Genomic DNA, 115343 nt, shown 5'->3' on the forward strand with positions numbered 1-115343 from the left:
GCGAGGACCTGGGCCGCCCCGGCGAGCTCACGGTGACCCTGCGCGCGGGTGAGCCACGAGTCCGGGTCAGCGGCACGGGAGCACGCATCAGCTGACGCGCCGGCTTCTCCTGACACCTCTTCTACGCGGGGTCACGTGGCCGTTCGTGGAGGACGAGTCTCCCACCTCCGCCTTGTACCCGATCCGGTCGGTCAAAGCCGTCGCGTCGGGAAGCGGCCCGGGCGCATTCCCTGAACGGCGACGGCTGAGCGACCGCCCTCTACGGCGCCCCCATTCGGACAGGCCGCCCGCGAGAAGGTGCGTTCCTCGGCCACGGCGACGAAGTGGCCGGAACACCGGACGCCGGTCAGGGATTCGTCCAGGCCTCGGGGTCCTCCGTGAGGCTCAGGACATCGTCGGGCAACTTGGCCGCGGCCACGTGGGCCAGGGTGACCGCGCCGAGGATCTTGCGGACGTTGGCGCGTACGGCGATCCACAGCGGCAGCAGCGACTCCGCGGGACCGCAGTACGAGAGCTCGGGTGGGCGCACTCCCCGCACCGAGACCAGGGGGCCGTCCGCCACGCGGATCACGTCCGCGATGGCAATGGAGTCCGCCGGCCGGGCGAGCCGGTAGCCGCCCCTGCCGCCCCGCTGGCTGACCACGAGACCGCCCCGGCGCAGGTCGCCGAGGATGCCTTCCAGGAACTTGTGCGGGATGCCCTGCGCCGAGGCGATCGCCTCCGCCTTGAGCGAGGTGTCGTCCCCTGCGGCGGCGAGCTCCAGCGCCGCCCGCACCGCGTAGTCCGCCCGCGCCGAGATCCGCATGCCCCGATTATCCATCACTGCCGTGTCCGCCCGTCACCTGTCGCGCCGTCAGGCGGGAAGGGTGAACGGCGGGTGCGCACCGTTCAGGAAGTAGTCCCCGACCTCGCGCAGCCGGTGGGCGACCGGCTCGCGCAGGGTGTGCGTCCGGGCGTTGCGCCAGAAGCGGTCGAAGCCGTGCCGCGCCGAGGCGGCGTCGGCGCCGACGACGTCCAGGGCACGGGTGGTGATCTCCTGTACGGCCCGGGAAGCGGCGGTCTCGGCCACGCTCGCGACGACGGTGATCTCCGCGCACTCCTCGTCGTCGAGATCCCTGCCCTGTACGAGGCCGTGCAACAGGGCGTCCACCGCCTGGTCGGCGAGGGCGGACGCGGCACGTGCGACGACGGCGAGCTCGCCGTACACGGTGAGGGCGTACGGATCTTGCGGCGGGCTGCCTGGCCAGGGCTGGGGCGAGAAGGGCTGCCAGGGGGACCTGATGACCCTCGCGTACTCGCGAACCTCGGCCAGCAGGCCCTCGGCCACGCCGAGACAGAACTGGACGGAGACCAGACGCGCGGTCGGTGCGGCCAGCGAGGCGAAGGGTGACAGGACGCCCTCGTCCGGCGAGAGGGAGCTGAGGACATCGTCGGTCCCGACCGACACGGAGTCGAACTCCACGCCGCCGCCAGCCGCCAGCCGTTGGCCGAAGGTGTCCCTGCCGCTGCCGCTCACGACGCCCGAGCGGGCGGGGTCGACCAGGAGGGCCAACGGCTCACCGGTGCCGTACTCGGCGGCTCGGACCACCAGCCGGTCGGCGATCCCGGCCCCGGTGGCGTACCTCTGGTAGCCGTTCAGCAGATAGCCGCCCGACGTGGGGGTCAGGATGAGCGGTGGTTCATGTGAGCCGATTCCACCTCCCCAGCACCACCGCCCCGCCGCCGAATCCCGCTCGACGTCGACGGCACGGGCGGGATCGGCGAAGAACCGGGGGCTGAAAGAGAGGAAGTAGTGGTTGCCCAGCAGCTGGCCGACGGCGCCGTCGGCCGCGGCGACGGTCCGGACGACCGCGCAGGCCGTGCGCCAGTCGGCGCCCCCTCCCCCGTGTTCGGCCGGCACCAGCAGCGTCAACAGCCCCGACTCGCGCAGCTGTGCGACCTCGTCGAGCGGTGCCTTACCGGCCTGTTCACGCTCGACCGCGTCCGTGGCCAGGTCGTCCGCCACCTCACGGGCGATGTGCAGCCAGTCGACCTGCCCGGCCCCCGCATCGGTCACCTCGTCCGCCGTCACCGTCATGTCCGCACCCGCTTCATGCGACTGCGGCTGTCGCTGCAGCTCAGTGCTGTGGTCATCGCGTCTTCCTTCAGGGGACCGAGGACGACGCGGCGCCCGGCGAGGCGCCGTGGGAGTGCGGCGGTGCGCGGTGACGCGTCGGCTTCGTCATCCTCACTCCCCGCTTCCACCTCCGTCAACGTTTCCCTAGTAATCCGATAGGAAAACTAGGAATACTGACGGACTCTGGCTGATTCACGCTCTCGTACGGCGAGTTCGCGATGGCAGGCGGACTCCCGCCGCTTCGGAAAGTGGATGCGGCGGGAGTCCCGAGCGGGTCGGCCATGGGAAGCGGTCAGGCCCGGACAGCGGGTCGGACATGGAACTGGTTCGCGGGGACCGGAAGCCCGTAGTGCTCGCGCAGGGTCGTGCCCTCGTACTCCTCGCGGAACAGCCCCTTGCCACGCAGGATCGGCAGCACATGCTCGACGAAGGCCGCCAGACCCGACGGCAGGGCGGGCGCCATGATGTTGAACCCATCCGCGGCACCGCCCTCGAACCAGGCGATGATCGTGTCCGCGACCTGCTCGGGCGTGCCGATGAACTCGAAGTGGCCGCGCCCTCCGCCGAGTCGGGAGATGATCTGCCGCACCGTCAGCCGCTCGCGCACCGCGAGCTCGATGATGAGGTCGGAACGGCTCTGTGAGCCCTCCAGCTTGGGCCTGGCGAGGATGAACTCCGGGAGCGGCTGGTCGAGTTCGAAGACCGACGGCTCTGTCTCGAACACCGCCGCCAGCTGGCGCAGCCCGTACTCCGGGACGCGCAGCTCGTCGAACTGCCGTGCAAGCGCCCGTGCCTCCGCCTCGGTCGACCCGATGTACGGGACGATGCCCGGAAGGACGATCACGCCGTCCGGATCGCGCCCCGCAGCTATGGTCCGCGCCTTGATGTCCGCGTAGAAGGCGGCCGCGCGCTCGTACGTCGTGTGCGCCGTGAAGATCGCCTCGGCGTGGCGGGCCGCGAAGGCCTTGCCGTCCTCGGAGGAGCCGGCCTGGACGAGCAGCGGGTATCCCTGCGGCGGGCGCTCGACGTTGAGCGGGCCGGCCACCTTGAAGTACCGGCCCTCGTGGCCGAGCCGGTGCAGCCGCGCGGGGTCGGCGTAGCGTCCGGCGGCCCGGTCGGCGAGGACGGCCTCGGACTCCCAGCTGTCCCACAGCGCCTTGGCGACCTCCAGGAACTCGTCGGCGCGTGCGTAGCGTTCGGCGTGACCGGGGCGGTCGTCGAGGCCGAAGTTGGCCGCCTCGTCGGCCCCTGCCGAGGTCACGATGTTCCAGCCGGCGCGGCCACCGCTGACGTGGTCCACGGAGGCGAGCCGGCGGGCGAGGTTGTAGGGCTCGTTGTAGGTCGACGACACGGTGGCGATGAGGCCGATCCGGCTGGTCGCCTGGGACAGCGCGGTCAGCAGGGTCAGCGGTTCGAGCTGGCCCGGCGGGCGGAACTCACCGGTGCCGATGAGTGCCGGGCCGTCCGCGAGGAACAGGGAGTCGAACTTGGCGCTCTCGGCGAGCTGTGCCAACTCGATCCAGTGCCGCAGGTCGAAGTCGGCCCGGGGGTTGCTGTGCGGGAGCCGCCACGCCGCCTCGTGGTGCCCCGCCTCCATGAGGAAGGCGTTGAGGTGGAGCCGCCGCCGTCCCACGCTCATGAGGTGACCTTCAGCTTGGAGCTGTCGTAGCCGGCCGGGAGGAGGTTGTCGGTGATCGGCTTGACGTCGACCTTCTTGGTGATCTGCCCCGCGTCCAGGAAGGCGTCGGCGAGCTTCTGCTCCAGGTCGATGTCCGACTGCTCCACCGGGGTCACCCGGTTCGAGTAGGCGGCCAGGGAGGCCTGGGCATCGGACAGCGGGATGCCCTGCTCCTTCGAGAGCGCCTGCGCGTACTGGTCGGGGTTCTTGACCGCCCAGGCGAACTCGCGCGAGAGCCTCTCCAGGACGTCCGTGAGAGCCGCGCGCTTGGTCTTGTCCTTCAGCGACCTGTCACTGGCGACGTAGTAGCTGCTCGTCTGGTCGATCGGCGGGAGCCCCTTCACCAGGATCCTCGCGCCGTTCTTGACCGCGATCGCGGACTGGGGGTTCCAGATCGACCAGGCGTCCACCTTGCCGGTGTTGAACGCCGTCGCGCCGGCCGCCGGATCGAGGAAGGTCAGCTTCACGTCCTTCGGGGTGAGACCGACGCTCTTCAGCGCGTTCAGGGCCAGGCCGTGGGCCGAACTGCCCTGCGGAACAGCGATCTTCTTGCCTTTGAGGTCGGCGGCCGTCTTCAGCTTCGAGCCCTTCGGCACGATGATGTTCTCCGCCGCCTGGTCAGGCCTGAGCGAGCGGTTGACGGCGACGACCTTGAACCCGTACTCCTTCGCGGCGCCGGTGATCGGTGGCACGTCGCCGACGCTGCCGAGGTCGATGTCACCCGAGGCCGCGGCCTGCACGAGCGGCGGGCCGTAGGTGAACCGGGCGAACTTCACCTTGTACGGTGCGTTGTCGAACACACCGGTCAGCTTCGCAAGGGCTTGGCTGCCGTCCCCGCCGTTGTCGCCGATGGTGAAGGTGTACGTGCTCCACTCGGGGTGCTTGGCATCGCTCGCGTCGACGGCGTTGCTCAGCGGCGCGGCGCTGTTCGAAGACGACGATCCGCAGGCGACGAGGGTGCCCGCGAGGGCGAGCGAGCCGAGGGCGCCGATGAGTCTGGTGGTTCTCTTTCGCATGGTTGTCGTGCTTTCTGTGCTGGGTGAGGGTGTGTCGGGGAGGTCAGTGCTGTTCGGAGAGCTCAGTGCTGGCCGGCGAGGCCGAGGTCTTCCAGGAGTCGTGCGCGGAGTTCCTCGCGTGCGACGCTCGACTCGCGGTCCGCGGCGGAGAGGCTCACCTCGTGCGAGCTGCCGATGCGGCCGTTGCCCATGACGACGACGCGGTCCGCCAGGGCGATCGCCTCGTCGACGTCATGGGTGACGAGCAGCATGGCCGCGTGGTGCTTGCTGCGCAGCGCGCGTACGAGGTCGTGCATGCGCAGCCGGGTGATGGCGTCGAGGGCCGCGAACGGCTCGTCGAGCAGCACGAGTTCGGGCTCCGAGACCAGCGCCCGCGCGAGCGACACCCGCTGGGCCTCGCCGCCGGAGAGCTCCTTGGGCCAGGCCTTCTCGCGGCCCGAGAGACCCACCTCGGCGAGCACGTCGCGGGCCCGCTGGTCAGCGTCGGGTCCGTGCAGGCCGAGCGTGACGTTACGCAGGACCCGCTGCCAGGGCAGCAGCCGGTCGGCCTGGAAGACGATCGCACGCCGTGCCGGGACCTCCACGCGCCCTCCGTCGGGCCGGTCAAGGCCGGCGAGCAGCCGCAGCAGGGTGCTCTTGCCGCAGCCCGAGGGGCCGAGCAGGATCACCAGCTCCTCGTCGGCGATGCTGAGGTCGAGGTCGTCGAGCACCACCCGGTCACCGAACCGGCGGACCACCTGCTCGACGACGACCCCGGTCTGCCTGCGCAGCTCGGTCGTCACGACGCTGCTCATGACGCCTCATAACTGGGTCGCCACCGCAGCAGCACCCGCTCAAGAGCCCGGACGAACTGGTCGGCGAGCAGACCGAGGAGCGAGTAGATCACCAGCCCCACGAAGACCTGGTTGGTCTGGAGATACGTCTGCCCTTGAGTGATGAGGAAGCCAAGTCCCTGGTCGGCGTTGACCGTTTCGGCCGCGACGAGGCCCAGGACGCTGTACGCGAGGGAGAACCGGAGGCCGACCAGGAACCCCGGCAGGGCTGCGGGCACCAGCACGCGCGTCACCAGACGCCAGGTGCCCGCGCCCGTCGTGCGGGCCATCTCGATCAGCCGCTGGTCGACGCCCCGGATCGCGGCGAACAGGTTCAGATACATCGGCACGCCGGCTCCGAAGGAGATCAGCAGCACCTTCGTGAGTTCGTCGATGCCGAACCACACGATCATCAGCGGCAGCACCGCAAGCAGGGGGATGGTGTTGAGCACCTGCACGACGCCGTTGAACAGGTACTCACCGCTGCGCAGCAGCCCGCCGAGCACGCCGGCGACGATGCCCACCGTCAGGCCGATCGCCAGACCGAGGCCGGCCCGCTGCAGCGAGATCGCCAAGTCGGGCCCGAGGACGCCCTGTTGCCACAGATCGACGGCGGACTTCACGATCGACGTCGGCGCCGGAGCGTAGGTCTTCGACACCACCCCGGCCCGGGCGAGCACCTCCCACGCGACGAGGATCACGACCGGAGTCGTGTAGATGCCCAGGGGCCAGCGCAGACGCTCGCGGAGGATGCTGAGCGGCGTCCGCCGGCGGGCGTAGCGCGGCAGGAACACCTGGCGTTCCCGCTCCTCTCCTGCGACCGTCACCCGGTCGAGGGGGCGCGGGTGGTCGTCACAGCCGTGTTCGCGCGTGACCGTCGAGGGGTCGGGTGGCGCCGTGAGGTCGACGCCCTCGACGACCGCGCCGATGCGGCCGGTGAGTTGACGGATGGAGACGGGCATGAGGGGCCCTCCCGGGCAGACGGGCGCACCAGGGGTGCTGGGGATCGGGGGATCTGGGGATCGGGGATCCGGGTTAGGGAATCGGGGATCTGCGTGAAGGGGCTGGCTCTGCGCAGGACCGGGCGACCACACGCGGAAGGCCGGGCCGGCCGGGCCGGAGAGAAGAACGCGTGGCCGCAGGACCGCTACAGACGCGTTCTCGGCGACCGCGTCGGCGTGTGCGAACAGGCTCCCGGCTCACAAGGGCAGAGAGAAGACAACGCCCTCAGGAGGTGGATACGACGATCCCGCGGTGAGGCATCGCAGAGCGGGCGGCTTCACACCGCCTCAGCCCGGCGCGCGCCGACCGCGCACACCGGCTGCCGCCGGGGACCACTTACCGGGTCAGCGACAACAAAACGCGCTGGAGACGTGCGCCAGGTCGATGTGGCGCCGCCGGGTCAGGTCCACGCGCGGGTTCATGGGACGGGAGTTCAGCAGACGCCCACCACGTCGGTCAATGCTTTCCCGGGCCGGTCTTGCATCGCGGACACGGAGAACCCGCCCGTCGGGACGCGTCCCTTTGGCGGAGACGGCGGTGGTCGGGCTATACGTTCCGTCGGCCCCGGGCGCCGAGTTGTTCCGGCAGGGATCGCTCGTGATGCCTCGTCCGAGACCTTCCAAGGCCATTTACGCAGGACATGCCAAGGGGCCAGGGGCCTCGCACCGACTTCGCGATACGCGGCTCCCGGGCCCTCACCCCGTCAGGCCCCCGCCTCCGCCGTCGCCCACCTCACACCCGACACGCCGCACGAGACAGCGTCGGCCACGGCGCGGACCTGGGGGGCTACGCGGGCCGGCTGGACCGGTTCGGGAGGGCCCACGACACCGACGGCCGCGACCACGGCGCCACGGCCGTCGCGCACGGGGACGGCGAATCCGCCCCGCCCTGGCGTGCAGGGGGAGGCGGGTGCCGGAGGATGAACGCGGCGGAGCGACGAGAGGCCGTGCTGCGGGCGGCGGTGGCCGAGTTCGCGCGGCAGGGCTACCACGGCACCTCCACTGAGGCGATCGCCCGGCGCGTGGGCGTCTCGCAGCCGTACCCGTTCCGGCTGTACCACGCGTTCGGCGAGGCGATCCGGGCCGGCTGGACCCGGCTGTGGGAGACCGTGCACGCGCCCCTGAGGGCTGACGTCGACGAGACGTCGGCCTTCCTGGCCCGGGGAATGCTCCTCAACGCCCTGACCGTCATGGGGTTCCCGCCCGAGCACCGGGTGTGGCAGTGGATCGCGTCGACCGACGCCATGGCACAGTGCGCGTGGCCGACCCGGCCGAGGGCAGAGCCCACTCGCACATGCGCCCCGCCGAAACCGTCTCCTGGGGCGGAGCCAAGCGCAAGCGTCTCTTCATCACCGCGCAAACCAGCCTCTACCGGGTGGTCCGCTGTCGACTTCGAGACGCCGAACACCCGAGCGACCAGGGGCGCCCCGTCGCCGCCGTCAGAATGGGCGGATCTCGCCTTCGCCGCTGTGTACGACGACAGGGCGGCCGGCATAGCGCTCGGCGATCGTCTGCGCCGTCGGCCGGTCCCGGTCCAGGGAGACGACCACCACGCCATGGCCGTCCTCCTCACCGACACCGACGGCGACCACCCCGCCGCGACCGAGCCACTCGCGGCTGATCTCCGTCTTGAGGGCGTCCAGATCCTCCGGCACGTCCTTCCCTCCCCTTCATTCAGGACGGCGGACAGGTGCTGTCAGGCGTTGGCGGGGTCGCTCGGTGTCTACGAGCCACCGCCGTGCCCACCGTGTCCCGGGCCACCGTGACCGGGCCCGCCCCCGCCCGGATGCGGGCCGGGACCTGTCACCGGACCCGACGTGAGGATCGACACGTCGAGCGCGGTGATCACGTCGTCGATCGGGTTGGCGAAGGTCGTCGTGGTACCGCCCGCGAAGAGCAGTCCCACTGCTTTCCCCGTCACACGGTCCATGATGAGAGAGCCCGAGTCGCCAGCAGCGCTGAAGGGATGCCCGCCATCGCCCGTGATGGCGATCTGGCCGGTGAAGGTGAACGTCCCGGTCTCGTAGGCAACGGCGGTGTCCGTGTTGACGCTTGTAACGGTACCGGTGGTGAAACCGGTGGTGCGCCCGGACTTCTCGACCGCCTCGTGCAGCACGGCCGTGGCAGTTCCGGTGGGCGGACCCGCCACCAGGTCGGCGACTGCCGCGACGATCTTCGGATCGAGTTGAGCGATGGCACAGTCGACCGTGTTGCTGTCCGGCTTGAGCGGGATGAAGCGAGTCAGCTTCGCCACTTCGTCGTTCGCCGGGTCGCCGCCGTCCAACAGTCCGGGCTGGTAGATCGGAGCGCCCACGGGCAGGCGGCTCTCGTCCGCGAGGACATGGTTGTTGCTCAGGATGAAATAGCCGGCGTGGTTGCTCACGATGGCGCCGAGCGTGCCCGCCATCACCACCTGACCCTCTGGATCCTCGTAGCCGACACTGCTTCCCGGGTGCAGCGGCCGGTAGCGAAGCTTGGGGTCCGGCCCGAGCGCGACGATCGTTCCGACCTGTTCTACGTCGACGTCCAGCCCGTCGAGGCTCGTGGGCAGTTGGTGCTCCTCCGGCACGTGGTCGAGCGGGAACTTGTGCCGTACGAACACCTTGACGGCGAGCAGTCCCGTGCGTCGTCCGGCCACGATCTTCTCGCCGATGCCTACACCGACCACGTTCTGGACCGGCTGCGTGGTGGCGGGCTGCCGGAGGACCTGCGCACGCGTCTCGGAGGACGGCCTCAGGAAACTCTCCGAAAGTTGAGACTTGGCCAGATCGGCGTCCCTGGCCACAGCGGATTGCGTGTACGAACTCAAACGGACCGGCATGGCGCGCTCCAGAGTAACGGTATCCGGGAAGGGGTGGACATGGACAATTTAGCCGTATTGCCACTGTCTTATGCCAATTTCATGTCATATGGGTGAATTCGCGCCCTTCGCGGCAGGCCCTGCCGGAAACCCGCCGAAGCGGTTCCGCGTCTCGGTCGGCTGTCCAGGAAATGACCACGCGGACCGGCCCCAACAGGGCCTGACCGGACTCCAGGCATGGACGCCGGTCCGACCGGTCCGAGGGCGACCGGATACAGTGCGCGAGACGGCAGCCCGGCCAGGGAGGGGAAGCGTGACCGACACCAGCAGCACCCGGCCCGCCGAGGGAGAGGCGCAAGCACCGCGGCGGAGCCGGCTGCACCGCCTGATGCGCTACATCCCCCTGATCGCCCCCGTCCTGCTGTGGGCCGTGCCCTGCTGGGTTCTCCTGCACACCGGCCAGCACTGGCCGCTGCCCGTCACGCTGGCCGGCACCACCCTGTTCGCCCTCGGCCTCATCGGTATGCCCCTCGCGATGGTGCGCGGCCACGGCCGGCGCCAGCAGGACCGGGCGGCGATCATCGGTGACACCCTGCTGGGCACCAGCTGGGTCCTGTTCACCTGGTCCGTTCTGCTCGGCGTCTTCCTGCGGCTCGCCCTGACCGTGGCCGGCGTCGGCGAGAGTCAGGACCGGGCCCGAACCGTCACCTGGGCCGTCCTCGGCATAACCGCCGTCCTGCTCGCCTGGGGGTACACCGAGGCCCGCCGCGTGCCACGCGTGCGCCGCCTCGACGTACGACTCCCGCGACTGGGCGCGGGGCTGGACGGCACCCGCGTCGTCCTCATCACCGACACCCACTACGGCCCACTCGACCGCGCTCGCTGGTCGGCACGGGTGTGCGAGACGGTGAACACCCTGGAAGCCGACCTGGTCTGCCACACCGGCGACATCGCGGACGGTACGGCCGCACGCCGCCGCGCCCAGGCCGCCCCGCTCGGAACCGTGCGGGCCACCCGGGCCCGTGTGTACGTCACCGGCAACCACGAGTACTACAGCGAGGCCCAGGGCTGGGTCGACCTCATGGACGAGCTGGGCTGGCAGCCGCTACGCAACCGCCATCTGCTGCTCGAACGCGGAGGCGACACCCTCGTGGTCGCCGGCGTGGACGACGTCACCGCCGAGTCCTCGGGCCTGGAAGGGCACCGCGCCCACCTCGCCGGAGCCCTGGACGGCGCCGACCCCGACCTCCCCGTCCTGCTCCTGGCGCACCAGCCCAAGTTCGTCGACCGGGCGGCAGCCGCCGGCATCGACCTCCAGCTCTCCGGTCATACCCACGGCGGCCAGATCTGGCCCTTCCACCACCTGGTCCGCATCGACCAGCCCGTCGTCGCCGGCCTCAGTCACCACGGAGCCCGCACCCTCCTCTACACCAGCCGTGGCACCGGCTTCTGGGGGCCGCCGTTCCGCGTCTTCGCCCCCAGCGAGATCACCCTGCTCGTGCTCCGCTCCCCGCACCTGCCGACCTCGCCGTAGCAGCGGGCGGGCCGACACACCCGCTTGAAGTTTCCATGAGCCGAGGGGTCACGAGCCGGCACCGCGGGGCCAGGACATGGGTTGTTGCGCCATGTGCGGCCTTGAGGCCCGTACGGAACCAGCACGGGCAGTGCGCCGTGTCGCGTCACGACCGCCCGCGCCGACCCAGCACAGCTCTCCACGGAAAACGGCGGCTCAGGCGGGTTCCGGGGCGCGGCGGGCTTCGCCGAAGTCCCAGAGGCAGACCACCGACCGGTCCCCGCCCGAACACCTCACCCGGACGTTGACGTCGGAGAAGAACTCCGTCAGATGTGGACGGCCGTGCGCCCACCGCCGCGCGAACCACCCGCCGAGATCGTCACAGAGCAGCAGCTCCGCCACCGGAGCGGTGCACACGGCCACGAGATCGATCGGGCGTGTCTCGAACCGTGCCCAGCGCAACTCGTCCGCGTCGGTGGGAAGCCGTGCCTCGGGCACTCCGGTGAAGACCGTCTCCCACACGCCGTTCCGGAGCCGCAGGACGCACGTGTCGCCGAGACCGAACGCCACGTGCCGGCGTCGCTGCCGATCACCGAGCTCGGACAGCAGTGCCGTGAACGCGACCTCGGCCTCGGCGTCGGTCTCCGGCACGGCGGCGTCGGCACCGATGCTCGTGGCACCCCCCTCGCTGCGTGCCACGAAACCGACGGAGCGCCCGACACCCCGCACGGCGGCGCGCAGCAGACCGGCCAGCTCACCGTCTTCGGCCTCGTCCCGGGCCGCGGCGTACCCGGCCGGAAGCGTGGCGGTGCGCGGATCCGGATCGCCGCCGCGATCGAGCACGCTGCCGAGACGCTCGCCGTAGCGACCCACTTGCGCGGCCAGGCTGCGGCAGGCCCGCTGCGCGGCCGACTGCGACCACAGGCCACGCGGCGCTCCGGCCGCCACCACGCTCAGCAGAGTCGGGGTGGGAATCTCCGTCACCAGCCCCAACAGGACGGCGTCCCGCCGGTGTTCGCCGTCCTCGCGCTGCCGTGGCCCCCGCACGGAGGCGGCCCGCACGATCAGGGGACCCAGGTCGGCACCGTCGACAGTGCTGTCGGCCGCACAGTCACGGCCGAGGGGCAGTTGGTGCGGCACGGCCGGCGACTGCGGTGGCGCGCCCGGCGGTTCCTGCACCTGGTCACTGCCGCGGGGCGCGAACCGAGCCGGAGCCTGCGCCGACGCCTCGGCGAGCCGGGCCGCCACACCGGCCTCCACCCGCGCCTCCAGCACGGCGGCCACCCGCGCTTCCACAGCGGCTTCCACCCTCGCCTCAAGGGCAGCCGCCAGCCGTCCGTCCACCTCGGCCGCTATCCGTGCCTCGATGCTGCCCCGCAGCTCGGTGAGCTGGAAGTGCAGGTGCTGGTTGGCCGCGAGGGCCTGGTCCCGTTCCGCACGCATGCCGGTGAGCTGCGTTTCGTGCTGCCTCCGGGTCCGGTCCGCCTCGGGCGCGAGCAGTCCCTGATACGGGTCTACCGGTGTCGCGACACTGCGGCGGCGCGACGCGCGGCGCAGCGCGAGGCCCAGCACCCCGCAGAGAACGACGGACGCCAGCAACAGCAGGTACAGCACGTCCAGGGCGAGCGGGTCAGTCTCCACGCGGCCCAGCTCCTTCCGCGGCCGACCGCCGCACGGTTCGCTCCGCGAGTGCGGAGACGGCGAAGGCTTCGAGGCAGTCCCACAGTTCGCGTGCGTCGCGCTCCTGGTCAGTGCCGGCCGCCGCGGCTTCCGTGTCCACCGGTTCTCCCCGGCGGGCCGTCAGATCGAGGCAGCCGAGCCGGATGTCGCGGCACGCGGCCCGCACCCGCCGCACGGTGAGCTCCGGGACATGGCTCGGTGCCTCCTCGATCAGCGGCCGCAGTACGTCGTCGCACAGCGCCGTCAGCCCCGAGGCCGCGCAGTCCGCCTCCGCCTGCCGCACGGCGTACCCGGGCCGCCGCGCCGGCCCGTCCAGCAGCCACACCGCCCGTCCGGCCTCGGACAGGGCCAGCGCCCGTACGGGCAGCCCTGCGGCCGCGGGCCCGAGGGTCCGTCCGCCACGGTGCCGCAGCCAGCTTTCCAGATCAGCCATGCCGTCGGGTCCGCGCAGCCCCGCCACCGTCGCGACGAGCACCACGGCCGGCGGGTGGGGTGCACGCCGAACACGGTCCAGCAGCCGGCCGAGCACGGTGACGGCCGGCGAGGGCGCCATGTCCCCGCCCAGCTCGGCCGCCGGAAGGACGGCCAGGACCAGGTGTGCGGCGTGCAGCAGCTCCAAGGCCGCCCGGCGCAGTGCCCACCCGCTCTCGGGGCCGGTCCGGTCCGCGGAGGCGACGGGAAGGTCGACGACCTCCAGGTGCGGGATGTCGCGCCCGGGCTCGGAGGCTGCCGGCCTCCCGGGACCGCTCCCGGGAGCCGGCCAGGGCAGGCAGGCGGCGCGCATCCGCGCGCGGATCCCGGCCTGTTCGCGGAGCAGTGCCGCCACCGCCGCGTCCAGCGCCGACGACGAAGGAGCGGCGGCGGTGAGGTCATGGCAGCGGCGCAGGGCACGCGCGACCTCGTCGGTGCCCGCCCAACCGGTACCGAAGAAGGGACCGGCAGGCGTCTGGGACCCACGGACACGGAGCCATGCCGCCGTGCGCGGGGCGGCGTGCAGCACCGCCTCCGGCGGCTGTGCCCGGTGGGCCGTCAGCAGGCGGGCGAGCCGGTCGAGCGCCGCCGCCTGACCGGGCGGCAACCACAGCTCGGGCCGGTCGACGGCGCAGTGGACGACGGAGACCGGAAGGAGGTCCGTGGCGAACGGCGGATCGGCGATGCGTACCCCGGTCAGCACCGGGACCAGGCCGGGCACGGTACGAGCCACCACGATCCGCACGGGAATCCGTCGCGCGCCGCCCGGTTCGCCGCCGAGCATCGCCGCGTCGGCGGCACACTGTGGCGACAGCCCCGCGGCACGACCCACCTCGGACGCGCCCAGCACCCCGCACGCCCACACCCACCAGGGGCCGTTGCCCGCGCGGCCCCGGCCCCGGTCCACCGCTCCCACGGCGCGGCCCGTCACGTGTCGGCCGGGTCGGGCCGCCGTACCACCCTGCCGCGGAAGTCGGTCCGCGGCTCGGCCACACCGGTTCGGCACAGAGGTGTGAAGAACACCCACTGCACCAGCCGCTCGTCCGGTTCCCCCGCGCCGCCGAGGTTCAGGCCGGTCTCGGTGCAGTTGTCGAGATCGGTCTTCTGCCACTCCGAGGTCTGGTCGTAGACGACTTCGTGGTCCACCGCACGGGCCAGTGGTTCGAGGATGAGCGACACCTCCTTGCGCCACCGCCACCACCAGCTGCCCGGGGCGGCAGTGGGCCAGTGCAGCAGCCCGCCCAGCACGCCGTCCAGTTGGCGGGCGGCGCCCAGCTGGGTCTTCCCGTCGCGCTTGCTGTGGTGAGCTTGGGCGGCGGAGGCCAGCTGGGTCAGCAGCCTGGTCCGGAAGTTCTTCTGGTTCTTCCCCTCCACGAGCGGGAGGCGACTCGTGCAGGGATAGTTGAGCGGATAGCTGATGGCGTGCAGTTCGGGGTCGAGCCCGGCGAGCCGCAGAATCTGCCCCGCCCGCGCGGCCCACGACAGGCGGAGGTCGTCGGGGCCGAGGGAATCGACGCCGGCCACATCGACCGCCTCGAGAACCTCGGGGGGCGCGGCTGCCGCGGCTTGCCTGAGGGACTCGGCGTCGCTGAGGTCCAGGGGCACGGTGACCGCCTGGGGGATGCCGCCGCACCCGTCGGGCGCGGCGGGGCCCTGGGGGGCGGGCAGGGCGGGCACGATGACGTCCGGGTCCTCCCAGCCGGGCGGCGGTCCGCCGACGTACTCCTGCGCGGCCTGGGCCGCCTTCTCCTGCCAGATCCGGCGGTCGGCGTCCGGCAGCCGGAGCAGGGCCATGTGCAGCGCCGTCCAGACCGCCGCGGCCTGCTGATGATCCGCCGCCTGCGGACGGCCCTTGGGCCGGGCGTGCCGCCATCCGCTGAGATGCCTGGTGTGTTCATCGCCGAGCTCCGCACACAACTCGCTCAGACGCTCCGCAAACCGGGCTACGGGGTCGGCTCCGGACCCCGTGTCGTGTCCGGGTTCGGCCAGGGCACCTGCTGAGGCCTCGGTCGTCACCGGCTCACCCGTCACCGTCCCGGCCGCCGCCTGTCCCGCCCTGATGGCGAAGCCCAGGGCGAGGGTCGCCTCCATGACGCGCGTGATCGTCTCTGCCGCGTCCTCCTCGTAGGGGTGGAGAGGATCCACGGTCTTCAGTTCCCTGTGGCACGCGTGAAGGGCGTGCAGCACCGTCGTCCGGCTCGCCGACGGCTCCGACTCCAGGACGTCGGCCACGGCCTTCGCGAAGGCGTTCCAGTGCGCCACGGCGGCGGACGGCCCTGCGGGCGGATCGGCTGACGCGGCGGTGATCTCCCCCATCAGTGCCTCCCGGTCGAGGGGTCCCAGTACTCGTTGAACTCCGTCAGACCGCTGCTCATGGGCCGGCGCAGTACCCGGCCGGGGCGCTGCTCCACCTCCCGCAGGGTCTCGGCGGGCAGATGCGGGACGGCGCCGCGATGGACCCGCAGCCGTCCGTGGGCGTCCAGGCTGGCCCAGTGGTCGGCCAGGCCCGGGGCGGGGAGCCGACCGAGATCCTCCGGTTCGCCCGTCCCCTCGCGTACCAGATAGAAGTGGTACGCCCCGTGCACGGGTGGTGCGTCGAGGACCGCCGCCCGGCCGGGCACCGGCTGCTGTTCCGAGTCGGTGGAGTCGTGGAAGAACTCGTTCAGATACGTCTCCTCGGAGCCGGGCGCCGGGAACACCTCCACCAGGTCCGGCTTGCCCGTGTGCGGTTCCCCCAGCGACACGCAGATGCTGCCCGGCAGGGAGAACGTGTGCAGCCCGGCGTCGAAGGACAAGCCCTGCCGGGCGCCGTCCAGCTCCAGGGGCTGGCCGTTCACCAGCAGATGGGGCAGGCCCCGGCACAGCAGGATGTAAGGGAACAGCTCCTGATCCATCTCCAGCTGGTAGTTGACCCCGGTGCCGTCCTTCCTGCGCCACACCTCGTGCAGTGGCTCGGGCAGCGACTCCGCACCGGCGGACAGCACCAGGTTGAAGCTGCCCCACTGGATGTGGTCCTTCGAGGACGTGGCCCGGTGCAGCATCACCACCTCCGTCAGCGGCTTCCAACCGGTACGGACCCCGCGGCGGCCACGCGCGTCGAGCTCGGCGAACGGCGTCCCCGCCCGCAGCACGGTGAGCACCCTGGCCTCGCCCGCCGCGACGGTACCGAAATCGCCGGGCAGGCTGGAGAAGAGCCCCCGCGTCTGGATGTCCAGCTCGCTCAGGCGGATCACCGGGTCGGTGGCGGACAACCGGTTCCTCATCGCCAGCTGGCCCGCGAGCGCCTGCGTGGAATGCGCCCAGGCGGCGCCGATCGACGTCGCCTGTTTGGCGACGGAACCCTTCTCGACGGACAGCGCGGTGGGGTTCCAGCCGAGTCGCACCTGGGAACCGGCGTCGGCGTGGGTGAGAACGCCGACCACGGTCTGCCCCACCTGCTCCAGGGCGCTGCTCCGCCCGGAGAGCACCACTTGGTCGAGGACGGGTACGGGCTGCGGTTGCAGGCCCTTGGCGATCCGCTTGGCGTTGTCCTCATGGATCCGGGTGAAGACCGTGCGGACGAGATCCGCGCCCATCTCCGCGGCCCGCCGGAGCACCGGTTCGATCAGCGTACGGAACTCGGCCGGGTCGAGAGCGACCTCCTTCGCGGTGCCGAGCCGGTGGGAGCCGGAGTTGAGGATTTCTATGACGTGCACCTCCTCGATGGTGGCGTCCGGTGACACGCCGTCGTCCTCCCCCGCACCCAGACTGCGCTTCCTCGACTCGGCAAGCCGCCACAGCAGATCGAACCGGCCCCTTCGGCGGGTGCGCTCCTCCTCGTCCTGGACGCCGTCCCAGCGGGTCGGCAGGAAGTGGTCGAGGTCCCGCCGCACGTCCGGGGCGACGATCGTCCTGAGCATCTCGGAGGCCTGCTCGGCGACCCGGGTGGAGAGCCTGCGCTCCTCGCGGTCGCCGGATGCCCCCGAGCCCGTGGCGGAGGGTGCCGGGTCGGACCTCAGCTGGTCCACCAGGCATGCCTTGATCCAGTAGAAGACCTGGAGCGTCAGCAGATCCCCGCCCAGCTGCCCGTGCCCGGTGGAGCCGAGGAGCTGCGGTTCGAGCCGGTAGTCGCGGCCGGAGACGAACTCCTGTTCCTGCGTCAGGGACGGCGTGGTGTCCACCAGGGCGAGCCGCAGCAGGGCGATGTCGGTCGTACAGCCGCCGATGTCGATGGCCAGCAGGATGCGGTGCCAGGTCGGCGGGTCGTCACTGACATGACGCGACTGCGCGCGCAGGGCCTCCAGCCCGAGGTTCTGGTTGTCGGAGAGCTCCCGCATGACGAAGAACAGACAGGCGGCCAGCCCCTCGTCGTAGTCCATGACCACCTGGGGGATGCCGAGGCCGGAGCGTACGAGCTTCTCCAGGCGCTGTTTGATCTCCGGGAGGATGGTCGTGGGGTAGGTGATCACGGCGGTGCGTACGGTGGGGCGTTCATGGCCCGGCTGGCGGTGCATGAGATCCTCGGCCCGTTCCACCAGTCGCAGATACAGGTGCTGGGCGAGGTGGACGGCGCTCATGTCGGAGCCGTTGACGGCCGGCGGCTGCTGCTGGAGCACGGCCCGCTTGATCCCGGTGATCATGGCGGCGGGGGGCTCGCCCAGGGAGCCGGGCAGTTCGAAGCGCCGGTCCCCGGGCAGTGTGGCGTCGAGACCCGGCAGCGACCCGGGTGGAAGTCCGCCGTCGCTCTGCGACGCCCGCTCGATCAGCGCGCTCGCCGGTGCCCTGGTCCGCTGGCCGTTGATGTCGGGGTAGTCCACGGGCCGCAGCTTGTGCCGGTCGAGCGCCGGGGTGTTCATGACGCGGGCGTAGCCCTCGAAGAGGCGGGGCACCAGCCAGTCCCGCAGCGCCGGCCGGCCGTCCTGGTGCAGGCTCTGCTCCACCTTCACCATCAGCGCGTCGACGACGTCTGCGTCGTCGAGCCGGGACAGGGCCTGCCGCCCCGTGATCCGCAGCCCGCCCCGGCGGCCCAGCACCAGCTCTCCCGCGGTGATCGACTCCACGGCCTTGCGCCACTCGGGAGGGGCGTCCGCGGGCGGGCTCAGGAGTTCACCCAGCAGCTGGGCCAAGGCCGTCGTCTGGCCGGGGTCCACCTGCCGTTGGGTGATGGCGCCGAGGTCCCACAGCGTCGCGGTCGACGCGGTGGAACCGAGGTCGACCGCGACGAACTGCTGGAGGTTGTCCCCGGTGGGCTGCGGCGGACGCAGCCTGAGGAACTCGTCCTCGTCGTCGGACACGAGTCCGGGTCCCTCACCGAAGCCATCTCGGGACGCAGGAGGCGGCTGCTCACCGAGCGGGGCGAACTCCAGGGCGACGCTGGCGGACGCGGTGTCGGCGCCGACCGATCCCGTGTACTCGAGAGACCAGTGGACGTCGACGCGCACGTCGGTGGGGTGGCCGGAGCCGAAGACGTCGGCCGTGCGCGGATCGCCGTACACCAGACTCACCGGCAGCCGGGAGTCCAGGGAGAGGATGCGGGGCCCGTCGACGCTCGCGGCGGTGTAGTCCTGGGGCACCCAGATGGTTTCCAGGGCGTGGGCCAGCTGTGCCGGTATGAGCACGCCGGGCTCGGCACGCACGTCGACACGCGGCGGCAGATGGACGGTGACATAGCCGGGGCTGCCGGGCTCGCGCTCCACCAGCACCTCCGGCAGCGGGAAGCCCCACTGGCCGGCGTAGACGCGGAAGTGCCGGCGGCCGAGCGCGACGACCCCGCCAGGGGCCGAAGCTTCGGCAGGGATCCCGGCCGGATCGGGGACGCGGAAGGTGATCTCGAGTGCGCTCATGGTCAGTCGACGCTCCAGGTGCTGATGAGGCGGTCGATGGGCTGCTCGTCGTGAGGGGGCTGGGTGCCGTCATCACGGTCGTCCGGCGAGACGCCGCTCGGCCCGTGGAACAGGGACGGGCTGCCGTGGCCGTCGTCCGGCGGCTCCTGCCGGGGCGGCACGATGTCGCTTTCGTCGAGCAGCGCCGCCGACGCCAGGTCGTACAGCGGAACGAGCTTGTCGGTGACCGCGCCGAGCAGTTCGTCCAGGAGGTCGGTGACGGTCCGGGCCGCGGCGACAGCCGTGTGCTGGCGCAGTTCGACGATCCGCAGGGGGTGCCGTTCCCGCTCCTCGATGTGCTCCTCCAGGTCCCGCATCAGGTGGTGCCAGGCCAAGGCGTGGTGCGGCCGGGCCGGGAAGTGACCCTCCAGCTCCGCCTTGTCCCACTTCCGGTGGTCCAGCGCGGGCATGATCCTCTCGATGGCCTTCTCGGGGTTGAGGCAGGTCCACAGATCACCCAGCTGGCGTCGGGCCTTCGCCGTGCCGCCGCGGCGCCGGGAGTACAGCTCGATCAGCAGCGGGCTCGTCCCCGGGTCCGCGAACCACTCGCGCAGCGGTGCGAACTCCTGTTGCCAGTGCGCGGCCCAGTCCTGGCACCACTCCCGCAGCGCCTCCCGGCCGTTGCTCCCCCACTCTTCGACGGTGTGCTGGAAATGCTCGATGAAGGCATCGGAGGAGTCCTCCGCCGGATCCTCGTCCCCCGCGGCCCCGTCGGCACCCGTCGCGTCACCGAAGCCCGGATAGTCGATACGCATGCCGGACTCGGACGTGGCCGGCCCGCTCTTGGTGACCAGGTGCTGTGGGTCCCGGTCGGCCCGTTCCAGCAGGTGGTGCCACTCTTTCCACTGGAAAACGGCCCGGTGCACGGCAGCCGCCGTCTCCGCGAGACCTGGTGGCGCGGCCGGCCTCGTGGCGCCCTCGCCGTCGCCGTGCGTCGGCACCTCGAAGCCGCCCCCGTCGAGCCGGTCGGGGCGCCGAAGCGCGTGCAGCGCCGGGCGTACCCGTATGTCCAGCAGAAAGCGCAGCTCGGCGAAGGTCTCCGCGATCTCGCGGTATGCGGCGTTCCCGCCCGCCGCGGCGCGGTACACCTGGCGGCGCAGCGTGAGCAGCGCGGCGTCCAGCTTCCGCCGTGAACGTTCTGCGCGCTCCAGCTTCTGGCCGACGCCGTTCCTGCGTACGTGGTCCTCGATCGCGTGGCGGAGGTGGTCGATCCCGCCGTCGTTGTCGTATGCCCGCAGGCGCGGCGTCCACGGGTTGCCGGGGTCGGTGCTCTCCAGACGGGCCGCGATCGGTTCCCACGGGCGTTCTCCGGGCGGGGGCAGCTTTGCCATGGCGGCGCGTACCCGCTCGCGGGTCTCCTCGGAGAGAAGGGTGTACGACAGCTCGTAGGCACGGATCGCGGGTACCGCCGAGGTCACCACGATGCCGTCCTGACGTCCCCGGACGAACTTGCTGCCGTAGACGTGGATTCCGTTGAGTTCGTCGGCGTGCCGCAGCAGATCGGGGACGGTCAGAGCGGTGCCGGGGAGGGCCGCGAGAGACGGAAGATGCGTCCGGTCGAAGACGTTGGCGGCGACCAGCGCCGCCTGCCCCAGGGCATCGGCACTGCGGCCGTCCTCCAGCAGCATGTCCCAGAACTCCGAGGCGCCCTTGGACTCGGGGCGGGAGGACAGCACGACCAGCAGGATCGTGTGCACGTCGACCAGGGCGCGCCGGCTCAGGGACTTGTCCCTGCCGTACGAGCCGGCGGCGCCGATGCCGGGGAAGTCGAGCAGTTGGACAGGGTGTTCGGCCAGCAGACCGCCGAGGGCCCAGTGGTCCGGCGAGACGGTGACCTTCTGCACCACGCGCTCGATCAGCGGGAAGCTGCGGCTGAGCGCGTCCTTGTCGCTCTCGATGTTCTCGCTGTTGAACGGCTGCAGGTTGAATTTGGGCGGCGTCTTGGGCGTGACCTTGGCAGGGGGCAGTTTCAGTGCCTCGTTCACGATCTTCCGGGCGACGAGGGCCCGGTGACCCAGCACGCTGTACTGGCCACGCTGGCTGAGCAGGGCGTCCCGGATGCGGCACAGCTCGACCACGGTGTCCCGGTGGGCGTCGTCGATGAGCTCGGGCGGTACCGGGGGCGGGGAGGCGCCGGCGGGCGTCGGCCACAGGCAGGGGTACCAGCTGTCGAACGGCGCCCAGCCGCGCGGGTCGGTCACCGGGTCGTATCCCGCGAGCGCGGCACCGGCGCCCAGGGCCGGGTGTCTGCGGTCGAGTGTGGTGATGAGCGTGGAGAGGATGTCCTCGACGCAGCGGCTCAGCTGGGCTTCGCTCAGATAGCGGATCTCGGTGGTGTCGGCTGCCCGCGTGGGGCTGCCGGGCTCGCCCGCGGTCAGAGACAGTACGGTGATGTTGCCGGTGGTGGGGCGTTCCTCGACCGGCAGCAGGTCGGGACAGCCGAGGAGGGTGCCGAGGAGGAGGGACTTGCCGACGCTGTACTCCCCGACGACGCCGATGGTGACGGGTGAGTCGACCCGGTCCAGCATCTCCTGGGCGGTCTCCGCGACGCGCGCGCGGGCCGCGTGGCACTCCGGGGTGTCGGGTATCTCCTGGTCCTGGAGCATGGTCTGGGCGTCTTCGGCGTAACGGCGCAGATCGGCCAGAGCGGTGGGCGAAGCCGCTGGACTGGTGGCGGCTGAGACGGATGTGTGGGACACGGCGACTCCGCGGTGAGTGCGGTGAGTGCGGTGAGCGGGGATCTGAGGACGGGTCGGTTTGTCGGTGAGTTGGTTGCCGGTGAGTCGATCGGCCGGCCGACGAGGGTTCAGTGCAGGAGGAAGAACAACTCGATCTCCGCAGTGCCGGACGGGATGCCCGGGTCGGTGTTGTGGTAGCCGCGAATGATCTCTTTGTGGTACTGCGGGAAGAACTCCGGCGCCGCTGAGGGCAGGAGCCGGGCGACGGCTTCGGCGAAGGCCGTACTGGTCCCGGTGTCGACCGCGCCGCCCGGGAGTCGGCCGGCGTTGCCGAAGACCATCACGAAGGCCGCCCGCTTGCCCCGGAACTTGCGTGTCTGGCGGGCCACTTGCCTGCGGACGCTCGCGGCGGCCCGGGCGGAGCCGCCCATGAACGCCTCGGGGTTCGTGCGTACCGTGATCGACCGGGTGTGGGGGTCGAGCCCGCCACTCGGCGGCGGACTGGCCGGTGCGGAGGTGGAGGGGCCGGGGTGGGTCGGTTCGGAGGGCGACGGTATGCAGCTGGGGCTCGCCGCGGCGCAGGGCGGGCGTGGCTCGGCCCCGTCCGTCGTCTCACCGCCCAGGAGGACGACGACCATGACCAGCAGCAGATCGGCGAAGAGCCACCCTGCCATGTGCACCCCCGTCATCCTCGGCGGCCTCATCCGTCGACCTCCGTGACCGGCTGGGGGGCACGCGGTTCCCGCGGTGGGGAGGGCGCCCGCGCCGCCGGCCCGGTGGAGGAGGTCGCGGGCAGTGCGTCCACGAGAGTCCGCAGGGCGCCGTGCACCTGCTCGACGGTCTCCGACAGCCTGTCACGCGCCTCGTTCTGGGTCTCCCGGTGGGCGAGGGCCGCTTCCCGCATCTCCTCGATGCGGGCGGCCAGTTCGCCCGTGACCGTGCGGACCTCGTCGCGCAGGGAGACGGCCAGGGCCGCCACCGCCAGGTCGTAGGCGTCGCCGATCCGTTCGGCGCCCTCGGTGGCCGCCCTTTCGAGGGCCTCCGGAAGGCCCGTCAGCGTGCCGTGGAGACCGTCCCGCGTGGCGGCGAGGACCTGGGTGGACTCGGCCGTCGAGGCCCGCACGTCGGCGAGGGCCGCTGTCACTTCCCGTACGGCCTGGCGCATCCACTCGGAGGCGCGTTCGCCGGCCGCCCGGTCCCGTTCCTGAGCCTCGGACGCGGCGCGGTCGATCCGTTCGGCGGTCAGCTCCCCGGCGGAACCGATCCGTACGGCGGCCAACTCGCCGGCAGCGCCTATTCGCTCCGCGGTGCGCCGGCCCGCCTTGTCCACGCCCTCCGCCATCGCGGCGCCCGACCTGGCCAGTTCCTCGGTCAGCCGGTGGGTACCGGCCGCGACCTCGTCGGCTGCCCGGGTGGCCGAGCCCGCGGACGTCCGGACGTCCGTGGCGCCGGCCCGCAGCTCGGCGACGGCCGACTCCAGGGCCTTGACGGCCGCCAGGTGGTGCTCCGTGGCCGTGCCGGCCCCGCTCAGCAGGTCATGTGCGCGTTCCTGGACCCGGGCCGCCTCGGACAGCAGAACCCGCAAACCCGAGGCGGCGCCCTGGAGCTCCTCGGCGAAACGCGCGGGGGAGGCCTGCGCGGTGCGCACGGCCAGCGCCTCGACCTGGACGAGTGCCGCGGAGAGGCGGCAGACGAGCCCCTGTCGCTCGGCCTCCTCCGCCGCTTCCCTGAGGCGGCCCAGGACGGTCGTGCCCATCAGCGCCAGCAGGGCGACGACGGTGTAGACGACCATCGTGTCGAAGCGCAGGAAGGGCCAGAGGTGGCCGTCGAAGCCCTGCTGCCACAGGGTCAGGAAGGAGCCGGACGGACCTGTCCCGCCCTGCCCGGTGGCTGCCGGGTCCCGCATCCGCCGGTACGCGTAGGCCGCTGCTCCGAGCCCCGCCCAGGTGACCAGCAGGGGGGCGAAGACGAGCACGGAAGGCAGCGCGGACAGCAGCCGTCGGCCGCGGCCGGCCCCGGCCGAGGGCGGAACGGAGAGGGCGTGGGGCCCGCAGTACGCGGTGACCAGTCCGCCGCCCGCCCACGGGCGCAGTTCGTCCTCGTCGCCCGACTGCACCGCGTCCGCCAGCCGGGTCAGGGCCGTCGCGTGCGCCGCGCAGCGCGGATGGCCGGCCAGGAGACGCAGCTCGGCGGCGAGGCGTTGGGGTTCGTGATGCGTGGGGCCGGGTGTGGCGCTCCCCTCGTGGGCGAGGGCGTCGTGCCTGCGCCGGCGCGCCCGTGATCTCCCCCATGTCTCCAGCCACCCCATGCTGCTCCCCCCGGCCGGGCCTGGAATAGGTCTGAAATATGCCACTGGACAGCGGCGGACAACCAGTCGTATTGCGGAATTGGTTCCGGGGGCTTGCGGTATCCAGTGTGGTGCGCCGGTGTCCGAAGGCCGGGACTCCGTGAGGCAGAAGATTCCGCAGGTGACAGGCATGACAACTACTGCAAGAAATAGACGCGTTCGGTTTCTGAATTGTTTTTGAAAGTGTCGCTGTTTGACTGTTCTTCCGATCGAGATGGGTCAGGGGCGGTCAGCCGAACTCACAGGCATGGTCCGGTCCGGGAAATGGCGGCTACGGTCGTCAACCGGCGTTCCGTGGGGACGGCGCGCAGGGGAGGGAGAGCCATGACCACACCCACGAAGGACGATGGTGGCGGGGCCGGAGCGGACCTGGCACGGCTGACGGGACTCCTGCTCTTCGAGCAGCGCGGAACCGATCCCGGCGCCGGCCCGCGTGGCGAGCCGTCGGGGGCGGCGGTCGCCGCACGGCAGGATCCCTGGCTGGCCCCGGCGGCCGCACTGGCCGCGGGTGAGCCCAAGACGGCGCTGGCCCTCCTCGACGAGCCGCCACCGGACGCCGTCGGCCTCGCATCATCCTGTCCTTCCCCGCTCTCGCGGGCCCTGTGGACCGCGGCGATCGCCATGGACGGCGCCTGGCAACCGGGCGGCTCTCCGGTTCACCTCCCGCCCGCCGCGCGGCAGGCCCAGTTCGCCGCCGGACCGGGGTTCGAGGCAGCCGTCGCGTCGGTCACCGATCCGGGGCACAGGCTCTGCGCACACCTCGCGGGACGCGTCGTCCCGGTGCTCCTCTCCTCCCGTACGACTTTGGGACTCGCCATGAGCGCGTGGGCGGCCCAGGAGCGAGCCGCCGCGTACGGGGCGCGTGCCGACTGGGACCGTCGAGACCTCTCGGCCGGGCTCAGGGAGCCGCTCGCCTGGTTCGACGGCCTGTACGAAGAGATCGCCGCCTCGCGTCACCAGGAGGCCGCGGCCTGTCATCTGCTGCTCGCCGCGGACCTCCGCGTCCGCGCCGGCGACCCGGGGGCGGCCCAGGCGCTGCTGCGGCGGCACGAACGGCGGTTCGCCACCGGGAGCCACGCGACCGCCGGCCTGGCCGCGCTGCTCGCCGGTGACTGGGAGCTGGGCATCCCGGGAGCCGCCGAGCGGTGCGCCCTCCCGGCCGCCGCGCCGGACCCACAGGCACTGACCCGGGCACACAAGCACTACCAGCGGGCCGACGCGGCGTACCGGGCCGCGCTCTCGCGGCGTGGCCGCGCCGCGGCGCTCCTGCGCCTCGCCCATGTCGAGCGGCTGCGCGGCGGCCTGGAGACGTGCGGGGAGACCGTCGAGCGGGCGAGGGAACTGGCGGTGGTGGCCGGCGACGGCGCCTGTGCCGCGCTGCTGCGTGTCCATCAGGCGCTCGACCTGATCCAGGCCGGCGTCCCGTCTCGGGGGCGCGCCGGCCGGGCGGCCGAGCCGGAGACCGAGGCCGCCGAGGAGGTGGTCGCCTGGGCCGCGACGGCCGGCAGCACGTCATGGCTGCGGGGTCTGCGGCAACTCGTCCTGGACCGGTCCGAGTTCTGGGGCGGGCAGGGGGACGTCGTCCGCGCCAAGAGGGCCACCTTTCTCGCTGAGCGGCTCTGGCCGGGGTCCGGGAGGAGCGACGGTGGGGCGAACGCGCGGCCGGCGGTCACGGGAGGCCTCCCCGCCCCGAGGGTCTACCTGCAGGCCCGGCACCGCCTGGCGGGCATCGTGCTGACCGACCTGGAACAGCAGGACCTTCTCCAGAGCGTTGTGCGCAGCGGCGAACGGGGCGAGCCGCCCGCCCTCGCGGACTGTCTCGGCCTCATCCGGGCCGCCAAGAACCTCCACGATCAGGCGTCCGCGCTGCGGGACCCGGATGTGATGGCCGCCGCCCGCGCCCGCATCGAGCTCGCGCTGCGTACCGGCACCGATCTCCTGGCGGACGTCGAGCCCGTGAACGAGGTCCTCGGCGTGCTTGCCTCCGACCTCGCGTCCTGCGCCGCGCAGGAGGCGCTGTTCCGCTCCCGGCGGTCCCGCGCGGCCGGCCTGGAGACGGAGGCCGACCGCTTCGCGCGGCGAGCCCTGGACGAGGCCGAGCGGATCCCGGACGAGACGTTCCGGTCCGTACTGCGCTGCGCGGCCCATGTCGACCTGCGCGAATGGTCCCGTGCCCGAGCCGAGATGGAGGCGGTCGAATCACGCCTCTCCGCCGTCCAGGCAGCCGCTCTCTGGCTGCGGCTGCACCGCCCCGAACGCGCCGCTGCCCACGTGCCGTTCATCGACGCCGGCCCCACCGCCGGCCCCGGAGACCAGGATCCCCCCTGGGAACGGGCGGCGATCCGGGCGGACCTGGCGCTGGCCAGGGGGTCGTACGGCCCGGCCGCCGACCACGCCCGGCAGGGGCTCGACGCCTACGAGGCCCACCAGGTCCGGCTGGCCCGCGACGCACTGCGTGCTTCCTTCGCCGACGATCCGGTGGTCGCCGGCCTGTACCACGTGGCGGTGCTCTCGGCCCTCGGCGCCGGCGGACCCGACGCGGCGGCCGCCGCCTTCGCCCAGGCGGAGCGCGGCCGGGCCGGATTCCTGCACGCGCTCCACGCGCTCGACGCCGCCGGCACGGACCGGGCCGCCCGCGCCGCCGTGAAGGACTGGCTGGGTGCGGAGGTCCACTGGTCCGCGGAGTTCGAGGACCACGCGGCCCGCCTGGGCGGCCGGGAGTTCCCGCCCGGGCCCCGGCCGGCACCGGCGGGCACAGCCCGGGCACGGGCCGGCACGGGCCGGGCGCCCCGCGAAGACCGACGCGCACGCATCCAGGACGCCGAGCGCGCCCTGAACGCCGCCGAGGCGCAGGTGCGCAGGCTCGTCCCGGCCGCGCTCACCGCGTCGGGCAGGGCCGCGCTGCCGGACGCCGCGGCCGTGGCGGGGTCCCTGCCTTCCGGCACCGTCCTCCTCGCGTACCACCTCTTCGACGACACCCTGGTCGGTTGGGCGATGACCCGCCGGACACTGGTGAGCGACCGCCGGACCCGGTGGGCGCAGTCCATGGTGGCAGCCGTGCGCCGGTTCCACAGCTGGTGTTCCTCGGCGGATGGCGGGCGCGACGGCGAGGCCGACGGACGGGAACTGGCCGACCTGCTGCTGCGCCCCTTCGCCGCGCTCCTGCGCGACCACAGGCGCGTGCTGGTGGTTCCCCCGGCCATGCTCTCGTTGCTGCCCTTCCACGCCCTTCCCTGGGACGGGGACGTCCTCGGCGCCGGCCACGAGGTGTCCTACCTTCCTTCGGCCTCCCTGCTCCCCCGCCTGCGCCGCACGCCGGACAGGCCATGGCCGGAACTGAACGCGCTGCTGATCGGCGGACCCGCCACCGACCCCCGCCACGGGCTGCGGACACTGCCGGGCACCGTCGCCGAGACCGCGGAACTCGCCCGGCTGCTGCCCCGCCACCGGCTGCTGACCGCGACGCAGGCAACCCGGGACCGGGTGCTGGAGGCCGCCCCCGACTGCCAGGTGCTGCACCTCGCCACCCATGGCCTCGTCGACGAACTCGCCCCCAACCGCGGTCGGCTGTCCCTCGCCGGTGACGACGTCCTCGGCATCGCCGACCTCCTGCGCGCCGCCCACGAGCCGCAACTGCTGGTTCTCTCCGCCTGCGACACCGGACGCGGCACCGCCACGGCGGGCGGCGACGTTCTGGGACTGACCCGCGCCGCCCTGATCACGGGGGCCCGGCATGCCGTGGTCTCACTGTGGCCGGTCCACGACCGTACGGGCTGCCTGGTCATGACCAGGACCTACCGGTACCTCCTGGAGGACCCCGCCGGCTCCCTCGGCTCCGCGCTGGCACGCGCCCAGCGCGCCGTGCGCGACCTCCCCCGCGCCGAACGGGACGAGGAGTTCGGCACACTGGCCCGCCGGGCCGGCAGGAGCCGCCCCGGAGCGCCGGCCGGGGCCCGCTCCTGGGAAGCGGCCAGGGACAGCGGCGCGCTGCGCCCGGACACGGACGACCGGCATCCGTATCACTGGGCGCCCTTCATCCACGTGGGGATCTGAGATGACGTTGCGAGCGCTGCTGATCGGCGCCCAGACCTATGGCCTGACCGGTGTGCACACCGACGTGGAGGTGATGGCGGAGACACTCGGTGCCCGCGGCTGCACCGCCCTGCGGACGTGCACGGAAGGCGACGCCACGTACGAGGGCGTCACCGAGGCGATGAACCGGCTCCGGGCGGACACCCGGCCGGGTGACGGCGTGGTGGTGTACTACTCGGGGCACGGGGCGCTCCTGGGCGAGTTGCAGTACCTCGTCCCCGTCGACATGGGCGACAGCACCCCCACCGACTTCCGCGGCTACCTGGCCGAGGAACTCACCGCCGCGGTCCGGGCGCTCAGGGAGCGGACGCCGAACCTCACCGTGATCCTCGACTCCTGCCACTCCGGCGGCGCCGTGCGGGAGGCCGCGTACGAGTCGGGGCGGTGGGCCCTGAAGTCGGTCGAGCTGCCCGCCGTCGCCCGGGACGCGGGACTCGCCCGCGCGGCCCGACTCGCGCGGCCCGGGGACCCGCTCGTCCCCGGCGTGGTCCGGTTGACGGCATGTCAGCAGTACGGTTCCGCGTACGAGGCGGAGCTCGTCCCCGGCAAGGGACGGCAGGGCGTCTTCACCGCGGCCCTGGCCGAGTTCCTCCGCCCCCACCGGCACCCCCATGTGCCGTGGTCGGTGCTGATCGCCCGGGTCCGCGACCGCGTCAAGCAGCAGCAGGTACGCCAGTGGCCCGATGCGGGCGGGCCGTCCGGGCGGCTGCCGTTCTCCCTCGACGAGCCCGCCGAGCCCGAACGGCTCCCGCTGGTGCGACGCGACGGCCGGTTCGCCGTACCGGGCGGCGCCGTCTTCGGCCTCGGCGTAGCGGACCAGGTCAGCATGGTGTTCCCCGGCAGCCGTACGCGGCACGGCGCCACCGGGACCTCGGTACCCGCGACCGTGGACGAGATGAGGGCCGGCGACGCCCTGCTGCGCCCGGCGACGTCTGCCCTTGCGAGCCCTGCCGCCGGGGACCTGCGCACCGCGCTGATGCCCCCCGGCGCCCACGCGCTCGCGGTGCGCGTCCACGACCGCCGCCATGTCCTCATCGACGCCGAAGGAACCCTCGCCGACGCGCTCCGCGAGGAACTGGGCCGCTGCCCACGGCTGGCCGAGACCCACGACGCCCAGGACGCCTTCGCCACCGTCCGCGCACACGACGGAACCTGCGCGATCCTGAACCCGGAGGGGCTGCCCTTCCGGTACCCGTCCGAAGCGGCGCATGCCAGTCCGTCCGGGCTGATCGCGCTGCTGGAGGAGCTCGCCCGCGGCGAACGTGTACGGCGTCTTGGCGACCCGCCGCGACCGGGCCGCCTGGAGGCGGACCCGGACATCCTGATCGAGGCGCGGCAGCCCGCCACGAGCGGACACTGGCGCGAACTGCACGCGGCCGGCGAGCGGCTCCACCACGGCGACCACTACCGGGTCACGGTCACCAACCGTTCGGACGTTCCGCTGTACTTCTGGGTGATCGGTGTCGGGCTGAGCGGCCGCACCACGCTGGTGACCAACGACCAGCCCAGCGGCTACCGCCTGGAACCCCACGGTGCCGAGCACCGCGGCACGCGCACGACCCCGCCCGTCACCATCTACTGGCCCTCCGACCTGCCCGAGGTGGGTCCACGGCCGGAGACCATCCACGTCCTGGTCGGCGACCGCCCGATGGACTTCAGCGGTCTCGCCTCGCGCGAGCGGTCCGCGCACACCGCCGGTCCCACCCTGAACGCGCTGCTGCAAGAGGTCTGGGAGGGCACCCGCGACCAGATGCTCCAGGTGGGCGAGGAGTTCCGCTACCGCGTGAAGACGGTGCACGCGGACGCGCTGCCGGAGCCGGAAGGCGAGCGCCCATGATTCGCCTGCCCCCGACGGTGCGCCGGATCCGGGCCGACCGCAGCGCCAAGCGGCAGCGGTGGGCCGAGGCGTACGACATGTACCGCGAAGCCGCCCGTGCCTACCCCGAACGGGTGCTCGCCGCAGCCTGCTGGCAGGACGCCGCGGGCATGGCCGGCCGGCTCGGCCGCTACTCCGAGCAGGGGGACTGCAGCAGGCGCAGCCTCGCCCTCCTGAACGGCACCGTGCTCAACACCCCTTTGGTACGCAGGACGCGGATCAGAGCCCTGCTGGCCCTGGCCGAATCCCTCTACCGCACCGGTGACCTCACCGGCGGGGAGGAAGTCGCCCGCCGGGTCTACGGCATGGCCGCCGGGAAGGACGCCGACTTCGCCGCCGAGGCCTTCCACCGGCTCGGCCAGGCGCAGCTCCTCCAGGGTCAGGTCGGCGGCGCCCTGACTGCCTTCGTCCGCGCCGTCGAGACCGCACGGGCCGGCGGACAAGGGCTGGAGGTGGCCCAGGAACTGGTGAGCCTCGGCGTCGCCGCCGCGACCGTGGGCGACGACGCCACCGCCCGCGACTGCGCTGCCGAGGCCGAGCGGCTCGCGCGGGCATCGACCCGACGCGAACGCACCACGGTGCTGGTCTCCGCCCTCGGTTTCCGGGCCCTCGTGCTGCGGCGCGAACGGCGTGGGGAGGAAGCGGTCGCATACGCACGCGAGGCCCTGACGCTGCTGTCCGACCCGGTCGGCCGGCAGGACGTCGCGGTTCTGGCGCAGTCCCGTGAACGGCTCGCGACCTGCCTGCTCTCGTGCGACGAGCCGCAGAAGGCGGCCGAGGCGATCGATCTGCTGCGCCGCAACCACGCGGAGGCGGTCGAGCGCGGCGACGTCCTCTTCGTCGTCTCCTCCGCCGCCAACCTCGCCGGTGCCCATGCGCTGGTGGACGCCATGGAGGAGGCGCTCGCCTGGGCGGAGCGAGCCGTGGACGCCGCGCGCAACGCCGGCCAGGGGCCGCACATGGCCGCCTCCACCCTGCTGACCCTGGGGACCATGCTGCAGGTGCGCGGGAAGCACGCCGAGGCCGACCGCCGTTTGCTGGAGGCGGTCACGCTGTGGGAACAGGTACGCGCCACCAGCCGTAACGAGATCGAGCACATCGACCTGCTCGGTGAACAGGCCCAGGTGTACCGGGCCCTCCAGCGCTGCCGGGTCGCCGGCGGGGACCCGGACGGCGCGCTGGAGGCGGCGGAGCGGGTCCGCGGCCTGCTGCTGGAACAGCGGCTCCTCGTCGGGCGCTCCTCCGGTCCCGTCCCGGGCCCTGGGCCGAGGACGGCGGCCTGGACCGCGCGAGAACTGTCCGAGCAAGCCGCCCGGAACAACACGGTCACCCTCGTGTACAGCCTGCTCGGGCCCGCCCGCCCCAGCGTTCGCAGTGGCGCCACCACCGCCTATGTCTGGGTGATAGCACCCGGTGGCACGCGCCGGCATCACGAGATCGACCTCGCCACCGTACGCGCCGCGATGCCGAGCGCCGTCGCGGCCGACCCGGCCCCCTCCGGCGGCGGCACCGGCGGCGGTGCGGACGGGGCCACCGCCGCCGAACCCCCCGAGGAGCGGCTCCTGCGCGCCCTGTCCCAGGGCACCGTGGTCCCGGACGCGAGCACCCGCGACAGCAGTCCGCTCGCCGAACGCGAGTCCCACCTGGTCACCGACGCCCAACTGCGCCTGCTCGCCGACGCGTTCCTGCGGCCGGTCGAGGACGACCTGACGGCGGCAGGGACGCGGCGGCTGGTGGTCGTACCCGACGGGTTCCTGCACCACCTGCCGTTCAACGCGCTGCCCCTGAGGGACTCCACCCCGCTGGTGGACCGGTACACCGTGGCCGTGGCGCCGTCCACCCGGCAAAGCCCTCGGGCCGCCGGAGGCAGCCGGCCCGTCGAAGTCTCCTCGTCCCAGGCCCTGGTGGTGGGAAACCCCGACCCGCCGACGCAACCTCTCATGCCTGGGCTGCCCGCGCCCGTCCTCCGGGCCCTGCCCGCGGCCGAACGGGAGGCCCGGGACGTCGCCGACCTCTACGGAGCCCGCGCGCTCCTCGGTGCGGAGGCCACCTGCGAGGCCGTTCTCGCCCGGCTGCCGCGGGCCCGGTTCGCGCACTTCGCGACCCACGCCCTGGCCGGTGAGGAAGTCCTGCGGATCCCGGGGGCGCTCTGCCTCGCCCCGAGCGGCACGCCCGATCCGGGCGGCGGGACGCACGGGGACGGCGCGGGCGACTCGTATCTGCGGGCCGGCCACATCGAGCCGCTCGACCTCTCGGACTGCCCGCTCGTCGTGCTCAGTGCCTGTCAGACCGGCTGGGGCAAGCCCTCACCGGAGGGCAACCTCGGCCTGGCCCGTACCTTCCTGGCCACCGGGGTGGAATCCGTGGTGGTCTCCCTGTGGCCCGTGGACGACAGGGCGACGGCCGATCTGATGACCGCGTTCCACCGGTACCTCGTCACGGGGACGACCACGGGAGAGGCTCTGCGCCGAGCGGTACGCGACACCAGGCGGCGTCACCCACGGCCGGAGGACTGGGCGGGGTTCAGCCTGCTGGGCAACGCCGATCTCCGGCTCTCTCCGGTGGCGCGGGGGTGAGCTCCTGCGAGACGGAGCCCCGGGAGGAGCGGGCGACGGGGACCCGACAGCCGCCGACGGCCGCCAGATCCCCGTGCTGTCCCCCGTACAGCCACCGTGCGGCACCCACGGGGACCACGTCCCCGCAGCAGTGCGGAATCCCGTGGGACGGTGTCAACAGGCTTGCGAAAAGCGGCTGTCCACCCTTGCGCAGCGACTACGATGCCGTACGTCACAAGTGCCGGAGAAGCCCGAGAAGCCGGAGAGGTGCTGTGATGCCGGACAGGTGCGCACAAGGCACGGACTCCGCCGAGCGCTGGCCGCACGGTACTTTCCTGGCAGAGCTGGCCGGTTCCTCGGAGGCCGCCAAAACCCTGCTCTCCCTGGGGACCCTGCGGTCGTACGAGCCCGGCGAGACGCTTCTGACCGAAGGGCTGTACGAGACGTTCGTCCTGTTGCTGCTGAGCGGTGTCACCAAGGTGACGGCTCTCATGGAGGACGGGGACACGGCGCTGTTGGCCGTACGGATCGGCGGGGACCTCGTCGGAGAGTTCGCGGCCTTCGACAACAGGCCCCGCTCGGCCACGGTCACGGCCGCCGGCCGGGTCACGGCCCGGCGCATCGGACAGCGGGACTTCCTCGGCTGCCTCGACCGTTATCCCGTGGCCGCGCTGGCGGTCAGCCGGATGCTCGTGCGCAAGAACCGGTGGTCGGTGCGGCGACGCGGCGACTTCAGCGGTTGTCCGGTGGCGACGCGGGTCGCCAGGGTGCTCGTCGATCTGGTCGAGGACTACGGGCAGCCGTCGCGCGGCCGGGTCCTGATCGGGCCGCGGCTCACCCAGGCGGAGATCGCCGGACTGGTCGGGGCGAGGGAACGACGGGTTCACCACGTGCTGGGCGCGCTGGCCGAGCAGGAAATCATCCAGGTCGGCTACAGCCGCATCACCGTCGTCTCCCCGGCCGGACTGCGTCAGGCGGCACGGTTGACGGAACCGGACGACTGAGGCACGACGGCCGGGACGTGCGGCAGGACGGAACGGCTGGCCATGGCACAGGACATCGAGGGGGTACGGGACATGGGGGACCGCGCGCACGACACGGAGAAGCAGTACGACCGAGGAGACCGTGACCAGCACGACGACCCCGGCCACCACGACGACGTACTGGCCACCACGGACCTGATCGCCCTCGACAGCGTGGTGGCGAAGGGGGGAGGGCACCCCGTGCGTGACCGGGTCGCCCGGGCCTCCCTGGGGCGGCCCCTCGGCTTCGTGCTGCCCGGAGCCGGCGGTGGGGGCGCGACAGAGGCCGCCGTGCACCGCGAGATGCTTCTGTGTTTCCCCTTCGACCTGGAGGAACTGCCGGACGGCCGCGGATACCAGCAGGTCACCCTCGCGGTGCGGTTCGAGGACGGGACCCACGCCCTGGCCCTGCAGCCGGCGCCCGGCACGACCGCTGCCGACGGGACGGAGATCGTCGCGTTCGGCCTCGGCCAGGACCGGCTCCGCTGGACCTTCCGTGCCCCGGGGCGGGGCGGCACTCTCCGCCCGGACGGCCGCTGGGCCCAGACCGTGGTCCGCGTGCCGGCGACCGCGGAGGAGGTGTCCGGCCGGCTGAGCCTGGCTACCGTGACCGTGCAACCGGTGCTGGGCGGGGCGTTCGTGCGCAGGGAGGCGGCGAGTCCGCAGGACATGCGGTTCCGCCTGAGGCTCGCCGACGCCTGGCCGTCCGCCGCACCGCTCGCGCACCCCGAGGCGCTCCCCGGGTCATGGGCGCTCGCAGGTTACGAGGACGGCGCCACGCCGGCCGGCGACGGCGGGGCCGGCCGGGAGAGCCACGGCGATGCCGGCGCCGGTTCCGTCCAGGGCGAGGAACTCCCGCCGGGCCTGCGGCGGCTCTGCCTCGCCGTCGACATCGAGAAGTACAGCGCCCGCGACAACGCCGACATGGTCCGGCTGCAGCGTGTCCTGCTGCGGACCCTGCGGGCCGCCTGCGCGGCGGCAGGCGTCGACTGGCAGCGCTGTGGCCGCCAGGCTCAGGGAGACGGCTACCTGCTCGTGCTGGAGCCCGGCATCGACGAGGTGAGGGTCGTCCCCAGGCTGCTGGACGGGCTCGCCGCGGGTCTGGCAACCGCCAATGCCGCAGCCGCCGCCCAGCGGGCTCCTGGCACGGAGTCGGACCGGGGCCCCACCGTCCCCCGCGAGGTCCGCATGCGGGCCAGCCTGCACCAGGGCATCGTGCACGAGGCGGACAGCGGCTACGCGGGTTCGACGGTGGTAGCGCTGTTCCGCGTCCTCGACTCCGGTCCCGTCCGCCGCAGGCTCGCCGACAACCCCTCCTCCCATCTGGCGGTCGCCTTCTCCGACACGCTCTACAAGGATCTTGTGGCCACCGGTTACGAGGGGCTGTCGGGGAACGGCTTCGAGCGGGCCGAGATACACGTCGAGTCCAAGGGCTACACCGGGGTGGCATGGATCCAGGTGAGGCCGGCGGGCCGTGGACGCGTCGGCGCCCCGTGAGCCCTCACCGGTCCGCCGGCGCGCCGACAACGGACACAGCGGCACTGGTCCCTTGTCCAGCTGACGATGTGCGGTACTCCAGAGCGGGACGCCGCAGGCCGGACGGTGGGCCCCGGTGTCAGATCCGGCAGATCCCCCGCTCGTAGTCGACGGTCGCCGACGACCGGGAGTAGTTCCACTGCGGCTGGAGCAGTGCGCCATCGAGCTGCCGGGCAGCGGCCGGGCTCTCCACGATGTAGCCGAAGTCCTGCAGCCACGCCGGGTAGAGGTTCTTCGAACCGATGTAGAACGCCGAGCCGTCGACCGCGATCAGCTTGTGGTGCTGCGCGTAGGGGTGGCCGTCGGACCACTTCTCGCTCGCGGACCCGCGGAGCGGGGCGAGCTGGAGGTTGCCGCACAGGGCAGCCCGGGCGCCCTGCTCGTCCCCGGTGACCTTGGCGAGCCGGCTGCGCAGCACGTCGCTGATCTCGGAAAGGGACTTGATCTGCGAGTAGCCTCCGCTGCCGACGGCCCCGCGGTTGGCGGGGTCGCTGACGACGATGCGCACCTTGACCCCGGCAGCGAGCTTCGCGGCCAGGGCGTCGTAGACGCGGGTGTCGTAGCGGGGCAGCGGCGGGCAGGTGGCGTTGAGGTCCTGTTGCGAGATCTCGATGTGCTCGGTGGCGCTGGAGATCAGCGAACGCAGGGCGCTCTCCTCCGGGTTGACCGTGTCGTAGTCGCGGTCGCCGTTGGTGTTGTCATGCAGGCCGACCACGCACCGGGTGCCGGCGGTGTCCGGCAGGGAGGGGCGCCAGGCGGAGGAGGGGTCGGAGTCCTTGACGCCCACGCCGAGCCCGCCGACGGCGACGACCGGGACGTCACCGGTGGCGGGAACGGCACGGGGATTGGTCTCCCGCTCCATGCCGGCCTGGCAGTCCGCTCCGCCGGAGGCGGCGTACCAGACGCTCGCGACGTCGGTCCGGTTGCGGCAGGTCCAGTCCCACAGCTGGTCGAGGTAGCGGCCCGCCGTGCCGGCCGCGGGGCCGGACAGGGCCAGGTCGACGTCCGTCACCGGGTGCTCGGTGTCGAGGTAGTCGCCCTTCCAGTCGTTGATGCCGCCGGTGATCGCGGTCTCCCCGTCGACGACCAGGAGTTTGGAGTGGTTCCACGAGAAGGCGGTCTTCGACGTCGTCATGGAAGCGACGTCGATGGTGAGGGCGTCCGCCGCAGGACCGAGCTTGGCGCGTAGGTCGTCCAGGTACTTCGAGGGGCGCACGTTGAGGTGGTACAGGGGTGCGGCACCGACGAGGACGCGGACCTTCAGGTGATGTCCGGCGGCCACGGAGGACTTCAGGCCGGCGACGATCGCGTCCTGGAAGGCGCCGTCCGGGAAGGGCGCGAGGCTGGAGATGTCTACGGTGCGGGTTGCCCGGGCGATGTTCCCGGTCATCCTCGCCAGCAGATTCCTGCTCCCGGCGCGGTCGCGGCACTGCGCGTCGCCCCAGCACCCGGGGGTCTGGAGCAGCCAGCCCGTGGGATCGCCGGGCGCGGCGTCGAGCTGGTTGCCGGCCGTCCGTTCCCATACGTCGCCTTCGAGGCCGGGTGAGACCTCGCGGAGGGTGCGTTCCACGGCGTCGAGGTGCGGGGTCGTCGACGGGGCCGCGGTGGCCGGAGCGGCGGGCAGTACGGCGAGGGCCAGAGCGGATATCAGCGCAAGGCGCGCCGCGCGGTCTAAGCGGAGCGAAATGATCACGCCCTGAAGTTACCAGGGAGTAGGCGGTGAACACGACGCGAGTGCGCGTCGGGCCGGGGGGCATCGCAGGCGTGCCGGTCGGCGTACTCGGGAGCGGGTGCGGGATGCGTAATCCTCCCTTGAGCAAGGCCGTTTCGGCCGTGTGCGGGGATCTGTCCCACGTGCTCGGCGCCGGTCCCTTCGATCTCGGCCAGCCGCTCGATCCGGCGGCGCCGCAGCGCCGGCGAGCGGGCTCCGACGGGGGCCGCGGCGCCGGCCGATCGCTGCGGGGCCGCGCCGAGGCGGGCAGGTCCCCTCCTGGGCGGCGACCGCCGCCTGGGCCAGCTCGGGCGCCGCCAGTGAAGGCATGTGCCACGGCCGGCGGCGCCCCGCCAGATCGGCCAGCACCGCATGGTCCAATGCATCCGGCCGGCCGGTGGCGGAACGTCCCGGGAGGGAACGCCCCGGACCGGTCGTCCGCCGGGCCGCCCGACGGCGCCCGGTCACCGCATGGTGTGTCGCTCGGTTCGCCCCGTAGGGCCGCGACCAGCCCCGACCAGTCGACCGGTTTGCCGGCCACCGCCTGAACCAGAACAGGCTGCCCGCACCGGGAGTGGCCTCCACACCCGCGTGTGGTCGGCTCCGGAAATCCTTCGGGAGATGACCGGAGCCTCATGTGGCGGAGGCGGCTTCAAGGAGGGTTTCGGCGGCGGCGGTGCGGGCGTACAGGACGGAGCGGCCGGCGCGGTGGGCGCTGACCAGGCCCGCGTTTCGTAGCGCGATGAGGCATTGGGACACCCCGGCCGCGGACAGGCCGGTGCGGCGGGCCAGTTCGGTGGTGGAGGCCGGGGTCTCCAGTTCGGTCAGCAGCAGGGTTCGCGAGCGGCCGAGTACGGCGGTGAGGGTTTCGGTCCCGGTGATGGTCCGCGCCTTCCACAGTGAGCCGACGCCGCGCGCCGGATAGACGAGCTGTGGCGGATCCGGCAGCGTCACCCGGGTGCGCAGCCCCGGTCCGGTGAAGGCCGAGGGAATCAGCAGCAGCCCCGTGCCCGCCGTCTCCCGGGTCAGCGGCTGCTTTCGGCGGGCCATCCGCAGCGCGTTGTCGTCCCAGCTCACGGAGGTGTGCAGGTCGTTGAAGAGGTGGCCCGCGCCGTGCTCGGCGACCATACGGGCCCGATAGAAGATGTCCGCGTCCAGCACGGCCCGGATCCGCGCCCAGTAGGGGGCGAGTGCCAGCTCCCAGTACGTTTCGATCTCTTCTGTGACCTTGGTCAGGCGGGCCTGCGGGTCGGCGTGCAGCGTCCGCAGCCGGGGGCCGAGATTTCCCCTGGTGGCGGGCCAGGTGGTCGAGGTCCTGGCGTACCCGGTCGGTGGGTGAGGCCCGGATCGCGTCCCACTCTGCCGCCGGTGCGGGGGCCGGCCCGTCCGGGGCTGGGTTGAGGAAGTCGGGAACGTAGCCGGTGAGCGGGATCAGCTCGGAGAGCCAGCCCCGGTCCAGCCCGGCGGCCACCACGCGCGGCCGCACCTGCTCGACCCAGGACCGGTGGACCGGATGCGCGGTGCCCGACGTCAGCAGCCGGAAGCTGGGCGCAACCTCCCACATCGGCGAGACGGCGAACCGCACCTGAGCCAGATCGTGCGCCGCGAACGCCAACTGTGCCAGGACAACCACTCCTCGATGGATTCACGTATGTCTTGATCGATGGCGATCAGCCTACGGGGCGGCGATCATCCCGCCATGACCTCACAGACGATCACCGCGGCGGTATCGGGCACTTGGACACTCGGCGACCGCACGGTCAACCGGGTCGGTTTCGGCGCGATGCGCCTCACCCAGCACGGCGAGGCGTTCGCGCCCGACGCCGTCCCGAGCGACCGCGACCAGGCGGTCCGTGTCCTGCGCCACGCGGTCGAACTCGGCGTGAACCACATCGACACCGCCGCGTTCTACTTCTCGCCGTTGCGCTCCGCCAACGAACTGATCAACCGGGCACTTGCCCCCTACTCGGACGACCTCGTCATCACCACCAAGGTCGGACCGGGACGAGACCCCTCGGGCCGGTGGCTGCCCCACGCCACCGCCAAGCAGCTGCGCGGCCAGGTCGAGGAGAACCTGCGCCAGCTCGGCCGCGACCACCTCGACGTGGTGAACCTGCGCATCGTCGGCACCGACTCGATCGCCGAACGCTTCGGCGCACTCGCCGAACTGCGCGACGCCGGACTCATCCGTCACCTGGGCCTGTCCAACATCCAGCCCCACCACCTCGCCGAGGCCCAAGCCATCGCGCCCGTGGCCTGCGTGCAGAACCAGTACGGCATCGGCGCCCGGCCCGAGCAGGAGGAGTTGCTGCGCAGGTGTGGCGAGCAGGGCATCGCGTTCGTGCCCTTCTACGCGATCGCCGGTGCGGGGCGTGAGGCAGGGGCCGACGGCACGGACTGCGATGAGGTACTCGCTGTCGCACGGGCCCGGGGGGTGAGCCCGGCACAAGTCCGGCTGGCATGGACGCTGCACCGCGGGCCGCATGTACTGGCCATTCCTGGGACCGGCAATCCGGATCACCTCACCCAGAACGTGGCCGCCGGCGCACTGCGCCTCACCAAGGACGAACGCACCGTCCTGGACTCCCTCCAGCCCGCAACAGCATGAACAAGACACCCCGATGACGCTGTGGTCCACTCCCGCCGAGTCCGGGTACGGATCGTGCTCTTGGCGGCTCGGGGCAGGTCAAACGCGCGGATCGCCGTCGAGGCAGGCGCACGAGGCGGCGCCCTGCGGCGGGGGGGCGTAGCGGCGCGGCCCGCGCCGCTAGACCACCACCTCACCGATCCACTGGACCGGCGAAACCAGCAACCAGCCCTGTCCCCGTCTCACGCGTGCGACACGGAGCGCTCAGGGCCGGCCCTTCGGATGCCCCTGGTCAGCGGACGAAGGAGATCTCCGGGTACTTCTTGTCGGGGCCGTCGAGCAGGGTGCCGTGCTGATGGCGCAGTTCCTTGTCGAAGAAGGCGGCGAGGTAGACGCGCTGGATCTCGATCGCGCGGTTCGGGTCGATCGTTCCGTACACCTGCTGGAGCTGGGCCGGGGTGAGCCTGAGCAAGCTCGCCTCCTGGGGCGCCATCGCCTCGTCGTCGACGAACGACACGTGCGCCGCGCCGTGGAGCTGGATGTCGACCCGGTGTCCCTTCAGATGCGACCACAGCGTGCGCCACGACCCGTCGTTGTTGCGGTTGTGGGTGCCGGAACTGAAGAGCATGAAGGGGCGGTCCAGGTCCTTGCGTGGCGCCGACCCGAAGAACTGGCCGTCCAGATTGACGCCGGCGGCGATGCGGTGGTCGAGCTGCATGGCGGTGTCGACCGCGGCGCCGCCCAGCGAAGCGCCGAACATCCCGATGCGGGACATGTCCACGGCGTGCGACAGTCCGGTGGGGAGCCTGGCGTGGTCGACGTCGGGGTTGCTGCCCTTGGCGATGGTGCCGAGCTGGTTGATGACGAAGTGGATGTCGGCTGCGCGCACGTCGAGCGTGTCGGAGGAGTGCGCGCCGGCCGGCATGGTGTTGACCTCGACCCGTCCGCCGGGGAACTGCACCTCGTTGGCGTCGTGGGTGTGGTCGACGGTGACGACGAGGTAGCCGCGGCTGGCCAGGTCCTCGGCGAGAACGGTGCCCCTCGCGCGGTCCGAGTGCAGCCCGCTGGAGTACAGCAGGACGGGCAGTTTGCCGAGCTTGGTGTCGACCGGGGCGAGGACATGGCCTGCGGTCCGCGGCAACGTCACTTGTTGTGGCGTCAGGCCCTGGGAGGCGAGGAAGTGCGCGCCGGAGGCTGACGGCATCCACGGCGCCTGGTAGTGGCCGCGGGTGGAGGAGGCCGGGTACCAGAACGACACCATCAGCTCGCGCGGCTTGTTGCCGGGCACGTACGGGTCCGTGCGGGACTTGTCGACGAGGTGCAGGCTGAACGTGCCCACGCCGTGGCGCCCGGTCGGTGCGGGCAGACTGAGCTGGAGAGCGGACGTGCCGGCGGGGGGCGTGACGGCCTGCGGACGGGCGGCCTTGAGCTGCGGCGGCGCCGCGTCGTGCTGGGGCGCCCATGGGGTGTCGTCCTGGTCGGGCGAGAACCCGGTGGCGGTGGGCTTGTTGGGCGTCTTCCCGGCGGCCATCGCCGGCGTCATCCCCGCACCCAGGGCGATGGCCAGCGTACCCGCCGTACCGACCGCTCGGGCGATCACTCTGCGACGCGGGCGCGGGCGGCGGTGTTTCATGGGACCCCTTTGTTGAGCGACGATCGAAGAACTGGCGATCGGCTGTCGTACGCCGGTACCGCCGCAGTGGCCTACGGATGTGGAGGCCCTGGCGTTCACCGTGGCGGCGGACGAGCAGCGGAACCTTTGGGACGCCTTGGCCCACAGGTTGTTCCGAGGCACTGCGGTGACCGCACCCGCTTGGAACAACGCCGGCTCGGCCCGGTTCCGGTTCGCTTCTCCCTGCGTCCAGCTCCAAGCCCTCGTGTTGACAGCCCGGTTGTACGCCACTCGTCATCCCGTGCTGTCGGCAGCCACGCGCTACCCCTGGGCCAGTCCTCGTCCCGCCCCCAGCGGAAGTGACGCCCCGACGCGGGTACCGCGGTGACCGCCTCTTTCCAGTGGCACATGCGTCTTGCGTAACCGATAATGCATGTGTAGGCCCAGATGCCGCAGATGGACGACACGGGTCAATCGCTGAGCGATTATGCCGCCGGAAATTGTTGCCCGCCCGCATTCCGAGGACATGCCGATCCTCCCGAGCTGAGGCCAATCCGGGGCAGAACAAGCTGACAGGCAACGACAGTTCCGAGGACCAAATATGTCATGGCAAGACAGAGCCCAACGAGCACTCAGCGTGCTCGACGGCACAGGAGACGGTGACGGTGGTGCGGCGGAGCGTAGTCGCCGAATCTTCAACCACATACTCAACGAGTCAAACCGTGATGACTACATCAGTCATGACTTCTTCAACGTTCAACAGGCCGCAGGTGGGCTCCCCGAGGGCGTCTCGTTCGACGATTTCCTGGCCATGGTGGCGGGACATGTCCGCCCCGAACTCGAAGGCTCGGGCTTCGCGGAGGAACTGGATGACGACGACTTCCGTAACGGAGCGCTGACCTTCGACGAAGTCATCCGCCGCCACATCGACTTCCTCAACGGCGTGGTGCACCAAGCCGCCGCCGGCGAGGTGCATGTCGGCCTGTGGAACCTGATCCTGAACGCTCGCTCCGACGACACGAGCATCTACGCCTGCTACCGCGACTTCCTTGTGGACGCATGAATCGCAGGCACCGACCGGAGACGCGATCCGGTGGTGAACGACCCTGGCGAAGGGGTGGCTGCCATGACAATGCTCCTGATCAACGGATCTTTCCAGATCAAGGGAACACAACCGGATGGTGACACCGTCCGTTTCACGCCCGATGATCCGCAGGAATGGGACCTCGTGACCAGCCGGGGTCGCGCGGTCAAACACGATGCGCTGGGGCGCGCCGCCCTGCGCTTGGACGCGATAGACGCGCCGGAGACCCACTACGGCCCGAACCGGGTGCACCAGCCTCTGCACTTCGCCCATGCCGCACGCGACGAACTGCTGAGCTGGCTGGGTTTCACGAATGTCCAGCAGGGACCGGACGAGACCGTGACCGCCGTTGTCCCCGACACGGTGCCCGGCTTCATCCTCGCCAGCGGCGCCGACATGCACGGCCGGTGTGTCGCCCTGGCGGGACGTGGTGTCTCCGGGGGCACCAGCGGTGTCGACGTCGACGTGGACGTCGACATGCTCAGGACCACGGTGAACCATCACCTGCTCACCACAGGTCTGGTCTACCCCACGTTCTACCGAGGTCTCTTCCCGGTCCTGCGCACGGAGTTGACGGCCGCTGCCCGCCAGGCGCAGACGGCAGGCCTGGGGCTGTGGCCGAGCGACACGACCACAACGGGGGCGAAGATCACGGCACTGTCCTCGATCACCGACGACGTCGTCATGCTCCCCAAGCTCTTCCGGCGTCTCGTCGACTACCTCCAACTCAGCAACCCGTCACTGGTCTGCTTCCCCGCCTACCTCGCCGGCGTGCAGGACCGCTTCACCGTCCTTTCCTCCGGAAAACGCTGCGCCGGCCTGCACAACGTGGTGGAGATCAGCAACGGTCAGACGGTGCGCATGACGCAGCCGCCTGAGGACCTCGTCTTCGAGGAAGCGTGAGGCATCGCCGCAGACGCCGTCACCTCCGGATCCCGTCACCTCCGGATCGAAGTGGCAGAAGAGCCAGGCGAACACGGCACCTGGGTGCCACGGCTCGTCGCGGATGAGACGTGATCCGCACGCACGGTCAGTTCTCGTGTGGTGGGGCGTCGGTGAGGAGTTCGCGCTTCACGTGCGCGTAGTCGGCCAGGGCCTGCGGGTCGCCGTGGTGGTAGTCGGTCCAGAATCCGGGGCGCTGCCAGCGGGCGTCCGCGAGGCGGGTGCGGCCGTCGGCGATGACCAGGGTCCAGCCGGGTGGTATTCGCGTGTCCACTGTCTCGAAGTCGGCGGTGTCCCAGAGCAGTCCGGGGTCGGGTGTGCCGGGGCCGAGCACACGGATCTGGCAATCGATGTCGTAGGCGACCATCTCCAGAACCGGGTAGACACTGCCTACCCGGATCCCGTCGTACTCCGCGACTGGTATGTCCGCCGCGGGGTGGATGATCTGCCGGCACCTGACTCTCATGGGAAGAGTCTCGCCCCAGTCGGTCCCCGGTCGTCGTCCGGGTCGCCGCGACGGTTCCAGCTAGGCGGCCATGTCCGGTCGCGGGAGTTGCCCGCCCTCCCCCTCGACCTGAAGGAGTGGTTGCGTCGGCAGGAGGACTGGAGCGCCGCCGTTGGGTGCTGCGGTGGGTGCCGGCCTTCGAGCGTGATGGCGGACAGCAGCCTTGTCGGCAGCCGCAGCCGTGCGAGCTTCGGACGTGGACTCTGTGCGGTCGACGGTGTGCGGCACTGCGTGGCTGGCCCTGCCACGGTCCGTTCTGTAGGGCCTGCCCTGAGGGCCGCCTGCGCGGCCCGGTACCTCGCGCGCCAACGACGGCGGCACGACGGAGGTGGGCAGCCGCACGAGGCTGCCCTGGTACTTCAGCTGGGTCGTGCCTCAGCGGAAAACGGCGATGTTGCGGGCGACCCAGCCGTCGAAGGGGCGCGGGGCGCGACCGAGGACTCGTTCCACGTCCGGGCTGATCCGCAGTTCGTCGGGGTTCGGGGCGGAGATGATGTCCAGGGTGTCGTCGGCGAGTTCCGCCGGCACGAACCGGGTCATCGTGGCCTTGGCCTCGTCGCGGGTGAGTTCGTGGAACCGTACAGGCGAGCCGAGCGCGGCGGCGATCGCCTCCGCCTGCTGACGCGGCGTGATGACCTCCGGCCCGGTCAGCTCGTACACCCCGCCGGTGCGCCGGTCGTCCAGCAGGCAGGCCGCCGCGACCTCGGCGATGTCCGCCGGGTCGATGACCGGCACCCCTACGTCGCCGAAGGGCGCGGCGACCGTCCCTTGCGTGCGGACGGACTCCGCCCAGGCCAAGGCGTTGGAGGCGAAACCGCCCGGTCGCAGGACGGCCCAGTCCAGGCCGGACTCCCGCAACGCGTCCTCCACCGCGCGCATCGCGACCCTCGACGGGCCGAGCGGCCTGGTCGCCACGCCCTGCGAAGACAGCAGGACGACCCGGCGGACCCCACTGCCCGCGGCCAGGCCGATGATGTCGGCCGGCCTGGCTTCGGGGGCGTGCAGGTCTCCGGACAGCAGGAGGAACAGGGCCTTCGCCCCGTCCAGCGCGGGTGTGAGGCTTGTCAGCTCGGCCAGATCCGCCGTCACATGCCGGACCCCGTCCGGCACCGCCACCGCGTGCCGCGACACCGCCGTCACCTGCTCGCCCGTCTCGGCCAGGGCCTGTGTCAAAGGACGGCCCACATTCCCGGTAGCCCCGGTCACCACGATCATGTTCAGCTCCTAGTCGGTTGTGCACTGCGGTAATTGACGCTAGGAGACGGGCTTACCTTTCGTAAGAACATACCCAGAGGTAAGCTCCTGACATGAAGGAAGGTGCGCAGCTGACGCAGGCCGAGACAGGCCATCGGTATGAGGTGTTTCACACCGACTGCCCCGCGCGAAACGTGGTCGACCACGTGACCAGCAGATGGGGTATCTGGGTGCTGATCTCCTTGCGGAGCAACGACCTTCGGTTCCACGAGCTGCGCGACAGCATCCAGGGCATCAGCGAGAAGATGCTCGCTCAGACCCTGCGCGCGCTGGTCCAGGACGGCTTGGTCTGGCGGGAGGTAGAGCCGACGACGCCGCCCCAGGTCACCTACGGGCTCTCCGGGTTCGGTCAGGACGTCAGGGAGCCGCTGACCGACTTGTTCGACCGGATCACACAGCGGCTACCGCCGCGCAGCCCGGGATAGTGCGGTAGTGGTCGGCCTCACGGTGCGGCTCAAGACCGAAGGCCCGCCAGATCCTCGACACCGTCAGCCTGGCAAGGCTCCCCTGCGTACCGGGGTGCCCCGGCGTTTGTTCCGTGTGCCGGGCGGGCGTCCGGGCCCCAGCGTCCCGCTGAGCGCCACGGCTTGAGCGGAGCCACCACGTGCTCTCCGCCGGGCAGCACCGGGATCAGCGTCACCGACGTCCCCAGGGGGCGTCGAAACTCGCGCCTCGATCGCAGCCGCTGCCAGAGTCTTTCGGGAGCCGGCGGAGCATTCGTCGGCGTGGTGCCCGATCTGTACCGGCCGCCTTCCGGTTCCACCCCCCTCACTTGATCAACTCGTCCGATACATGGCCTCATTGGGGTGGAGTGAAGCCTTTTTCGGGAGATTCCCCTCCAGCTCTCAGGGCCGGTGGCAGACTCGGCTGCCAAGACCGTTCAGGGGGGCAGGGGGCACCGGTGATCGATCCATTCACGCTTGTCCTGACCGCGCTCGCGGTGGGCGCTGCGAGAGGAGCTGGCGAGACCGCGAACACGGCCGTTCAGGACGCCTACAGTTCGCTGAAGTCCCTTCTGCGCCGCACACTGTCGCGGCGATCGGGCCAGGAGACGGACGCGCAGCTCTTGGACCGGTACGAAGAACAGCCCGAACTCTGGCGGGAGTCGCTGCGGGAGTTGCTGACCGAGGCTGGCATCGCAGACGACGAAGGGATCATCGCGGCCGCGGCGCGCGTGCTGCAAGTGGCAGAACCAGAGCAAGCCGCGGGGACGAACGTCCTCCACGTAGCGGGCGACATCCACGGTCTGGCGCAGGGCAACGGCCAGACGGTCACCATGAACTTCGGCGCCCCGTCCGGCGGCGAGCCGCACCACCCCCAGACCCGGTGAGACGTGTTGCCGATGGCACCGGACGTGCACACGGGACCGGCCTTCGGGCTGGTGCTGGGCGACGAGAACAACGTCAACCAGTATTACCTCGGCGCGGGCCGCCCGCCCACCGTCTTCCGGCAGCGCGTCGCGAACTTCCTTGCCGAATACCTCGGCCGCGAAGGCCACCCGGTTCCCTTCGGTGGCCGTGACCGTCACCTCGCCGACCTCGACGCGTGGCTGGAGAACCCCGACGCCGCTCCCTTCCTGCTGCTCAGCGGCGGGGCGGGCAAAGGCAAGACGGCGCTACTGGTCCGCTGGGTGACCCGCCTGGCACGCGACGACCTCCAGGTCGTGTTTCTCCCGGTGAGCATCCGTTACCGCACCAACCTGGCCAGTGTCTTCTTCACCGCCCTTGCGGCCGGCCTGGCTGAGGTGCACGGCGACGACGTACCGGTGCCTGCCGATGCCACGGCCGAGGTGTGCCGCGGCGTCGTCTCCGACTACCTCGCCCGCCCGCTCCCGGACGGCCGCCGCCTGCTCGTCGTTCTCGACGGTGTGGACGAGGCCGCCGGCTGGAAGCCCGGGCCTGACCTCGTTCCTCGCCCAGCGCCTGCAGGGCTACGCGTCGTCGTCTCCGCCCGCGACCAGTCGGGTGCCCAGTGGCTGGCCGACCTGGGGTGGGCGGACACCGGTCTGGGGACGGCCTGGACGGTGGGCCCACTCGCTCGGGACGACGTCGAGGATGTCGTACGACGGTGCTCCAGCCGTGCGTACGAGGAGATCCCGGAGCTCACCGACCGGTTGTACCGCGGCACCGAAGGTGACCCGCTTCTGCTCTCGCTGTACCTGCGGGACCTGACGACCCGCGGCCTGACCGATCTCGCCGACTTGCCGGCAGGCCTGGACGGCTACTTCAACCGCTGGTGGCAGGAGCAGAAGGACCTGTGGCAGGCGGAGTACGGCCCGTCAGAGGCCCGTGCAATCGAAACGCAGGTCGATGCCGTGATGGCCCTGCTCTCACGCGCGCTCGGCCCGCTCCGCGCCGAGGACCTGGCCGAACTGGACGGAGGGTTCCGTTCCACTCCGGTCGGTACCGCGCTGGAGCCCATCGCCCGGTTCCTCATCGGCGACGGCCACGACCATGGTTACGCGTTCAGCCATGACCGCCTCGCCGAATTCTGGGCCGCCCGGCGCGTCCTGCCCTCCCGGCGCCGGGAACTCGACACCGCGTTCACCGACTGGGGACTCGGCAAGCTCGCGCTGCTACGCGAAGGCCGCCTCGTCCCACGCGACATGCCGCCCTACGTCGTTCAGTTCCTCGGCGCCCACCTTGAGCGGTCGGCTGTGGAAGGCTCCGGCTATCTCCCCCTCCTGCACGACACCTGGCGGCAGGCATGGCAGGCTCTGGAGGGCACCGACGCCGGTTACCTGGCCGACGTGGCCGCCTGCCGCGCTGTCCTCCGCACGGCCGACGCCGAATCCGTGGCGGCTGGCCGCCCCGCCCGGTACCTGCACGAGCAGATTCGCTGTGTGCTCGCCGAGTGCGGCGTCCGGGACCAGGCGGCCGGTATCTCGGCACAGCTGCTGGTCGCGCTCGTGGAGGCCGGCGAATGGACCCCGGCCCAAGCCCTGACGTACGCCAGGCACGTCACCGAGCCGCGGCGTGCGGCACACTCGCTGCTGGCAGCGGCACAGGTGGCTGCCCCGGAGAGTCAGGCGAAAGTGGCGGCCGAAGCGCTGGCGGCGGCGGACTCGGAGCCCGACGCCATGCGCCGGGTCCCCCTGCTCGCCGGTATCGTCCCGCGGGCGGCGGCGCTCGGCGCCCTGCCTGAGGCATGGGCCGCGACCGAAACGCTGCGAGACACCGACTACTACGGGCAGGTGCTCGGCGAGATGGCCGAGTTCCCCCACGACACCTCCCCTACGTGGGCCATGGACTTCGTCATGGCCCGCATCAGGGAGCGTGAGCGGTCCAGCAGCTGGTCCGCCGACTGGCGTCCCGGAATGGTCCTCGGTCTGGCCCGGAACCTTCCGCAGGCCCAGCGCACGGCGCTGTGCCAGGAGGCGGTCGACTCCATCGTGTCCTTCCCCGGCGGGCCTGCGAGGGAGTTCCTGTGGTCGGTCGCCGAGATGCTGCCTCCGTCCTTTGCCCTGGAACTGCTGGGCGAGGTGCGCGACCGACAACGCGCATTGCGATCCATCGGCGTGCTGCTGCCGCGACTTCCAGCGCCGTTACGCGACGAACTGGCCGGTGAGGCCCTCGCGTTGGCCCTCGCCGAGCAGGCCGACGCGACCGCACGCAACACGGCCATGCCGCTCGCCCGCCGCCTGATCGACCTGGCCCAGGCTCTTCCTCCGGGCTCCCACGGCCCGCTCCTTGAGCACGTCCGTCGGCTCGACGAGTGGACGCGTGGCCAGACGCTCGCGCTGATGACCCCCCACCTGAGTCCTGAGCACCGGCAGCTGGCTCTGGGACTGGCGGAAGGAATCACCCTGCGGTTGCCCAAGGCGGCAGTATGGGCCGCGGTCGGCGTCTCGCTGGGCCCGGCCGGCCGCCGGGACGAGGGCGACGAACTGCTCGACCGCGCTCTGACGACCGCGGTGGAGGTGGGCGATCCGCACACCTGGGCCGGGCTGGTGCAACGGCATGCGGCTGTCCTGCCGACATCCTGGTTGCTGCGGCTGGCCGACGGCGTCGAGGAACTCAGCGCCCGTCGCGCCCGGGTCGGGGCCGCAACGGTGCTGGCCGCCGAGTTGGGCCGCCGTGGTCACTCGGACCGGGCCCTCGGCCTCGCGGACGCGCGGGGCCACGCGGACGACCGACTGGAAGTACTCCTGCGGGTTGCCGAGTCGCTTCCGAACGAGTCCCTCGCAGCGTGGCAACGGCACGTCGTGCGCGCCGCCGCGGACACCGAAGGGCGGCAGCTGCTGCATGGCGTGCGGCGCGGCGGGGGAGGCTCCTCCGACCGACGCTCGGCACTTGTCTCCGCCCTCCTGCCTCACACGGCGCGCCTGACCGACCCCCACGACCGGATCGTGACGACCACGTCGCTGCTGGCCCAGGCGGCCGACGCCGGCCGGCATGTCGAGCGTGCCGGCGCGGCCGCCGTACTGGAATTCCTCGACCGCACGGACGCGGGACCGGACGAGTTCGAGACCGAGGCAGTACTGCGCGGCCTGATCGTCTGCGGGCACCCACGGCTGGTGGACGCCTCGCCAGTGCTGCGGCGGCTACCGGACACGGCCCGCTCACGCCTCGCCCAGGCCGCGGTCGGCGGACTGGACGAGGCGGCGGCGACGCGACAGCTTGCCGAGCTGCGCGCGCACAAGCGCCCCGACGCCGGCGTCCTCATCACACTCGCTTCCCGCCTTCCCGCCACCTCGCTCAAGACCGCCGCGCGCCTCCTGCCCAAGCTGCCGACTGACGAACGCGAACGCTTCAGGGTGGCCCTGGCGAAACGCTGGCACGAGACGGGACATGATGACCGGGCGTTCGCACTGCTGCGCCGGAACAACTGGCCGTTCCCCGACAGCGACGAGATCGGTGCGCTCGCCGAGGCCGTGTCGCACATGGCGCCCGGACGACTGCATGCCGACATCCCCTTCCTTTGGAGGAGGCTGAAGGCGGCGACCGACTACTACTCGGACGACCGCAGGCTCGTTTCAGCCCTGCCGGAGAGCGTCTGCGACGCCGTGTTCCAGTACGCCATGAACGACGCCGATCGTGAGGAGCGCGACGGAGGGACCGCCTGGCCGCTCGCCGCGGCCCTCCTGGTCACCCGCCTACCGCGGCAACGACGCCCGGACGCGGCCCGGCGCCTGTGGTCACGGCTTCGAGCACTGGCCGGGGAGGCCCTCTGGGTGCGTCCCCGAGCACTGCCGCACCTGCTGCCGTATCTCGACGATCCTCAGCGCGGCAAGGCGACGGCGACGCTCACCGCGGACGCCACCGAGGAATACCCACCACTGGAGCGCCCCTCAGGGTGCGCGCCGAGCATGCTGTCCCTCACCCCGTTCCTGACCAGCTCTCAGGTGAGGGTCGCTCTGCGAGAACTGACCTGGCCGCAGTCCCTCGGACCCGTCACCTCCAGCGTGCTGCCGCTCGCCGTGCGGCTGGCCAGCGAGGGCGACACGGAAGCCCGGAAGCTGCTGGACGGCTTGCCCGGCACGTCCCCCCGGCAGGACGCGCTGATCGAACTAGCCCGCAACAGCGCCGGGGACCGGCGTTCGGCCCTGCTGCGCGAGGCGCTGACGCTGGCCCGCCGGGTCAGTGACGGGCCCACGGCCGCGCGGCTCCTGGGCCGACTGGCCGCATGGGCGGCGCAGGAGCACGACCGACCTTCATGGGGTGACCGGCTGCTCACCGCATTGCGACGGGTGACCGGCGGCATGTCCATCAACACCCTGCCGCTGCGAGAACTGGCCGCCCTGCTGGAACCGGGGCGGAGCAGAGATCTTCTCGCCGGTGTCGCCGGTGCCGCGATGTCCCGTCCGCCCCTGCACGACAGGGACGCGCGGCACGAACTGTGCGCGGCCGTCGTCGCAATGGCCGCCACGGGACTGGGTGGTCTCGCGCTCTCCACAGTGGCAGGCATCGACGATCCCCTGATCCGTCACGCCGCGCTGACCGCCGCACTGCCCGTGCTGGACGACGCCCTGCTCGACCGGGCTCTCGCTCTGGCACGGGACACAGCCACCCGGAACCGGGACGGTGTGGACCGGGGCGACGCTCCGGCAGCCGGTGGCGCGTGGCAGGTGCGGATGCTCCTCGCGATCGCTGCGCGCCTGGCACCGGCGCGTCGAAGCGCGGTCGTGGACGAGGCCCTTGCCGCAGCGGCGGACGCCCGTGCAGAGGACCTGGCGACCGCCTTCGACGAGTTGCCTGAACCGACGCCCGGCCAACTGGCCACCATCAAGCGCATCGCCGCACAAGCTGAGCCGTTCACCCGGTGCGATCTCCTTGTCCGGGCGGCCCGGTGGCTGCCGAGCGCAGAACTCCCCGGAGTCCTGGCCAGCATCCGGGCCCTGCCGGGGTACGAGTACGAGCGGCTGCTCCCCCTGCTGCTTCCCGCGCTCTGTGCGGCGGGGCAGGGGGACCTGGCGGTGAACCTGCTGGATTCGGACATCCCGGACCACGAGCGGTGTCACGTCGTGGCCATGCTGTTCGAACTGGCCGATCCACCACCGCGGGAGCTGGCACCCCGGCTGCTGTCCCTCGTCCTGGCGGCGCCCGAGGGCCTCCGACGCACGCATGCTCTGCTCGCCCTCGCCCCGTTCCTCCCCCCGCCCCTGCTGGAATCTGCCGCGTCGGACCCGGAGCTGGTATCGCAGGGCAGCCATGTCCACCTGTTGGCCGAGGCGGCCAGGGCGACGTGTGCGCACAGCCCGGCACAGACGGAGACCCTGCTGCGCAAGGCATTCGCAGAGTACCGGTCACATGGCGAACAGGACGGAGGCTGGGTACTCCGGGTCGTGGACATCCTGTCGCCGCCCGACATGGTCGAGGCTTTCACGATGACCCCGCGGCAGGATGTACTCTCCGCCCGGATCGCCGGACTGCCCCTGGCCGAGCGGTACCAAGTGGTCTCAGGGCTACTGGACCTGCTGTCCGGTTGGCCACGTACAGAGACCCTCGGCACCCTGACCGCTCTCCTGCCTGCCCTCGGTGACCTGGTCGACGGGCAGTTCCCCGCGGCCTTGTTCGAAATCGTCGATGCCTCCCTCACGAATCCGGGATGACCCGACGAACGACTCCCGTCCGGCCTGGAGCAGCAACAGCCGGCCGGCGCCGGCGTTCCCCGAAGGAGCCGTCCCTGATCCGGGAGCTGCCGGCCGCGCCGTGGAGGCGTTCGCGAAACGTGGTCACACGGGTCATCGCGCGCTCCCGGCACCGGCGAAGGGGACCTGGGCGGCGGGGGCCACCTGCTGCCCGTACGGGTGCCGCCACAGACCCTGCGCCTGAAGCTTCGACAGCACGCCCTCGCCGAACCAGTACGCCTCCTCCAGATGCGGATAGCCGGAGAAGATGAACTCCTCGATGCCCAACGCGGCGTACTCCTTGATCCGCTCGGCAACCTCGGTGTGGCTGCCGACCAGGGCGGTCCCCGCCCCACCCCGCACCAGACCGATGCCCGCCCACAGGTTGGGATGGATCTCCAGCCCGTCCCGGCTCCCACCCCCGTGCAGGGCCAGCATCCGCTGCTGTCCCTCCGACTCACTGCGGGCAAGCCCGGCCTGAACCTGCCGCACGGTCTCCGCATCGAAGCCCGCCAGCAGCCGCTCCGCCTCGGCCCAGGCCTGCTCGGAGGTGTCGCGGGTGATGACGTGCAACCGGATTCCGAAGCGGACGCCGCGACCCTCCTTGGCGGCCAGCGCCCTGATCCAGGCGATCTTCTGCGCGACGGCGGCGGGCGGCTCACCCCAGGTGAGGTAGACGTCGACATGCCTGGCGGCAACTTCTCCGGCGATCGGCGAGGAGCCCCCGAAGTACACCTCGGGCACCGGGTCGGGCACCCGGGCCAGCCTGGCGTCCTCGACCCGGAGGTGCTCACCGGCGAGGTCGACGGCCTTGCCCTCCCACAACCCCCGGACGATTTCCAGGAACTCGCCGGTACGGCGGTACCGAGCGTCCTTGTCCAGGAAGTCCCCGTAGGCCCGCTGCTCGTGGCTCTCCCCGCCGGTCACGACGTTGAGCAAGAGCCGTCCGCCGGTCTGCCGCTGGAAGGTGGAGGCCATCTGCGCCGCGAGCGTCGGCGAGACGAAGCCGGGGCGGAAGGCGACGAGGAACTTCAGGCGCTCGGTGTTCTGGCTGACCATGGCGGTCGTCAGCCACGCGTCCTCGCACCACGCGCCGGTCGGGGTGAGTGCCCCGGTGAAGCCGAGGTCCTCGGCGGCGCGGGCGATCTGGCTCAGGTAGGCGACCGTCGGCGGCCGGTCGCGCCCGGACTGGGTGGCGGGAGTGCCGTGGCCGCCGCCGACTACGTGGCGGCTGTCACCGTTGGTGGGCAGGAACCAGTGAAAGGTGAGGGACACGTGGGGGCTCCGATCGGTGTTCGTCAGCGTTCGTCACAGGAGGCCGTGCCGGGGCGGCCTGGTGCCGTTGAGCACGTAACGGCCGATGTGCTGGACCTTCCAGCGGGCCGGGTCGTGCAGGGTGTGGGTGCGCGCGTCGCGCCAATGACGGTGCAGGCCCAGGGAGTCGAGGGCCGAACGGGTGCCGGAGACCTCGAAGAGGGCGCTTGCGACCTCCACGGCGGCCTCGGCCGCCGTGACTTTTGCGGTGGCCACCGCGATCGAGGCCTCGGCGGCAGAGTCGTCGGTCAGGTCGGCGCGGGCGTCGTCGACCGCGCGGGCGGCCTCGCGAAGCAACGCTTCGGCAGCCCGTTCTCTGATCGCCAGTTCGCCGAACCGCTGGATCAACAGCGGATCCTCCGCGGCGGTCGCGTGCCCCTCGGCGGCGCTCTCGAACCAGGGGCGGCTCTTCGTACGGACGAACTCCACCGCCTCGGCCAGCGCCCCGGAGGCGATGCCGGCATCGATGGCCGCGTGCAGCAACTGAGCCACCGCGCCGTGGAGTTGGGGGCCCTGGAAGGTGAGGTGGTGCGGCACGACGCGGTCGGCGGGCACGGGCACCGACCCCAGGCGGACGGTTCCGCTGGCGGTGGTGCGCTGGCCCATGCCGTCCCAGTCGTCCACGACCGTGAGGCCGGGCGCGTCGCGCGGGACGTACGCCACGTGCAGGGTGTCGTCCTCGGTGCGGGCGAGGACGGGGATCCAGTGGGCGAACAGCGCGCCGGTGGAGTAGTGCTTGACGCCGTCGAGGACGTACGACCCGTCCGGGAGCCGGGCGAGGCGGGTGCGGATGTCCTGGACGTGCTGGGTGCCCGACTCGGACTGGGCGTTGCCGAACCGCTTGCCGGCCAGTACCTCGCCGAAGAAGAACTTTTGCTGCTCGTCGGTCCCCTGCCGGCGCAGCACGTTGACGTACACGAAGTGGCTCTGCGGGATCTGGGCCAGGCTGGCATCAGCGGCGGCCAGCAGTCGGAAGATCTCGGCGAGCGTGTCCGCACGGACGTCCGCGCCGCCGAACCGGGCGGGCACGGTCACGGCGAGCAGCCCGGAGGCGGACAGCCGCTCCAGCTCCAGGTGCGGGAGCCTGCGCCGCGCGTCCCGCTCGGCGGCGCCCTCGCGGAAGTCCGCGGCCAGCTCCGCGGCCACGGCACGGGCCTCGGCGTCGTCCGTGATGACGTGCGCGGCGCTCATCCGGCGGCCGCCAGCAGTGTCGTCCGCTCGCCCAGCGCGGCCGAGAACTGGTCCGTGACCTGCGCCAGAGCCTCGGCCGATCCCGGCGCGACGGTCAGCGTGCCGTCCTCGCCCACCGTGATGTCCTTGTCGAGCGTGAACCAGCCCGGCGTGATGTGCGCAGGCCCCATGGAGGCCAGCACCGGGCGCAGGGCGTAGTCGATGGCCAGGACGTGGGCGGTGGTGCCGCCGGTGGCCAGCGGGAGGACCGTCTTGCCCGCCAGGGCGTACTGCGGGAGCAGGTCGAGCAGGGACTTCAGCAGTCCGGAGTAGGCGGCCTTGTAGACGGGGGTGCCGATCACCACCCCGTCCGCCTGCTCGAACAGGGCGGTGGCCCGGACGATCGCCGGATGAGCGAAGTCGGCCCCGAGCAGCGCCTCGGCAGGCAGGGTACGAACGTCCAGCGCAATCACCTCGTGCCCCTGCGCGATGAGCCGCTCGTCCAGGTGGCGCAGCAGCCGAGCGGTGCGGGAGGTGGCGGAGGGGCTTCCGGAGACGGACAGGACAGTGGCCATGGGAGGACCTTTCGGTTCGTCGTTTCGTGTGCGGGCCGCGGTCAAGCGTGGGCGGCGGCGGGCTCGGACGCGGCTTCCTGTGCTTCCAGTTCACGCACCAGGGGCAGCACCCGCTTGCCGAAGTACTCGACCTCCTCCAGGTAGTGCAGGAAGCCGAGGAGGAAGAGGTCGACGCCGAGACGCCTGTAGGCGACGATCCGCTCGGCGATCTGCTCGGGGGTGCCGATCAGTCCGGTGCGGAAGCCGTCGTTGTACTGGACGAGGTCCTCGAACGTGGAGTCCTGCCACATGCCCTTGCCGTCGCCGGTGGACGGGCCGGCCTGCTGGACGGCGTCGCGGAAGCCGTGCACGGCCTGCGTGTCGGCCTTGGCGACGATCTCGCGGAGCGTCTCGCGGGCTTCGGCTTCGGTGTCGCGGGCGATGAGGAAGCCGTTGAGGCCGAACTTCGGTGCCGTGCGGCCCGCTTGGACGGCGGAGGAGCGGACGTCCTGGATCTGCTCGGTGACGCCGTCGAAGTCCTTGCCGTTGGAGAAGTACCAGTCGGAGACGCGGCCGGCCATGGCGCGCGCGGCGGTGGAGTTGCCGCCCTGGAAGATCTCCGGGTGCGGACGCTCGGGGGTGTTCAGCGGCTTGGGCTTGAGGGAGAAGTCACGCAACCGGTAGAAGTCACCGGCGAGCTCGGCGTGGTCCTCGGTCCAGATCGTCCGCAGGGCGCGGATGAACTCCTCGGAGCGCCGGTAGCGTTCGTCGTGCTCCAGCCAGGGCTCGCCCAGCGCGGTGAACTCCCCCTTGAACCAGCCGCTGACGACATTGACGGCGAAGCGGCCGTTCGACAGGTGGTCGGCGGTGGCGCCGAGTTTGGCGAGGACGCCCGGGTGCCACAGACCGGGGTGGACGGCGGCGATGACCTTCAGCCGCTGGGTGGCGAGCAGCAGGGCGAGGCTGAAGCTGGTGGACTCGTGCTGGTACTCGGCGCCGTAGCTGGCCATGTAGCGGACCTGGCTGAGCGCGTAGTCGAAGCCGTTGTTCTCGGCGAGGACGGCGAGTTCGCGGTTGTAGTCGTAGCCCCAGTCGGTGCGCTGCTCGACGGTGCTGGTGACCAGACCGCCACTGACGTTCGGCACCCAGTAGGCGAAGCGGACGGGATCGGATCCGGGGTATGCGGAGGATGCGGGCATGGGAACTCCTGGCAGGGGAATGCTGCGCGGGCAGGACGAATGAGCTCCGCGGAATTCAGGCACGCTGGAGCGGGGTTTCCGGGAAAGCCGTCGTCACGACGGAAAAATGAGCCAGGACCGGAATTCACGGAAGGAAGTCACAGAGGGAGCGGGTGGGAGGGTTTCCCTCGGGCGCGCTCAGACCCGACAGCGACAGAAGGCGCTGGAAACACGCGCAAGGTCGACGTGGAGTCGCCGCGTGAGGTCCTGTCGCTTCATGCCATCGATCGAACCAGGAGGGAGTCCGGCCGGTCAAGAATGCCCGGATGTGATTCCACATGGTGAGAGTCGGTATTCACGAGGTTGTGACAGGGATTCCCTTGAACCCGGTCTCGGGAGGGCGCAGTCTCCTGTTCGTGCGTATCGAACAGCTCGAATACATCGCCGCCGTCACACGGCTCGGTTCGCTGCGGCGCGCCGCCGAGGAACTGCACCTGTCCCAGCCGGCGCTCAGCGAGACCGTACGCAATCTGGAGCGCGAGCTCGGCGTGGACCTGCTGGAGCGCAAGCGGTCCGGGGCGAAGATCAGCGACGAGGGGCGCGAGCTGCTGCCGCACATCATGAGCGTGCTGGACGCGGTCGACCGGCTGCGCGGCGCGGCCGGCGACCAGCACCGCATCAGCCGCATGGTCCGACTCGGCACGGTGAACACGGCTACCGTGCCGCTGGTCATCCCGACCGTGCGCGAGTTCCGGGCCTCGCACCCGGTCACCCAGGTGGAGTTGGTCGGCGCGCAGCAGGCCGACATCCACCGCGGCCTGTTGGAGGGCGCCTTCGACCTGGGACTGGTGAACTACCTCCGGGGCGACGACATTCCGCCCGGCTTCGAGACGACGGAGCTGCTCTGCGGCCGGCCGGTGGTGTGCGTGCGTCCGGACAGTCCGCTGGCGGCCCTGGAGGCGGTGGACGCGGACAGTCTCCTGGCCGAGCCGCTGGTCGTGATGCGGTCCGGCTATGTGATGCACCGTTTCGTGCACCGGCTGCTCCGCAGCCGGACTCCGTCCTTCTCGTACTCCACCGACGGGGCGGAGATGGGCAAACTGATGGTGGCCGAGGGTCTGGGGGCCACGGTGCTGCCGGACTTCAGCGTCCTCGGCGACCCGCTGGAGCGACGCGGCGCGATCACTGTGCGGCCGCTCGCGGGGGATGCGACCGACGTACTGCTGGTACTGCAGCGCCGCCCATCCGGTTCCGTTCCGCGGGCGGTCCGCGACCTGCACGAGCTCTTCGTGCGCAACGCCCAGGCGTGCGGCGCTTCTTCGCGACGGTTGACGGAGGGATGACCCTGCGCCCATCGTAATGGGCGGCCTGCCCGGCACCGGCAAGACCACGCTCTCCCGTCTCCTGGCGGCCCGGATCGGTGCGGTCCACACTGCCCCTTCCCTCGCGTCACGCACACGCGACGGCCCATGCTGCGGCGGCCGCCTTTCGGGCATTCGAGGACCGCCGCCTCATGCCCGGACAACGCAACTCGGGCAGCGCCCTTCGCGGCCTCATTGCGGCCGTCACCGAGGCCCTGGCAGCGCGCCCATGGGGGACGCACGCACTCCCACGCCTAAAACTATGGTGTCCCACCACATACGCCTCTGACCTGCACGTTCCTACGGTGTGGCGACACGCAAACGTCCCCGTTCAACGCCAGGAAGTGGTGCCGATGTCGTCGCCCGTAACCGCTCCACCAGCCCCGTCCAGCCTCCCCCGCATCGTCGCCGCCAGCCTCATCGGCACCACCATCGAGTGGTACGACTTCTTCCTCTACGGCTCGGCCGCCGCGCTCGTGTTCAACAAGCTGTTCTTTCCGGGCTCCGACCCGCTCGTCGGGACGCTGCTGTCGTTCCTGACGTATGCCGTCGGGTTCGCGGCCCGCCCGTTGGGAGCGCTCGTGTTCGGGCACTACGGTGACCGGCTGGGGCGGAAGAAGCTGCTCGTGCTGAGCCTGCTGATGATGGGCGGGGCGACGTTCGCCATCGGGCTGTTGCCCACGCACGCCACCGTCGGGGCCGCCGCACCCGTGCTGCTCACTTTGCTGCGGCTGGTCCAGGGCTTCGCGCTCGGCGGCGAGTGGGGCGGTGCCGTCCTGCTGGTGTCGGAGCACGGGGACGCGCGGCGGCGCGGGTTCTGGGCCTCGTGGCCGCAGACCGGCGCTCCGGCGGGGCAGTTGCTCGCGACCGGTGTGCTCTCGCTGCTGACCGCCGTGCTGTCCGACGACGCCTTCGGACGATGGGGCTGGCGGATCCCGTTCCTGCTCTCCGGCGTCCTCGTGCTCATCGGTCTGTGGATTCGGCTGTCCGTCGACGAGTCGCCCGTCTTCAAGGAGGCGCTGGAGCGGGCCGAGGCCCGGCGCGCGGAGGCGAAGAGCGAGACGGAGCGGTTGCCGATCGTCTCCGTGCTGCGGCATCACTGGCGGGACGTGCTGGTGGCGATGGGCGCCCGCATGGCCGAGAACATCAGCTACTACGTCATCACCGCCTTCATCCTCGTCTACGCCACCACCTCGGCCGGCGTCTCCAAGCAGACCGCGCTCAACGCCGTGCTCATCGGCTCCGCCGTGCACTTCGCCGTGATCCCGGCCTGGGGTGCGCTGTCCGACCGGATCGGCCGGCGGCCGGTGTACCTGTTCGGCGCGGCCGGTGTCGGGCTGTGGATGTTCCCGTTCTTCTCACTCACGGACACCGGGTCGTTCGGGTCCCTGATCCTGGCCGTGACCGTCGGGCTCGTGCTGCACGGCGCCATGTACGCGCCTCAGGCCGCCTTCTTCGCCGAGATGTTCGCCACCCGGATGCGGTACTCGGGCGCGTCCATCGGCGCCCAGTTCGCCTCCGTGGCGGCGGGCGCGCCGGCCCCGCTGATCGCCACCGCGCTGCTCGACGACTACGGCAGCTCCACCCCGATCGCCCTGTACGTGATCGCCGCCGCCGTGCTGACCCTGGTCGCCGTGGGCGTGGCACGGGAGACGCGGCACCGCGACCTCGCCCGCGTAGAGGAGGGGGACGGCGCGTCCGCCGGTGCGGGAGCGGCCGCGACGGCACGGACGGCCTGACCGGGAATCCCGGACCCCGACCCCCGCCCCCAAACCCCCGTACGGCAGCTCCCGTACGGGGGTCAGCGTCTGTCCGGGGCCGCCAACCGGTGCAGTCGCAGGGCCAGTTGGAGTTCCAGGGCGCGGGCCGGGGTCTGCCAGTCCTCCCCCAGCAGCCGCCCGACCCGCTCCAGCCGTTGGGCGACCGTGTTCACGTGGACGTGCAGGGCGTCCTTGGTGCGGGCGGGACTCATCCCACAGGCGAAGTAGGCGTCCAGGGTGCGCAGCAGCTCCGTACCGCGTCGCTCGTCGTAGGACACGACCGGGCCGATCGTGCGGTCGACGAAGCCGGCGACGTCCCGGTCGCCCGCGAGGAGCAGCCCGAGGAAGCCGAAGTCCTCGGCCGCCGCACCGTCCCCGGCCCGGCCCAGCAGGTGCAGCGCGTCCAGGCAGCGACGGCCCTCGGCGTAGGCGGCGGCGATGGTCTCGGGGTGGGCGGTGAGGTCGGTGACCGGGGCCGAGGCGCCGACCGTGACGGGCTGGTGGACGGCCGTGCCCAGATGGCGGGCCGTGCGGCGGGCCACCTCCGTGGCGGTGCCGTCGGTGGCGAGCGGCAGCAGCAGGACGGTGCCGCCGTCGCGTGCGGCGGCCAGGCCGTGCCGGGTCGCGGCGAGGTGGGAGGCGGCCGACCACAGGCGACGGCGGGCCGCGGCCTCCTCGTCGGCGTCGCCGGCCGGGCCGTCGAGCCGGGCGGCGAGCACGACATGGGTGGCGTCCAGGTCGGCGTGCAGCCGGGCGGCGCGTTCGCGCAGCAGGCGCGGATCCCGGTCGCGGGCGTCGAGCAGGTCGTCCAGCAGCTCCCCGCGTACGCGCTGCTCGGCCTCGGCCGCCGAGCGGCGGGCGAGCAGCAGGAGCGAGGTGACCATCGCCGCGCGCTCCAGGGTGCGCTGGTCGACGGGGTCGAGGCCGGGGTGTCCGCGCAGGACCAGCGCGCCCAGGAGTTCGCCGCCGGCGGCCACCGCGGCGATCCAGTCGCTACCGTGCCGTACGGCGTGTCCCTCGGCGCGGGACTCCTCCAGCGCGTCCGCGGGTGCCGCGCCGGCCTCGGTGAACTCGACGGTGCCGTCGAGGACTTCGGAGACGGCCGCGGCCACGTCGTGCACACCGCCGCCGCGCAGGACGAGTTCGGCGAGCCGGTCGTGGACGTCGGAGGCGCGCTCGATGACGGCGCTGCGGTCCCGGATGATCTCGTTGGCGTGCTCCAGGCCGGCCAGGGCCGCGCGGGTCTCGGTGAGCAGATGGGCGGTGTCGATCGCCGCCGCGGCGAGCGCGGCGAAGGAGCCGAGCAGGGCGATCTGCGCGCGTTCGAAGACCCGTTCCCTGCGGTCGGCGGCGAAGAGGACGCCGATGACGTGCGGCCCGAGCATGAGGGGGACGCCGAGGATGGCGACCAGGCCCTCGTCACGGACGCCGGCGTCGATGGTGAGGGTGTGCTGGAAGCGGGCGTCCTTGAAGTAGTCGTCCGTGACGTACGGCCGGGTCGTCTGGGCGACCAGTCCGCCGAGACCCTCGCCCATGCCCAGGCGCAGCTGCTGGAAGCGGGCCGAGACGGAACCCTCCGTGACCCGCATGTACGTGTCACCGCGCGCCGCGTCGTTCAGGGTGAGGTAGGCGACGTCCGTACCGAGCAGGGAGCGGGCGCGCTGCACGATGGCCTGCAGGACGGCGTCCAGATCGCGCAGGCCCGCGAGGTCGTGGGCGGTCTCGAAGAGCGCGGACAGCTCGGCCTCGCGGCGCCGGCGTCCCTCCAGCTCCGCCCGGACGCGCAGGGCGAGCAGCTTGGCCTGTTCCAGGGCGGCGATCGCCTCGGCCGGTCTGTCCTCGGCGCGGGCGAGCAGCACCGGCTGCTCGTACGCCTCCGCGGAGGCGTCGCGGGCCAGCAGTTCGAGGTAGGGAGCCTCGGCGCTGCCGCTGGGTGCCGACTGAACGTGATCGCGAGACATGGTCACAGGATTCCGCATCGACCGGCCGGTCCGTCAGGCCTGTGGAAAACTCCCCGGCCGGGCGCCGCCGGGCATCTTCAGTGGGCCGTCCAGCCGCCGTCGAGCACCAGCGAGGTGCCGGTGACGAAGGACGCCTGCGGGCTGCACAGGTAGGCCACGGCCTCGGCGACCTCCTCCGGTTCGATGAGCCGCCGGACCGCGCTGTCCTTCAGCAGGACCTCGGACAGCACCCGCTCCTCGGGGATGCCGTGCGCCTGCGCCTGGTCGGCGATCTGCTTCTCCACCAGGGGCGTGCGCACATAGGCCGGGTTGACACAGTTCGAGGTCACCCCATGGGCGGCGCCTTCGAGGGCGGCCGTCTTCGACAGGCCCTCAAGCCCGTGTTTGGCGGCCACATAGGCGGACTTGAAAGCGGAGGCGCGCAGCCCATGGACGGAGGACACATTGACGATGCGGCCCCAGCCCTGTGCGTACATGTGCGGCAGGGCACCGCGGATGAGGCGGAACGGTGCCTCCAGCATCACGGTCAGCACGGTGTGGAAGACCTCGGGCGGGAACTCCTGGAGCGGGCGCACCAGTTGCAGCCCGGCGTTGTTGACCAGCACGTCGATGCCGGCGGCGGCGCGTTCGGCGGCGTCCAGGTCGGTGAGGTCCACGACATGCGGTACGACGGTCCCCGCGAGGTGCCCGGTCCGCTCCGCCTGCTGGGCGAGCTCGGCCAGCCCGGTCTCGTCCCGGTCGACGGCGCGTACCCGTGCACCGGCGGCGGCGAGCCGCAGCGCACAGGCGCGGCCGATGCCGCCGGCGGCACCGGTGACGAGGGCGGTGCGACCGCCGAGGTCCAGGGTGGGGGGCTGCGGGCGAAGGCCGGGCGGATGGCTGGGCGAGATCATGTGCCGACCCTAAGCGGCCCCCAACCGTCACCACATATGGTCGCGACCCATACTTCAGCCCCCAGTCATAGGGTCAAACCATGTGGGTGCCTCGGACATGGCCTGCTTGATCCGAAAGCGGCCGAACTCATGGAGATCAGGCAGCGCGTCCACCTCGAACCAGCCCACGTCCAGGGACTCGTCGTCGTTGACCCGGGCCTCGCCGCCCACGGCCCGGCAGCGGAGGGTGATGTCCATGTACTGGCACTGGTCGCCGTTGGGGTAGGTGACCGGATCCAGGGCCTGGACGAGGACGACCCGCTCGGGCACGCAGTGCACGGCCGTCTCCTCGAAGACCTCCCGCACGGCACAGGCCGCGGGCTGCTCTCCCGGCTCCGGGATGCCGCCGATCACCGACCACTTGCGGGTGTCGGACCGCCGGCCCAGGAGCACCCTGCCCTCGTCGTCGAAGACGATCGCGGTGACCCCGGGGAGCCAGAGCAGCCGCCGGCCGGCCGAGGCCCGGAGCGTGCGGATGAAGTCGGGAGTAGCCATGGGCCCGACCCTAACCGGCCGGGCCCGCGCCCTCCTGGCGGTTCGGTGCGCGCACACGCCCTTTCGGAGGGCGTACGCCGGTCGTACGGCTACACGCCGTCGGCGCGCCGACGGCGCAGCCCCGACCCGACCGCCCAGCCGATCCCGCCCGCGGCGACGAGCACCAGGCCGATCTCGGGGAGGATGCCCAGCTCGGTCGCCGGGGTCTTCGAGGTGCGCAGCGGCACCTTCTGCACGAGGTAGGCGGGCACGAACATGCCGGTCTTCCGGGTGATCTCGCCGTCCGGCATGATGACCGCGCTCACGCCGCTGGTCACCGGCACGGTCACCGTGCGGCTGTGCTCGACGGCGCGGATCCGGGACATGGCCAGCTGCTGGTAGGTCATCTCGCTGCGGTCGAAGGTCGCGTTGTTGCTCGGTACGGAGATCATCTCCGCGCCGTGGGTGACCGTGTCCCGCACCGCCCAGTCGAAGGCGGCCTCGTAGCAGGTGGCGAGGCCGACCTTGGCACCGTCGATGTCGAAGACGCCCGGCTCGCTGCCCCGGCTGAAGTCCTGGCGGACCATACCGGTCCAGTTCTTGTTGACCGCGCCGACGAGCCCGCGCAGCGGGAGGTACTCGCCGAACGGCTGGATCTGCCGCTTGTCGTAGGTCTGCGTCGGCCCCTTGACCGGGTCCCACAGGATCTGCTCGTTGAGCAGCTTGCCGTCCTTCTCGACGACGGCGCCGACCGAGACGGGCACGCCGACCGCCTTGGCCGCGCCCTCGATGACGGCGGCCGCGTCGGGGTTGGTGTAGGGGTCGATGTCGGAGGAGTTCTCCGGCCACAGCACGTAGTCGGGCTTCGGGGCCTTGCCCGCCTTGATGTCGGCGGCGAGCCTGAGCGTCTCGCGCACGTGGTAGTCGAGCACGGCCCGCCGCTGGGCGCTGAACTCCAGCCCGGAGCGCGGCACGTTGCCCTGGATGACCGCGACGGTCCTCGTGCCGTCCTCGGCCTTGTCGCTGACCAGGGTGCGGGCGGCGACCGCACCCGCCACCGGAACGGCCACGCTGAGCAGTGCGGCGGCCGCGGCCCCGCGCCGCACGGCACGCGTCCGGCGCCGCTCGGCGATCAGCCGGCCGGCCTCGTACAGGCCGAATCCACACAGCACGACCGCGAAGCCGAGTACGGGCGTACCGCCCACCGCGGCGAGGGGAAGGAAGACGCCGTCCGCCTGCCCGAACGCGACCTTGCCCCAGGGAAAGCCGCGAAAGGGCACGCGCGCGCGTACCGCCTCGGCCGCGATCCAGACGGCGGCCGCCCACACCGGCCAGGCGGGCAGCCTGGAGACGGCGGCGACGCCGACACCGACCAACGCGATGAAGACCGCCTCGATGGCGACGAGGGCCAGCCAGGGACCGGGACCGACCTCCACGCCGGTCCACACCAGCAGGGGCAGCAGGAAGCCGAGCCCGAAGAGGTAGCCGAGGCCGAGGGCCGCCTTCCAGCCACGACCGCGCAGCACCCAGCCGAATCCGGCGAAGGCGGGCAGCGCCAGCCACCACAGGGGGCGCGGCGGGAAACTGACGTAGAGCAGCACTCCGCAGAGCGCGGAGGCGACGGCCGGGACCAGGCGCTGCAGCCGGCCGCCGCGCACGCCGGAGGGGGAAGGCGGCTGGAGCTGGTCCGGCTGGTCCACGGAAGTTGCGGTGACGGTCACCCGGGTGAGTGTACGGCCGTGGACTGTGCCGCCGACAGCACGGTACGAGGGCCGGCACCGGGCCGCCGCCCGCGGTCGTCCCTGGTCGCCGCCCTCCCCGGCCCGCCGACGCCTCCGGGCCGTCCCCGGCCGGACCTCCCCGCCTCCGGCACCGGCACCGGGACCCGCTCCGGGCACCCGAACGGAAAGAACCGTTCCGTCGCATCTCGTCCAAACCGGTCATCAGCCGCTACGGTGTGCGCAGCCTCGGCGGTGCGGCCGGATCCGGCGCCGTGCCCGGCCGTGGCCGCAGACAGGCGTCGGGGACGGGGGCGAGGGGCGGCAGTGGGGGCGACCAGGACGAGGCCCGCGGCCGGGGTGGACGCGGACGCGGCCGACACCAGACGAAACGTTTCTGACGGCACGGGCATGATCCTGCTCGGTGCGTGCGCCGCGTGGTCGCTGATCACCGCGGCGGCCCACGACGGACGACCCGAGGGCGTCCTGCTCGCGGTGCTCGCCGTGGCCGCCGGTCACGCCGTGGGCCGGGTCTCCGGGGCACTGCTCCCGGTGGCCGCGCCCTGCGCCGGTGCGGCGGCCGGACTCGTGCTCGCCCTGGCACTGCCCGCGCTCTCCGCCGGCCCCCGGTACGCCACCCCGCTCGGTCATGCCGGCGGTACGGCCGCTCTGCTGGCGCTGGCCACGGGAGCCGCGTGCTGTGCCGCCTGGGCGACGCCCGTACCGGGGCTGCGTCTGGTACTGCGGGTGCTGGCCACCACGATGGTGCTGACGGGCGCGGCACTGGGGTCGGCGGCCGGTTGCGTGGCGAGTGCGGCCGTGCTGCTGTCTTCGCTCGCGGCGGGCTCGGTGTCCCGCCGGGGCACGTGCCTGCTGGGGCTGGCCGCGGCGGCGGCCCTGGCCGCCGGGACGGCCTGGGCCCTCGCCGCGGACGTGCTGCCCGGCGGCCTCACCGGCGTCCTCGAAGGCCGGCTGACCGGGCACCGGGTGGCGCTGTGGCACGACGCCCTGCGGCTGGCGGGCCGTAACCACGGGCTCGGGGTCGGCCCGGGGCGGTTCGGCGAGCTGGGCGGCACGACGCAGACGCAGTCCGCCGACGGCAGACCGCACTCCGCCCTGCTGCAGCTGGCGGCGGAGCAGGGCCTCGTCGGAGTCTGCCTGGTCGTGGCCGCGTTCTGCTGGGTGCTGCACGCGCTCTGGCGCTCCCCTCGCTCCACCCCGGTCGCCCTGACCGCCGGCGCCGCGCTGACGGCACTGGCCGTGTGCGCCACGACGAGCAACGCGCTCAGCTTCACGACGGTGACCGTGGGCGCGGGGCTGCTCGCCGGGTGGGCGACGGCGCGGCCGTGGGCGCGCGACGGCGCGGAGCCCCGGATCTGAGCGGTGCCGGCCGGCGCGTCCCGGCTCTGAGCGGTGCCCTGCCGCGCGCCGGTGGGCGGCGCGTGGACTCAGCGGGCCGAGCCCCGGCCGGTCGTCCGCAGTCGGGCCCTGATGACCCGCACCGCCGACTCCGCGTTGTCCACGGTGATCGTGAAGGTGTGGCCGTCCCACAGGCGCAGCACGATGCCCTCACCACGGCGTACGACGACGGCGGTACCCATCTCGGGCCGCCACCGATAACCCCAGCCGCCCCAGTGCCGCGGCGTGACCAGGGCGGTGAAGTCGGCGCCGGCCACGTGCGACAGCGGGATGCGGCGGCGCGGCAGCCCCATGTGGCCGCAACGGATCTCGACGGACTCCTTGTCGAGCTTGAGGTCCACGTGCACGAAGGCGAGCGTGCCGAAGAGGACCAGCAGGCCGGCGGCGATGCAGCCCACGACGGACATCGCCAGCGGGGCGACGCCGGAGGTCCATGCCGAGTCGACCGCCAGCTCGATGCCGAGGGCCATGCAGGCCGCGCCGACCAGCGCCAGCAGCCACTGGACCCGGTTCGTGGCCCGCCCGGTCCAGACGTCGGTGTGCGGGCTGTCGTCGGCCTGGGGGTGGTCCCTCATGTTTATGAGGTTACTCAGGTTTCGCTGCGCGGGTAGGGCATGGCGGAGGGTGACTGACCCGAGTGGGCCAGGGCGGATCCGGGCCCGGTACGCGGTGGCGCGGCCGGTCAGCGCACGGGGCTGACCGCCTGCAGGAAACGGCCTTCCCCGTAGGACAGAGCCGTGTCCGGGAGCGTGGCCTCGCGACCGCTGAGCAGCACCGTGAGGCTGGTGTCGGCGACGGCGTCCGGGGCCGGCTCCGCTCCGATCCGGCGCAGGGCCTGTGCGGCGACCGCCCCGGCGGAGCCGTGCAGCATGAGCGGCGGGCGGCCGGGCCGCTGGACGGCCTCCCGGATGCGCTCGCCGACCAGCTCGTAGTTGGTGCAGCCCAGGACGACGGTGGTCACGTCCTCGGGGGTGCGCGCGGCGGCCGAGGCGATGGCGGCCTCGATCGCGGCCTCGTCCGCGTGGTGCACCGCGTCGGCGAGACCGGGGCAGGCCACCTCGGTGACGGCCACTCCGGCGGCGAACTGCTCGATCAGGTTCCGCTGGTAGGCGCTGCCCGTGGTGGCGGGCGTGGCCCAGATCGCGACATGGCCGCCGCCCGCCGCGGCCGGCTTGATCGCCGGGACGGTGCCGATGATCGGCAGCTCCGGCTCGAAGCGGGCCCGCATCTGCGGCAGGGAGTGCACGGACGCGGTGTTGCAGGCGACGATCAGGACGTCGGGCCGGTGGGCGGCGGCGGCCTCGGCCACGGCGATGGCCCGCTGCGTGATGTCCTGCGGGGTGCGCGGCCCCCAGGGCATCCCGTCGGGGTCCCAGGAGAGCACGAGATCCGCGTCGGGCCGCAGCCGGCGTACCGCGGCGGCGGCGGGGAGCAGGCCGATTCCGGAGTCCATGAGCGCGATCTTCACCCGGCCACGATAGACGATCGGCCCTCGCGGCCCTTCGGGGTGGGGCAGACTGCGGGGGTGAGCGCGCTGCTGTGGATCACCGTCGTGTCGCTGGCGGCCTGGTGCTGGCTGCTGCTGTTCCAGGGCTTCTTCTGGCGCACGGACGTGCGGCTGCCGTCGCGCCGGGAACCGGACGCGTGGCCGTCGGTGTGTGTGGTCGTACCGGCGCGCGACGAGGCCGCCGTGCTGTCCGCGAGCCTGCCGTCGCTGCTGTCGCAGGACTATCCGGGCCGGGCCGAGGTGTTCCTGGTGGACGACGGGAGCACCGACGGCACCGGGGAGCTGGCGCGCGAGCTGGCCCGGCGGCACGGCGGGCTGCCGCTGACCGTGGGCGCGCCGGGCGAACCGCCCGCGGGCTGGACGGGCAAGCTGTGGGCGGTGCGGCACGGTATCGGCCTGGCGCGCGTGCGTGACCCGGAGTACCTGCTGCTGACGGACGCGGACATCGCGCACGCGCCGGACAGCCTGCGCGCACTGGTGACGGCGGCCCATGCCGGTGGCTTCGACGTGGTGTCGCAGATGGCGCGGCTGCGGGTGGAGAGCGTGTGGGAGCGGCTGGTCGTCCCGGCCTTCGTCTACTTCTTCGCGCAGCTGTATCCCTTCCGGTGGGTCGCCCGCAGGGGATCGCGTACGGCCGCGGCGGCGGGCGGCTGTGTCCTGCTGCGCGCCGGGACGGCCGAGAAGGCGGGCATCCCGGACGCCATCCGGCACGCCGTCATCGACGACGTGGCGCTCGCGCGCGCGGTGAAGAGCGCGGGCGGCCACGTCTGGCTGGGACTGGCCGACCGGGTGGACAGCGTGCGGCCGTATCCGCGGCTGCACGACCTGTGGCGGATGGTCTCGCGCAGCGCCTACGCCCAGTTGCGCCACAACCCGCTGCTGCTCCTGGGTACGGTCGCCGGGCTCGCGCTGGTCTACCTGGTACCGCCCGCCGCGGTCGTCGCGGGGGTGGCGGGCGGCGCGGCGGCGACGGCGGTCACCGGGGCCGCGGCGTGGGCGGTGATGGCGGGGACGTACCTGCCGATGCTGCGCTACTACCGGCAGCCGCCGTGGCTCGCGCCGCTGCTGCCGTTCACCGCACTGCTGTACCTGCTGATGACGGTCGACTCGGCCGTGCAGCACCACCGGGGGCGTGGAGCGGCCTGGAAGGGCCGCACCTACGCGCGTCCCGGCGCCGTGCCCGACGAGGGCTGAGCCCGGTCACTTGCGGCCGGGCGTCCAGTTCATACCCCAGTCGTAGGCGCGGTCTATCGTCCGCTGCGGGCTCACTCCGCGCTGCGGCACCAGGTACCGCGCCTCGCGCTGCACGAGGAGGTCGCCGCCCGTGTTGGTGAGCAGGGCGAGCGCGCACACCGTGGAGGGGACGGTGCACTCGTCGAGCGAGAAGTCGATCGGCGCGCCGTGCTGCGGCTGGAGCGTGACGGTGGCGTGCAGGTCGGCGAAGGAGCTGGCGCCTTCGTAGATGGTGACGAAGACGAGGATGCGCCGGAAGTCCCGGGTGTGGTCGAGGTTGATGGTGAGGTTCTCGCCGCTCGCCGTCGCACCGGTGCGGTCGTCGCCGTCGAGGTGGATGTACGGCGGTCGGTTCAGCGACCCGAAGGCGTTGCCGAGGGCCTGGACGACGCCTTTGCGGCCGTCGGCGAGTTCGTACAGTGCGCACAGGTCGAGGTCGACGTCTCCCTGCCCGCCTCCCCACCTGCTCCAGCCGGAAAGCTGTTTGCGCATCTGCCAGTTGAGGTTGACCCGCATGGCTCCGGAGGTGCCGCCCTGCTTGGCGAGCGAGACGGACGGCGCCGCCTTCGTGAGGGTCACCTTGGACAGGCGGACCGGCTGGGGCGTGGGGGGCGGAGGAGCCGTGGGAGGGGCCAGGGGGGCGGGCGGCAGGGTCGCGGGCGGCGGGGGTGGGGCCGTCACCGGGGGCGGCGGCGTCACGGGGGCCGTCACGGGCGGCGGGGGCGCCGTCAGCGGGATCGCCGCCGTGCGCGGTGCGGCGTGCTGGGGTTCGTCCACGGTGATACCGAAGTCCGTTGCGAGGCCTTCGAGTCCGCTGCTGTAGCCCTGGCCGACGGCGCGGAATTTCCACGCTCCCTGGCGGCGGTAGAACTCACCGAGCACGAAGGCCGTCTCGACGGTCGCGCCCGGGCTGTCGAAGCGGGCGACCGTACGGCCGGTCACGGTGTCGGTCACCTCGATGTAGAGGCCGGGGACCTGGCCGAAGGTCCCGCCGTCGGCGGAGGCGGCGAGGACGATCCGCTCGATCGTGCCCTCCACGCGCGCGAGGTCGACGGAGAGGATGTCGGTCACGCCTGCGCCCGCCGTCCTCTTGCCTTCGTGGCGCACCGCGCCGGAGGGGTGGGCGGGCTGGTTGTAGAAGACGAAGTCGGTGTCGGAGCGGACCTTTCCGGCGGCGAGCAGCAGCGCGGAGGCGTCCGCGTCAGGCACCCCGGGTGCCGAGCGCCAGCCCAGTTCGACGCGCAGGGCCGCGGTCGGCACCGGCGTGTTCGCCCCTTTCGACATTGACATGTCCGCCCCCATCCGTGTCGGCCTCCGGGCACCCCCGGCGGTTCCAGATCATCCCTGTCCGCACAACCTATTCCCGGGTCCGGGGAACTCCCAGGACCGGCGCAGCGAGATCGCCGGTCAACTGGCGGTAACCCCCCAGGAGCTCGCCCTTTACAGGATATGACCGTCGGTCGACGTCCATTTTTGCCAAGTTCGCTCGGATTGGGGATCCCCGGTCACTGCAGGCACGGAAAACAACCCTCTTATCGGTCTCCCCAACGAGCACATCGTGGGCTTAACTTATGTGCCATGACCTCCCCCCGCTCCACTTATGGTGGCGGCTACTACTCCGCCTCCTTCCCGGACACCCCGATCTACGACTCGCTCGTGGCCGAGCGTGGCACCCCGCAGATCGCCCCGATCCGGGTCCCCGCCGCCTACGACACGGGCAGCAGCCTGCCCGCTCTGCCGTCGGCACTGCCCGCCCTCCCGGCGGCCCCCTCCCCGCAGGCCCCCGCCTACGGCTATCCGCAGACACCGCAGCCCGCTCCGCTGCAGCAGGCGCCCACGGCCTACATCCCGCAGCAGGCGAGCGCCCCGCGGGGATACCCCGGCCAGCAGGCCCCGCAGCAGCAGCGCCCGATGGGGATGGGCACGGGATACGAGGCGATGCGCCCGGCCGCGCCACGGCCCGCGCCGGCCCCGTACCAGGACCCGTACAACCAGCAGTACCGCGGCTACTGACCGGCGCATCAGCGCTGTCGGTGCCACCTGGCACGATGGCGTCATGGAGAACGCCGCATTGCAGTCGATCCACGTCCACCCGGTCAAGGCGTTCCGGGGGCACGCGCCCCGGGAGGCCGTGGTGGATCCCTGGGGCCTGGCCGGAGACCGCCGCTGGACCCTGATCGACGACGGGGGAAAGGTCGTCACCCAACGCGAACAGCCGCGCCTCGCGCTGGCCGCCGCCGAGCTTCTGCCCGGCGGCGGCGTGCGTCTGTCCGCACCCGGCCGCGTACCGCTGACGGTGTCCGTGCCGGAACCGGCCGGCACCGTGCCGGTGAACATCTTCGGTACGAAGGTCGAGGCGGTCCCGGCACCCGAGGCCGCGCACGCCTGGTGCAGCGCCTATCTGCGCATGGACGTCCGCCTGGTGCACATGGACGATCCCGCCACCCGCCGCCCGGTCGATCCCGAGTACGCCCTGCCCGGCGAGACGGTGAGCTTCGCCGACGGCTATCCCCTGCTGGTCGCCACGACCGCCTCCCTCGACGCGCTGAACTCCCTGATAGCCGAGGGCTCGCACGCCCACGAGGGCCCGCTGCCGATGAACCGCTTCCGGCCCAACGTGGTCGTCGCCGGCACCGAGGCCTGGGCGGAGGACCACTGGTCGCGGATCTCCGTCGGCGAGGTGGTCTTCCGTGTCGCGAAGGCCAGCGGACGCTGTGTCGTCACCACTGTGGACCAGGACACCGCCGTGCGCGGCCGGGAGCCCCTGCGCACCCTGGCCCGCCATCGCAAGGTCGGCGCGAGGCTGCTCTTCGGCCAGAACCTCGTGCCCCTCTCGCCCGGCACCATACGGGTCGGGGACCCGGTCCGGGTGCTGGAGTAACCCTCGACGACGGCCCGGCGGCCGGGGAACCAGGGGCGGGTCCCGGTCGTTGGGCGGACATGAGAGATTCGTGAGAGGCCGCCGCGTGCGTGACCGTCCGCGGCGGACGTGATGTCGCTCTCTCTTGCCGCGGGCCGCGGATGCGCGCCCCTGCAGGGGGTTATGACGGAGCGGAAGGGGGTGGGGGCATGCGGGCGATCAACGGCCTGTGGCGCTGGCGGCACAATCCGCTGTGCCGGGCGACCGATCTGGCCGAGGCGTGGGTGGCCCTCGTGGCGCTGGTGCTGATCGCCGTGGCCGCGCCCGTGACCGGCTGCCTGGTCGGCGCCGCAGCGCAGGACTCGCTGCAGCGCTCCGTGCGCGAGCAGCAGCACACGCGCCACCTCGTCACCGCCACCGTGGTGCGTGACCTGGGTGAAGTCCCGATGGAGACGGATCCCGACACCTCCACGGCACGCGAGACGCACAGGCGTGTGCTCGCGGACTGGACGGCGCCGGACGGCACCCACCAGCACGACCTGACCCTGGCGGACCTCAAGTCACCACACGCCGGGGACCACTTCAGGCTCTGGACGGATCCGCACGGTCGAATAACGGCCCGCCCGCTGGACGCCCCCACCGCGACGACCCACGCGGTGCTCGCCGGCATCGGCGCGGCCCTGCTGGCCACGGGCCTGGTCGAAGCGGCCCGGCGGCTGGCCGTCTGGCACATGGTCCGCAGGCGGTACGCACGCTGGGACCAGGCCTGGGACCGGGCCGGACCGGACTGGGGCAAGGCGGGCACCGGCAGCTGACGGCCTTCCGGCTCTGGTCAATCGAGCGTGCACGCACACGCTACGGTGGACCGGCCGAAGCGCTTTCGGCGACGACCCGCGGACGAGCGAACCGCAGAGGCACACTGCTTCGGGACCGCGAACGCGCACCAGCCCCAGGGCTGAGCACGGACGCGGGCCCGGCACCGGCGGCACGACTCCTGCGGGAGCGGGCCGTCAGTACGACGAGGTGGGGGCACAGCAACGCCATGGCACAGGGCACGGTCCAGGTGACGCACACCGGTACGTCGCGGTGGCGGCGCCGCACGGGCGAGTACGCATCGCTCGCCGCCGCCCTGGAGGCCGCCGCCGACGGCGACGTCCTCACCATCGCCCCGGGCACCTACCGGGAAAACCTCGTCGTCCAGCGGGCGGTGACGCTCCGTGGCCCCGAGGGCTCCCCCGGCTCGGTGCGGCTCGCGCCCGTGGACGGTGTGCCGCTCACCGTACGCGCCTCGGCCGTCGTGCAGGACCTGCACGTGGAGGGCCAGGACGCGGCGGCGCCCGCGCTGCTGGTCGAAGAGGGCATGCCCGAGCTGATGGACGTGCGGATCGTCACCCGGTCCGCCGTGGGCATCGAGGTGCGCGGCGGTGCCCGTCCCACCGTGCGCCGCTGCACCGTCGACAACCCGGCCGGCATCGGCATCGCCGTACTCGACGGCGCGAGCGGGGTGTTCGAGGAATGCGAGGTCGTCGCGGCCGGGCAGGCGGGCGTGGCCGTCCGCGGCGGTGGCCGCCCGCGCCTGGAGCGCTGCCGGGTGCACCACGCCTCGGGCACCGGGCTGACCGCGACGGGCGAGAACTCGTCGCTGGAGGCGGTGGGCTGTGAGATCTACGAGGTCCGCGGCGCCGGCGTCCAGGTCACCCAGCGGGCGACGGCGCAGCTGACCGACTGCGACGTGCACCGCACCACCACCGACGGCGTCACCCTGGACACGGACGCGGTGCTCACGCTCGCCGACTGCCACATCCACGACATCCCCGAGAACGCCGTCGACCTGCGCTCGCGCTCGGTGCTCACGCTGACCCGGACGACGGTCCGTCAGTTCGGCCGCAACGGCCTGTCGGTGTGGGACCCCGGGACCCGCGTGGACGCCAACCAGTGCGAGATCTTCGACAGCACCGGCGACTATCCGGCGGTGTGGGTCAGCGACGGCGCCACCGCCGTCCTCGACTCCTGCCGGGTGCACGATGTGCCGGACGCCTTGTTCGTGCTGGACCGCGGCTCGCGCGCGGACGTCGTGGACAGCGATCTGTCGCAGGTGCGCAACACGGCGGTGTCGGTGAGCGACGGAGCCACCGCGCAGCTCGACGACTGCCGGATCCGGGAGGCGGCGACCGGCGCGTGGTTCCGCGACCACGGCAGCGGCGGCACGCTGAACAACTGCACCCTGGACGGCACCCAGACCGGCGTCATCGTCACCAAGGGCGCCGACCCGACCGTCGAACGCTGCACGGTCGACTCCCCCGCCGAGGCCGGCTTCTACGTCTCCGCGGGCGGCCGGGGCAGCTTCCTGAACTGCCGGGTCAGCGGCAGCGGCGGTTACGGCTTCCATGTGATCGACGGCTGCCGTGCGACGCTGCGCCGGTGCCGTACGGAGCGCTGCGCCCGCGGCGGTTACGAGTTCGCGGACGCGGGCCCGGACTCCGGGAGCTCCGGGACGGGCCCGGTCGTGGAGGACTGCACCAGCGACGAGAGCGGCGGTGTGCGGCCGTCCCCGGTCCGCGAGACCGCCGTACAGACGGTGGCGCCCTCCGCCGGGCTGCTCGGTTCGATCCCCGGGCAGCGCAGCACGGAGCAGGAGCCGCTGATCACCGCCGCCGCGCCGGACACGCCGGCGCGGACCTCGAAGGACGTGCTCGGGGAACTGGACGCCCTGGTGGGCCTGGAGAGCGTCAAGCGGGAGGTGCGGGCGCTGACCGACATGATCGAGGTCGGCCGGCGACGGCAGCAGGCGGGGCTGAAGGCGGCCTCGGTCAAGCGGCACCTGGTGTTCACCGGCTCCCCCGGCACCGGCAAGACGACGGTCGCCCGGCTCTACGGCGAGATCCTCGCCTCGCTCGGCGTGCTGGAGAAGGGGCACCTGGTGGAGGTGTCCCGGGTCGACCTGGTGGGTGAGCACATCGGCTCCACGGCGATCCGCACCCAGGAGGCGTTCGAGAAGGCGCGCGGCGGGGTGCTGTTCATCGACGAGGCGTACGCGCTGTCCCCCGAGGACGGCGGGCGTGACTTCGGCAAGGAGGCCATCGACACACTGGTGAAGCTGATGGAGGACCACCGGGACGCGGTGGTGGTGATCGTCGCCGGCTACACGGCGGAGATGGAGCGGTTCCTGTCCGTCAACCCCGGTGTCGCCTCCCGCTTCTCCCGCACCATCACCTTCGGCGACTACGGCCCCGAGGAGCTGCTGAGGATCGTGGAACAGCAGGCCGACGAGCACGAGTACCGGCTGGCGGCGGGCGCGGCCGAGGCGCTGCGGACGTACTTCACGCACCTCCCGAAGGGCCCGGCGTTCGGCAACGGCCGCACCGCCCGGCAGACCTTCGAGGCCATGGTGGAACGGCACGCGAGCCGTGTCGCGCAGCTGACGAACCCCAGCACCGACGATCTGACCCTGCTGTTCGCGCAGGACCTGCCGGAACTGCCCTGAGCATCCGGCCGCACCCTGTTCCCGCGCGCCGGCCGGGCACCACGGCGCTCGTGGACGACCTGGACGGGCTGGGGCGCTGCTGACGGTCCAGGGCCGGCCGGGCGTCACCGCGGGGCGCGCGGCTCCGGGCGCGGTCCCGGCAGCTCCGGGCGCAGCCGGCTCAGCAGGTGGGCCCGTTCGCGGGCGAAGGCCGGGTCCGCCTGGTAGTCGGAGTGTCCGAGGATCGGCGCCGGGAGCGGATGCTCGGGGGTGCGGCCGTAGGCGAGGGGGTCCTGCAGAGGGCCGTGGTCGACCTCGGGGTTCGCGTCGTCGGGGACGCGGACGGGGCCGCCGATGGGGTCGCTGCGGCGGTAGAGGTTGCCCCAGCAGGCGACGTCGCGGTGCAGGGCGGCGAGCGCGGGCGGTCCGAAGTGGGCCGGGAACCAGCGGCCGTACAGGCGCTCCAGCGGGGAGCCGTAGGTCAGCAGCGCGATCCGGGCGCGTACCGACGGGGGCAGCTGCCAGGCGGCGGCCGCGGCCAGGACGCTGCCCTGGGAATGGCCGGACAGGACCAGGCGGCCTCCGGTGCGGTGCGTCCAGGTGGCCATGCGCCAGGTCAGGTCCGGCACCGCGCGCTCGGCGTAGCAGGGCGGTGCGAAGGGATGCGCGGCGCGCGGCCAGAAGGTACCGACATCCCACAGGATGCCGATCGTGCGCCGCGCCGAGGCGTCCTTGTAGGCGCGCCTGCCCCAGGTCACGAAGAGCACGAAACCGAGGCCGACCAGCCAGGACCCCAGCGCCTGCGAGGTCTCGGCGACGGTCTGGAGGACGTCGTAGGTGCGGCGGGCCGCTCCGTCGGGCGTGGTCCGCGTGGTCAGCGCGCCGGCCAGCGCGACGGTGCCGAGCAGCAGGGTGGTGGCGGCGAGCACGGTGACGACCAGGGGTGCGCGGTCGGTGAGGGCGGCCATGGCGCGTACCTGGGCGATGGCGCGGGTACGGCCCGGGTCCTCGGGCTCGCCGGGGTGCTCATGGCGGACGCGGTGGCGTTCGGCGCGCGACCGCCGGGCGGTCTCCGTCGCCAGCCAGGCGGCGAGGAGCAGCAGGACCGCGAGGACCGGCGGGATCGTGGACGCCTGCCAGGTCAGCAGGAGGGGCGGCCCGGGGAGCAGGGCGCGGGTGCCGTCCAGCCAGTCGGCGACGCGCTGCGCGAGCCCGCCGGACATCACTCCGCCCAGGGCGCAGGCGAGCAGCGCGACGGCCGGTCCGCCGAGGCCGCGCATCCCGTCACGCGGATCGGGAGTGCGCCGGTACAGGTACCGGGCCACCCCGGCGAGCGCGACGACCAGCAGCCCCTGGGCCAGCATGAGGGTGGCGAAGGCCGGGTCGCCGGGCAGCCGCCCGGTGGACCGCCAGCCGGGCCTGGCCCAGCCGGCGTAGACGGCCGTGAGCAGCAGCAGGGCGAGGGCGCCCAGCGGCAGGAGCCGTACGAGGTGCCGGTCGGCCCGCTGGTCGAGGCGGCTCTCGCTGCGGCCCCGGCGGCAGACGACGCCCACCACCGCCGCGGCCCAGACCAGCAGGGCGGCGGTGAGCAGCCGGCTCACGGTGTCCAGGGCGCCGGGGCCGCCGGCCCGGTGGTCGAAGCGGGCCGCCGGGGTCGCCAGGGCGGCGGCGACGGTCAGCAGCGCCGCGGCGGTGTGCGCGGCACGCAGCCGGGCCACCAGACGGCGCCCGTACCAGAAGCCGGGCAGGGCCAGCGCGCTGCCGCCGGGGTCCGGCTCGGGGCCGTGGGACATCGGCCGGTGGGACTCGTACGCGCTCCAGGTGCGGTGCGAGAGGTACCAGAGCAGGCCGGTCAGCGCGGCCGGTACCAGAGCGGCGAGGGCGAGCCGGCGGCCGGGCAGGCTCCACCAGCTGCCCTGCGCGCCGGGGGCCGCGGATGCCTGGGGCGCGAGGAAGGCCAGCCAGGAGTGGCGCCGGACGCACGGCTGGGCGCCGGCGCACTGCCAGGCCACCAGGTCCAGGGCCACCTCGCAGACGGCGGCCACCAGCAGCACGGTCAGGGTGAGGGCGGCCAGGCGCACCAGGAGGCCGTACAGGCGGACGGTGCGGTGCCGGCCGGCCGCGGCGGGGCGCATCCAGTGGGCGAGGTTGACCACCATGAACGGCAGCAGCACCAGCCACAGGGCGCGGCTGCTGTCGCCGGAGGTGAGGTTGCACCAGACGTACGCCTCCCGGACGGGCTCCTGCCGGGGGCTGTCCGGAGTCGCCAGGTCCTCGGCTCGCCGGTAGACGGCGGCCGTGTCGTCGCCGGTCACGCGCACGGTGCGCGGGTCGCCGAGCATCTCCTCGGGGGTGGTCCCGCCCACCCCGTGCACCAGCAGCTCCAGCTCGGCCTCCGGCGCGGGGAGCCGGCCCGTGCGGCCGTCCCGTGGCCCCGCCACCGCGTCCGCCTGCTGCCCGCCGGGGCGCTCCTGTGCGCGGTCCACCGTTCTCGCACCCCCGTGACCCGCCCGAAGACCTGTATCGATGCGGGCTTCAGGATCTCCGCTCCGGTGGCGGCGTGCACCGCTCGTCACGGAATCTCCCCGATCCGTGTGACACCGGGCGGGACAGCTGTGGCCCGGGTGGCCCATGCGGGTGGTGACAGGTGGTGGCGCAACCCGTACCGAGGCGTGCAAGGATGGGACGCCCGCGCATCTACGGCCGGACGGAACCTCCAGGTCGCAGGTGGTACGCCGGGTGTGTCGGACGGACGGCGGCGAAAGGACCGGAGCGTACGTGAGTGAGAATCAGAACCTCCTCGCGGAGCAGCGCCGCGCCCTGATCCTGGACGAGGTCCGGCGCCGGGGCGGTGTGCGGGTCAACGAACTGACCCGCAAGCTCGGTGTGTCGGACATGACCGTGCGCCGGGATCTGGACGCCCTCGCCCGTCAGGGTGTGCTGGAGAAGGTGCACGGCGGCGCGGTGCCCGTGGTCGAGGCGAGCACGCACGAGCCGGGGTTCGAGGCCAAGTCGGGGCTGGAGCTGACCGCCAAGGAGGACATCGCGCGGGCCGCCGCCAAGCTGGTCACCCCGGGCACGGCGATCGCCCTGTCCGGTGGTACGACGACGTACGCGCTCGCGCAGCACCTGCTGGAGGTGCCGGACCTGACCGTCGTGACGAACTCGGTGCGCGTCGCGGACGTCTTCCACGCGGCGCAGCGGACCTCGGGACAGCGGCAGGGCGCGGCCACGGTGGTGCTGACCGGTGGCGTGCGCACCCCGTCGGACTCGCTGGTGGGGCCGGTCGCCGACCAGGCGATCGCCGCCCTGCACTTCGATCTGCTGTTCCTCGGAGTGCACGGCATATCGGTCGAGGCCGGTCTGTCCACGCCGAACCTCGCGGAGGCGGAGACGAACCGGCGGCTGGTGCACTCGGCGCGCCGGGTCGTGGTGGTCGCCGACCACACCAAGTGGGGCACGGTGGGCCTGAGTTCCTTCGCCGCTCTGGAGCAGGTGGACACGCTCGTCACCGACGCGGGTCTGCCGGCCGAGGCCCGGGCGGAGATCTCGGAGCACCTGCCGCGGGTGCTCGTGGCGGGCGAGACGGACGAGGACGACCGGGACGCCGAAGACATCTGACGGTGTGCCAGTTAGGCTGGCCGCGCAACACCCCGTTCCGCCGAGGGGCATCACGAGGGGGTTTCGCACCATGGCTCACCGTCTGCGCCCGGTCGGTGCCGACTTCGTCGAGACCGCCCCGGTTCGCCTGGTCTTCGCACGGGAGATCGCCGCGGCCCCGGAGCGGGTCTTCCGCTCGCTCGCCGAGGACCTGGCCGGGTGGTCGGAATGGTTCCCCGGGGTGTCCTCCGTGCGGCCGGCCGGCAGTGGTCGCGAGGTGCGGCTGCGTGGCGGCGGCCGCTTCGAGGAGTCGGTGGTCGTGGCCGCGGCGCCGCAGCTGTACGCGTATCGCGTCGACGTGACGAACCTGCCGGGGGCGCGCGCCTGGATCGAGGAGTGGCGGCTCGTCCCGGCCGGCACCGGGACCCGGGTACAGATGACCTTCGCGCTCGACGGGACGGCGGTGTTCCGCCTGCTGTGGACGCTCGCCCGCCCGGGTGTCGGGCGCGCCTTCCGCGACGCGGTCGCGAGACTGGACCGGCGGCTGGGATGACCGGCCCTCAGGCCGGCTCCGGCCACACCCCCGTCGCCAGCAGGGTCTCGATCGCCGCCGCGTACGGCGTGATGTCCAGGCCCTGCTCGGCGAGCCAGGCGTCGGAGTAGTACTTGTCGAGATAGCGGTCGCCCGGGTCGCACAGCAGGGTGACGACGCTGCCCCGGCGGCCCTCGGCCACCATCTCGGAGACGATCTTCAGCGCGCTCCACAGTCCGGTGCCCGTGGAGCCGCCCGCCTTGCGGCCGATGGCCCGCTCCAGGGCGCGTACGGCGGCGACGCTGGCCGCGTCCGGGACCTTCATCATCCGGTCGATCGCGCCGGGCACGAAGCTCGGCTCCATGCGTGGGCGGCCGATGCCCTCGATCCGCGAGCCGCAGTCGCAGGTGACGTCCGGATCGCCGGTGGTCCAGCCCTCGAAGAAGCAGGAGTTGTCCGGGTCGGCGACGCAGATGCGGGTGTCGTACTGCATGTAGTGGACGTAGCGGGCGAGGGTCGCGGAGGTGCCGCCCGTGCCGGCCGTGGCGACGATCCACGCCGGCTCCGGGAACCGCTCCAACTCCAGCTGGCGGAAGATCGATTCGGCGATGTTGTTGTTGCCGCGCCAGTCCGTGGCCCGCTCGGCGTAGGTGAACTGGTCCATGTAGTGGCCGCCGGTCTCCACCGCGAGGCGGGCGGACTCCTCGTACATCTTGCGGGAGTCGTCCACGAAGTGACATCGGCCGCCATGGAACTCGATCAGTCGGCACTTCTCGGCGCTGGTCGTGCGCGGCATGACCGCGATGAAGGGCACACCGATCAGCTTCGCGAAGTAGGCCTCGGAGACGGCGGTCGAGCCGCTGGACGCCTCGATCACCGGACGGCCGGGACGGATCCAGCCATTGCAGAGGCCGTACAGGAACAGCGAGCGGGCGAGGCGGTGCTTGAGGCTGCCGGTGGGGTGCGTCGACTCGTCCTTCAGGTAGAGGTCGATGCCCCAGTGCTCGGGGAGCGGGAAGCGCAGGAGATGGGTGTCGGCCGACCGGTTGGCGTCGGCCTGGACCTTGCGGACGGCTTCTTTCAGCCAGTCACGGTAGGTGGCGTCGGTGCGGTCGACGTCGAGGGTCGCGCCGGTCCGGGTCTGGTGGGTGGTGCTCACGGCGGTGCTCCTTAAGCTCGGCGCCGAGGACGCCTCACGCGCCCGGCACCTTGAGCATAGGCATCTTTCACACCGCTTCCCACCTGCATAAACGCATCTTTGAGCCACCCAAAGCCGCCCTGGGGCACGGGCGCGCGAGGCATCCGGGGGCGCATTTGGCCCGAGTGCTCCGGGCGGCTGCCACAGGCGCCCCGCGCGTACTGGTGCTCCCGGCCGCATCGGGGCAGACTGCACGCGACGGGACGATCGTCCCGAACGGGAGCGCACACTGGATCGGACAGCCGGACGGGCAAGGGGGCGGCGAAGGATGGCGGAGCCGGAGTTCACGGCCAAGGGCGTGCGGATCGGCAAGCGGCTGCGTTCACTCACCCGGGCCGGGCAGGTCCGGATCAACGACGGCAGGCTGGAGTTGCTGACCAGCTACGGCAGCGAGATCGACAGCGCTCCGGTGCAGGCGGTGCGCGCGTCCAAGCCGTGGTTCGGGCCGGACGACAAGGCGTTGGCCGATATCAACGGCAAACGGTACCTGCTGACGCTGGGCGAGCACGACCCCGCGCCGGGCGAGTCGGGGCCGCCCGCGGCACGGCGGTTCATCGAGGCCGTGCGGCGCGCCGCCGGACGTGGTGGCTGAGGAGCCGCATCCGTAACCGGCGAGCAGCAGCCCGTCGTGGCGAGTTGCGGGCGGGCATCCGCTGCGTCACGCTGGTCTCACGTCACTCTGGGTTTACCGGCGATAACGTTGCGAACCAGCCCGCCGGCCATGACAGCAGGCGGACGTTTGGACGCAAGCGCCCTGCTGGATCCGTTGTTCTCCGTGTTCTTCCGGTCCGTTCGGACCTCTACATCGGGGAGTCGCAGCCGTGATCAGTCACCCGAGCAGGCACTGCACGGTGGAGCTCCAGGCCCTGCCGTCGCGGATCGGCCAGGTCCGCAGAATCGTATCTGCGCAGTTGCGCTACTGGCACATGGACGCGTTGATAGACCGAGCCGCGCTCGGTGTGACGGAGCTGCTGAGCAACGTCCACCGGCACGCGAGGCCCGACAAGTCGTGCACGGTCGAGCTGGAGCTGGCACCGGACCGGCTCACGGTCTCGGTGCGGGACAACGATCCGCGGCTTCCGGTGGTCGCCGACGCCACACCCACCCCCGACGCCACGCCGCTCGCCACCTGCGGGCGGGGGCTGGCGATGGTGGCGGCGGTGAGCGAGAGCTGGGGGGCGCGGCCGGACGGCGAGAACGGCAAGGTCGTGTGGTTCACGCTGCCCGCCCCGGCGGTGGTGCGGCCGCATCCGGCCGACGTGCCGCGCCGTGCGGCGCAGTCGCGGCCGGCGACCAAGCCGGTCCCGGTCCGCACCGCGGTACCGGTAGCGGCCGTGGCACCCGTGAGCGCGGGGACGCCGGTCGGTGCCGGGACGCCGGTCGGTGCCGGCACGTCGATCGGTGCCGGCGCACCGGTCCGTGTTGGAACGCCGGTGGGTGCTGGGGCCGCGGCTCCGGCTCCTGCGGTGGCGCGGGCGTCGGGTGGGTCCGGGACGTAGACCCCCGCCCGGCCGGCCGCTTCGAACGGACCTGGGCGGCAAGCCGTCGGGACCACGATCGTGCGTGACATCGGATGCGTCGTGGCTGGTCGCGCAGTTCCCCGCGCCCCTGGGGAGCTGCGCTAGCGCGTTCGTCAGAGGTGCCGGGACACAGGCCTCCGCCCAGTCAGCCGCTTCGAACGGACCTGGGCGGCAAGCCGTCGGAACCACGATCGTGCGTGACCGCGGGAACGTCGCGGCTGGTCGCGCAGGTCCCCGCACCTCTGAGGAGCTGCGGTGACTCGTGCGTCGGACGGGGCAGCAAGCCGTCGGTACGACCGGCAGCGACCAGCCAGCCGGGTCACTGGGGAACGTGTGTGACCGCGGTGCGTCGTGGCTGGTCGCGCAGGTCCCCGCGCCCCTGAGGAGCTGCGGTGCCGTCGGCTTCACAGCGCCGGCACTGTCCGCTGGCAGCGGGGCACGCATCCGCATCCACACCCAGACGACCCGGCACACAGGCGGGCCGGGCACAGGCCCGCGAGGCCGACCGGGGCGACCACCGCCGGCCGCGGGGGCGGGAGGGCGACGGCGAACGCCGTGTCGCCCGCGTCGTCCGAGGCGGGGCGTGGTCATGCCGCGCCTCCTTTGCCCGCGCGGCCGAACTGCTCCTCCAGGACGGACAGACGGCGCCAGTACTCGTCCTCGTCGATCTCGCCGGAGGCGAAGCGACGGCCGAGCACCGCGAGCGGCGAGTCTCCGGCCGGACGTCCGCCGTCCGCCAGACGCCAGGGGCCGCCGCGGCCACGCCGGGCGGTGCGGCGCAGGAACGTGACGGCGCCGATCGCGACGACCGCCCAGATCAGCGGGAAGAACAGGATCCACGGGCCGGGGCCGCCGTCCCAGTTCGCGAGGGTCTGCATCTCGGGTCATCTCCGTTGTCGTCTCGTGTCGTCTCGGTCTTCGGGGATGCCACGAGACTGGCTCCGGCCGGGGGTCCGGGTCGTCGTGCGGCCGGCGGCGCTGGGCGTACCTCCGCGGGAGTACGGCGGCGGGGTGCGGCTGCTCCCCCAGGGGACTGGCGGAGTGTAACTACTAGTATGTACAGTGGCTGTATGAGCACCTCGGAACGACTGATCGAGTCCACCCGTGAGCTGCTGTGGGAGCGCGGGTACGTGGGCACGAGCCCCAAGGCGATCCTGGAGCGCGCGGGTGCCGGCCAGGGCAGCATGTACCACCACTTCAAGGGCAAGCCGGATCTCGCCCTGGCCGCGATCCGGCGCACCGCGGCGGAGCTGCGCGCCGCCGCCGAGCGGGTGCTGGACGGACCCGGCACCCCGTACGAGCGGATCGAGGCGTATCTGCTGCGCGAGCGTGACGTGCTGCGCGGCTGCCCGGTCGGCCGGCTCACCATGGACCCGGACGTCATCGCGAGCGACGAGCTGCGCGCGCCGGTGGACGAGACGATCGCGTGCATCCGCGAGCGGATCGCCGGGATCGTCGAAGAGGGCAAGCGGCAGGGGCAGTTCGCGCCCTCACTGGACGGCGAGGAGATCGGCGCGGCCGTCCTCGCGACCGTGCAGGGCGGCTACGTCCTCGCCCGCGCCTCCGGCTCCCCCGCGGCCTTCGACGCCGGCGTGCGCGGTCTGCTCTCCCTGCTCGCTCCCCGAACCGAAGGACAGGAGAACTGAGTCACGTGCACATCACCAGACAGCGTCCCGACACCCGGCAGGGCCCGGCGGAGAACTTCACCGGCACGGTCTGGCTGGACGAGATAGCCGCCCCCGCCGCCCCGTCCCGCCTGCGCGTGTTCAGCGTGCACTTCGCACCGGGCGCCCACACGGCCTGGCACCGGCATCCGCACGGACAGGTGCTGCACGTCCTGGAGGGCGAGGGACTGGTGCAGCGCGAAGGCGGTGAGGTGGAGGCGATCCGCGCGGGCGACACGGTGTGGATCGAGCCGGACGAACGGCACTGGCACGGCGCCGCGCCCCGCACCTTCATGACCCATCTCGCGGTCGTGGAGGCCGCCGAGGACGGCACGACGACCGTGTGGCACGCCCACGTGGACGACTACCCCGCCTGAGCCCCGAGAAAGGACCCGGGACATGCACGCCATGCAGTACGAGTTCACCCTGCCCGCCGACTACGACATGGGCGTCGTCCGCTCCCGCGTCGCCCGCGTCGGGCATCTGCTGGACGACTGGGACGGCCTCGGCATCAAGACGTACATGCTGCGTGAACGCGGGGTGCACGGCTCCCCGGTGAACCAGTACGGGCCGTTCTACCTCTGGAACACGATGGAGGGCATGAACAGCTTCCTGTGGGGAGGAGCCTTCCAGGGGCCCGTCGACGACTTCGGGCGGCCGGCGGTACGGCAGTGGACCGGCCTCGCGTTCGAGGAGGGCGCCGCCGGCGACTCCGCGCCCGCGTTCGCCGTACGCCGCCGACAACCGGTGCCGGAGGGCGTGGAGTTGGCCGCGTTCATGGCGGACGCGGTGGCCGAGACCGGGCGGCTGGCGGCGGAGGACGGCGCGGTGCTGGCGGCGGCCGCCGTGGACACGCGCACATGGGAGCTGGTCCACTTCTCGCTCTGGGAGCACGACACGCCGAAGGCCGACGGGGACCTCTTCCAGGTACTGCACCTGTCCGCGCCCGGACGGAGCCGGCTTCCGCGGGGGCGGCAGTGGTGAGCGCGGTCCGTACGGTCCTCGGCGACATCGCGCCTGAGGAACTGGGCGTGTGCGACGCGCACGACCATCTCTTCCTGCGCAGCCCGCAGTTGCCCGGACAGGAGCTGGACGACCCGGCGGCGGCACGGGCCGAGCTGGCCGCCTTCCGGGCGGCGGGCGGCGCGGCCGTCGTCCAGTGGACGCCGTACGGCATGGGACGACGGGCGGCGGACCTGCCGGAGCTGTCCCGCACCACCGGGGTGCGGCTGGTCTGCGCCACGGGAATGCACCAGGCCGCGCACTACGACGCCGGGTTGCTCGGCAGGCTGCGCGGGGCCGGCCTCGCCGAGCTGTTCGTGTCCGAGCTGACCGACGGCGTCGGCACCAGCGGGGTGCGGGCCGGTCTGATCAAGGTGGCGGGCGGCTTCCACGCTCTCGACGCGCACGCCCGCTGGACGATGACGGCGGCGGCCGAGGCGCACCACGCCACCGGCGCCCCCATCGCCGTGCACCTGGAGCTGGGCACCGGCGCGCTGGACGTACTCGACCTGCTGTGCGGCGAGCGGGGCGTGCCCGGCGACCGGGTGATCCTCGGCCATCTGAACCGCTTCCCCGACCCGGTGGTGCAGCGCCAGGCCGCCGCGTCGGGCTGCTGGCTGGCCTTCGACGGGCCCTCCCGCGCCCAGCACGCCACCGACTGGCGGATGCCGGAGGGGGTACACGCCCTGGCGGAGGCCGGCTTCGGCGACCGGCTGCTGCTCGGCGGCGACACCGTGGTGGCCGGCGCCCGCTCGGTCGACGGCGGGCCGGGCATGCCGTACCTGCTGCGGCGCGTGCGGCCCCGGCTGGACGCGGCGCTGGGCGCGGACCTGGTGGATCGCATCCTCACGGAGCATCCGGGACGGGCCTTCGCGGCCGACTGGAAGTGATCGCCGGGCTCAGGCCACGAGATGCCCACCGCCGGGCATCCGCATCGTGTGGCCGGGCGGCTCAACTGTCCGTGTGGGCGCGCAGGACCGGTCGCAGATAGTCGGCGTGCGGTCCGTCGAGCGACTCCAGGCCGGCGGGTGAGCCGATCAGCTCGATCCGGTCGAACTCGGGGTCGCGGCCCTGGGCGGTCTCCGCCTTCACCAGCCGCGCGTACCGGTCGTGCAGCTCCCCTGCGGGGCGCGGCGGGGCGGTGAACACGACGCCGACGCTGCCGCGCCCGCCCCGTGTGGTCAGCCACGGCGTCAAGGCGTCGGCGGGGGTGGCGGAGCCGGTCTCCTCGGCCAGTTCGCGGGCCGCGTGCGCCTGCAGCGCCGTGATGTCCAACTCGCCGCCGGCGCACGGGGGTTCGACGGTTCCGCCGGGCAGCTGCCAGCGTCCCGGGGCCGCGGTCGAGGGTGCCATCCGGCCCACCGTCAGACGTCCGTCGTGGTCCGGCTGGGCCACGGCCACGAACAGTGACGCGTACACGGGCGCGCCGGGCACCTGGCGCAGGGCCCGGTGCCGGTAGGTGGTCCGGGCCCAGGACAGCACCAGCCCTTCCGCCCCGTCCCGTTCGAGTCCGGTCAGAGCGGCGACCGGGCCGTCGAACAGGGCCGGGTTGGCCCGTACGGCCTCCTCCCACGCCCGGTCCATCGCCGAGCGGTGGCGGCCCGACAGCTCCGGCAGGGCCGTCTCGACCAGGCGGATGCGCCGGGCGGGCAGGATCTCCACGGCCGAAGCGGTCACCGCAGCGCCCCCAACGGGTCGTCCAGCACCGGCTGCCAGGCCAGTTCGGCCGCACCGACGAGGCTGTTGTGGACGAGCGTGCAGGGCAGGATCGGTACGCCGCCGCTCTGGCCCCACAGGCTGCGGTCGGCGACGACCGCGCGCAGCCGGCCGGGGTCGGTGTCCAGCAGGGTGCGGTGCAGGCCGCCGAGGATGATGCGGTCGGGGTTGAGGATGTTGACGAGGCCGGCCAGGCCCAGGCCCAGGCGGTCGATCAGGGCCTCGGCGGCCGACCGGACGGCCGGGTCGGCGTACTGGGTGCGCAGCAGGTCGTCGGCCTGCTGGAGCAGGGACACCTCGGGGCCCGGCTCGCGGCCGGCCTCGACGAGCAGGGCCAGCGGGTCGGCCTCGACGTCCAGGCAGCCACGGCTGCCGCAGTGGCAGGGCCGGCCCTCCGGGTTGACGGTGAGGTGACCGACCTCCAGGGCGAGGCCCGAACTGCCGGTGTGCAGACGGCCGTCCAGCACCAGCGCGCCGCCGACGCCCCGGTGCCCGGTGGCCACGCACAGCAGGTCCCGGGCGCCCCGGCCGGCGCCGTGCCGGTGTTCGGCGAGCGCGGCGAGGTTGACGTCGTTGCCCGCGAAGGCCGGGCTCGTGATGCCCGCGGCGCGCACGCACTCCGCGAAGATCCGGCGGACCGGGGCGCCGACGGGCCAGGCCAGGTGCAGGGGGTTGAGGGCGAGGCCGTCGGGTTCGGCCACGGCGGACGGCACGGCGAGTCCCGCGCCGACACAGCGGCGGCCGGTCGTGCGCAGCAGTTCCGCACCCGCCTCGACGACCGAGCCGAGCACCTTCGCCGGGTCCGCGTCGACGGTCTCGCAGCCGGGCGCGGTCGCCACGATCCGCCCGCCGAGGCCGACCAGGGCGGCCCGGAAGCCGTCGGCGTGGACCTGCGCGGCGAGCGCCACCGGGCCGTCGTCGGCGACCTCCAGCCGGTGCGAGGGGCGGCCCTGGGAGCCGGCGGCGGCGCCGGGCCGGGCGTCCACCCGGATCAGACCGAGCGCCTCCAGCTCGGCGGCCACCGCCCCCGCCGTCGCCCGGGTGACCCCGAGTTCCGCGGTGAGTACGGCGCGGGTCGGCGCCCGCCCGGTGTGCACCAGCTCCAGCGCGGGTCCGAGCGCTCCGCGCCCCCGGTCCAGCCGCGCCCTTGAGGTGGTCCTCTCCCCTGCCGTCCGGGGATCCGCCTTGCCGCTCATGAGGGCGAGTCTCCCATGATCCGCACCCCTGGTGGCCTGCGCCGCCGCCTACAGGCCACTCACCCGCAGGGTGACGTTCAGCCGTCCCGTCAGGCCGAGCCCCGGCGGGCCCGTGCCCGGGAGCACGCGCGGGACGCCGTGGTAGGCGAACCGGGACGGTCCGCCGAAGACGAACAGGTCCCCGCTGCGCAGTTCGACGTCGGTGTAGGGCCTGGCGCGTGTCGCGGGATTGCCGAAGCGGAAGACGCACGTGTCGCCGAGGCTGAGGGAGACCACCGGCGCGTCCGCCTTCTCGTCGCTGTCGCGGTGCATGCCCATGCGGGCGTCGCCGTCGTAGAAGTTGATCAGCGCGATGTCGTACGCGTACGGCTGCTGCGGGCCCAGCGCGGCGACGGCGGCGCGGCGGCCCAGCTCGCCGAGCCAGGCGGGGAACGGTTTCACGGGGGCGCCGTCGCCGTCGACGACCGTGCGCGCGTAGGCGTACGGGTACCAGTGCCAGCCCAGACAGACCTGGCGGGCGGTCATCGTGCCGCCGCCCGGGGTGCGGACGGTGCGCAGCCCGGCGGGCGGCCGCGCCCACCCACGGCAGGCGGCGAGCAGCTCGCGTTGCCTGCCGGGGTCCAGCCAGTCCGGGACGTGCACGGCGCCCGGCGCGACCTCCGCGCGCTCCCTGGCAAACAGCTCCGCGTCCACACGCTCCATCTTGCCGCAGGCCCGCCCCACCACCCCTGAGCTGCGGCTCGGCTAGCCTGGGACGCACGATGAGCGACCGAATGACGACACCGTGGGGCGAGATCGAGCTGTCCCGCTTCCCTGAGGACCCCCGCGACCGGCTGCGCGCCTGGGACGCGTCCGACGCGTACCTGCTGCGGCACCTGGCCGAGGAGGGGGTGCCGCTCACGGGCTCGGTCGTGGTGCTCGGGGACCGCTGGGGTGCGCTGGTCACGGCGCTCGCACGGCACCGGCCGACGCAGATCACCGACTCCTTCCTGAGTCAGGAGGCGACCCGGGCGAACCTGGCGCGGGCCGGTGTCGAGCCCGGTGCCGTGCGGCTGCTGACCACCCAGGATCCGCCGCCGGAGCGGGTGGACGTGCTGCTGGTGCGGGTGCCGAAGAGCCTGGCGCTGCTGGAGGACCAACTGCTGCGGCTGGCTCCCGCCGTGCACGCGGACACGGTGGTGGTCGGCACCGGCATGGTGAAGGAGATCCACACCTCCACGCTCCAGCTGTTCGAGCGGATCCTCGGGCCGACCCGGACCTCGCTGGCCCGGCAGAAGGCCCGGCTGATCTTCTGCGCCCCGGATCCGGCGCCGGCGCGCCCGGCGAACCCGTGGCCGTACAGCTACGCGCTCCCGGACGGGCTCGGTGCGGTGTCGGGGCGCACGGTCGTCAACCACGCGGGCGTGTTCTGCGCCGACCGGCTCGACATCGGCACCCGGTTCCTCCTCCGGCACCTGCCCGGGCCGGGCGCCGGACGCGTGGTCGACCTCGGCTGCGGCAACGGCGTGGTGGGTACGGCGGTGGCGCTGGCGGACCCGACGGCCGAGGTGCTGTTCGTGGACGAGTCGTTCCAGGCGGTGGCCTCGGCGGAGGCCACCTACAAGGCCAACGGGGTCCCCGGACACGCCGAGTTCCGGGTCGGGGACGGGCTGGCCGGGGTGGCGCCCGGCAGCGTCGACCTGGTCCTGAACAACCCGCCGTTCCACTCCCACCAGGCCACGAGCGACGCGACGGCGTGGCGGATGTTCACGGGGGCGCTGCGCTCGCTGCGGCCCGGGGGCGAGCTGTGGGTGATCGGGAACCGGCACCTGGGGTACCACGTGAAGCTGAGGCGGTTGTTCGGCAACTGTGAACTGGTGGCCTCCGATCCGAAGTTCGTGGTGCTGCGGGCGGTCAGGAGGGGCTAGCGCTCTGCCGTCGGCCGGTTGCGGCGCCGTCGTGGCTGGTCACGCGGTTCCGCTCGCCCCTGTCGGGGCGCTCTGGCCGGCCAGGACCCCGATGATCCGCTGTACCTCGCCGGCCATCGCGTCCCGGCCCACGCTGAGGTACTTGCGCGAGTCGACGGCCGCGGGGTGGGCGGCGAGGAACTCCCGGATCGCGCCGGTCATGGCCACGTTGAGCGCCGTGCCGACGTTGACCTTGGCGATGCCGCCGGCGACCGCCGCGACGAGGCCGTCGTCCGGTACGCCGGAGGAGCCGTGCAGGACGAGCGGGACGGCCACAGCGGCGGACAGCCGTTTGAGCAGGCCGTGGTCGAGAGTGGCGGTGCGGGTGGTCATCGCGTGCACGCTGCCGACGGCGACGGCGAGCGCGTCGACGCCCGTACCGGTCACGAAGTCGTGCGCCTGGTCGGGGTCGGTGCGGGCGCCCGGTGCGTGGGCGTCCAGCGGAGGCCTGCCGTCCTTGCCGCCGACCTGTCCCAGCTCGGCCTCGATCCACAGCCCTTGGGCGTGTGCCCAGTCGGCGGCGGCCCGGGTGGCGGAGAGGTTGTCGGCGTAGGGCAGCCGGGCCGCGTCGTACATCACCGAGCTGAACCCGGCGTCGGGCGCCTGGCGCAGCAGGTGGTCGCTCTGCACGTGGTCCAGGTGCAGAGCGACGGGCACGGCGGCGCGTTCGGCGGCGGCGACGGCCGCCCGGGCCAGCGGCAGCAGCCGACCGTAGCGGAACTTGACGGCGTTCTCGCTGACCTGGAGGACGACGGGCGCACCGGCCGACTCGGCGCCGGCGATGACGGCCTCCACGTGTTCCAGGGTGATGACGTTGAACGCGGCGACGGCGGAGCGGGTTCCGGCGGCGGTGGTGACCAGTTCGCCGGTGGACGCGAGAGGCACGGGGGGTGTCCTTCCGGGGCGCTGGTCAGGGGGCGAGGATCACCGAGCGGGTGAGGTGGCGCGGTTGGTCCGGGTCGAGGCCGCGCGCGGCGGCGACGGCGACCGCGAGCCGCTGGACACGGACGAGTTCGGCGAGCGGGTCGAGCCCGCCGTCGATCCACAGGCCGCCGGTGGCGCGTACCTGTCCGGCGAGTCCCTCGGGTGCCGGGCCGAGCATCCAGGTGGCCGTGCCCTCGGTGGTGATGCTGATGGGGCCGTGCCGGTACTCCATCGCCGGATAGGTCTCGGTCCAGGACAGCGAGGCCTCGCGCATCTTGAGCCCCGCCTCGTGGGCGAGCCCGACCGTCCAGCCGCGCCCGAGGAAGGTGAACTGGGTGCAGCCGACCAGTCCTTCGGGAAGCGGAGTGGCGAGGGCCGTGCGCGCGTCGGCGACGACGGAGTCGGTGTGCAGGCCGAGGTGGGCGCGCAGGAGGGTGAGGGCGGTGGTGGCGAACCGGGTCTGGACGACGGAGCGTTCGTCGGCGAAGTCCAGTACGACGAGGTCGTCGGCCATGCTCGCGACCGGGGTGTCGGGATCGCCGGTGACGGCCGTGGTGCGCGTCCTGCCCTTCAGCGCGCCCAGCAGTCCCAGCACCTCGGTCGTGGTGCCGGAGCGGGTGAGGGCCACGACCCGGTCGTACGACCGCCCGAGCGGGAACTCGGAGGCCGCGAACGCGTCGGTCTCGCCCTGGCCGGCGCTCTCCCTGAGGCCGGCCACCGCCTGCGCCATGAAGTACGAGGTCCCGCACCCCACGATCGCGGTCCGCTCCCCCGGCCCCGGCAGTGCGTCCCGGTACCGCTTCGCCGCCTCGGCGGCGCGTGACCAGCACTCGGGCTGGCTGTTCAGCTCGTCCTCGACATGCGTCATGCGCACACCCTTCCCAGGCTGATTGTTCCTGCAAGATATAGCGAGCTTTCGAGCAGTTTCAAGCATTCGAACGGAGAGTCGGGTGCGCTAGGGTCGCCTGGAACACTTCGAACGGAGGCTGCGGATGTCCCGGGACGCCCGCTGGAAGGCGCTGCTGGAACTGCTCGTCGAACGCGGCCGGCTGGAGGTCGAGGAGGCGGCGGCCGAGCTGGAGGTGTCGGCGGCGACGATCCGCCGGGACTTCGACCAGCTCGCCGAGCAGCAGATGCTGGTGCGCACCCGGGGCGGAGCGGTGGTGCACGGGGTGTCGTACGAGCTCCCGCTGCGCTACAAGACGGCCCGCCGCGCCTCGGAGAAGCAGCGCATCGCCAAGGCCGTGGCCGATCTGCTGGCGCCGGGCGAGGCGGTGGGGCTGACCGGCGGTACGACCACCACGGAGGTGGCCCGCGCCCTGGCCGTACGCGGCGATCTGTCCAGCGCCTCGCCCGCGCTGACCATCGTCACCAACGCGCTCAACATCGCCAACGAGCTTGCCGTGCGGCCCCAGTTCAAGATCGTGGTCACGGGCGGGGTGGCGCGCCCGCAGTCGTACGAACTCATCGGCCCGCTCGCGGACGGCGTGCTCGGGCAGATCACGCTCGACGTGGCGGTGCTCGGTGTCGTCGCCTTCGACGTCACGCACGGCGCGGCGGCCCATGACGAGGCGGAGGCCGCGATCAACCGGCTGCTGTGCGAACGGGCGGAGCGCGTGGTGGTGGCCGCGGACTCCAGCAAGCTGGGCCAGCGGGCGTTCGCCTGGATCTGCGGGACGGAACTGGTGAACACGCTCGTCACGGACACAGCGGTGCCCCAGGAGACGGTACGCCGCTTCGAGGAGGCGGGCGTCCGGGTTCTCACGGTGTGATCCCGGGACCCGCGGTGTGGCCGGGCCCTCGAAGGGCCCCGGGGAAACCTCGCGTGACGGGAGGCCGGCTCAGAATCCGCTGAGGTCAGCCTTCACGAAGCCCGCGCCACGCTGGTCGTTGCAGCCGGCGGGGGGCCGGTCGAGCGGGTCGGGCCAGGCCTGCTGGGCCTGGAGCGCCACGCTCACCAGGGTCAGCAGCAGGTCGACGTCGCTCGCCGCGTCGAGGCGCAGGGTCACCCACTGCGAGCCGGGCACGACCCTGATCGCACCCGAAGCCTTGAGGTCCTTGGAGAACCGCCGGATCGCCCGGTCGGTCAGCCGCAGATCGACATCCCGGCCCGAGTGGAAGTGGGCGATCTCGCCCTGGACCGAACTCACCGCCTGCCCCAGGCCGCAGCTCGGGACCGCCTGCCTCAGATCGGGCCAGGTCGCCAGTTGCGCAAGTGCGCGCGAGGCCAACGTCATGGGCCCATCATGGACCGCTCACCCGTCGGCAACCAGCTCGTGAGCAAGCATTAACCGACCTGTATCCGGCGGTGAGGCGGCCAGGGGGAGCTCAGAAGTACACGGAACGGGCCATGCGGCAAGCCGCGTTGACGCCCCCACGAGCGTGACAGAGGACAAGTCGCCGCAGGTCAACGTCATATCGGTCGACTCATGGGCGGGCGGGGTCACCGCGCCGCGGTGTCCACGGCGGCCCGGGCGGCCGGCGAAGTGCGTGGTCGCCGAAGCGGGTGACGGCGCGGAACCGGCCGACGCGCAAGCGAGGGAGAACCGCGCCCCTGTCGTGTACGACACGGGCTGCGGACCAGAGCCGCCGGGCCCCGGCACCACCACTTGCACGGGCCCGTACATCCGCCTAACCTGACTTTGTGCCGCAACTAAACAAAACCCGTTCGCACAGGGTCGTGCCGGGTGACAGCCGTGACCTCAGCCGCCTCCGCGCGGCTCTCACCGCCTTCTTCGCCCTCGACGGCTTCATCTTCGCGGGCTGGGTCGTCCGTATCCCCGCCATCAAGCAGCAGACCGACGCCTCCGCCGGCGATCTGGGGCTGGCCCTGCTCGGGGTCTCCGCCGGCGCCGTCGTCACCATGACCCTGATCGGGCGGCTCTGCCGCCGCTACGGCAGCCATCCGGTCACCGTGGTCTGCGCCGTCCTGCTCTGCCTCAGCGTGAGCCTGCCGCCGCTGACCCACTCGGCACCCGCCCTCGGCGCCGTGCTCCTCCTCTTCGGCGCCGCCTACGGCGGCATCAACGTCGCCTTCAACAGCGCCGCCGTCGACCTCGTGGCCGCGCTGCGGCGGCCGGTCATGCCCACGTTCCACGCCGCGTTCAGCCTCGGCGGCATGATCGGCGCCGGCCTCGGCGGACTGGTCGCCGGTGCCCTCTCCCCCCTGCGGCACCTGCTCGGCCTCACCCTGCTCGGGCTGCTCGTCACGGCCGTCGCCGGACGCACCCTGCTGCGGCAGGAACCGCCCGCACCGGCGGACCGGAGCCCCTCCCCCCGGGCACGGCCGGCGGGTGCCGCACCTCGCCCAACCGCCGGCCGAGGGCTGGTCGTCGTCTTCGGGCTGGTCGCGTTGTGCACCGCCTACGGCGAGGGTGCCATGGCCGACTGGGGCGCGCTCCACCTCCAGCAGGACCTCGCGGCGCCGTCCGGCGCGGCGGCGGCCGGGTACGCGTGTTTCGCGCTGGCCATGACCGTGGGCCGGGCGACCGGGACGGCCTTGCTGGAGCGCCTCGGCCGCGCCCGTACGGTGATCGCGGGCGGCTCCGTCGCGGCGGCGGGCATGCTGCTCGGCTCGCTCGCACCTTCCGTGTGGGCCGCGCTGATCGGCTTCGCCGTCACCGGGCTCGGCCTCGCCAACCTCTTCCCGGTCGCCGTGGAGCGGGCCGGGGCGCTGACCGGTCCGTCCGGCGTGGCCGTCGCCTCGACACTGGGCTACGGCGGCATGCTCCTCGGACCGCCCGCGATCGGGTTCATGGCCGACTGGTTCTCCCTCCCGACCGCGCTCACCAGCGTCGCCGCGCTGGCCGCCGTCGCCGCCGTGATCGGGCTGTCCACGCGACGGGCGATGGGCGGCTGACGCGGCAGCCGGCGACGGCACCGAGAGGACAGGCCCGCCGGAGCCGGAAACCCCTCACGCCGTTCACGCGTCCCGGGCGTCGCGCCGTACGATCCCCGCCCGCCCCACGCCCGAAGCACCGCCCTTCGAGCACACAACACAGACCCCGCGTCATACGACCCGGGGCCAGCCCACGCCCGAAGCACCGGCCTTCGAGCGCACAACCCCGACCTCGCGTCATACGGCCCGGGGCCGGCCCACGCCGAAACCACCCGTCCTCGCGCGCGCAACTCAGGCTCCGCGCCACACGATCCGCGACCTCCCCACCCCCAAGCACCCCCCTTCGAGCGCACGCCCCAGGCCCGGCGCCGTGCGGTCCGCGACCGGACCAACGCCGAACCCGCCGGCCCTCGAACGCGCTCCATCCGGCACACTCGCCCCCATGGACACTGCCGACTTCCTTCAGACCCTGGACCGGGAGGGCCGGCTCCTCGCGGCGGCGGCCGCCGTGGCGGGGAGCGACGCCAAGGTGCCGACGTGCCCGGAGTGGCAGGTGCGCGACCTGCTACGGCACACCGGCGCGGTGCACCGCTGGGCCACTTCCTTCGTCGCCGACGGGCACACCGAGCCGCGCCCCATCGGCGACCCGCCGGACCTCGACGGCGCCGAGCTGGTCGACTGGTACCGGGACAGTCACCGGCTGCTGGTCGACACCCTGGCCGCCGCGCCCGCCGACGTGCGGTGCCTGACCTTCCACCCGGCCCCCAACCCCTCACCGCTGGCGTTCTGGACCCGCCGGCAGGCGCACGAGACGACCGTCCACCGCTACGACGCCGAGGCCGCGCGCGGCGGTCCGGCGTCGCCGATCGCGACGGACTTCGCGGTCGACGGCATCGACGAGTTGCTGCGCGGCTTCCACGCCCGCTCCCGCAGCCGCCTGCGCACCGAGGAGCCGCGTCTGCTGCGGGTGCGGGCGCTGGACGCGGGCACGGACGCGGTGTGGACCGTACGGCTCACCGCCGAGCCGCCGGTGACCGTGCGGGAGGAGAGCGGGCGGGCCGAGGCCGAACTGTCGGGCCCCGCCGACGAGTTGTATCTGGCCCTGTGGAACCGGAGGCCCGTGCCGAGCGTGTCCGGTGATCGCTCGCTCGCCACGCTGTGGCGGGACAAGGGCGGGATCTGACGCCCGGTCAGTCGGCGTCGGTCAGCATCCGGGCCAGCACCGCGCGCTGCACGGGCCGCACCTCGCCGTGCAGCGCGCGCCCCTTCGCCGTGAGCGCCACCCGCACCCCGCGCCGGTCCTCGGGGCACATGGCGCGCTCGACCAGGCCGTCCTTCTCCAGGCGGCCGATCAGCCGGGACAGCGCGCTCTGGCTGAGATGGACGCGCTCGGAGATCTCCTGCACGCGGTAGGCGCAACCGCCGTCCGCCGCGCCCTCGGCCAGCAGGTCGAGGACCTCGAAGTCACTGGCGCACAGGCCGTGTCCGCCCAGCGCCCGGTCCAGCTCGCACTGGGTGTGCGCGTGCAGTGCGAGGATGTCCCGCCACTGCTCCACGAGCGCCTGCTCGGCCCTGTTCGACGCCATGAGCGCACCGTAGCAGAGAAACAAGTTTATTGCGTCGGAATTAAATGCGTTTGCATCTGATGCATGCGCATGTAGTCTCGTCGGCATGACCTCTCCGCTCACCACCCTTTCGTCCCCGTCCTCGGCGGTGCGCTGGACTCCCCGCCTGTGGGGCACCCTGCTGGTGCTCTGCGCGGCGATGTTCCTGGACGCGCTGGACGTGTCGATGGTCGGCGTCGCGCTGCCGTCGATCGGCTCGGACCTGCAGCTGTCCACGTCGACGCTGCAATGGATCGTCAGCGGTTACATCCTGGGCTACGGCGGACTGCTGCTGCTCGGCGGTCGCACCGCCGATCTGCTCGGCCGGCGTCAGGTGTTCCTCGTCGCCCTCGGCGTCTTCGCGCTCGCCTCGCTGCTCGGCGGGCTCGTGGACTCCGGTCCGCTGCTGATCGCCAGCCGCTTCATCAAGGGCCTCAGCGCGGCCTTCACGGCACCGGCCGGTCTGTCGATCATCACCACGACGTTCCCGGAAGGCCCGCTGCGCAACCGCGCCCTGTCCATCTACACCACCTGCGCCGCCACCGGCTTCTCCATGGGCCTGGTGCTCTCGGGCCTGCTCACCGAGGCCAGCTGGCGCTTCACCATGCTGCTGCCCGCGCCGATCGCGGTCGTCGCCCTGCTCGCCGGACTGCGGCTGCTGCCGCGCAGCGCCCGCGAGCGGAACCATGACGGCTACGACATCCCCGGCGCCGTCCTCGGCACCGCGTCGATGCTGCTCCTGGTCTTCACCGTCGTCCAGGCTCCCGAGGCCGGCTGGGCCTCGGCCCGCACACTGCTGTCCTTCCTCGCCGTCGCGCTCCTGCTGACCGCCTTCGTCCTGGTCGAGCGGCGCTCGCCGAGCCCGCTGGTCCGGCTGGGTGTGCTGCGCTCGGGCAGCCAGGTGCGCGCCCAGCTCGGCGCCATCGCCTTCTTCGGCTCGTACGTGGGCTTCCAGTTCCTGACCACGCTCTACATGCAGTCCCTGCTCGGCTGGTCCGCGCTGCACACCGCGCTCGCGTTCCTGCCGGCCGGCGCGCTGGTGGCGGTGTCCGCCACGAAGGTCGGCGCGATCGTCGACCGGTTCGGCACGCCACGGCTGATCGCGGCCGGCTTCGCCTTCATGGTGCTCGGTTACGCGCTGTTCCTGCGCGTCGACCTCGACCCGGTGTACGCGGCCGTGATCCTGCCGTCCATGCTGCTGATCGGCGCGGCCTGCGCGCTGGTCTTCCCGTCGCTCAACATCCAGGCCACCAACGGGGTCGAGGACCACGAGCAGGGCATGGTCTCCGGTCTGCTCAACACCTCGGTGCAGGTCGGCGGCGCCGTCTTCCTGGCCGTGGTCACGGCCGTGGTGACCGCGGGTGCTCCCGCGCACGCCACCCCGCAGGCCGTCCTCGACAGCTACCGGCCCGGCTTCCTGGTCGTCACCGGCATCGCCGCGGCCGGCCTGCTGATCACCCTCACCGGTCTGCGCAGCCGTCGTACCCAGCCGACCCTCGTGGTCGCCAGGTCCACCGTGGAGGAGGCGAAGGCGGACCGCGTGCCGGTCCGTGACTAGGGGGATGCCTCCCGGCGGGCGCCCGGCGGAGCTGCTTGCTCCGCCGGGCGCCCCTCTGTGAAGCTGGCGGAATGCGCACGGACGGGGCACGCCGCACCAAGGCCCAACAGGACGCGGCGACAGTGGAGATCGGCTACGCGCTGGTGAGCGCTGCCTTCGCGGCGGCGGTGCTGTTCGGGGCCGTGGCCGGGCCCGCGCTGCTCTTCGATCTGCCGCGGTCGCTGTCCAGGGTCCTGCTGTGGGCCGGTGCGGCGGTCGCACCGGTCGTGTTCATGGCCCGGGTGGTGAGTGTGCTGGTGCGCTTCCAGCGGGCGGCTCAGCCCAGCCAGCCGGGCCGTACCAGCCCCGACTCGGCCAGCACGACGAGTTGGGCGCGGTCCCGGGCACCCAGCTTCACCATCGTGCGGCTCACGTGGGTCTTGGCCGTGAGCGGGCTGACCACCAGGCGGCGGGCGATCTCCTCGTTGGACAGGCCGATGCCGACCAGCGCCATCACCTCCCGCTCCCGCTCGGTGAGGCGGCCGAGGGCGTCCGCCGCGGCGGGCTCCTTGGAACGGGCCGCGAACTCGGCGATCAGCCGGCGGGTGACCCCCGGCGACAGCAGCGCGTCCCCCTGCACCACCGCCCGTACCGCGCGCAGGAGTTCGTCCGGTTCGGTGTCCTTCACCAGGAAGCCGGAGGCGCCGGAGCGGATCGCCTCGAAGACGTACTCGTCCAGCTCGAAGGTGGTGAGCATGACCACCTTCACGTCCTTCAGGTCCGCGTCACCCGTGATGCGCCGGGTGGCGGCGAGACCGTCCAGCAGGGGCATGCGGATGTCCATCAGGACGGCGTCCGGCCTCAGTTCACGCACCAGGCGCAGCGCCTCCTCGCCGTCGGCCGCCTCGCCCGCCACCGCGATGTCCGGCTGGGCGTCGAGCAACGCCCGGAAACCGGCCCGCACCAGCGCCTGGTCGTCGGCCAGCAGTACCCGGATCACTCATCCTCCCCGGTGTGCGTCGGCAGTACGGCGAGCACCCGGAAGCCGCCGTCGGGGCGCGGGCCCGCCTCGATGCTCCCACCGAGCGCGGCCGCCCGCTCCCGCATGCCTGCCAGTCCGTTCCCGCTGCCCCCGGCGTCGGCGCCGGTGGCCGGCCCGTCGTCGTCGATGCGCAGCCGCAGGCCGCCGCCGTGGTGGGCGAACAGCACGCGCGCGTGCCGCGATCCGGAGTGCCGTACGACGTTGGTCAGCGCCTCCTGCACGATGCGGAACGCGGCGAGGTCGGCGCCGGGCGGCAGCTGGGGCGGCTCGCCCTGGACGTCCACGGTCAGTCCGGCCGCCGCCGCCTGCTCCACCAGCTCCGGCAGCCGGTCCAGGCCGGGGGCGGGGGCGCGGGGTGCGTCTCCGGAGGCACGCAGGGTGTCGAGGACCTGGCGCACTTCACCGAGCGCCTCCTTGCTGGCGGCCTTGATGGTGGTGAGCGCGGTCCGTGCCTGTGCGGGGTCGCTGTCGAGCAGTGCGAGCCCCATGCCGGCCTGGACGTTGATGACGGAGATGCTGTGGGCGAGGACGTCGTGCAGCTCGCGGGCGATCCGCAGCCGTTCCTCGTCCGCGCGGCGCCGCGCCGCCTGTGCCCGGTCGGCGCGCTCCCGGGCCCACTGTTCGCGCCGCACCCGGGCCAGTTCGCACAGGGCGACCACGGCCAGCACCCAGGTGGCGATGACGGTCTCCTGGGCGAGGCCCCCTCGCTGGTCGCCCGAGGGCGGCAGCCGGCGGAAGAGCCAGAAGGCGACCAGGGCATGCCCGGCCCACAGCAGGCCGACGGACGCCCAGGCGGCCCGCCGGTGCCCGGCGACGACCGCGCTGTAGCAGCTGACGGCGACGGTCAGGAAGACCGGTCCGTAGGGGTAGCCCGCGGCGAGATAGCCGAGCGTCACCGTCGCGGTCCCGAAGGCCACGGCCACCGGGTGCCGGTTCCGCCAGAGCAGCAGGACGCAGGCGGCGACCAGCAGCACGCGTGCGAAGGCGTTCAGAGGCACGCGGTGCGGCTCGCTCTGCGCGGCGAAGTGGCTGCCCACCAGGACGACCACGGTGAACAGCACGGTGGACCGCCAGGGCACCCGCGCCCGGTGCGGCTCCCCTTCCCCCTCCGGGGCGCTCCACCACGGCGGGCCGTGCCGCCACCGCCCCGGGGCGCGCTGCTCTTCCATGCAGGCCACGGTAGACGTCTCCGCGCGGCGCGAACGTCACCCGAACGAGGTGATCACTCGTACTCCCGGGGAAGTACGGCCCCTGCGGCGAGGCGGCCCCGGTCCCCCGCACCGGACTCCGCTCCTACCCCAGCCCCACTCCCTGCGCCAGCCGCGTGGCGGCGTGCCGGAACAAGGCCTCCCGGTCCTCGACCACGCGGTTGAACTGGCCGAACAGCTCGAAGCTGACCAGCCCGAACAGCTGCGACCAGGCCGCCACCAGGGCCGTCACCGCCTCGGGGGGCAGATCGGGAGCGAGGTCGGCGCTCATGCGCTCGGCCTCGGGACGCAGTCCGGCGGGCAGGGGGAGCTCGGTGAGGCCGGAGCGCTCGTGGGTGTCCCGGACGATGCCGATGAGGACCAGGCCGACACGGGCCGCGGGCGGGACGGTGGTCTCCGGGGCGGCATAACCCGGCACGGGCGAGCCGTAGATCAGCGCGTACTCGTGCGGGTGGGCGAGCGCCCAGCCGCGCACCGCCTCGCACACCGCCGTCCAGCGGGGCACCGGCGCGGCGCCGGCCGTGGCGTCGCGTGCCTGTTCCGCGGCCTCGCCGAGGGAGTCGTAGGCATCGATGATCAGGGCGGTGAGCAGCTCGTCCCGGCTCGGGAAGTAGCGGTAGAGCGCCGAGGAGACCATGCCCAGCTCACGGGCGACGGCCCGCAGCGAGAGCTTGGCCGCGCCTTCCCGCGCGAGTTGTCTGCGCGCCTCTTCCTTGATGGCCGCCGTGACTTCCTTCCTGGCCCGTGCGCGGGCGCCCTGTGTGGTGCTCATACGAGCAGTGTGCCACGAAGCAAGAGCGGCGCACACAAAAGAGAGCAGTGCTCTTGCTCTGGAGCGCGTGTTTGCGCCACACTCGAATCAGCGAGAGCACCGCTCTCCCAAACCGTGGGGGTCACCATGTCGACGCACGTCAAGAAGCCGGGCTGGTTCACCGTCAACGTCTTCAACCGGGCGGTGGCCTGGCTCACCCGGCGCGGCCTCAGCATCTGGGGCTCCCGGGTCCTCGCGGTCCGCGGGCGCAAGAGCGGACAGTGGCGCACCACCCCGGTGAACCTGCTGACGGTGGACGGCCGGCAGTATCTGCTCGCGCCGCGCGGCCACGTCCAGTGGACGCACAACATGCGGGCGGCCGGCGGCGGCGAACTGCGGCTCGGCAAGAACGTGGACGTCTTCACCGCCGCCGAGGTCGCCGACGACGACAAGGTCCCGCTGCTGCGGGCCTACCTCAAGCGCTGGAAGGCGGAGGTCGGTGTCTTCTTCGACGGCGTCGGTCCCGACTCCCCGGACGAGGAGCTGCGCCGCATCGCCCCTGACCACCCGGTCTTCCACATCACGGTGACGAGCTGACCGGATCCCCCGCCGGGCCGCGCACTCTGTTCAGGACCGGCGCCGCTCCCCCACCGGCGCCGCCCACCGGGCCGGCCCGGCACGGACCACCACCGGCCCGGCCCCGCACGGACTGCCACCGGCCCGGTCCCGCACAGGCCGCGGCCGCGGCGGTCAGGAACCGGCCGGCTCCTCGACCGGAACCGTCTGCCCCCGGTCCAGCGCGGTCAGGGCGCGCTGGGCGACCGGGTGGGCCCGCACGATCTCGCCCAGCGAGGTCGACCCCTGTGTGATGTCCCGGAACGCCTTCCATGCGGGACGGAAGCCGGTGAGGGCCGCGTGGAAGAGGCCGGGACGCTTCTCGAACACGGTCAGCAGGCGCTTGCCGACGCTCATCTCGACCCCGAGCCCGGCCTTGATCGCGAACGCGTAGTTCAGGGCCTGGCGCCGGGTGTCGACCGCGTCGTTCGCCTCGGCGATCCGGACCGCCCACTCCCCGGCGAGCCGCCCCGAGCGCAGCGCGAAGGAGATGCCCTCGCGGGTCCAGGGCTCCAGCAGCCCGGCCGCGTCACCGCAGACCAGCACCCGGCCCCGGGAGAGCGGAGAGTCGTCGGCACGGCAGCGGGTCAGATGCCCGGAGGAGAGGGACGGCTCGAAACCGGCGAGGCCGAGGCGGGCGATGAAGTCCTCCAGGTACCGCTTGGTGGCGGCGCCCTCACCGCGCGCCGAGATCACGCCGACCGTCAGGGTGTCGCCCTTCGGGAACACCCATCCGTAACTGCCCGGCATCGGACCCCAGTCGATGAGGACCCGCCCCTTCCAGTCCTCGGCGACCGGCTCCGGCACCGGGATCTCCGCCTCCAGACCGAGGTCGACCTGGTCCAGCTTCACACCGACGTGGGCCCCTATGCGGCTGGCGCTGCCGTCGGCGCCGACGACCGCGCGGGCCAGCACCGTCTCGCCGCCCTGCAGGACGACGGCGACCGTGCGCCGGTCGGGGACCGCCGAGCCGTGCTGCTCGACCCGCTGCACCGTGACGCCCGTACGCAGCTCGGCGCCCGCCTGCTGCGCGTGCTCGACCAGCTGCTGGTCGAACTCGGGCCGGTTGATCAGCCCGAACAGCATCTGCCGGGAGCGACGGGTGCGGGTGAAGCGGCCGTTGTTCGAGAAGGTGACGGCGTGCACCCGGTCACGGAAGGGCAGCTCGAAGCCGGGCGGCAGCGCGTCACGCGAGGGTCCGATGATGCCCCCGCCGCACGTCTTGTAACGGGGCAGCTCGGCCTTCTCCAGCAACAGCACACGCCGTCCCGCGACCGCCGCCGCGTAGGCGGCCGAGGCCCCCGCGGGTCCCGCGCCCACCACGACGACGTCCCACACCCGCTGCACGCCGTCCGCCGAAGAGTTCTCGCCGCTCACGATGGTCTACTGCTCCGATCAAGCCGCTGCCGTAGTGTCCCCCGCATCCTACGGCGGCCGTCGTCGCAGGCCACTGTGGGAGTATCGGGGTCACCCCGTTCAACGTCGCACCCACAAGGAGCGTGCCCATGTCGTCGAATCCGGTCGCGCAGACCGTCGCCTCGCTGCTGCCCCGGGCGCAGGCGGAGCTGGCCGAGCTCGTCGCCTTCAAGTCGGTGGCGGACTTCGCCCAGTTCCCCAAGAGCGAGAGCGAGGCTGCCGCGAGCTGGATCGCCGACGCGCTGCGCGCCGAGGGCTTCGTCGACGTGGCGCTGCTGGACACCCCGGACGACACGCAGTCCGTCTACGGCTACCTGCCGGGCCCCGAGGGCGCAAAAACGGTTCTCCTCTACGCGCACTACGACGTCCAGCCGCCGCTCGACGAGGCCGGCTGGACCACCCCGCCGTTCGAGCTGACCGAGCGCGACGGCCGCTGGTACGGCCGCGGGGCCGCCGACTGCAAGGGCGGCGTGATCATGCACCTGCTCGCGCTGCGCGCCCTCAAGGCGAACGGCGGCGTCCCGGTGAACGTCAAGGTGATCGTCGAGGGCTCGGAGGAGCAGGGCACGGGCGGCCTGGAGCGGTACGCCGAGGAGCACCCGGAGCTGCTGGAGGCCGACACCATCGTGATCGGCGACGCGGGCAACTTCCGCGTCGGCCTGCCGACGGTCACCACCACGCTGCGCGGTATGACCCTGGTCCGGGTGCGCATCGACACCCTCGCGGGCAACCTGCACTCCGGCCAGTTCGGCGGCGCCGCCCCGGACGCGCTGGCCGCGCTGATCCGGGTCATGGACTCGCTGCGCGCCGAGGACGGCTCGACCACGGTGGACGGGCTGGACGCCACGGGGACCTGGGACGGCCTGGAGTACACCGAGGAGCAGTTCCGCGCCGACGCCAGGGTGCTCGACGGGGTCGGGCTGATCGGCGACGGCACGGTCGCCGACCGCCTGTGGGCGCGCCCGGCCGTCACCGTCCTCGGCATCGACTGCCCGCCGGTCGTCGGCGCCACCCCGTCCGTGCACTCAAGCGCCCGCGCGCTGATCAGCCTGCGGGTGCCGCCGGGCGTGGACGCGGCGGAGGCGACCAAGCTGCTCCAGGCCCACCTTGAGGCGCACACGCCGTGGGGCGCCCGGGTCACCACCGAGCAGATCGGCCAGGGCCAGGCCTTCCGCGCCGACGCCGCCAGCCCCGCCTACACGGCGATGGCCGACGCGATGGCGGTCGCCTACCCGGGCGAGACGATGCAGTACGCCGGCGAGGGCGGCTCCATCCCGCTGTGCAACACCCTCGCCGGGCTCTACCCGCAGGCGGAGATCCTGCTCATCGGTCTCAGCGAGCCGGAGGCCCAGATCCACGCGGTCAACGAGAGCGTGTCCCCCGAGGAGCTGGAGCGGCTGTCGGTCGCCGAGGCGCTGTTCCTGCGCAACTACGCGGCGGGCTGAACCCTTCTGCCCCCGGCAGAGCGCCCTCGCCCACGGGCGGGGGCGCCGCCTACGGTCGGCACATGGACGTCATCGAGCTGCTGCCCCGTCTCCACCTGCTGCGTTTCCCCGTCGGCCAGGCCTACCTCTGGCGCGACAAGGACGAGTTGACGCTGATCGACGCGGGCACGGTGGGTGCCGGCCGCGCGATCGCCGACGCGGTCGCGGCGCTGGGGCGTGCGCCCGGGGACGTACGGCGGATCGTGCTGACGCACTTCCACGAGGACCACGCCGGCGGGGCGGGCGAGTTCGCCGGGCTGAGCGGTGCCGAGGTGCTGGCGCACCGCCTGGACGCGCCGTTCGTCCGCGGTGAACTCCCCGGCCCCCCGCCCCGGTTCGAGGAGTGGGAGCTGCCGATCCACGCGGCGGCGGCCCGGCAGCTTCCCCAAGGGACGCCGGTGCCTCCGGCCGCGGTCACCGGCCTTTCGGACGGCGATGTGCTGGACTTCGGCGGCGGCGCCCGGGTGATCCACGTCCCCGGGCACACGGACGGCAGCATCGCCCTGTTCCTGCCCGGGGAGGGGGTGCTGTTCACCGGGGACACGGTGGCGGCCTCGCCGGTCGACGGCACGGTGCTGCCCGGGGTGTTCAACCTCGACCGTCCCCGACTCCTCGCGTCGTTCGGCCGGTTGGCCGCGCTCGACGCGGACGTGGCGTGCTTCGGCCACGGAGACCCGCTCCTCAAAGGCGCGTCCGCCGCTCTACGCGCGGCGGCGCACGCGTGCTGACCCCCGCGGCGGCTGCCCGCTCACCGGTCCTGCAGCGGCTGCTGGTTCCGCGGGCGCCCGCGTGTGCCCCTTCCCCTCACCCCCACGCCTGACCGCGCACGGCGGGGCCGGCCCGCACCGCTCCCTCCACCGCACACCCCTCCGCGAGAGACGACACAAGGCCCTTCGATCCCCCACCCCGCGCCACTCCACGAACGCTCAGCGCCTGCCGCCCCCCACCACACGCCACCCCGCTCACGCCGCTCCCCCACCACACGCCACCCCAGGCACGACAGCACGCACCCGCCGCCCCCTCCACCGCACGCTTCGCGAACCCCGGCCGGCGTGCGCCGTCCGTGCCGCGTCGGTCAGCCGACGGGTACGCCGGCCTCCAGGTACAGCGTGGTGTCGCGCTCGCGGGCCCGCAGTGCCCAGCGCAGCCGCTCGTAGCGCACCGGCGGCAGCATCTCGGCGGCCTCCTGCTCGGTGGCGAACCGCCAACCGCGCAGCTCCGGGCCGGGCAGCAGCACACGGGAGGCATCGCCCGACCCCAGCCGGCCGCCGTCGAACAGCAGCCGCAGCCCGCCGAAGCCGGGCGGCACCGGCCGTTCCCAGTCCACCACGAGCAGCCGGGGCACCTCCCGCAGCCGTATCCCGGTCTCCTCGGCGACCTCGCGCATCCCGGCGCGGGCCGGTGCCTCGCCGCGCTCGACCACCCCGCCGGGGAACTCCCAGCCCGGCTTGTAGGTGGGATCCACGAGCAGCACGCGGTCCCGCTCGTCGAAGAGCAGCACCCCTGCGGCCAGCGTCTCGGCGGTCGGCTCCGGGGTCTGCACGATGTCGCAGGCGGGTACGGCACCGCTGCCGACGGCGTCGGCGATGCGGACGGCGGTCTCGTGCGGGGTGAGGGCGCTGGTGTCCACGGGGTGGGCGTCGGCCGTGAGCCAGGAGGCGAGGGCGGCGCGGTAGGGCTCGATGTGGTCGTACGACCACTGCCGTACGCGCATCTCGCCGTCGGGCAGGTCGGGCGGGACCTCCCGGTCGGCTATCCGCTCGCGCAGGATCGTTTCAGCCGGGGCGAGCAGCAGATGGTGCACGGGGATCCTGCGGGCGGCGAGGCCGCCGAAGATCTCGTCGCGGTACTCCTGGCGGAGCAGGGTCATGGGCACCACCAGCGTCCCGCCCAGTTCGGCGAGCATCGCGGCCGCCGTGTCGACCACGAGCCGGCGCCAGATCGGCAGGTCCTGGAAGTCGCCGACCTCGGCGAGACGCTTGGCCGGCAGCAGGTGCGTGAGCGCTCCGCCGATGATCTCGGGGTCGAAGAGCGCGCTGTTCGGGATCAGTTCGATCAGTTCCCGTGCGGTGGTGGTCTTCCCCGCACCGAACGCGCCGTTGATCCAGACGACGGTCACGGACTCCCCCTCTTGTGTTGGCCCCCTGAGGCTTGCCCGCTCCACCCTGCCACGGAAACACCGCCCCGTTGAGGGTGCGCGAAGGGGAGTGCCGGCGCCCCCCTCGGGCGGGGACACCGGCACTCACGCCGTGGACCGTCGGGCCTACTGCCGGCCCAGCGCGTCGTCGTCGACGACGTGGCCGTCCCGGGCGACCGGGGGACCGACCGGGTGACCGGCCGAGTCGACGGCGTCCGCGACCTTGAGGTCGCCCACGGGGCGGTCGCCCGACCCGTGGGAGGGGGTCACGGCGGCCACGACGAATCCGGTGGCCAGGCTGGCGAGGGCGAGCATGCTGCGCTTCTTCATGCGCTGGTCAACTGGGAAACCCAGCCGGGGGTCACGCCGATGCCGCGAGCAGACGGCTCCGGTCACCGTTCCGGCGGGCGGGGACACCGGTACGCACCGACCGCCGCCCGGGCCCGGGCGGGGCGAGCAGCGGTCCGGCACAGGGGCTCCGGCACGGCTCCTCGCGGCCGCGTGCGCGGCCCGGCCGCGCCGAAATCCGCTGGCCCGCTGCCGCGCGGCACCGGTATCGTCCGGCATCCCGCCCCGCCCGTTCCCGCGGCAGGCCCGACCAGAAGAGCGGCATCATGACCAGCCGGCCCCCGACGACGACCCTGTGGCGCCCCACCGGCCCCAAGGAGCTGGAGCTGGTCCGCGCACTGGACTGGCGGGCGTGGCCGCCCCGCCTCCCGGAGCAGCCGATCTTCTACCCGGTCCTGAACGAGGACTACGCCATCCGGATCGCCCGGGACTGGAACGTCAAGCACGACGGCGCCGGTTTCGTGACCCGTTTCGAGGTCGACACGGAGTTCCTCGGCCGTTATCCGGTACGGCAGGCGGGCGGCGAGACGATCCTGGAACTGTGGGTGCCGGCCGAGGAGCTGGACGAGTTCAACGCCCATGTCATCGGCCGTATCGAGGTCGTGCGGGAGTTCCGGTGAGCGGGCTCTCGGTCTTCGGCGCCGGAGCGGACCCCGTCGGGGACGTCGTACGCTCGGGCGACCGGCTCGTGCGCACCGCGGCCGGCCTGTCCGACGCGGGGCTGCGCGCCCCCTCGGAGCTGTCCGGATGGACGCGCGGTCATGTGCTGGCCCATGTCGCACACAGCGTCGACGCCTATGTGTGGCTGCTGCGGCTCGCGCGCACGGGCCGCGAACCGGGACCGCGCGCGGACGCGGCGGCGCTGTCCGCGGCGGTCGAGCGGGACGCGGCGCTGTCCGCGGCCGGGCTGGCGGACCGGCTGGGCAGGAGCCTGGACCGGTTCACGGCGCGGGCGCGCACGATGCCCGCACCGGCCTGGGACCGTCTGGTCCCGGCGCTGGCCGGCTGGCGGCACCCCGCCTGGTATCTGCTGCTGCGCTGCCTGCGGGAGGTGGAGACGCACCACCTCGACCTGGGCACCGGCCACGGCACGGAGCAGTGGCCCGGCCGCTACGTCACCTGGGCGCTGGACGACACCCTCGCCACCCTGCGCGCCCAGGGCTTCCCGCTCGCCTCGGTGCAGGCCGTCGATCTGGGCCGCCGCTGGTCGCCGGCCGCGGACGGCCCCTCCGTCGCCGGGGCCGGGCACCAGGTACTCGGCTGGCTCACCGGACGGATCCCGGCCGCCGTACTGACGGCCGACCGCCCGGCAGGCCTGCTGCCGCGCCCGCCCGCCTGGCCCCAGCCGCCGCTGCCGGGGTGGGGACGCGTCGACGACGAGGCCTGAGCCCCGCAAGCGAACACATCCGAACGTCCTAGGTTCGTCACGGGAGTGAACCAGCGCTGCCGTCAAGGCTTTTCACGGGATGTCGCACAGTCAGAGCACAGCTCTTCCAACAGACTTCGACACGTCCTACCGTAAACGCGCACCGATGACACGGACATGCCGCCCTGGTCGCCGCATGTCGTCATCCACCTTTCGCGAGTCGGAGGAACGTCAACGATGCGTCACCCTCACACCCGCACCATCCGCCGAAGAGTGGCCGGAGCACTCACCGCGGGCCTGCTGTGCGCGGCGGGCCTCGCCTCCCCCGCCCTGGCGGCCCCCGCCCCCGAACGCGCCGCCGCCGCCCTGGCCGACGGTCTCGCCCTCACCCCGCCGATGGGCTTCAACAACTGGAACTCCACCCACTGCCGCGCCGACTTCGGCGAGAGCATGGTCAAGGGCATCGCCGACCTGTTCGTGGCCAAGGGCCTGAAGGACGCCGGATACCAGTACGTCAACCTGGACGACTGCTGGGCGCTGCCGCGGCGCGACGCCGACGGCAAGCTGGTGCCCGACCCGGCCCGCTTCCCGAACGGCATCAAGGCCGTCGCCGACTACGTCCACTCCAAGGGGCTCAAGCTCGGCATCTACACCAGCGCCGGCACCAAGACCTGCAACAGCGCGGGCTTCCCGGGCGCGCTCGGCCACGAGTACAGCGACGCCGCGCAGTTCGCCGACTGGGGCGTGGACTACCTGAAGTACGACAACTGCAACAACCAGGGCGTCGACGCCAAGCAGCGGTACACGACCATGCGGGACGCGCTCAGGGCGACCGGGCGGCCCATCGTGTACAGCATCTGCGAATGGGGCGAGAACAAGCCCTGGCAGTGGGCGTCGGACGTCGGTCATCTGTGGCGCACCACGGGTGACATCAGCGACAGCTGGGGCTCGATGCTCTCCATCCTGAAGCAGAACCTCCCCCTCGCGCCGTACGCCGGTCCGGGTCACTGGAACGACCCCGACATGCTGGAGGTCGGCAACGGCGGTATGTCGGACACCGAGTACCGCTCGCACTTCTCCCTCTGGTCGGTCATGGCCGCGCCGCTGCTCATCGGCACCGACCTGCGCAAGGCCTCCCCGTCGACCTTCGACATCCTGGACAACAAGGAGGTCATCGCCGTCGACCAGGACCCGCTCGGCAAGCAGGGCACGGTCGTGTCGTCGGCGGGCGGGCGCTGGGTCGTCGCCAAGGAGATGAAGGACGGCAGCCGCGCGGTGGCCCTGTTCAACGAGTCGGGCACCGCCCAGCGGATCGCCACCACGGCGGCCGCCGTCGGCCTGCCCGAGGCGCCCGCCTACACCCTGCGGGACCTGTGGCAGCACAGCAGCTACAACACCGCCGGCACCGTCGCGGCCACCGTCCCCGCCCACGGCACGGTCCTGCTGCGCGTCGCGGCCGACCCCCGCTGGGCCGCGCACCCGCCCGCCGCCGAGCTCGGCCTGGACGGCAGCCCGTTGCTGGAGGCCGCCACCCCGGCCACGCTGACCAGCACCCTCACCGACCTCGGCCGTACCTCCGCGCGCCACGTGTCCGTGTCCCTGACCGGCCCCGACGGGTGGACCGTACGGCCCGCCTCGCCGACCACGGCAACCACCCTCGCCACCGGCCGGACCCTGCGCACCGCCTGGCAGGTCACCGCCCCGCCCGGGACCCCGACCGGCCCCTACGCGCTCACGCTCCGGGCCGGATACCGCTCACCGGCCGGAGAGCTCGTCACGAGCACACTGCCGCTGACCGCGTCCGTGGTGGTACGGCCGCCCTCCGGGTCGTCGTACCTCAGCGACCTGCCCTGGCTGTCGGCGAGCAGCGGCTGGGGGCCGGTGGAACGCGACACCAGCAACGGGGAGAGCGCCGCGGGCGACGGGCACCCGATCACCGTCGGCGGCAGGGTGTACGCCAAGGGCCTCGGGGCCCACGCGCCGAGCGACATCTCCTTCTACACCGGCAAGGACTGCGAGACGGTCACCGCGGACGTCGGCGTCGACGACGAGAAGGGCACGAGGGGCACCGTCACGTTCGAGATCTGGGCGGACGGTACGAAGGTCGCCTCGACCGGCGTGCTGACCGACGCGATGCCCGCCCAGCCGCTCAGCGCCGACGTCACCGGCGCGCAGGTGGTCCGCCTGGTCGTCACCGATGCCGGAGACGGCAACGACTCCGACCATGCGGACTGGGCGGACGCCGGCCTGAGCTGCTGACGGCGCCCGTCCGCGGGGGCGGTCGGGACCGTACGCGGGCCGCGGGATGCGTGGGGGCTGGTCGCCCAGTTCCCCACGCACCTCACGGAGCCGCGGTGCCGTCGCCGTCGCGACACCTCGCGCGAGCGGCGCCGTGCGTCGAACCCCGGCTCACACCCCTGCCGCGTCCGGCCTGCGCGCCAGGGCGGCCGCCGCCGCGCCGACCAGCCCCGCGTCCGTGCCCGTCTGCGCGGGCACGACCGTCAGCCGCTGGACGAAGGACAGGGTCGCGTAGTCGGTGAGTGCCTTGCGCAGAGGGGTGAAGAGGATGTCGCCCGCCTTGCCGACGCCCCCGCCGATCACCGCGATGTCGATCTCGACCAGGGTCGCGGTGGCCGCGATGCCGGCGGCCAGCGCCTGGGCCGCCCGCTCGAAGGAGGCCACGGCGACCGGGTCGCCCTCGCGGGCCGCGGCGGCCACCGCGGCGGCCGAGGTGTCGCCGTCGGGCCCGGGGCGCCAGCCCTGCTCCAGGGCGCGGCGGGCGATGTGCGGGCCGCTGGCGATCCGCTCCACACAGCCGCGCGAGCCGCACGGACACGGATCGCCGTCGAGGTCCACGCTGATGTGTCCGATGTGCCCGGCGTTCCCGGTCGGCCCGGGATGCAGCTTCCCGCCCAGCACCAGCCCGCCGCCGACGCCGGTCGACACCACCATGCACAGCGCGTTGTCGTGGCCGCGGGCGGCGCCCTGCCAGTGCTCGGCGGCCGTGATCGCGACGCCGTCGCCGATCAGCTCGACCGGGAGGCCTCCGGTGGCCGCGCGCACGCGCTCGACCAGCGGGAAGTCCCGCCAGCCCGGCACGTTCACCGGGCTGACGGTGCCCGCCGAGGCGTCCACCGGGCCGGCGCTGCCGATACCGACGGAGTGCGCCTGTCCCCACAGCGGCGACCCGGCCAGGTCGGCCAGTACCTCCTCGACCCGCCGCATGACCGTTTCGCCGTCCTGCTGGGCAGGTGTGGCGCGCTGGGCTCGGGCCAGGATCCGTCCATGGCCGTCCACGAGACCGCCGGCGATCTTGGTACCGCCGATGTCCAGGGCCGCCACGAGGTCGGTGTGCATCAGAGTCAGACTCCCCGTTGAAGCTTGCAAACCAAGAAAAGGCAGACCGGTCGAGCGGTGGGGGCGCAGGCCGGAGACAGCGGTGGACAGTGTCTCTCGCACCTGACAACGTTGTCCAGGCTCTATGCTCGACGCCACATCCTCATACAAACAGAGGATCGACGCACTACCCCGTTGACAACGTGGACAAGTCGTACGACAGACAGGACACCGCATCGTGGCCGAGACCACCCGCCGCGCAGACAGCGCTCCCGGCACCCGTTACGGAAACCGCCCGACCATGAAGGACGTGGCGGCACGGGCCGGGGTCGGGCTCAAGACGGTCTCCCGGGTGGTCAACGGCGAATCCGGCGTCACCCCGGACACCGAACGCCGGGTGCAGGAGGCGATCGAGGCGCTGGGCTTCCGCCGCAACGACAGCGCACGGGTGCTGCGCAAGGGCCGCACGGCCAGCATCGGCCTGGTCCTGGAGGATCTCGCCGACCCCTTCTACGGCCCGCTCAGCCGTGCCGTCGAGGAGGTGGCCCGGGCCCACGGTGCCCTGCTGATCAACGGCTCCAGCGCCGAGGACCCGGAACGCGAGCAGGAGCTGGCGCTGGCCCTGTGCGCGCGGCGGGTGGACGGTCTCGTGGTGATCCCGGCCGGGGACGACCACCGTTACCTCGAACCGGAGATCAGGGCCGGGGTGGCGACCGTGTTCGTGGACCGGCCGGCCGGCCGGATCGACGCCGACGTGGTGCTCTCGGACAACTACGGCGGCGCCCGGGGCGGTGTGGCCCATCTGATCGCGCACGGCCACCGCCGGATCGGGTTCATCGGCGACATGCCGCGCATCCACACCGCCGCCGAGCGGCTGCGCGGGTACCGGGCGGCCATGGACGACGCGGGGATACCGGTCGAGGACTCCTGGATGTCCCTCGGGGCGACGAATCCGGAGCGGGTGCGCCGGGCAGCGGAGGACATGCTCTCCGGGCCCGCCCCCGTCACCGCGGTCTTCGCGGGCAACAACCGGGTGACGGTCACCGTGATCCGGGTCCTCGCCGAGCACGCCCGCCCGGTCGCCCTCGTCGGCTTCGACGACATCGAGCTGGCCGATCTGCTCCAGCCCGGCGTCACGGTCGTCGCCCAGGACGCGGCCGCCCTCGGCCGTACCGCCGCCGAGCGCCTGTTCCGTCAGCTGGACGGCGGGCTCGTCGCACCGGAGCGCATCGAGCTGCCCACCCGGCTGATCACACGCGGCTCCGGCGAGCTGCCGCCGGCCGACTGAACCGCCCGTGACGGGCCGCACCCTGGAGGAACTCGGTCTCGCCGACGCCCCCCGCGAGTATCCGCTGACCTATCCCGGCGCCTGGCCGGCCGACTCCGGACTGCTGCACGGCGACCGGATGCTTCCGCTGGAGCGCCTGGTGCACGACGACCGGGTGCCGGTGCTCGCCGTCGGCTCCAACGCCTGCCCGGGCCAATTACGGCACAAGATGGCCGAGTTCCGGATCACCTCCCCCGTGCCGATGGTGCGGTCGCGGGTGACCGGGCTCGATGTGGGCGTCTCCGCCCACGTCAGCCGGTTGGGCTATGTCTCCGCCTCCCCCGTGAAGTCCGCAGGCCCCTCACGTGAGTTGTTCGTCATCTGGCTCGACCGGCGCCAGCTGGACGTGATCGACGCCAGCGAACCCCATTTCCGGCGGGCGTGGCTGCCCGAGCCGGAGGTGCGGATCGAGCTGCCGGACGGCTCCGCGCTCGCCGGGGTGTACGCCTATGTCAACCGGCACGGGGTGCTGCACGACGGCTCCGGCGCGCCGCGTAGGCACCCCGGTGACCAACGCGCCCTGCTCACCGGACTCCTCGTGGCATCGGCTCCGCTGCGGGAGCTGTTCGGGGTCACACCGGAGGAGTTCTGCGCGCGGGCGCGCCGGGACGCCGGGCTGTGCACCCGGGGCACGCGGCTGTTCGCCGAGCACAAGTGGGTGACGGAGTCGGGTTTCGAGCCGTACGCCGACGGTGAGCAGCCCGGAGGCCCGGGCACCGGCGCGTCGTCGTTCCCGCCGTTGAGGTAGACGTCGTCGACGTGGACACCGGTGTCGCCGCCGTCGTCGGTCTTCGCCCACCACGATGCCGCGCTCGCGCAGGACGTGGTCCGGGGAGGGGCCGTCGACCGGTGCCAGGACGATCAGCGGACGCCCGTCGGCCCCGGTGACGTCGTGCACGACGACGACCCCGGGGCGGCGGCGGGCTCTCCCGGCCGGGGCCCTGACCGGGCCACGGCTCCCGCTACTTCGCGGAGGCCGTCAGGTCACCGCGGCGGGGCGCCGCGAAGCCCTCCAGGTCGGCGCGGGTCAGGCCGGTGAGACGGGCGACCTCTGCGATGTCGAGGGCGCCGCAGTCCAGGCCGCGCAGCAGATAGCCGCCGAGGGCCTTGGCCGTGGCCGGCTCGTCCATGACGTCGCCGCCCGCGTGGTTGGCGTAGCGGGCGAGGCGGCCCGCCGCCTGCTCGAAACCCTCGCGGTAGAAGGCGAAGACGGCCGCGTAGCGGGTGGGGATGTGGCCGGGGTGCATGTCCCAGCCCTGGTAGTAGGCGCGGGCGAGGGCCCGGCGCGTGAGGCCGTAGTGCAGGCGCCAGGCGTCGTGGACCTTCTCGGTCGGCCCGACGGGCAGGACGTTCGTCGAGCCGTCGGAGACACGGACGCCGGTACCCGCCGCCGCCACCTGCATGATCGCCTTGGCGTGGTCGGCGGCCGGGTGGTCGCTGGCCTGGTAGGCGGCGGAGACGCCGAGGCAGGCGCTGTAGTCGAAGGTGCCGTAGTGCAGCCCGGTGGCGCGGCCCTCGGCTGCCTGGATCATCCGGGCGACGGTGGCGGTGCCGTCGGTGGCGACGATGGACTGGCTGGTCTCGATCTGGATCTCGAAGCCCAGGCGGCCGGGCTCCAGGCCGTGCACCTTCTCGAAGGCCTCCAGGAGGCGGACGAACGCCGAGACCTGTTCGGGGTACGTCACCTTCGGCAGGGTCAGCACCAGGCCCTCGGGGAGGCCGCCGGACTCGATCAGGCCGGTGAGGAAGACGTCGAGCGTGCGGATGCCGCGGTCGCGTACCGGCGCCTCCATGCACTTCATACGGATGCCCATGTACGGCGCCGCTGTGCCGTTCTCGTACGCCTCCGCGATCAGGCGGGCCGCGCGGGCCGCCGTCGCGTCCTCCTCGGCGTCGGGGCGGGGGCCGTAGCCGTCCTCGAAGTCGACGCGCAGGTCTTCGATCGGCTCGCGCTCCAGCTTGGCGCGGACACGGGAGTAGACGGGCTCGGCCAGCTCGTCGGACAGGCCGAGGACCGCCGCGAAGGAGGCGGCGTCCGGGGCGTGCGCGTCCAGGGCGGCCAGGGCCTGGTCGCCCCAGGAGCGGATGGTGCCGGCGTCGAAGGCGTCCCCGGGGACGTAGACGGTGTGGACGGGCTGCCGGGTGCCGGGGTCCCCGGGGTAGCGGCGCTCCAGCTCCGCGTCGACCGGTGCGAGGGAGGCACTGATCTCCTCGCTGACGGCGCCCGCGAGGCTCGTCGCCACCTTCTCCTGCTGACCCATCCCACACCCTCCAATTTTCCGCTGTACGGAATCAACAATCCGTAGAATGAAGTTATCCGTGCGGTTCTCGCTGGTCAACACCCCGTCCGGACCCTGGTCGACGCCCGGCCGATCGCCCCCAGGATGCACCGAGGCCCCCGCGACCATGCCGGTCACGGGGGCCTCGTCGAGCCGGGGAGGAGCTCAGCCCTTGCGCGCCTTGATCTCCTCGGTCAGCTGCGGGACGACGTCGAAGAGGTCGCCGACCACGCCGTAGTCGACCAGCTCGAAGATCGGGGCCTCGGCGTCCTTGTTGACGGCCACGATGGTCTTCGAGGTCTGCATACCGGCGCGGTGCTGGATCGCGCCGGAGATGCCGTTGGCGATGTACAGCTGCGGCGAGACCGACTTACCGGTCTGGCCGACCTGGTTGGTGTGCGGGTACCAGCCGGCGTCGACGGCGGCACGCGAGGCACCGACGGCCGCACCGAGGGAGTCGGCGAGCGCCTCGATGATCGAGAAGTTCTCGGCGCCGTTGACACCACGGCCACCGGAGACCACGATCGCGGCCTCGGTCAGCTCCGGACGGCCCGTGGACTCACGCGGCGTACGGGCGGTGACCTTGGTGCCGGTCGCCTTGTCCGAGAAGGTCACGGACAGGGCCTCGACCGCACCGGCGGCCGGGGCGGCCTCGACGGCGGCCGAGTTCGGCTTGACCGTGATGACCGGAGTGCCCTTGACGACCCGGGACTTGGTGGTGAAGGACGCGGCGAACACCGACTGGGTGGCCACCGGGCCCTCGTCGCCGGCCTCCAGGTCGACGGCGTCGGTGATGATGCCCGAGCCGATGCGCAGCGCCAGACGGGCGGCGATCTCCTTGCCCTCGGCGGAGGACGGGACCAGCACGGCGGCCGGGGAGACGGCCTCGTGGGCGGCCTGCAGGGCGTCCACCTTGGGCACGACGAGGTACTCGGCGTACTCGGACGCGTCGTGGGTGAGGACCTTCACCGCGCCGTGCTCGGCGAGGGTGGCGGCGGTGTCGGCGGCGCCGTTGCCCAGCGCGACGGCCACGGG

The 115343-nt window shown here is 72.6% G+C and carries 94 protein-coding genes and 2 pseudogenes (2 of these 96 cut by a window edge); 45 read left to right on the plus strand and 51 right to left on the minus strand.

Annotated elements, in window-relative coordinates:
* Positions 1 to 95 carry the 3' end of a PhzF family phenazine biosynthesis protein gene (locus IE244_RS19145; RefSeq protein ID WP_191874764.1) on the plus strand. 781 nt of this gene lie to the left of the window's left edge, so 95 of the gene's 876 nt are visible here — the last part of the coding sequence; the start codon falls outside the window, past its left edge; it ends in the stop codon at positions 93 to 95.
* A gap of 251 nt (positions 96 to 346) precedes the next feature.
* On the opposite strand, the gene IE244_RS19150 is transcribed toward IE244_RS19145, so the two are convergent.
* The 6 genes from IE244_RS19150 to IE244_RS19175 all read right to left on the minus strand — a co-directional run bounded on the left by IE244_RS19150 (position 347) and on the right by IE244_RS19175 (position 6584).
* On the minus strand, positions 347 to 805 hold the full coding sequence (locus IE244_RS19150) for an RrF2 family transcriptional regulator (protein ID WP_191874765.1): 459 nt from the start codon (positions 803 to 805) through the stop codon (positions 347 to 349).
* Between the two features lie 48 nt (positions 806 to 853).
* Positions 854 to 2077: an acyl-CoA dehydrogenase family protein gene (locus IE244_RS19155; RefSeq protein WP_191874766.1), complete on the minus strand. Its 1224-nt coding sequence runs from the start codon at positions 2075 to 2077 to the stop codon at positions 854 to 856.
* 331 nt (positions 2078 to 2408) lie between these two features.
* Positions 2409 to 3755, minus strand: a complete 1347-nt coding sequence (locus tag IE244_RS19160) for an LLM class flavin-dependent oxidoreductase (RefSeq protein ID WP_191874767.1) — start codon at positions 3753 to 3755, stop codon at positions 2409 to 2411.
* Positions 3752 to 4810: an ABC transporter substrate-binding protein gene (locus tag IE244_RS19165; RefSeq protein WP_191874768.1), complete on the minus strand. Its 1059-nt coding sequence runs from the start codon at positions 4808 to 4810 to the stop codon at positions 3752 to 3754. Before IE244_RS19165 ends, IE244_RS19160 begins: the two co-directional genes overlap by 4 nt.
* Before the next feature lie 62 nt (positions 4811 to 4872).
* Complete coding sequence (locus IE244_RS19170) at positions 4873 to 5604, minus strand: ABC transporter ATP-binding protein (RefSeq protein ID WP_191874769.1); 732 nt, start codon at positions 5602 to 5604, stop codon at positions 4873 to 4875.
* Complete coding sequence (locus IE244_RS19175) at positions 5601 to 6584, minus strand: ABC transporter permease (protein ID WP_229854214.1); 984 nt, start codon at positions 6582 to 6584, stop codon at positions 5601 to 5603. The genes IE244_RS19170 and IE244_RS19175 overlap by 4 nt, the downstream gene beginning before the upstream one ends.
* Before the next feature lie 959 nt (positions 6585 to 7543).
* Here IE244_RS19175 and IE244_RS19180 point away from each other — a divergent pair.
* Positions 7544 to 7846 (plus strand): annotated as a pseudogene (locus IE244_RS19180) (TetR/AcrR family transcriptional regulator); the annotation flags it as partial.
* A 216-nt stretch (positions 7847 to 8062) separates the two neighbouring features.
* On the opposite strand, the gene IE244_RS19185 reads toward IE244_RS19180, so the two are convergent.
* Positions 8063 to 8278 carry a hypothetical protein gene (locus IE244_RS19185; RefSeq protein WP_031160903.1) on the minus strand — a complete coding sequence of 72 codons (216 nt, stop codon included), beginning with the start codon at positions 8276 to 8278 and terminating at the stop codon, positions 8063 to 8065.
* A 68-nt stretch (positions 8279 to 8346) separates the two neighbouring features.
* Complete coding sequence (locus IE244_RS19190) at positions 8347 to 9408, minus strand: hypothetical protein (RefSeq protein WP_229854215.1); 1062 nt, start codon at positions 9406 to 9408, stop codon at positions 8347 to 8349.
* A gap of 328 nt (positions 9409 to 9736) precedes the next feature.
* Between IE244_RS19190 and IE244_RS19195 the strand changes: the two genes are divergently transcribed.
* A complete protein-coding gene (locus tag IE244_RS19195) occupies positions 9737 to 10957 on the plus strand; it encodes a metallophosphoesterase (RefSeq protein ID WP_191874771.1) in 1221 nt (406 codons plus the stop codon).
* A 195-nt stretch (positions 10958 to 11152) separates the two neighbouring features.
* Here the strand turns inward: IE244_RS19195 and IE244_RS19200 are convergent, their stop codons facing one another.
* The 7 genes from IE244_RS19200 to IE244_RS19230 all read right to left on the minus strand — a co-directional run bounded on the left by IE244_RS19200 (position 11153) and on the right by IE244_RS19230 (position 23934).
* On the minus strand, positions 11153 to 12577 hold the full coding sequence (locus IE244_RS19200) for a hypothetical protein (protein WP_191874772.1): 1425 nt from the start codon (positions 12575 to 12577) through the stop codon (positions 11153 to 11155).
* Entirely contained in the window at positions 12567 to 14018 is a 1452-nt protein-coding gene (locus tag IE244_RS19205; RefSeq protein WP_191874773.1) for a hypothetical protein, read from the minus strand. Before IE244_RS19205 ends, IE244_RS19200 begins: the two co-directional genes overlap by 11 nt.
* Positions 14015 to 15403, minus strand: coding sequence for a hypothetical protein (locus IE244_RS19210; RefSeq protein WP_191874774.1), 1389 nt, complete (start codon positions 15401 to 15403; stop codon positions 14015 to 14017). Before IE244_RS19210 ends, IE244_RS19205 begins: the two co-directional genes overlap by 4 nt.
* Entirely contained in the window at positions 15403 to 18909 is a 3507-nt protein-coding gene (locus IE244_RS19215) for an acetate and sugar kinases/Hsc70/actin family protein (RefSeq protein WP_191874775.1), read from the minus strand. Before IE244_RS19215 ends, IE244_RS19210 begins: the two co-directional genes overlap by 1 nt.
* A gap of 2 nt (positions 18910 to 18911) precedes the next feature.
* Positions 18912 to 21647, minus strand: a complete 2736-nt coding sequence (locus IE244_RS19220) for a GTPase domain-containing protein (protein WP_191874776.1) — start codon at positions 21645 to 21647, stop codon at positions 18912 to 18914.
* Between the two features lie 107 nt (positions 21648 to 21754).
* On the minus strand, positions 21755 to 22300 hold the full coding sequence (locus IE244_RS19225; RefSeq protein WP_191874777.1) for a hypothetical protein: 546 nt from the start codon (positions 22298 to 22300) through the stop codon (positions 21755 to 21757).
* Positions 22301 to 22326: 26 nt separating this feature from the next.
* Positions 22327 to 23934, minus strand: a complete 1608-nt coding sequence (locus IE244_RS19230) for a coiled-coil domain-containing protein (RefSeq protein WP_191874778.1) — start codon at positions 23932 to 23934, stop codon at positions 22327 to 22329.
* 363 nt (positions 23935 to 24297) lie between these two features.
* Here IE244_RS19230 and IE244_RS19235 point away from each other — a divergent pair, with 363 nt between their 5' ends.
* The 5 genes from IE244_RS19235 (at position 24298) to IE244_RS19255 (ending at position 35015) form a co-directional block, all read left to right on the plus strand.
* A complete protein-coding gene (locus IE244_RS19235; protein WP_191874779.1) occupies positions 24298 to 28026 on the plus strand; it encodes a CHAT domain-containing protein in 3729 nt (1242 codons plus the stop codon).
* A gap of 1 nt (position 28027) precedes the next feature.
* Complete coding sequence (locus tag IE244_RS19240; RefSeq protein ID WP_191874780.1) at positions 28028 to 29902, plus strand: caspase family protein; 1875 nt, start codon at positions 28028 to 28030, stop codon at positions 29900 to 29902.
* A complete protein-coding gene (locus IE244_RS19245; RefSeq protein WP_191874781.1) occupies positions 29899 to 32517 on the plus strand; it encodes a CHAT domain-containing protein in 2619 nt (872 codons plus the stop codon). The genes IE244_RS19240 and IE244_RS19245 overlap by 4 nt, the downstream gene beginning before the upstream one ends.
* 254 nt (positions 32518 to 32771) lie before the next feature.
* On the plus strand, positions 32772 to 33500 hold the full coding sequence (locus tag IE244_RS19250) for a Crp/Fnr family transcriptional regulator (RefSeq protein ID WP_191874782.1): 729 nt from the start codon (positions 32772 to 32774) through the stop codon (positions 33498 to 33500).
* A gap of 42 nt (positions 33501 to 33542) precedes the next feature.
* Positions 33543 to 35015, plus strand: a complete 1473-nt coding sequence (locus IE244_RS19255) for a hypothetical protein (protein WP_191874783.1) — start codon at positions 33543 to 33545, stop codon at positions 35013 to 35015.
* A gap of 118 nt (positions 35016 to 35133) precedes the next feature.
* Here IE244_RS19255 and IE244_RS19260 read toward each other — a convergent pair whose 3' ends face one another.
* Positions 35134 to 36747, minus strand: coding sequence for a phospholipase D-like domain-containing protein (locus tag IE244_RS19260; protein ID WP_229854216.1), 1614 nt, complete (start codon positions 36745 to 36747; stop codon positions 35134 to 35136).
* 651 nt (positions 36748 to 37398) lie between these two features.
* Positions 37399 to 37926, minus strand: coding sequence for an ArsR/SmtB family transcription factor (locus tag IE244_RS42990; RefSeq protein WP_308436272.1), 528 nt, complete (start codon positions 37924 to 37926; stop codon positions 37399 to 37401).
* 260 nt (positions 37927 to 38186) lie between these two features.
* Here IE244_RS42990 and IE244_RS42995 point away from each other — a divergent pair, with 260 nt between their 5' ends.
* Together IE244_RS42995 and IE244_RS19270 are read left to right on the plus strand one after the other, a co-directional pair.
* Complete coding sequence (locus IE244_RS42995) at positions 38187 to 38354, plus strand: hypothetical protein (protein ID WP_308436273.1); 168 nt, start codon at positions 38187 to 38189, stop codon at positions 38352 to 38354.
* Between the two features lie 110 nt (positions 38355 to 38464).
* Positions 38465 to 39373: an oxidoreductase gene (locus IE244_RS19270; RefSeq protein WP_191874784.1), complete on the plus strand. Its 909-nt coding sequence runs from the start codon at positions 38465 to 38467 to the stop codon at positions 39371 to 39373.
* Between the two features lie 271 nt (positions 39374 to 39644).
* Here the strand turns inward: IE244_RS19270 and IE244_RS19275 are convergent, their stop codons facing one another.
* Positions 39645 to 40952 (minus strand): alpha/beta hydrolase family protein, encoded by a 1308-nt coding sequence (locus tag IE244_RS19275; protein WP_229854217.1) that lies wholly within the window; start codon positions 40950 to 40952, stop codon positions 39645 to 39647.
* Between the two features lie 649 nt (positions 40953 to 41601).
* Between IE244_RS19275 and IE244_RS19280 the strand changes: the two genes are divergently transcribed.
* Together IE244_RS19280 and IE244_RS19285 are read left to right on the plus strand one after the other, a co-directional pair.
* Positions 41602 to 42027 carry a hypothetical protein gene (locus IE244_RS19280; RefSeq protein ID WP_191874785.1) on the plus strand — a complete coding sequence of 142 codons (426 nt, stop codon included), beginning with the start codon at positions 41602 to 41604 and terminating at the stop codon, positions 42025 to 42027.
* Between the two features lie 63 nt (positions 42028 to 42090).
* Positions 42091 to 42951: a nuclease gene (locus IE244_RS19285; RefSeq protein ID WP_191874786.1), complete on the plus strand. Its 861-nt coding sequence runs from the start codon at positions 42091 to 42093 to the stop codon at positions 42949 to 42951.
* Positions 42952 to 43078: 127 nt separating this feature from the next.
* Here the strand turns inward: IE244_RS19285 and IE244_RS19290 are convergent, their stop codons facing one another.
* Together IE244_RS19290 and IE244_RS19295 are read right to left on the minus strand one after the other, a co-directional pair.
* On the minus strand, positions 43079 to 43456 hold the full coding sequence (locus IE244_RS19290; RefSeq protein WP_191874787.1) for a hypothetical protein: 378 nt from the start codon (positions 43454 to 43456) through the stop codon (positions 43079 to 43081).
* Positions 43457 to 43870: 414 nt separating this feature from the next.
* On the minus strand, positions 43871 to 44710 hold the full coding sequence (locus IE244_RS19295; protein ID WP_191874788.1) for an SDR family oxidoreductase: 840 nt from the start codon (positions 44708 to 44710) through the stop codon (positions 43871 to 43873).
* A gap of 92 nt (positions 44711 to 44802) precedes the next feature.
* Here IE244_RS19295 and IE244_RS19300 point away from each other — a divergent pair, with 92 nt between their 5' ends.
* From IE244_RS19300 to IE244_RS19310, 3 genes are all read left to right on the plus strand, one after another.
* The gene (locus tag IE244_RS19300; RefSeq protein WP_191874789.1) at positions 44803 to 45174 is read left to right on the plus strand and encodes a winged helix-turn-helix transcriptional regulator; all 372 of its coding nucleotides are present in this window, start codon (positions 44803 to 44805) and stop codon (positions 45172 to 45174) included.
* A gap of 476 nt (positions 45175 to 45650) precedes the next feature.
* Positions 45651 to 46079 (plus strand): Het-E N-terminal domain-containing protein, encoded by a 429-nt coding sequence (locus IE244_RS19305; RefSeq protein WP_191874790.1) that lies wholly within the window; start codon positions 45651 to 45653, stop codon positions 46077 to 46079.
* Between the two features lie 12 nt (positions 46080 to 46091).
* Entirely contained in the window at positions 46092 to 51800 is a 5709-nt protein-coding gene (locus IE244_RS19310; protein ID WP_191874791.1) for a P-loop NTPase family protein, read from the plus strand.
* A gap of 132 nt (positions 51801 to 51932) precedes the next feature.
* Here the strand turns inward: IE244_RS19310 and IE244_RS19315 are convergent, their stop codons facing one another.
* The 5 genes from IE244_RS19315 to IE244_RS43175 all read right to left on the minus strand — a co-directional run bounded on the left by IE244_RS19315 (position 51933) and on the right by IE244_RS43175 (position 56313).
* A complete protein-coding gene (locus IE244_RS19315) occupies positions 51933 to 53093 on the minus strand; it encodes an LLM class flavin-dependent oxidoreductase (RefSeq protein WP_191874792.1) in 1161 nt (386 codons plus the stop codon).
* Between the two features lie 33 nt (positions 53094 to 53126).
* On the minus strand, positions 53127 to 54323 hold the full coding sequence (locus IE244_RS19320) for an SfnB family sulfur acquisition oxidoreductase (RefSeq protein WP_191874793.1): 1197 nt from the start codon (positions 54321 to 54323) through the stop codon (positions 53127 to 53129).
* On the minus strand, positions 54320 to 54877 hold the full coding sequence (gene ssuE / locus IE244_RS19325) for an NADPH-dependent FMN reductase (RefSeq protein WP_191874794.1): 558 nt from the start codon (positions 54875 to 54877) through the stop codon (positions 54320 to 54322). The genes IE244_RS19320 and ssuE overlap by 4 nt, the downstream gene beginning before the upstream one ends.
* 41 nt (positions 54878 to 54918) lie before the next feature.
* Positions 54919 to 56055: a dimethylsulfone monooxygenase SfnG gene (sfnG, locus tag IE244_RS19330; RefSeq protein ID WP_191874795.1), complete on the minus strand. Its 1137-nt coding sequence runs from the start codon at positions 56053 to 56055 to the stop codon at positions 54919 to 54921.
* Between the two features lie 177 nt (positions 56056 to 56232).
* Positions 56233 to 56313, minus strand: coding sequence for a putative leader peptide (locus IE244_RS43175; protein WP_351611030.1), 81 nt, complete (start codon positions 56311 to 56313; stop codon positions 56233 to 56235).
* 137 nt (positions 56314 to 56450) lie between these two features.
* Between IE244_RS43175 and IE244_RS19335 the strand changes: the two genes are divergently transcribed.
* Together IE244_RS19335 and IE244_RS19340 are read left to right on the plus strand one after the other, a co-directional pair.
* Complete coding sequence (locus tag IE244_RS19335; RefSeq protein ID WP_191874796.1) at positions 56451 to 57377, plus strand: LysR family transcriptional regulator; 927 nt, start codon at positions 56451 to 56453, stop codon at positions 57375 to 57377.
* Positions 57378 to 57748: 371 nt separating this feature from the next.
* Positions 57749 to 59134: an MFS transporter gene (locus tag IE244_RS19340; RefSeq protein ID WP_191874797.1), complete on the plus strand. Its 1386-nt coding sequence runs from the start codon at positions 57749 to 57751 to the stop codon at positions 59132 to 59134.
* A gap of 62 nt (positions 59135 to 59196) precedes the next feature.
* On the opposite strand, the gene IE244_RS19345 is transcribed toward IE244_RS19340, so the two are convergent.
* From IE244_RS19345 to lnt, 4 genes are all read right to left on the minus strand, one after another.
* On the minus strand, positions 59197 to 61116 hold the full coding sequence (locus IE244_RS19345) for a helix-turn-helix domain-containing protein (RefSeq protein ID WP_191874798.1): 1920 nt from the start codon (positions 61114 to 61116) through the stop codon (positions 59197 to 59199).
* A gap of 77 nt (positions 61117 to 61193) precedes the next feature.
* Positions 61194 to 62009, minus strand: a complete 816-nt coding sequence (locus IE244_RS19350; protein ID WP_191874799.1) for a 3-hydroxybutyrate dehydrogenase — start codon at positions 62007 to 62009, stop codon at positions 61194 to 61196.
* 54 nt (positions 62010 to 62063) lie between these two features.
* On the minus strand, positions 62064 to 62543 hold the full coding sequence (locus tag IE244_RS19355; RefSeq protein WP_191874800.1) for an NUDIX hydrolase: 480 nt from the start codon (positions 62541 to 62543) through the stop codon (positions 62064 to 62066).
* An 89-nt stretch (positions 62544 to 62632) separates the two neighbouring features.
* Positions 62633 to 64243, minus strand: a complete 1611-nt coding sequence (gene lnt / locus IE244_RS19360) for an apolipoprotein N-acyltransferase (protein WP_191874801.1) — start codon at positions 64241 to 64243, stop codon at positions 62633 to 62635.
* Between the two features lie 408 nt (positions 64244 to 64651).
* On the opposite strand from lnt, the gene IE244_RS19365 reads away from it, so the two are divergent.
* A complete protein-coding gene (locus IE244_RS19365) occupies positions 64652 to 65620 on the plus strand; it encodes an O-antigen ligase family protein (RefSeq protein WP_191874802.1) in 969 nt (322 codons plus the stop codon).
* Positions 65621 to 65688: 68 nt separating this feature from the next.
* Here the strand turns inward: IE244_RS19365 and IE244_RS19370 are convergent, their stop codons facing one another.
* Together IE244_RS19370 and IE244_RS19375 are read right to left on the minus strand one after the other, a co-directional pair.
* Complete coding sequence (locus IE244_RS19370) at positions 65689 to 66234, minus strand: hypothetical protein (protein WP_191874803.1); 546 nt, start codon at positions 66232 to 66234, stop codon at positions 65689 to 65691.
* Between the two features lie 107 nt (positions 66235 to 66341).
* Positions 66342 to 67127: a glutamate racemase gene (locus IE244_RS19375; protein ID WP_191874804.1), complete on the minus strand. Its 786-nt coding sequence runs from the start codon at positions 67125 to 67127 to the stop codon at positions 66342 to 66344.
* A 39-nt stretch (positions 67128 to 67166) separates the two neighbouring features.
* Here IE244_RS19375 and IE244_RS19380 point away from each other — a divergent pair, with 39 nt between their 5' ends.
* The gene (locus IE244_RS19380) at positions 67167 to 68360 is read left to right on the plus strand and encodes a glycosyltransferase (RefSeq protein WP_373305754.1); all 1194 of its coding nucleotides are present in this window, start codon (positions 67167 to 67169) and stop codon (positions 68358 to 68360) included.
* Positions 68361 to 68366: 6 nt separating this feature from the next.
* On the opposite strand, the gene IE244_RS19385 is transcribed toward IE244_RS19380, so the two are convergent.
* A complete protein-coding gene (locus IE244_RS19385; protein ID WP_191875002.1) occupies positions 68367 to 69683 on the minus strand; it encodes a TerD family protein in 1317 nt (438 codons plus the stop codon).
* 294 nt (positions 69684 to 69977) lie between these two features.
* On the opposite strand from IE244_RS19385, the gene IE244_RS19390 reads away from it, so the two are divergent.
* From IE244_RS19390 to IE244_RS19405, 4 genes are all read left to right on the plus strand, one after another.
* Positions 69978 to 70412 carry a DUF6643 family protein gene (locus tag IE244_RS19390; RefSeq protein ID WP_191874806.1) on the plus strand — a complete coding sequence of 145 codons (435 nt, stop codon included), beginning with the start codon at positions 69978 to 69980 and terminating at the stop codon, positions 70410 to 70412.
* A gap of 43 nt (positions 70413 to 70455) precedes the next feature.
* A complete protein-coding gene (locus tag IE244_RS19395) occupies positions 70456 to 71280 on the plus strand; it encodes an MOSC domain-containing protein (protein WP_191874807.1) in 825 nt (274 codons plus the stop codon).
* A 188-nt stretch (positions 71281 to 71468) separates the two neighbouring features.
* Positions 71469 to 72074, plus strand: a complete 606-nt coding sequence (locus IE244_RS19400) for an Rv1733c family protein (RefSeq protein WP_191874808.1) — start codon at positions 71469 to 71471, stop codon at positions 72072 to 72074.
* Between the two features lie 227 nt (positions 72075 to 72301).
* Positions 72302 to 74743, plus strand: a complete 2442-nt coding sequence (locus IE244_RS19405) for a right-handed parallel beta-helix repeat-containing protein (RefSeq protein WP_191874809.1) — start codon at positions 72302 to 72304, stop codon at positions 74741 to 74743.
* 104 nt (positions 74744 to 74847) lie between these two features.
* On the opposite strand, the gene IE244_RS19410 is transcribed toward IE244_RS19405, so the two are convergent.
* A complete protein-coding gene (locus IE244_RS19410) occupies positions 74848 to 77208 on the minus strand; it encodes a hypothetical protein (RefSeq protein WP_191874810.1) in 2361 nt (786 codons plus the stop codon).
* Between the two features lie 292 nt (positions 77209 to 77500).
* On the opposite strand from IE244_RS19410, the gene IE244_RS19415 reads away from it, so the two are divergent.
* On the plus strand, positions 77501 to 78343 hold the full coding sequence (locus tag IE244_RS19415; RefSeq protein ID WP_191874811.1) for a DeoR/GlpR family DNA-binding transcription regulator: 843 nt from the start codon (positions 77501 to 77503) through the stop codon (positions 78341 to 78343).
* A 70-nt stretch (positions 78344 to 78413) separates the two neighbouring features.
* On the plus strand, positions 78414 to 78875 hold the full coding sequence (locus IE244_RS19420) for an SRPBCC family protein (RefSeq protein WP_191874812.1): 462 nt from the start codon (positions 78414 to 78416) through the stop codon (positions 78873 to 78875).
* A gap of 7 nt (positions 78876 to 78882) precedes the next feature.
* On the opposite strand, the gene cds1 is transcribed toward IE244_RS19420, so the two are convergent.
* Positions 78883 to 80013, minus strand: a complete 1131-nt coding sequence (gene cds1 / locus IE244_RS19425; RefSeq protein WP_191874813.1) for an L-cysteine desulfhydrase Cds1 — start codon at positions 80011 to 80013, stop codon at positions 78883 to 78885.
* Between the two features lie 307 nt (positions 80014 to 80320).
* On the opposite strand from cds1, the gene IE244_RS19430 reads away from it, so the two are divergent.
* Together IE244_RS19430 and IE244_RS19435 are read left to right on the plus strand one after the other, a co-directional pair.
* Positions 80321 to 80644 (plus strand): hypothetical protein, encoded by a 324-nt coding sequence (locus tag IE244_RS19430; protein WP_031160605.1) that lies wholly within the window; start codon positions 80321 to 80323, stop codon positions 80642 to 80644.
* Between the two features lie 229 nt (positions 80645 to 80873).
* Positions 80874 to 81551 carry an ATP-binding protein gene (locus IE244_RS19435; RefSeq protein WP_229854218.1) on the plus strand — a complete coding sequence of 226 codons (678 nt, stop codon included), beginning with the start codon at positions 80874 to 80876 and terminating at the stop codon, positions 81549 to 81551.
* A 608-nt stretch (positions 81552 to 82159) separates the two neighbouring features.
* Here IE244_RS19435 and IE244_RS19440 read toward each other — a convergent pair.
* Positions 82160 to 82450 carry an SHOCT domain-containing protein gene (locus tag IE244_RS19440; RefSeq protein ID WP_191874814.1) on the minus strand — a complete coding sequence of 97 codons (291 nt, stop codon included), beginning with the start codon at positions 82448 to 82450 and terminating at the stop codon, positions 82160 to 82162.
* Between the two features lie 192 nt (positions 82451 to 82642).
* Here IE244_RS19440 and IE244_RS19445 point away from each other — a divergent pair, with 192 nt between their 5' ends.
* From IE244_RS19445 to IE244_RS19460, 4 genes are read left to right on the plus strand one after another with little or no spacing between them, the layout of a single operon-like run.
* Positions 82643 to 83218: a TetR/AcrR family transcriptional regulator gene (locus IE244_RS19445; RefSeq protein ID WP_229854219.1), complete on the plus strand. Its 576-nt coding sequence runs from the start codon at positions 82643 to 82645 to the stop codon at positions 83216 to 83218.
* A gap of 5 nt (positions 83219 to 83223) precedes the next feature.
* Positions 83224 to 83613, plus strand: a complete 390-nt coding sequence (locus tag IE244_RS19450) for a (R)-mandelonitrile lyase (RefSeq protein ID WP_191874816.1) — start codon at positions 83224 to 83226, stop codon at positions 83611 to 83613.
* Positions 83614 to 83635: 22 nt separating this feature from the next.
* Positions 83636 to 84220 (plus strand): DUF4865 family protein, encoded by a 585-nt coding sequence (locus tag IE244_RS19455; RefSeq protein WP_191874817.1) that lies wholly within the window; start codon positions 83636 to 83638, stop codon positions 84218 to 84220.
* Positions 84217 to 85128: a phosphotriesterase family protein gene (locus IE244_RS19460; protein WP_191874818.1), complete on the plus strand. Its 912-nt coding sequence runs from the start codon at positions 84217 to 84219 to the stop codon at positions 85126 to 85128. The genes IE244_RS19455 and IE244_RS19460 overlap by 4 nt, the downstream gene beginning before the upstream one ends.
* A gap of 61 nt (positions 85129 to 85189) precedes the next feature.
* On the opposite strand, the gene IE244_RS19465 is transcribed toward IE244_RS19460, so the two are convergent.
* Genes IE244_RS19465 through IE244_RS19475 form a run of 3 tightly spaced genes read right to left on the minus strand, consistent with a single transcriptional unit; the run spans position 85190 to position 87843 of the window.
* Complete coding sequence (locus IE244_RS19465) at positions 85190 to 85915, minus strand: NUDIX hydrolase (protein WP_229854220.1); 726 nt, start codon at positions 85913 to 85915, stop codon at positions 85190 to 85192.
* Positions 85912 to 87150, minus strand: coding sequence for an ROK family protein (locus tag IE244_RS19470; protein ID WP_191874819.1), 1239 nt, complete (start codon positions 87148 to 87150; stop codon positions 85912 to 85914). The genes IE244_RS19465 and IE244_RS19470 overlap by 4 nt, the downstream gene beginning before the upstream one ends.
* A 48-nt stretch (positions 87151 to 87198) precedes the next feature.
* Complete coding sequence (locus tag IE244_RS19475) at positions 87199 to 87843, minus strand: alpha-ketoglutarate-dependent dioxygenase AlkB family protein (protein WP_191874820.1); 645 nt, start codon at positions 87841 to 87843, stop codon at positions 87199 to 87201.
* Positions 87844 to 87923: 80 nt separating this feature from the next.
* On the opposite strand from IE244_RS19475, the gene IE244_RS19480 reads away from it, so the two are divergent.
* Positions 87924 to 89057 carry a methyltransferase gene (locus IE244_RS19480; RefSeq protein WP_191875005.1) on the plus strand — a complete coding sequence of 378 codons (1134 nt, stop codon included), beginning with the start codon at positions 87924 to 87926 and terminating at the stop codon, positions 89055 to 89057.
* 39 nt (positions 89058 to 89096) lie between these two features.
* Here the strand turns inward: IE244_RS19480 and IE244_RS19485 are convergent, their stop codons facing one another.
* Both IE244_RS19485 and IE244_RS19490 read right to left on the minus strand, forming a co-directional pair.
* Positions 89097 to 89981: a class II fructose-bisphosphate aldolase gene (locus tag IE244_RS19485; RefSeq protein WP_191874821.1), complete on the minus strand. Its 885-nt coding sequence runs from the start codon at positions 89979 to 89981 to the stop codon at positions 89097 to 89099.
* 25 nt (positions 89982 to 90006) lie between these two features.
* Positions 90007 to 90888 carry an SIS domain-containing protein gene (locus IE244_RS19490; protein WP_191874822.1) on the minus strand — a complete coding sequence of 294 codons (882 nt, stop codon included), beginning with the start codon at positions 90886 to 90888 and terminating at the stop codon, positions 90007 to 90009.
* Between the two features lie 124 nt (positions 90889 to 91012).
* Here IE244_RS19490 and IE244_RS19495 point away from each other — a divergent pair, with 124 nt between their 5' ends.
* Positions 91013 to 91792 (plus strand): DeoR/GlpR family DNA-binding transcription regulator, encoded by a 780-nt coding sequence (locus tag IE244_RS19495; RefSeq protein WP_191874823.1) that lies wholly within the window; start codon positions 91013 to 91015, stop codon positions 91790 to 91792.
* A gap of 69 nt (positions 91793 to 91861) precedes the next feature.
* Here the strand turns inward: IE244_RS19495 and IE244_RS19500 are convergent, their stop codons facing one another.
* A complete protein-coding gene (locus IE244_RS19500; RefSeq protein WP_191874824.1) occupies positions 91862 to 92257 on the minus strand; it encodes a luciferase domain-containing protein in 396 nt (131 codons plus the stop codon).
* A gap of 443 nt (positions 92258 to 92700) precedes the next feature.
* Between IE244_RS19500 and IE244_RS19505 the strand changes: the two genes are divergently transcribed.
* Positions 92701 to 93879 (plus strand): MFS transporter, encoded by a 1179-nt coding sequence (locus IE244_RS19505; RefSeq protein WP_191874825.1) that lies wholly within the window; start codon positions 92701 to 92703, stop codon positions 93877 to 93879.
* A gap of 421 nt (positions 93880 to 94300) precedes the next feature.
* A complete protein-coding gene (locus IE244_RS19510; RefSeq protein ID WP_191874826.1) occupies positions 94301 to 95041 on the plus strand; it encodes a maleylpyruvate isomerase family mycothiol-dependent enzyme in 741 nt (246 codons plus the stop codon).
* A 7-nt stretch (positions 95042 to 95048) separates the two neighbouring features.
* On the opposite strand, the gene IE244_RS19515 is transcribed toward IE244_RS19510, so the two are convergent.
* Complete coding sequence (locus IE244_RS19515) at positions 95049 to 95444, minus strand: MarR family winged helix-turn-helix transcriptional regulator (RefSeq protein WP_191874827.1); 396 nt, start codon at positions 95442 to 95444, stop codon at positions 95049 to 95051.
* An 85-nt stretch (positions 95445 to 95529) separates the two neighbouring features.
* On the opposite strand from IE244_RS19515, the gene IE244_RS19520 reads away from it, so the two are divergent.
* Positions 95530 to 97020 carry an MFS transporter gene (locus tag IE244_RS19520; protein WP_191874828.1) on the plus strand — a complete coding sequence of 497 codons (1491 nt, stop codon included), beginning with the start codon at positions 95530 to 95532 and terminating at the stop codon, positions 97018 to 97020.
* 71 nt (positions 97021 to 97091) lie between these two features.
* Positions 97092 to 97373: pseudogene (locus tag IE244_RS42070) on the plus strand (DUF6332 family protein); the annotation flags it as partial.
* Here the strand turns inward: IE244_RS42070 and IE244_RS19530 are convergent.
* The 3 genes from IE244_RS19530 to IE244_RS19540 form a co-directional block, all read right to left on the minus strand.
* Positions 97337 to 97999, minus strand: a complete 663-nt coding sequence (locus tag IE244_RS19530) for a response regulator transcription factor (RefSeq protein WP_191874830.1) — start codon at positions 97997 to 97999, stop codon at positions 97337 to 97339. The pseudogene IE244_RS42070 and the gene IE244_RS19530 overlap by 37 nt on opposite strands.
* A complete protein-coding gene (locus tag IE244_RS19535; protein ID WP_191874831.1) occupies positions 97996 to 99210 on the minus strand; it encodes a sensor histidine kinase in 1215 nt (404 codons plus the stop codon). Before IE244_RS19535 ends, IE244_RS19530 begins: the two co-directional genes overlap by 4 nt.
* Positions 99211 to 99334: 124 nt before the next feature.
* Positions 99335 to 100021 carry a TetR/AcrR family transcriptional regulator gene (locus IE244_RS19540; protein WP_191874832.1) on the minus strand — a complete coding sequence of 229 codons (687 nt, stop codon included), beginning with the start codon at positions 100019 to 100021 and terminating at the stop codon, positions 99335 to 99337.
* A gap of 126 nt (positions 100022 to 100147) precedes the next feature.
* Between IE244_RS19540 and IE244_RS19545 the strand changes: the two genes are divergently transcribed.
* Positions 100148 to 100597: a nitroreductase family deazaflavin-dependent oxidoreductase gene (locus IE244_RS19545; protein WP_191874833.1), complete on the plus strand. Its 450-nt coding sequence runs from the start codon at positions 100148 to 100150 to the stop codon at positions 100595 to 100597.
* A 153-nt stretch (positions 100598 to 100750) separates the two neighbouring features.
* Here IE244_RS19545 and IE244_RS19550 read toward each other — a convergent pair whose 3' ends face one another.
* Positions 100751 to 101992: a geranylgeranyl reductase family protein gene (locus IE244_RS19550; protein WP_191874834.1), complete on the minus strand. Its 1242-nt coding sequence runs from the start codon at positions 101990 to 101992 to the stop codon at positions 100751 to 100753.
* A 128-nt stretch (positions 101993 to 102120) separates the two neighbouring features.
* Here IE244_RS19550 and IE244_RS19555 point away from each other — a divergent pair, with 128 nt between their 5' ends.
* On the plus strand, positions 102121 to 103476 hold the full coding sequence (locus IE244_RS19555; protein WP_191874835.1) for a dipeptidase: 1356 nt from the start codon (positions 102121 to 102123) through the stop codon (positions 103474 to 103476).
* Positions 103477 to 103538: 62 nt separating this feature from the next.
* The gene (locus tag IE244_RS19560; protein ID WP_191874836.1) at positions 103539 to 104243 is read left to right on the plus strand and encodes an MBL fold metallo-hydrolase; all 705 of its coding nucleotides are present in this window, start codon (positions 103539 to 103541) and stop codon (positions 104241 to 104243) included.
* Positions 104244 to 104590: 347 nt separating this feature from the next.
* Here IE244_RS19560 and IE244_RS19565 read toward each other — a convergent pair whose 3' ends face one another.
* Both IE244_RS19565 and IE244_RS19570 read right to left on the minus strand, forming a co-directional pair.
* Positions 104591 to 105634, minus strand: a complete 1044-nt coding sequence (locus IE244_RS19565; RefSeq protein ID WP_191874837.1) for an NUDIX hydrolase — start codon at positions 105632 to 105634, stop codon at positions 104591 to 104593.
* Positions 105635 to 105778: 144 nt separating this feature from the next.
* On the minus strand, positions 105779 to 105982 hold the full coding sequence (locus IE244_RS19570) for a hypothetical protein (protein ID WP_191874838.1): 204 nt from the start codon (positions 105980 to 105982) through the stop codon (positions 105779 to 105781).
* Positions 105983 to 106266: 284 nt separating this feature from the next.
* On the opposite strand from IE244_RS19570, the gene IE244_RS19575 reads away from it, so the two are divergent.
* From IE244_RS19575 to IE244_RS19585, 3 genes are all read left to right on the plus strand, one after another.
* On the plus strand, positions 106267 to 106620 hold the full coding sequence (locus IE244_RS19575; protein WP_191874839.1) for a hypothetical protein: 354 nt from the start codon (positions 106267 to 106269) through the stop codon (positions 106618 to 106620).
* Positions 106617 to 107387: a maleylpyruvate isomerase family mycothiol-dependent enzyme gene (locus tag IE244_RS19580; RefSeq protein ID WP_191874840.1), complete on the plus strand. Its 771-nt coding sequence runs from the start codon at positions 106617 to 106619 to the stop codon at positions 107385 to 107387. Before IE244_RS19575 ends, IE244_RS19580 begins: the two co-directional genes overlap by 4 nt.
* Before the next feature lie 216 nt (positions 107388 to 107603).
* On the plus strand, positions 107604 to 109625 hold the full coding sequence (locus IE244_RS19585) for an NPCBM/NEW2 domain-containing protein (RefSeq protein ID WP_191874841.1): 2022 nt from the start codon (positions 107604 to 107606) through the stop codon (positions 109623 to 109625).
* Positions 109626 to 109775: 150 nt separating this feature from the next.
* Here IE244_RS19585 and IE244_RS19590 read toward each other — a convergent pair whose 3' ends face one another.
* On the minus strand, positions 109776 to 110723 hold the full coding sequence (locus tag IE244_RS19590; protein ID WP_191874842.1) for an ROK family protein: 948 nt from the start codon (positions 110721 to 110723) through the stop codon (positions 109776 to 109778).
* A 217-nt stretch (positions 110724 to 110940) separates the two neighbouring features.
* Between IE244_RS19590 and IE244_RS19595 the strand changes: the two genes are divergently transcribed.
* Together IE244_RS19595 and IE244_RS19600 are read left to right on the plus strand one after the other, a co-directional pair.
* A complete protein-coding gene (locus tag IE244_RS19595; RefSeq protein WP_191874843.1) occupies positions 110941 to 111990 on the plus strand; it encodes a LacI family DNA-binding transcriptional regulator in 1050 nt (349 codons plus the stop codon).
* A 7-nt stretch (positions 111991 to 111997) separates the two neighbouring features.
* Positions 111998 to 112777, plus strand: coding sequence for a hypothetical protein (locus IE244_RS19600; RefSeq protein WP_191874844.1), 780 nt, complete (start codon positions 111998 to 112000; stop codon positions 112775 to 112777).
* 214 nt (positions 112778 to 112991) lie between these two features.
* On the opposite strand, the gene IE244_RS19605 is transcribed toward IE244_RS19600, so the two are convergent.
* Complete coding sequence (locus IE244_RS19605) at positions 112992 to 114290, minus strand: DUF6986 family protein (RefSeq protein ID WP_191874845.1); 1299 nt, start codon at positions 114288 to 114290, stop codon at positions 112992 to 112994.
* A gap of 183 nt (positions 114291 to 114473) precedes the next feature.
* A protein-coding gene (locus IE244_RS19610) for an electron transfer flavoprotein subunit alpha/FixB family protein (protein ID WP_191874846.1) crosses the window boundary here: on the minus strand, positions 114474 to 115343 show its 3' portion. Its footprint extends 93 nt past the window's final position; the window shows 870 of its 963 coding nt (coding positions 94-963); its start codon lies off the right edge, out of view; the stop codon is at positions 114474 to 114476.

This window comes from Streptomyces filipinensis (assembly GCF_014649495.1).
Classification (GTDB): domain Bacteria; phylum Actinomycetota; class Actinomycetes; order Streptomycetales; family Streptomycetaceae; genus Streptomyces; species Streptomyces filipinensis.

Bases quoted from the DNA above. Each gene is read 5' to 3' on its own strand.
- IE244_RS19150 (WP_191874765.1), bottom strand. From the start codon at position 805: ATGCGGATCTCGGCGCGGGCGGACTACGCGGTGCGGGCGGCGCTGGAG.
- IE244_RS19155 (WP_191874766.1), bottom strand. From the start codon at position 2,077: ATGACGGTGACGGCGGACGAGGTGACCGATGCGGGGGCCGGGCAGGTC.
- IE244_RS19160 (WP_191874767.1), bottom strand. From the start codon at position 3,755: ATGAGCGTGGGACGGCGGCGGCTCCACCTCAACGCCTTCCTCATGGAG.
- IE244_RS19165 (WP_191874768.1), bottom strand. From the start codon at position 4,810: ATGCGAAAGAGAACCACCAGACTCATCGGCGCCCTCGGCTCGCTCGCC.
- IE244_RS19170 (WP_191874769.1), bottom strand. From the start codon at position 5,604: ATGAGCAGCGTCGTGACGACCGAGCTGCGCAGGCAGACCGGGGTCGTC.
- IE244_RS19175 (WP_229854214.1), bottom strand. From the start codon at position 6,584: ATGCCCGTCTCCATCCGTCAACTCACCGGCCGCATCGGCGCGGTCGTC.
- IE244_RS19210 (WP_191874774.1), bottom strand. From the start codon at position 15,403: ATGGGGGAGATCACCGCCGCGTCAGCCGATCCGCCCGCAGGGCCGTCC.
- IE244_RS19215 (WP_191874775.1), bottom strand. From the start codon at position 18,909: ATGAGCGCACTCGAGATCACCTTCCGCGTCCCCGATCCGGCCGGGATC.
- IE244_RS19225 (WP_191874777.1), bottom strand. From the start codon at position 22,300: ATGGCAGGGTGGCTCTTCGCCGATCTGCTGCTGGTCATGGTCGTCGTC.
- IE244_RS19230 (WP_191874778.1), bottom strand. From the start codon at position 23,934: ATGGGGTGGCTGGAGACATGGGGGAGATCACGGGCGCGCCGGCGCAGG.
- IE244_RS19235 (WP_191874779.1), top strand. From the start codon at position 24,298: ATGACCACACCCACGAAGGACGATGGTGGCGGGGCCGGAGCGGACCTG.
- IE244_RS19240 (WP_191874780.1), top strand. From the start codon at position 28,028: ATGACGTTGCGAGCGCTGCTGATCGGCGCCCAGACCTATGGCCTGACC.
- IE244_RS19245 (WP_191874781.1), top strand. From the start codon at position 29,899: ATGATTCGCCTGCCCCCGACGGTGCGCCGGATCCGGGCCGACCGCAGC.
- IE244_RS19250 (WP_191874782.1), top strand. From the start codon at position 32,772: ATGCCGGACAGGTGCGCACAAGGCACGGACTCCGCCGAGCGCTGGCCG.
- IE244_RS19255 (WP_191874783.1), top strand. From the start codon at position 33,543: ATGGCACAGGACATCGAGGGGGTACGGGACATGGGGGACCGCGCGCAC.
- IE244_RS19270 (WP_191874784.1), top strand. From the start codon at position 38,465: ATGACCTCACAGACGATCACCGCGGCGGTATCGGGCACTTGGACACTC.
- IE244_RS19285 (WP_191874786.1), top strand. From the start codon at position 42,091: ATGACAATGCTCCTGATCAACGGATCTTTCCAGATCAAGGGAACACAA.
- IE244_RS19290 (WP_191874787.1), bottom strand. From the start codon at position 43,456: ATGAGAGTCAGGTGCCGGCAGATCATCCACCCCGCGGCGGACATACCA.
- IE244_RS19295 (WP_191874788.1), bottom strand. From the start codon at position 44,710: ATGATCGTGGTGACCGGGGCTACCGGGAATGTGGGCCGTCCTTTGACA.
- IE244_RS19300 (WP_191874789.1), top strand. From the start codon at position 44,803: ATGAAGGAAGGTGCGCAGCTGACGCAGGCCGAGACAGGCCATCGGTAT.
- IE244_RS19310 (WP_191874791.1), top strand. From the start codon at position 46,092: ATGGCACCGGACGTGCACACGGGACCGGCCTTCGGGCTGGTGCTGGGC.
- IE244_RS19320 (WP_191874793.1), bottom strand. From the start codon at position 54,323: ATGAGCGCCGCGCACGTCATCACGGACGACGCCGAGGCCCGTGCCGTG.
- ssuE (WP_191874794.1), bottom strand. From the start codon at position 54,877: ATGGCCACTGTCCTGTCCGTCTCCGGAAGCCCCTCCGCCACCTCCCGC.
- sfnG (WP_191874795.1), bottom strand. From the start codon at position 56,055: ATGCCCGCATCCTCCGCATACCCCGGATCCGATCCCGTCCGCTTCGCC.
- IE244_RS43175 (WP_351611030.1), bottom strand. From the start codon at position 56,313: ATGAAGCGACAGGACCTCACGCGGCGACTCCACGTCGACCTTGCGCGT.
- IE244_RS19340 (WP_191874797.1), top strand. From the start codon at position 57,749: ATGTCGTCGCCCGTAACCGCTCCACCAGCCCCGTCCAGCCTCCCCCGC.
- IE244_RS19345 (WP_191874798.1), bottom strand. From the start codon at position 61,116: ATGTCTCGCGATCACGTTCAGTCGGCACCCAGCGGCAGCGCCGAGGCT.
- IE244_RS19350 (WP_191874799.1), bottom strand. From the start codon at position 62,009: ATGATCTCGCCCAGCCATCCGCCCGGCCTTCGCCCGCAGCCCCCCACC.
- IE244_RS19355 (WP_191874800.1), bottom strand. From the start codon at position 62,543: ATGGCTACTCCCGACTTCATCCGCACGCTCCGGGCCTCGGCCGGCCGG.
- IE244_RS19365 (WP_191874802.1), top strand. From the start codon at position 64,652: ATGATCCTGCTCGGTGCGTGCGCCGCGTGGTCGCTGATCACCGCGGCG.
- IE244_RS19370 (WP_191874803.1), bottom strand. From the start codon at position 66,234: ATGAGGGACCACCCCCAGGCCGACGACAGCCCGCACACCGACGTCTGG.
- IE244_RS19385 (WP_191875002.1), bottom strand. From the start codon at position 69,683: ATGTCGAAAGGGGCGAACACGCCGGTGCCGACCGCGGCCCTGCGCGTC.
- IE244_RS19390 (WP_191874806.1), top strand. From the start codon at position 69,978: ATGACCTCCCCCCGCTCCACTTATGGTGGCGGCTACTACTCCGCCTCC.
- IE244_RS19395 (WP_191874807.1), top strand. From the start codon at position 70,456: ATGGAGAACGCCGCATTGCAGTCGATCCACGTCCACCCGGTCAAGGCG.
- IE244_RS19400 (WP_191874808.1), top strand. From the start codon at position 71,469: ATGCGGGCGATCAACGGCCTGTGGCGCTGGCGGCACAATCCGCTGTGC.
- IE244_RS19405 (WP_191874809.1), top strand. From the start codon at position 72,302: ATGGCACAGGGCACGGTCCAGGTGACGCACACCGGTACGTCGCGGTGG.
- IE244_RS19420 (WP_191874812.1), top strand. From the start codon at position 78,414: ATGGCTCACCGTCTGCGCCCGGTCGGTGCCGACTTCGTCGAGACCGCC.
- IE244_RS19430 (WP_031160605.1), top strand. From the start codon at position 80,321: ATGGCGGAGCCGGAGTTCACGGCCAAGGGCGTGCGGATCGGCAAGCGG.
- IE244_RS19440 (WP_191874814.1), bottom strand. From the start codon at position 82,450: ATGCAGACCCTCGCGAACTGGGACGGCGGCCCCGGCCCGTGGATCCTG.
- IE244_RS19445 (WP_229854219.1), top strand. From the start codon at position 82,643: ATGAGCACCTCGGAACGACTGATCGAGTCCACCCGTGAGCTGCTGTGG.
- IE244_RS19455 (WP_191874817.1), top strand. From the start codon at position 83,636: ATGCACGCCATGCAGTACGAGTTCACCCTGCCCGCCGACTACGACATG.
- IE244_RS19470 (WP_191874819.1), bottom strand. From the start codon at position 87,150: ATGAGCGGCAAGGCGGATCCCCGGACGGCAGGGGAGAGGACCACCTCA.
- IE244_RS19480 (WP_191875005.1), top strand. From the start codon at position 87,924: ATGACGACACCGTGGGGCGAGATCGAGCTGTCCCGCTTCCCTGAGGAC.
- IE244_RS19490 (WP_191874822.1), bottom strand. From the start codon at position 90,888: ATGACGCATGTCGAGGACGAGCTGAACAGCCAGCCCGAGTGCTGGTCA.
- IE244_RS19495 (WP_191874823.1), top strand. From the start codon at position 91,013: ATGTCCCGGGACGCCCGCTGGAAGGCGCTGCTGGAACTGCTCGTCGAA.
- IE244_RS19500 (WP_191874824.1), bottom strand. From the start codon at position 92,257: ATGACGTTGGCCTCGCGCGCACTTGCGCAACTGGCGACCTGGCCCGAT.
- IE244_RS19510 (WP_191874826.1), top strand. From the start codon at position 94,301: ATGGACACTGCCGACTTCCTTCAGACCCTGGACCGGGAGGGCCGGCTC.
- IE244_RS19515 (WP_191874827.1), bottom strand. From the start codon at position 95,444: ATGGCGTCGAACAGGGCCGAGCAGGCGCTCGTGGAGCAGTGGCGGGAC.
- IE244_RS19520 (WP_191874828.1), top strand. From the start codon at position 95,530: ATGACCTCTCCGCTCACCACCCTTTCGTCCCCGTCCTCGGCGGTGCGC.
- IE244_RS19535 (WP_191874831.1), bottom strand. From the start codon at position 99,210: ATGGAAGAGCAGCGCGCCCCGGGGCGGTGGCGGCACGGCCCGCCGTGG.
- IE244_RS19540 (WP_191874832.1), bottom strand. From the start codon at position 100,021: ATGAGCACCACACAGGGCGCCCGCGCACGGGCCAGGAAGGAAGTCACG.
- IE244_RS19545 (WP_191874833.1), top strand. From the start codon at position 100,148: ATGTCGACGCACGTCAAGAAGCCGGGCTGGTTCACCGTCAACGTCTTC.
- IE244_RS19555 (WP_191874835.1), top strand. From the start codon at position 102,121: ATGTCGTCGAATCCGGTCGCGCAGACCGTCGCCTCGCTGCTGCCCCGG.
- IE244_RS19560 (WP_191874836.1), top strand. From the start codon at position 103,539: ATGGACGTCATCGAGCTGCTGCCCCGTCTCCACCTGCTGCGTTTCCCC.
- IE244_RS19570 (WP_191874838.1), bottom strand. From the start codon at position 105,982: ATGAAGAAGCGCAGCATGCTCGCCCTCGCCAGCCTGGCCACCGGATTC.
- IE244_RS19575 (WP_191874839.1), top strand. From the start codon at position 106,267: ATGACCAGCCGGCCCCCGACGACGACCCTGTGGCGCCCCACCGGCCCC.
- IE244_RS19585 (WP_191874841.1), top strand. From the start codon at position 107,604: ATGCGTCACCCTCACACCCGCACCATCCGCCGAAGAGTGGCCGGAGCA.
- IE244_RS19590 (WP_191874842.1), bottom strand. From the start codon at position 110,723: ATGCACACCGACCTCGTGGCGGCCCTGGACATCGGCGGTACCAAGATC.
- IE244_RS19605 (WP_191874845.1), bottom strand. From the start codon at position 114,290: ATGGGTCAGCAGGAGAAGGTGGCGACGAGCCTCGCGGGCGCCGTCAGC.